Below are 112,361 nucleotides of genomic sequence, written 5' to 3'. Positions count from 1 at the left end.
CGGCGCCGGTGAGGCCGGCGTCCTTGAGCGCGAGGTTGGCGGCCTCCTCGGCGAGGTCGAGCACGTCGGTGCCGGCGGAAGCCCGACGACGCGTGACGATGCCGGTGCGCTGCTGGATCCACTCGTCGGAGGAGTCGATCGGGCCCGCGATGTCGTCGTTGGTGACGAGGTTCTCTCCGCGGACGCCGCCGAGGCCCAGGATGCGGGTGTGCGCCGGTCCGGTGGCCTGCGTGAGGGTGGGTCGGGTCACGACGGGTTCTCCATGCTGTTCTGAGGGGTACCGGCGTGCCGACGGATGAGGTCGCGAGCGGCGTCCAGGTCGGCGGGGGTCTTGACGGCGACCGTCTCGACCCCGGGAAGCGTACGCCGCGCCAGACCCGTGAGCACCCCGCCGGGGGCGACCTCGAGCAGGCCCGTGACCCCGAGCTGCTGCAGCGTGACCTGGCACAGGTCCCAGCGGACGGGGTTGGCCACCTGCGCGACGATGAGCTCGAGCGCGCGGGCCCCGGAGGCGGTGACGGAGCCGTCGGAGTTGGTCAGCAGCGGCACGAGAGGCTCGCCCGGCGTGACGGCGTCGGCCGCGGCGCGGAGCTCGGCGACCGCGGGGGCCATGTGCTCGGTGTGGAACGCGCCGGCCACCTGCAGCGTGATGACGCGCGCCTTGGCCGGCGGGGCCGCGGCGAACGCGGCGAGAGCGTCGAGCGTGCCGGCCGCGACCACCTGCCCGCCGCCGTTGACGTTCGCGGGCACGAGCCCGTGCCGCGCGAGCGAGGCGAGGACCTCGTCGGGGTCGCCGCCCAGGACGGCGCTCATCCCGGTGGGAGTCGCGGCGGCCGCGCGGGCCATGGCAGCGCCCCGGACGGCGACCAGGCGCAGCGCCTCGTCGTCCGTCAGCACGCCGGCGATCGCCGCCGCGGCGAGCTCGCCGACCGAGTGGCCCGCGGTCGCACCGAGCAGCGGCTGGGCCGTCAGGGCGAGCGGCGCGTCCGCGTCGATGTCCAGGACGGCCCGGACGGTCGCGAGCGCGGACGCCACGAGCAGGGGCTGGGCGACGGCCGTGTCCCGGATGGTGTCGGCATCCGAGGTGGTGCCGTGGGCGACGAGGTCGAGGCCCGTGGTGCGGGACGCCCTCGCGATCGACTCGGTGACGGACGGCAGCTCGAGCCACGGGGCGAGCATGCCGGGGGACTGGGCGCCCTGACCGGGGCAGACGACGACGAGCACGCGCTCCACTCTTCCTTCCCGGCGCCGGCTGTCCCGGTCACGGCGTGCACCAACCTTCTGGGGCCCCCTTGTACCTCTCCTACAAAGAGACGTTCGCCGCGTCGAGCCGTCCGAGCGCCAGCGCGGTCTGGAGGACGTACGACTCGCGGGCGTCGAGCGGGTCCCAGCCGGTCACGTCCGCGACGCGTCGCAGGCGGTACCGGACGGTGTTCGGGTGCACGTACAGCGTGCGTGCGGCCGCCTCCAGCGACCGCCCGGTGCCGAGGTATGCCGACAGCGTCTCGAGCAGGGACCCCTGGCTGGCGGCGAGCGGGGCGAACGCCTGCGCGACGAGCGTCCGGCGGGCCGTCTCGTCGCCGATGAGCACGCGCTCAGGCAGCAGCTCGTCGGCCTGCACCGGACGCGGAGCCTGCTCCCACGCGGGCGCGGCGAGCAGCCCGGACAGGGCCGCGCGCGCGGAGCGGGCCGAGTCGGTCAGGTCGCCGACGACGGGCCCGATCACCACGGGACCGGGACCGAACCGGGGGAGCAGGGTCGACGCCGCGGCGCGCAGGTCGCCCTCGCCCCCGAGGAACACGACGAGGCGGTCGCCCTGGATGCCGACGAGCGCGTCGTCGGCCGCCCGGCGGGTGGCACGGCGCAGCTCGGCGGCGCGGACGTCGTCGAGCGCGGACGTCGTCGTGCCCACCATGACCAGGGTCGATCCTCGGCCGCTCCAGCCCAGTGCCGCGATGCGTGAGCGCAGCGCGTCGTCCGCGTCGCCCCTGACCAGGGCGTCCACGACGAGCGCCTCGAGCCGCGCGTCCCAGGCGCCGCGCATCTCCGCGGCGCGGGCGTAGACCTCCGCGGCCGAGAACGCCACCTCGCGCGAGTAGCGCAGCACGGCCTCACGGACCTCCCGCTCGTCGCCGGGTGCGGCCAGCCGGTCGCTGTTCGTCTCGACGACGTCGACCACCACGCGCACCAGCTGGAGCGTGTGCTGGAGCGAGATCGACCGGGTCAGCTCGGGCGGCGCGGTGGCGAAGATGTCGCCGACCCCGTGCGGCGGCCGGGTCGGCTCCGCGAACCAGGTGACGAACGCCGTGATGCCCGCCTGAGCGATGAGGCCGACCCACGAGCGGTCCTCCGCCGGCAGCTCGCGGTACCACTCCAGGTCCTCGTCCAGCCGCCGCATCGCGGCCGCGGACAGCAGCCCCGCGCCCTCGCGCACCCGGCGCTGGGTCTCGGGACCGCCACGGGACTCCGGAGCGGGCGTCTTGACCCGGGTCGACGGTGCCCGTCGGGGTCGGGTGGGCGGCAGCGGCGGCTGGGGCGCGCGCCCGTCGAGGGTGCTGGACATGGGGCGAGCATAGGGTGACGGTTGTGGGAAGTCGACAAACGTTGCCTCGCGCACACCCGTGTCGGGGAGCCCATCAGCCGGTGTGGTTCGTCCGTTGCGGATAAGGTCGCTCCATGGCTCTCCTGCCCCGTCTGCGTCAGCTCATGCGACGGCCGTCCTCGGCCTCGCGGGTCGGCGCGCGCCGTCCGACCAGTGCTGCGCGGCGCGGGGACACCCTTCACGAGGACGCACTTCGGTCCATGCTGAGCGACGATCCCAACAACGAACGGGCCTTCGTCGCACTCGCCGAGATCGTCCGTCGCCGGGCCGCGGAGTCCACGGTCGCCGACGACGACCCGCTGGCCGCCCCGCCCGACGACGGCGAGCGGCAGCGCGCCGCGGACCTGGCCGTGTGGGCGCTCGGCGAGGAGCTCGCCGGCAACCCGCGCGCCTGGTACCCGCTCATCGAGGTGGCGCGTCTGTCGGTCTCCGACGACCACGAGGGCACCCTGCGCAGGCTCACCACCGCCGCCGAGCGGGACCCGTCCGGCAAGGCGCTCGTCGAGGCGCTGGCCCTCCTGCGCAGCGCCGAGATGCCCGTCGACGCGATCGGCCTGGGCGTCGGCCACTGGCGCCCGCGCGAGCACGACCCCGAGGTCGCCCGCCAGCTCGTGCTCGCCTCCATCGAGGCCGGACGACCGCTGGAGGCCAAGCAGCACATCGCGGCCCTGGATCTGGTGCCCGACCAGTCGGCGGTCGCCGACCTCAAGGGCGAGCTCGGCCGCGAGCTGGCCCACGCCGAGCAGAACATCCCCGGCACCTGACGCACCGACGAAGAAGTCCCCCTCGGTCATGACCGGGGGCGGCCCGCGTGGCGCACCCAACGCCCCGGTCCGTCGCCGACGGCTCCCGCGGGTGATCGAGCGCGCGCTCGACGCGACGGCGCTCGGCGACGGACGACCGCGCTCGGTGACGCGAGTGCGCGCGAGCGCTCGGTGGGGACAGGCTCACGACGAAGGCCCGGGCTGCTGCCCGGGCCTTCGTCGTGCTGCGAGCGTCAGACCGTCAGCTGTCGCCGCCGGCGTTGCCGGACGTGCCGGCCGTGACGTCGTGCAGGCGGTACCGCTCGATGGCCTGAGCGACGACCTCCGGCGCGACCGCACCGGTGCGCGCGAGCTGCTGGAGCACGCGGACCACCGTCGACGGACCGTCGATCTTGAAGTGCCGGCGAGCCGCCGCGCGGGTGTCCGAGAAGCCGAAGCCGTCGGCGCCGAGCGTGGCGTACGTGCCGGGGATCCAGGCGCGGACCTGGTCGGCGACGAGGTGGTCGTAGTCCGTCGTCGCGACGAACGGACCCTCGGCACCCTGCAGCTTGGCCGTGAGGTACGGGACGCGCTCCTCCTCGCCGGGGTGCAGGTACGCCTGCTGGTCGGCGGCGAGGCCGTCGCGACGCAGCTCGTTCCAGCTGGTCACGGACCAGACCGCGGCCTGGACGCCCCAGTCCTCGGCGAGCAGCTTCTTGGCCTCCAGGGCCCACGGCACGGCCACACCCGACGCGAGGATCTGGGCACGCGGCCCGTCGCCCTCGACCGGCGAGATGAGGTGGATCCCGCGCAGGATGCCCTCGACGTCCACGTCTTCCGGCTCGGCCGGCTGCGGCATGGGCTCGTTGTAGACGGTGAGGTAGTAGATGACGTCGCGGTCGCGACCGCCCGCCTCGCCGTACATGCGCTCGATGCCGTCGCGCACGATGTGCCGGATCTCGTACCCGTAGGCCGGGTCGTAGTGCACGACGTGCGACATGGTCCCGGCCAGCAGCGGCGAGTGCCCGTCGGCGTGCTGCAGACCCTCACCGGTCAGGGTGGTGCGGCCGGCGGTGGCGCCGATGAGGAACCCGCGGGCCATCTGGTCACCGGCGGCCCAGAACTGGTCGCCCGTGCGCTGGAACCCGAACATCGAGTAGTAGAAGTAGAACGGGATCAGCGGCTCGCCGTGCGTCGCGTACGACGTGCCGACGGCCTGGAACGCCGACGCGCTGCCGGCCTCGTTGATGCCCGTGTGCATGATCTGGCCGGACTCGGACTCCTTGTAGGAGAGCATGAGCTCGCGGTCCACGGCCATGTAGTTCTGGCCGTTCGTGTTGAAGATCTTGGCGCTCGGGAAGATCGAGTCCAGACCGAACGTGCGGGCCTCGTCGGGGATGATCGGCACCAGGCGGTGGCCGAACTCCTTGTCCCGCACGAGGTCCTTGAACAGCCGCACGAGTGCCTGCGTCGAGGCGACGTCCTGGTGCCCCGAACCCTTGGCCAGGCCCTCGTAGACCTTCGGGTCGGGCAGCGTCAGGGGCTTGTGGACCGAGCGGCGCTCGGGCACGAACCCGCCCAGCTGACGACGACGCTCGAGCATGTACTGGATGCCCTCGTCCTCGGTGCCGGGGTGGAAATACGGCGGCAGGTACGGGTTCTCGTCGATCTGCTCGTCCGTGATCGGGATGTGCAGCGAGTCGCGCAGCGTCTTGAGGTCGTCGGACTTGAGCTTCTTCATCTGGTGCGTCGCGTTGCGCCCGGCGAAACCGGAGCCCAGGCCGTAGCCCTTGATGGTGTGCGCCAGGATCACTGTCGGCTGGCCCGTGTGCTCGCGTGCGGACTTGTAGGCGGCGTAGATCTTGCGGTAGTCGTGCCCGCCGCGCTTGAGCGCCCAGATCTCGTCGTCCGTCATCTTCTCGACGAGCGCCTTGGTCCGCGGGTCGCGGCCGAAGAAGTGCTCGCGGATGAACGCGCCGTCCTCGGCACGGAACGTCTGGAAGTCGCCGTCCGGGGTCGTGTTCATGAGGTTGACCAGCGAGCGGTCCTTGTCGGCGTTGAGCAGGGCGTCCCACTCGCGGCCCCAGACGACCTTGATGACGTTCCAGCCGGCGCCGCGGAACTGCGCCTCGAGCTCCTGGATGATCTTGCCGTTGCCGCGCACCGGGCCGTCGAGCCGCTGCAGGTTGCAGTTGACGACGAACGTCAGGTTGTCGAGCCCCTGCTGGCCGGCCAGCTGGAGCATGCCGCGCGACTCGGGCTCGTCCATCTCCCCGTCGCCGAGGAACGCCCACACGTCCTGCTCGCTGGTGTCCTTGATGCCGCGCAGGTGCAGGTAGCGGTTGGTCCACGCCTGGTAGATCGCCGCCGACGGGCCCAGACCCATCGACACGGTCGGGAACTCCCACAGGTCCGGCGCCAGGCGCGGGTGCGGGTAGGAGGGCAGGCCGCCGCCCGGGTGCGACAGCTCCTGGCGGAACCCGTCGAGCTGGTGCTCCGACAGGCGGCCCTCGAGGAACGCGCGGGCGTAGACGCCGGGGGAGGCGTGGCCCTGGAAGTAGACCTGGTCGCCGCCGCCGGGGTGGTCCTTGCCGCGGAAGAAGTGGTTGAGGCCCACCTCGGTGAGCGTCGCGACGGACGCGTACGACGAGATGTGCCCGCCGACGCCCACGCCGGGCCGCTGCGCGCGCGTCACCATGACGGCGGCGTTCCAGCGGATCCACGAGCGGTAGCGGCGCTCGAGCGCCTCGTCGCCGGGGAAGTACGGCTCGTCGTGCACCGAGATGGTGTTGACGTAAGGCGTGTTGAGCGAGGCCGGGATGGCCACGTTCCGCTGTCGGGCGTGTCGCAGCATGCTCAGCAGCACGTACCGCGCGCGCGGTCCGCCCTTCTCGTCGATGAGTCCGTCGAGGGACTCCACCCACTCGCCGGTCTCGTCCGGGTCGATGTCCGGGACCTGGCTGAGCAGGCCGCCGATGAGCGGTCCCGTCTCGTCGATCGAAGCCACCTGCGCTCCTTGCGTCTCGTCCGCGCGCACGAGCCCGGTCGGCATCGGCGGCGCATCTGTTCCGTCCCCGCCGGACACGCCGGGGTCGGCATGTGGCGGGTTCGGGGTAGTGCACCCATTCTCTGACCCCGAGGGCCCGAAAGTCACACCGAGTCCAAGGAACAGCCACGTGACGTCCATGACACAGGCCGCGCGCTCGTCGGGACGCGCTCGTGTCTTGCCAGGCCGGGCCCCTGTGCGGTGGGCTACGGTTTGGCATCAGGAAGCGTCGCCCCGGCCTGGGGCGAGCGAGGGAAGGGATCGGTCAGGACGTGTCATCCACCACGGACGGCGCTGCGAACGCAGCGTCTCGTCTGGGTTTCGCCGCGGGTCAGGTGATCCAGGAGTTCGGTTACGACGATGACGTCGACGACACCCTGCGCTCCGGGCTCGAGGCCATCACCGGTACCGAGCTTGTCGACGAGGACTACGACGACGTCACGGACGGCGCGGTGATCTGGTTCCGGCAGGACGACGGCGACCTCACCGACGCGCTGGTCGACGCCCTGACGGTGCTCGACGACAGCGGCCCGATCTGGGTGCTGACCCCGAAGGCCGGGCGCTCCGGCCACGTGTCGCACAGCGACATCGAGGAGGCCGCGACGACGTCCGGCCTGCACGCGATGAGCACCCTGTCGATCGCGACGGACTGGTCGGCCACCCGTCTCGCCGCCAGAGGCCGCGGCCGCTGACCGTTGTTAGGGTCGTTTCCATGACGACCCCGCTGCTCGGGCAGACCCCTCCGGACTTCTCCCTGCCCGACACGCACGGCACGCCCGTGACGCTGAGCGGCCTGCTCGGAGGACCCGCCGTCCTGGTGTTCGTCCCGTTCGCATTCTCCGGCACGTGCACCGGTGAGCTGTGCGAGCTGCGCGACAACATCGCCGAGTTCGAGCAGGCCGGCGTGCACGTCGCCGTCATCTCCTGCGACCCCAGGCACTCGCTGCGAGCCTGGGCCGCCCAGGAGGGCTTCGGCTTCGACCTCCTCTCCGACTTCTGGCCGCACGGCGAGGTCGCCCGGGCCTACGGGGTCTTCGACGAGGCCAAGGGGCACGCCGTGCGCGGCAGCTTCCTCGTCGACGGTGACGGCATCCTGCGCTGGTCGGTCGTGAACCCGCCCGGACGTGCGCGTCCCCTGGCCGAGTACCGCGCCGCGGTCGCGGCCCTGGCCGCTGCCTGACCGGTAGGCTGAGCGCCCGTCGTCGTCAGGGGCCTGTAGCTCAGCTGGTCAGAGCGCCGCGCTTACACCGCGGAGGTCGCCGGTTCGAAACCGGCCGGGCCCACCGTGCTTTCCGCGCCACCATATGGTGACATTGGTGCTGAGTAACGATATGGTTACCGCGAACCGATGTGCGGATATGGTGACACGGAGGCCCCGATGAGCGACGACAAGCCGTGGGCATGGGTGACGCGCCCGAGCGACCTGGGCCGGTTCCTGCGCGAGACGCGATCGGCGCGCGGGCTGACGCAGGCCGAGCTGGCCGACGAGCTGGGGATCTCCCGGCGCTACGTCAACGAGATCGAGCAGGGCAAGCCCAGCCTCTACACCGACCGGCTGTTCGCGGTGCTGCGCGAGCTGGGGGTCGTCCTGCGGGTCGAGCAGCGGTGAACCTCGACGTCTGGCTGTACGGCACCCGGGCCGCGACGGTGCGGTCGGGCATGACGTTGACCTGGACCGAGGAGGCCGTGCGCCGCTGGGGGAACGGGTCGCGGGTGGTCTCCCACCTCCTGCCCGTCGGGTCGCCGGAGGGGCGTCACCCGGCGCGCGTGCGCGTCTGGCTGGAGGGACTGCTGCCCGAGGGACGTGCCCGCAGCACGATGGCCGCGGAGCACCGCATCGACCCCGACGACACGATGGCCATGCTCGCGGTGTACGGCAAGGACACGGCCGGTGCCGTGGTGTTCGTCGACGAGGGTGCCCCGGATCCCGCCACCACCGGTCGGCTCGAACCCGTCGACGACGACGAGATCGCCGCGATGCTGACGCATGCCGCCAGGCAGGGCGGGGGCGGCGACCGGCTCGACTCGCTGACGTCGCTGGCCGGGATGGAGCCCAAGGTCGCTCTCGCGCGGACCCCGGACGGGTGGGCGCGCGTCCGCGGGGGAGCGCCGTCCACGCACATCCTCAAGCTGTCGCGCCCGGAGACGTCGCCGACGCGGGACCTGATCGACACCGAGGCAGCGGCGCTCGACCTGGCGCGGCGCGTCGGACTGACCGGCGTCGAGGCGCGCATCGAACGGTTCGGCGAGCTCCGGGCCATCGTCGTGGAGCGCTACGACCGCGTCGCCGAAGCCGGCGCCGTGCGGCGCGTGCACCAGGAGGACCTGGCCCAGGCGCTGGGTCTGTCCACCGCCGACCCCGACCGCAAGTTCCAGCGCGGCCGTGCCCTGCCCTCCTACGCCGCTGCCGCGGGCGTGCTGACCGACGGTGGCGCCACGCCCGACCCGCTGCTGCGGCTGGCCACGTTCACCGTGCTGATCGGCAACACGGACGCGCACGCCAAGAACCACTCGTTCGTCCGGCACGCGGACGGCGCCCGGGTCGAGCTGGCGCCGGCGTACGACGTGTCGATGCACGAGCACACCGGGGTCTCGTCCGGCCTGCTCGCGCTCGACGTCGCCGGTCGGCGGGCCATCGCGCAGGTCACGGTCGACGACCTCGTCGCCGAGGGGGCCCACTGGGGGCTCACGCCTGCCCGGGCGCGGCGCGTGGTGACGCAGACCGTCGAGGCCACGGCGGCCGCGCTCGCGGACGTCGACCGGTCCGTGCACCCCGGGGTCTCCGAGAAGGCCTGGGCGCAGGTCGAGCGTCGTGTCGAGCAGCTGGGAACCTGATTGTTATGGTCCGCACGTGCCTGTCGTCTCCGCGCTGACCGTCTTCCCGGTGAAGTCCTTCGCGGGCGTACCCCTGGACCGCATGGACGTGGAGGTCTCCGGACCTCGCGGTGACCGGCGGTGGATGCTGATCGACGACGACGGCGAGACCCTGACCGCGCGGAAGTTCCCCCGGATGCTGGCCGCCCACGCCCGCGTCGTCGACGGCGGCGTCGAGCTGTCCGGCGCCGGCCTGCCGACGATCACCGTGCCCGAGCCGGGGGGCCCGCCGGACGTCGCCGTGGAGCTCAGCCGGGTGTCGGTCGCGACGCTCGCCGGGGACGAGGCGTCGGCCTGGTGCTCCGAGCTGCTCGGCCGGTCCGTGCGGTTCGTGTGGCTCGACGACCCGCGACGCCGGGGGATGTCCGAGAACCACGGCGGGACCCTGGACGACCCGCTCGCCCTCACCGACACCGGTCCCGTGCACGTGACGACGACCGCGTCGCTGGCCCGGCTCGACGCCTGGGCGGCGCAGAGCCACGACGAGCTGGTGCAGACGAGCCTCGAGCGCGGTCGGCCGGCGCCTGAGCCCCGGCAGGCGCTGGACATGCGGCGGTTCCGGCCCAACCTGGTGGTCGACGGCGACCTCGAGCCGTTCGCGGAGGACGGCTGGTCCACGCTGACGGTCGGGGACGTGGAGCTGCGGTTCGCCGACACCTGCGGCCGGTGCGTGCTCACGACGATCGACCCGGACACGCAGCAGGTCGGGCGCGAGCCGCTGCGCACGCTGGCCCGGCACCGGCGCTGGGACGGCGAGGTGTGGTTCGGGATCCAGATGGTGCCGGTGCGGTCCGGGGCGATCTCCGTCGGCGACGAGGTCCACGTTGGGTAACGTGCAGGCGTGAGCGCAGCGACCCTGGCCGACGTCGTCCGGCTGCTCGAGCGGCGCTACCCGCCGGCCACCGCCGAGTCCTGGGACGCGGTCGGGCTCGTGACAGGCGACCCGTCGCAGACCGTCGCGCGCGTCCTGTTCGCGGTCGACCCCGTCGCGCCGGTCGTCGACGAGGCCGCCGCGTGGGGTGCCGACCTCGTCGTGACCCACCACCCGCTGCTGCTCAAGCCGGTCCAGTCGATCGCCGCGACCACCTTCAAGGGCGCGCTGCTGCACCGGCTGGTGCTCGGCGGGATCGGCCTCTACACGGCGCACACCAACGCCGACGCGGCGTCCGGGGGAGTCGCGGACGCGCTCGCCTCCGCACTGGGACTGGTCGACACGGCGCCGCTCGACGCCGCGCCCGCCGAGGCGCTCGACAAGCACGTGGTCTTCGTCCCGGTCGGCTCCGCCGAGCAGCTCGTCGACGCGCTCGCGGCCGCGGGTGCCGGTGCGGTCGGGGAGTACACGCGGTGCGCGTGGACCTCGACCGGCGAGGGCACCTTCACGCCGTCGCAGGACGCGAACCCGACGATCGGGTCCGCCGGCGTGGCGTCGAGGGTCGTCGAGGCGCGCGTCGAGATGGTCGCGCCCCGGCGCCTGCGCTCCGCCGTCATCGCCGCGATGAGGGTCGCGCACGCGTACGAGGAGCCCGCGTTCGACGTGCTCGAGCTCGCGTCGTGGCCCGGGTCCACCGGCATCGGCCGGGTGGGGCGCCTGCCCGTGCCGACGACTCTGCGCGAGTTCGCGGCCGCCGTCGCGAATGCCCTGCCCGCCACGGCGCAGGGCATCCGGTTCGCCGGTGACCCCGACGGGCGCGTCGAGCGCGTCGCCGTCGTCGGCGGGTCGGGCGACTCCCTGTTCGACGCCGTCCGTCGCGCCGGCGTCGATGCGTACGTGACCGCGGACCTGCGCCACCACCCCGCCTCGGAGCTGCGCGAGCGCGCGGACCACGAGGACGGCACCCCGTACCTCGTCGACGTCGCCCACTTCGCGTCCGAGTGGCCGTGGCTCGCCCACGCGGCGCGGGCGCTGGAGCAGGATGCCGCCGCCGCGGGGACTACGGTGGAGACGCGCGTCAGCACGTTGAGCACCGACCCGTGGACGGGTCGCGTCGCGAGCCCCGAGCAGACCGCACCACACGCCACGACCGAAGGACACCCGTGACCACAGCCCCCGCAGCGGACCAGCGCCGACTGCTCGACGTCCAGGAGCTCGACACGCGGCTGGACCAGATCGCGCACAAGCGGCGGACCCTGCCGGAGCTGGCGCGGCTGGTCGAGCTCGACTCCCAGGTGGGAGACCTGCACACCGCGCTGGTCACCAGCCGGACTGCGGTCGGTGACCTMAAGCGCGAGCTGACCAAGGCCGAGGGCGACGTCGAGCAGGTCCGCGTGCGGGCTGCGCGCGACCAGGCCCGGCTCGACTCCGGACAGGGCAGCCCGAAGGACCTGCAGGCGCTGCAGAGCGAGCTCGTCGCGCTCGGTCGTCGCCAGTCCGACCTCGAGGAGGTCGAGCTGGACGTCATGGAGCGGCTCGAGGCCCACGAGACCGCGCTCGCCGAGGTCACCACCGCGCACGACTCGCTGGCGTCCCGGCGGGCCGACGTCGAGGCCGAGCGGGATGCCGCGTTCGCGGCGCTCGACGCCGACGCCGAGAAGGTCCGCGCCGAGCGTGCGGTCGCGGTCGAGGGTCTGGACGCCGCGCTGGTCACCCTCTACGAGAAGCTTCGGGCCCAGCTGGGTGGCCGCGGTGCCGGTGCGCTGCGCGGTGCACGGTGCGAGAGCTGCCGGCTCGAGCTGAACCCGCTGGACGTCGAGGCCATCCGCAAGGCGCCCGAGGACCAGGTCGTGCGCTGCGAGGAGTGCGGGCGCATCCTCGTGCGGCTGCCCGAGCCCGCGCGGGGCTGACCGTGGCGCGCCGGCTCGTCGTCGAGGCCGACGGCGGATCGCGGGGGAACCCGGGTCCGGCCGGCTACGGCGCGCTCGTGCGTGACGCCGCCACGGGTGCCGTGCTCGCCGAGCGGGCGGACTACCTCGGGGTCGTCTCCAACAACGTGGCCGAGTACTCCGGCCTGGTCGCGGGGCTGAAGGCGGCGGTCGCGATCGACGCGGACGCGTCGATCGAGGTCCGGATGGACTCGCGGCTCGTCATCGAGCAGATGAGCGGCGCCTGGCAGATCAAGCACGAGGACATGCGCCGGCTCGCGGCCGAGGCGCGCTCCGTCGTCGATCCCGCCCGCGTGACGTGGACCTGGGTGCCTCGCGCCCAGAACGGCGCGGCCGACCGGCTCGCCAACCTGGCGATGGACCGCAAGACTGCCCACGTGAGCGACGTCGCCGCACCACTGGGCCGAGCCCCGCGCCCCTCGGGTGCCGGCGTGCGTTTCGACGAGGACGAGCCGGTCACGGTGGTCCTGGTCCGGCACGGGCAGACGACCATGACCGTCGCCCGGGGCTACTCCGGCTCGGGCGAGCCCGGCCCGCCGCTCGACGAGACGGGGATCGGGCAGGCGCACGCCGCCGCCGACCTCGTCGACCGCGTCGGCCGTGACCTCTGGGGCGACATCCCGTACCCGAGCCTCGTGATCGCGTCGCCGATGGTCCGGACGCAGATGACCGGCGGGATCATCGCCGAGCGGCTCGGCCTCCCGGTGCGCACGGATGCCACCTTCCAGGAGGCGAACTTCGGCGACTGGCAGGGCCTGACCTCCGAGCAGATCGAGGAGCGCTGGCCGGGTCAGCTCGAGCCGTGGCACACCGAGGCCAACGTGCGGCCGCCGGGCGGGGAGTCGATCGAGGACGTCGGGATCCGGTTGCGCGGCGGGCTCGAGGCGCTGCTGGCGGAGGGGGTGGACCGCACGGTCGTCGTGGTCAGCCACGCCGTCTCGATCCGGGCGGCGCTCGGCGTCACCATGGGCGCGCAGCCGTCGTCGTGGAGCCAGCTGCGGGTCGCGCCGGCGTCGGTGAGCATCGTCCGGTGGTTCGAGGACCGCCGCAACGAGGTCGCGGTGGTCGGTGCGCCGAGCGAGGGGTGGGGCGGCCGGCCCTGACGCGGGCAGATCGGGCACCTGGCCCGCACAGGGCGAGGCGCCCGATCCATCGGACTGCGTCCCTCTTACGCCGGGCCGCGCTGCCAGCCTAGTGGGCGGCGACCAGCGCCAGCGTCGAGACGACCACCGCCACGGGGGCCAGCAGCAGGCCTTGGCCCACGATCGTCCTGGTCGGCACGTCCAGCAGGACCGCGCGGCACCGCTGCCACCACAGCACCGTCGCGAGCGATCCCCACGGCGTGATCAGCGGACCGACACCGGTCCCGATCAGCAGCGCCGCGATCCGCAGGGGGTCGCCGCCCATCGCGGGCTCCAGCGCGAGGTAGGCGGGTAGGTTGTTCAGCCCGTTGGCCGCGAGCGCGCCGACGCCCGCCACCCGCAGGAGGTCCACGGGACCCGTGCCGGTGCCCGACGCGTCGGCGAGGAGCGCCCCGAGGCCGTGGGAGTGCAGGGTCTCGACGATGGCGAACAGCCCGAGCACCACGAGCAGGGTGCGCCACGGCACCAGGTCACGGGCCTTCACGGGCAGCTTCTGGTGCCGGGCGAGGGTCACGACGAGGAGCAGGACGGCCGCTGCGACGGCCGTCGGGGCGGTCGGCGCGCCGAGGGCGAACGCCACTCCGAGGACCCCCACGGTCACCGCCGTGACCACCAGCAGCGGCACGTCCCGGGGCGGGCGCGGCAGGTTCGGGTCGAACGCGCCGCGCAGCACGCGGCGGTCGCGGATCGCGAGGATCGCGACCGTCACGACGATGGCCGCGACCGCGGGTGCCCACATCAGGCCGAGGTAGCCGACCTCGAGCGTGTGGTCCGCCAGCAGGTTGGTCAGGTTGGACACCGGGAGCACGAGCGACGCGGTGTTGGCCAGCGCGAGCACGGCCAGCGCGAAGGGCAGCGGTGGCGTGTGCGTGCGCCGGGCGAGCGCGATGACGACAGGCGTGAGCAGCACCGCGGTGGTGTCGAGCGAGAGGACCGCCGTGCTGAGGACGGCGAGCAGCACGACGAGCGCCCACAGCGCCCACCGCCGGTTCCCGGCGACCCGCGCGGCGAGCCCGGCGGCCTGCTCGAACAACCCGGCGCCCGCGCACATCTCCGCGACGACCGTCAGGCCCGCGACGAAGACGAGGATCGGCAGCGTGCGCTCGGCCAGCTTCATCGCGTCGTCGTGCGGCAGCCAGCCGGTCACGACGACGAGCACGGTCACCAGGACCGCGACCAGCCACCAGGGGATACGCCTCACGCGACGACGAGCGACAGCGTGCGCGCACCGCGGCCCGGCGGACCGAGCTCGACGGCGAGAAGCTCCGTCCCGACGAGCTCGCCGGCCACGCGCGCGAGGCTCCTCGCATCCTGCGGAGCCTTCCCGCGGCGCGTGAGCAGGTGCCGCGTGAGCACGCCGCGCGTGTGCTTCGCGCTGTGCGAGACCACCGAGCGGGAGCCGTCGGGCTCCTGGCGCAGCACGCGGACGGCCACCCAGTCGGCGCTCGTCGGCGGGTGCCAGGCGGCCAGGTAGGTGGCCGAGCGGCAGTCGACGACCAGCTCGCGCTCGGCGCGCTCCTGCAGCTCGACGCCCAGCGACGCCTTCCACGCGCCGGCCAGCGGTCCGATGCCGGGCAGGTCGGTGCCCATCGACAGCCGGTAGGCGGGGATGTGGTCGTCGGGGCTGACCAGGCCCCACAGCCCGGAGACGATCCGGACCGACTCGGCGGCACGCGACCGAGCCGTGGGTGTGAGCCGGTCGAGCCCCGCCGCCCCGTAGAGGACACCCGTGTAGACCTTCTTGGCAGGTGCCGTCGGCGCGGTGCGCAGGTGGACGTTCCGCGCGACCTCGTCGGCAAGACTGGGACCGACGCCGAGCGCGGCGACGGCGTCCGGCGATGCACTGACCTGCGCGAGCGCGTCCAGCACCTTCTCGCGCAACGGCGTCAGGCCGGGTGCGGTCAGTGCATCGAGGTCGAGCAGAGGGCCGCGGGCGCGCGGCGGCGTCTTGCCCTCGGAGGGCGGCAGGAGCACGAGCACGCCTGAACTGTAGGCTCCGCGCGACGAAACCACGCGAGGAGTCCCGAGGAGGCCCGCATGGCGCACGTGAAGATCTACGGCCGGCGCGATGTCTGGCAGGACCGGCGTGGTTCGCTGTCGGACGCGGTGCACCGCGCGATCGTCGGGACCTGGGGTCTCCCGCCCGAGAAGCGGTTCCACCGGTTCTTCCTGCTCGACGCCGACGACCTGGTGGCGCCGCGGTCCAAGGAGTACCTGGTGATCGAGATCCTCTGCTTCACGGGGCGGTCCCGGTCGGCCAGGCGTGCCCTGATCGCCGCGTTCTACGACGACGTCGCACCGACCCTCGGCCTGTCCGTCGAGGACCTCGAGGTGATCATCATCGAGAGCCCGCCGGAGAACTGGGGGATCCGCGGGGTCTCGGGCGACGAGCTGTCGCTGGACTACCGCGTCGACGTCTGAACCGACGGCCTCGGCACGTCGGCCCGGTTCGGTCGGACGTGGTCGGCCCCGTCGTCGCCGTCCATGCTGCCCAGACCTTCGGGCACGAGGCCCCAGGCCCGGCCGGCGTGCAGGGCGCTCTCTCGATCCGCGACGCCGAGCTTCATGTAGATGGAGCGGACCTGCGACTTCACGGTGTTCCGGGTGACGAACAGCGACGCGGCGATCTCGCCGAGGGTCAGGGGGAGTGCGAGGTGCGCGAGGATCACGCGCTCTCGCTGGGTCAGGGGCGGTGTGGTGTCCATGCCCTGGGTTCGGTGCGGAGCGGCTGGTGGATGGGCGCGATCTCGCCCTGAGCCTCCGGCCGAGGTGCAAGCCGACTACCGTCGGGGTTGCTCGCATCGTCCAGCCAGGGGAGTCGCCATGCGTCGTCGCACGTTTCTGTCGGGTCTTCTGCTCGCCTCGGTCGTCGTGCTCGGACTGGGTGCCTGCGGCACCGCCGACGACGCGGCGTCACCGTCCCCGGCTGCCTCGTCCTCGTCGTCGACGTCGTCGTCCCCTTCGTCGTCTCCTTCGTCGGAACCCACGACCTCGGACCCGGCCGTGCCCGGCGACGGCTTCACGCTGGCGACCGCGGACGGCACGGTGGAGGTCACCGGTCCCGCCAGCAGCTGCGTGAACCCCGACGAGGGCACCCTCGACCTCGTCTTCGCCGACGACGCCACGACCGTGACCGTGACGCTCGCCCTCGGGACCGGCACGGTCTCGGCGGAGGGCGACCACAGCTTCGAGGGGACGATCACCGACTTCGTGATCAGCGACTCCGGCGACGTCCGGCTCTCCGGCACCGGCGCCGAGACCACCTTCACCGTCACAGGCACGTGCACGGGACGGTGAAGGTGGCCGCTAGGCTGTCGGCGCGGATGAGTCAGTCAGGCGGCCGCGTCAGGCCCTCGGGCCTGCCGAGGAACGTCCGGGCTCCGCAGAGCAGGGTGGTGGGTAACGCCCACCCGGGGTGACCCGCGGGAAAGTGCCACAGAGAACAGACCGCCGGCTCAGCTCGCTGGGCCGGTAAGGGTGAAACGGTGGTGTAAGAGACCACCAGCGTGCCGGGTGACCGGTGCGGCTCGGTAAACCCCACCCGGAGCAAGGCCAGACAGGGAGTGTTCGAGGGCTGCTCGCCCGAGCTCCCGGGTAGGCCGCTGGAGGCGTGCGGCAACGTACGTCGTAGAGGGATGGCCGCCACTCGCGCAGCTGCGGGCAACCGCGCGCGAGGACAGAACCCGGCGTATCGACTGACTCATCCGTTCCTAGGGCGCCCGCCGTTCACGGGCGCCCCGGGTCAGGTCGCGCCGTCGGCGGCGGACGCCTTGAGTCCGGCACGCATCGCGCGGATCGTAGGCTGCGCTCCCCACGTGGCCCGACCCGTCGGGTCAGGAGCCCGGTTCAGGTAGTCGCGGTAGGCGGCGTCGACCGAGCTCGGCTCGTTGGTCGGCGATGCGTTCAGCAGGTCGTCCACCACCTGCGTCGGTGTCTGGACGAGCCGCGCGCAGATGTCGTCGGTTGAGGGTCCGCGACCCAGGATCCGCGTGTACAGCTCGATGATGTCGGTGACCATGTCGTCCTCCAGGTGTGCGGTCAGGTTGTTCAAGGGCACCCCGTCCGGGTGCAGAGGGTCGGCGATGCGGTTCGCGACCGGGGTGAGGGTGGCGATGTTGGAGACGACCTCGAAGTGCATCTCGTCCGCGTCGCCTTCCGTCAGGCGGCCTTCGCCGTTCCAGTCGCCACCCCAGCGCACGACCCCGCCGAGGTCGACGAGGATCTGCCGGATCGCGGAGACCTGGGCGTCCGTGAAGGTGCCGTGCTCGAACCTGGGGTGCTTGCCGCCGTTGACGTCGACGGCGGTCCCCGAGAGGTGGTTGGAGCTCGTGATACCACCGGAGCTCTTGTTCAAGGCGGCGCTGCGCCATCCGTTGAAGGTGGTGACGGGCTCGACGTCTGTGTGGAAACGTCGCCCGACCTCGCAGAGGACCGTCGCCACGGGGCCGCCCAGCAGACGTGTGCTGTGCCCGGAGACCGTGGCCAAGGTCAAGCGATCATCGATCGTGTCGATGCGCGCGTAGCCGTTCATCGTGGTGGACATCTCGTCGCCTCCCTGGTTCTGATGAACACCAGGGTGCGAAGGGTCGGAGCGGATACACGTCAGGCGTCAGGCGGTCCCGCCAGCAGGCTCATCCGCTCTCGGGGCCGTGCGCGCGCCGAGACCGGTACGCGGCCACGTGCGCTCGGTTGGCGCAGCCGTTGACGTCGCAGAAGCGGCGGGAGCGGTTGCGGGAGAGGTCGACGAGGACCGCGTCGCAGTCGTCGGCCGCGCAGTGCTGCAGGCGGTCGTACTCGTCGCTGCGCACCACGTCGATCATCGCCATCGCCGTCTCGACGAGCATGACCGTGCCGAGTGGCGCGTCGGGCTCGGTGCCGTGCAGGTGCCAGTCGAGCTCGTCGTGGCGCACCAGGAACGGGACGGCGCCCCCGCGCGCGAGCATGTCGTTGAGGAGCGGTGCCGCGGTGTCGCGGTCGACCTCCCACAGCTCGGCGATCTGGTCGCGGGCGTCGCGGACCGCGGCCAGCTCGGTGCTGTCGCCGTCGTGCCGCACCGAGTAGCCCCAGCGCGTGTAGAACTCGCTCACGTCGTCGGTCGTCGCCATGGCGTCGTGACCGTCGCGACGGCGCGCGCTGTTCACGAGCTCGGCCGCGGCCGCGAGGTTCGCCTCGGTGTCATGGGCAAATACCACGTTGACTCCTGTCGGATTCACGCTACTGTCATGAGCGTAGCGCCCTTTCACTCATGACAGCCTGGAGCCACGCCATGCGCACGACCGCCGCACGGGACCGCTCCGTCGGCATCGTCGCAGGTCTGGTCGCGGCGATGGCGTTCGCGACCAGCGGCCCGGTGGTCAAGCCGCTGCTCGTCGCCGGCTGGTCGCCCGGGTCGGCGATCCTGGTCCGGCTGTCCGTCGCGGCCCTGCTGCTCGCCGGACCCGCCGCGTGGGCGCTGCACGGCCGCTGGTACCTGCTCCGGGTCGAGTGGAGGACCGTGCTGGGGTTCGGGGTCCTCGGCGTGGCCACGGCCTCGACGATGTACTTCCTCGCCGTCGACCGGTTGCCCGTCGCCGTGGCGCTCCTCGTCGAGTACATGGGGCCGCTGCTGCTCGTCGCGTGGCGCTGGGCGCGAGAGCGCAGGGCGCCCGAGCGCGCGACGCTGGCCGGCGCGGCCCTGGCGACCGGCGGACTGGTCCTGGTCCTCGACCTGACCGGGTCGCTCGAGCTCGACCCGCTCGGGCTGGCCTTCGCGCTGCTCGCCGCCGTGGGCAACGCCGCCTACTTCGCGTTCACCGGGCGCCCGACCGAGCTCCCCGCGATCAGCCTCGCCGGGGCCGGCATGGTGGTCGGCGCGGTGACGATCGGGCTCGTCGCCGCGGTCGGGATCCTGCCGCTGGCGGCTCCCGACGTGAGCGTCGACCTCCTCGGCGCCCAGGTGCACTGGATCGTGCCGCTGCTCATCGTCGCGACCGTGCCGACCGCCTTCGCCTACGGCGTCAGCGCGCTGTCGGTCCGACTCCTCGGTGAGCGGCTCGCGTCGTTCCTTGCGCTCTCCGAGGTGCTCGTCGCCGTCCTGCTGGCCTGGGTGCTCGTCGGCGAGGCGCCTCTGCCGACGCAGCTGGCCGGCATGGTGCTCGTCGTCGCGGGGATCGCCCTGGTCCGACGCGGGACGGCGGTCCCGGCCGAGGTGGTCACCCCGGCGGACGACCGGTACGCCGAGCTGCCGACCGCGCGGTAGGTCAGCCTGCAGCCTCAGCGGTCTCGGCGGCCAGGCGGGCCGCGGCCTCCTCCGGGGTGTTCCGCAGCAGGCAGAACTCGTTGCCCTCGGGGTCGGCCAGGACGTGCCAGGGGACGTCGTCGCCCTGGCCGATGTCGGCGCGGGTCGCTCCGAGGGCCAGCAGGCGTTCGAGCTCGGCGGCCTGGTTCGAGCCGTTCGGCGGGCGGACGTCGAGGTGGATCCGGTTCTTGGCGGTCTTCAGCTCGGGGACCTTGAGGAACAGCAGGTTGGCCGCGGAGCCGTCGGACGGACCGATCTCGACCTCGACGTCGTCGTCGGCCGCCTCCCACGGGTACGTCCAGTCCAGGACCTCGCGCCACCAGGCGGCGAGGGCGTGCGGGTCGGCCGAGTCGATGACGAGCTGGGAGATCACGGAAGCCATGCGACGCAGGTTAGAGGCGGGTGCCGACGCCCGCTACCGGGGATCGATGCGGACGCGGCCCGACTCGAGGTCGACGGGCGGTGCGGCGTCCTCGGCGTGCTGGATGTCGGCCTGCTGGCGCTCCTGCTCGGCGGTCAGGTGCACGTGGTTGGGCTGGAACACGTCGATGAGGTCGCCCAGGAACCCGCTCCCGGTCCCGGCGGCCGCGGCCGGCCGCTCCCGCGGCGCTCGGCGGTCGAACCATCCGTGCGCGACCATCCGGTCGACGGCCCAGAGCAGCAGCGCGACGAGCACGACGCCGCCCACGATGACCCAGACCATCGGCCCATCGTCGCACGGTGTCAGCCGGCCAGAGCGTCCGCCTGGGACTCGTGAACGGCCGCGAGCCACGGGTCGTGCAGGCGGGGATCGTCAGCCGACGAGCCGTCCAGGTAGGCGAGGTCGGCCGCGACGCGCGGGGCGAGCGTGCCGACATGGCCGTGCCCGGGGACGACGAGGGACGCCGATCCGGCGAGCTGCGTGAGGGCCTCGCGGTAGGAGCCGACCGGGTCGGGCGAGGAGAGGTCGAGCAGCGGGATCTCGACGTCGGACAGCAGGTCGCCGGCGACGAGCACGTCGGCGGATGGCACCACCAGCGAGGTGCTGCCGGGTGCGTGGGCGCCGTGCGTGACCACCCGCACGGGCGGTCCGGACCAGTCGAGCAGGTCCCCGACCGACGGGAAGGGCACGGGCGGCGTGACGACGACGGACGCGGGGGAGTCGCCCGGCGACGCGAGCAGGACGCGGGCCAGCTCCTCGTCCTCGTCGCGCTCGTTCATCAACGTCTCGACGTCGACCGGCCAGCCGCCGGACCAGCGCGGCAGCCCGGTGAAGATCCCGCCGTCGAGCAGGTGGTCCCAGTGGCCGTGCGTCGACCACACGGCGATCGGGGTCCAGCCGTGCTGGCGGATCGCCGACGACAGGACGTCGATCTCGTGCGCGGTCACGCCCGGGTCGACGACGAGGCACGTGCGGTCGTTGGCGACGAGCACCGTGGACGTCGTCAGGTACACCGCGCTCGTCGCGACGTGGACGCCCTCGGCGACCTCGGTGAGGACGGGCAACGTCAGCCGCGGTAGTCGGCGGCGAGCGCGGCTGCGCCGATGATCCCGGCGGCGTTGCGGAGCTGGGCCGGGACGATCTTGGTGCGGAGGTCGAGCAGCGGCAGGAACTTCTCGTCGTGCTTGCTGACGCCGCCGCCGACCACGATCAGGTCCGGCCAGAAGAGGTTCTCGACGACGGTGAAGTAGCGCTGCAGCCGCTCGGCCCACGCCTCCCAGGACAGGTCGTCCCGGTCGCGCGCACTCTCGGCGGCCCGCGACTCGGCGTCGTGCCCGTCGATCTCGAGATGCCCCAGCTCGGTGTTGGGCACCAGGTGCCCGTCGACGATCAGGGCGGACCCGATGCCCGTGCCCAGCGTCACGACGAGCACGACCCCGTTCACTCCCTTGGCGGCGCCGTACAGCACCTCGGCATAGCCGGCGGCGTCGGCGTCGTTGACCGCCAGGACCTGGCGACCTGACGCGGTCTGGACCACCTTCTCGACGTTGGTGCCGATCCACGACTTGTCGACGTTGGCGGCCGACTGCGCGACGCCGTGCAGGATCACCGCCGGGAACGTGACGCCGATCGGGACGTTCTTGTCGAGGTCGAACGAGTCGACGACCTCGGCCACGGTCTGCGCGACCGCGTCGGGCGTCGACGGTTGGGGGGTGGGGATGCGCACGCGGTCGGCCGCGAACTCGCCGTCGCGGAGGTCGACGGGTGCGCCCTTGATCCCGCTCCCGCCGATGTCGATGCCGAACGCCGTGCTGGCCTTCTTCGCGTGCTTCTTGTCGTCGCTCATGGCAGGGTCAGGATCTCCGCTCCGGATTCGGTGACGAGCAAGGTGTGCTCGAACTGCGCGCTGCGGCGGCCGTCGGCCGTCAGGACCGTCCAGTCGTCGTCCCACATGACCCAGTCCGGGGTGCCGAGGTTCAGCATCGGCTCGATGGTGAACACCATCCCCGGCTCGATGAGGGTGTCGTACGCCGGCGCCGCGTCGTAGTGCGGGATCACGAGCCCGGTGTGGAACGCCGGACCGACGCCGTGCCCGGTGTAGTCGCGGACCACGCCGTACCCGAACCGGGCCGCGTACTTCTCGATCACGCGGCCGATGACGTTGACCTCGCGCCCGGGGACGACGGCCTTGATCGCCCGGGCCAGCGCTTCCTGCGTGCGCTCGACCAGCAGCCGGGACTCCTCGTCGACGTCGCCGGCCAGGAACGTCGCGTTGTTGTCCCCGTGCACGCCCCCGATGTAGGCCGTCACGTCGATGTTCACGATGTCGCCGTCCTCGACCACCGTCGAGTCGGGGATGCCGTGGCAGATGACCTCGTTCAGCGACGTGCACAGCGACTTGGGGAAGCCGCGGTAGCCGAGCGTCGAGGGGTAGGCGCCGTGGTCGAGCAGGAACTCGTGGCCGATCGCGTCGAGCCGGTCCGTGGTGACACCGGGTTCGACGTGCTCCCCGACCAGGGCGAGCGCCTGCGCCGCGATGCGCGCCGCGACGCGGATGCGGCCGATCATCTCGTCGTCCAGCACGTTCGGGCCCGTCCAGCGGGCCGGACCCGGGTGACCGACGTACTCGGGGCGCGCGATCGAGGACGGGACGGAGCGGCGAGGGCTGACCGTGCCGGGGACCAGGGCGCTTCGTGGCGCGTGCACGGACGACATACCTGGCAGTCTACGGAAGAGAGGGCATCGAAGCCGGGTGGGTGCCCGTACGGAGGGAGAGCGCGATGGCCGACGGGTACTACTACAACCTCGAGACCCACCAGGTGGAGGAGGGACGGCAGAGCGACTACACGAAGCTCATGGGCCCGTACCCGACGCGGGAGGCGGCGACGCAGGCGCTCGAGACCGCGCGACGACGCAACCAGGCGTGGGACGAGCAGGACGAGAAGGGCTGAGTCAGCGCCGTTCGAGCGTCGCGAGGATCGGTCGGTGGTCGCTGCCGCCGGTCGCGGGCAGGACGGCGAAGTCGACCACGCGCCAGGCGCGTCCGTCGACGAGCACGTGGTCGATCGGCGCCGCGAGCAGGCTGGGTGCCGACGACGGCCAGGTGCCGTGCGACGCCTCGCCGACCTCGCGGGCCGCGTCGACGCACGGGCCCAGGTCGCGCAGGCCGGGGTGGTCGAGGGTGGCGTTGAGGTCGCCCGCGACGATCGCCCCCGGGGTGCGCGCGCACTGCGTGGCGACGAGCGTGGTGTCCTCGCGCCAGGCGGCCATCGTCGAGCGCTCGCCCGGGGAGATGGGGTGCGCCGCGACGAGCACCGGGGAGGACGGGTCGAGCGGTTCGACGCGCATCGAGCCGAACCGGGTGGGCAGCTCACGCTCCGGGCTGTAGGCGCCCATTCGCTCACCGACGAGCAGGGTCGTGCCGACCACCTCGGGCATCGTGCCGTCGGCCGTGTAGACCAGCATCGGGTGGCCCGTCTGCGCCATCAGCGCGGCGACCTTCTTGCCGGTGCGGTACGACGTCTCCGGCAGGACGACGACGTCCGCGTGGTGCTCGTCGACCAGCGTGAACAGCTCGGCCGGGGTGACCACGTCCAGGGTGTTGAACGACAGGACGACGACGTCGTCGGAGTCCGCGGCGGCCGCCGGCTCGTGCGGCACGCTCCGCCAGCCGAGGACCGCACCCTGCGCCGCCGCGCCGACGGCGAAGGCGATGACGAGCGGGAGCAGCGTCCGACGAGGTCCGGGAAGCGCGAGGAGCACCGCGAGCAGCGCAGCCGTGCCGAGCGCGCCCAGACCGAGGACCGCTCGGAACGACACGAGCTGCGCGACCGGGTACACGCCCGAGGCGACGGGCAGGGCAAGAGCCACGAGGACAGCGCCGACGACGATCCCGACGACGAGGACCGCGCGGCGTGCCGTCATGAGTCGAACTGGTGACCGGCGTCGGGGAACGTGCCGTTGCGGACCTCGTCGGCATAGGCGGTCGCGGCCGCCGAGAGGGCGGCGCCCACCTCGCCGAACCGCTTGGCGAACCTCGGCGACCAGTCGGTCATGCCGGCCATGTCGACCCACACGAGCACCTGGCCGTCGCAGCCGGCGCCCGCGCCGATGCCGATCGTGGGGATGTGCACGATCTCGGTGATCCGGGCGGCGACGGGAGCCGGCACCATCTCCAGCACCACGGCGACGGCGCCCGCGGCGGCGACCGCGACGGCGTCCTCGCAGAGCACCTCGGCGGCGTGGTCGCCCCGACCCTGCACCCGCGGACCGCCCAGCAGGTTCTCGGACTGCGGCGTGTACCCGAGGTGCGCGACGACGGGGATGCCCGCGTCGGTCAGCGCCTTGATCTGCGGGACCACACGCTTGCCGCCCTCGAACTTCACGGCGGCGACGCCGGTCTCCTTCATCATCCGGACGGCCGTGGCGAGCGCCTGCTCGGGGCCGGCCTCGTACGAACCGAACGGCAGGTCCGCGACGACGAACGCGCGCTGGGCGGCCCGGGCGACGGCACGAGCAGGCGGGATGAGGTCGTCCACGGTCACCGGCAGCGTCGTCGTGTGCCCGTGCATCGTGTTCCCGATCGAGTCGCCGACCAGCAGCATGTCGATGCCCGCCGCGTCGAAGATGTGCGCCGTCACGGCGTCGTACGCGGTGAGCATGGTCAGCCGCTCACCGCGCTCCTTCGCCTCGCGCAGGTGGTGCACGCGCACGCGCTTCGGGGTCTGGCTCATCGTTCGGTGCTCCTGTTGTCTGTGAGAATCACGCTTCGCGCCAGGCCGTCGTGATGGGCAGCCGTCGGTCGCGACCGAACGCCAGCGCCGTCACCTTGGTGCCCAGCGGGTACTGCCGACGCTTCCACTCGGCCCGGTCGACGAGCGCGAGGACCTTGTCGACGACGGCCGGGTCGAACCCCCGCGCGAGCAGCTCGGGTCGCCCTTCGGCGTGCTCCACGTAGGCGTCCAGCACCTCGTCGAGGAGCTCGTACGGCGGCAGCGAGTCCTGGTCCACCTGGCCGGGACGGAGCTCGGCGCTCGGCGGCTTGGTGATCGACGACTCGGGGATCGGCGGCAGCTCGCCCGCGTCGACCGCCGCGTTGTTGCGCCAGCGGGCCAGCTTCCAGACGCGGGACTTGTCGACGTCCTTGATGGGCGCGAAGCCGCCGATGCTGCCGGCGTCGTAGATCGTCGTGTAGCCCGTCGCGAGCTCGGACTTGTTGCCCGGCGCGATCACGAGGTGGCCCTCGCGGTTGGAGATCGCCATGAGGATCACGCCGCGGACGCGGGCCTGCAGGTTCTCCGCGGCCACGCCCTCGAGCGGGATCTCGCCCTCGAACGCGTCGACCATCGCCTTGATGGGCTGCACGCGGTAGTCCGCACCGATCCGCTTGGCCAGGTCCTGCGCGTCGTCCTTGCTGTGCTCGGAGGAGTACACCGACGGCATGGAGACCCCGACGACGTTCTCGCCGCCGATCGCGTCCGCCGCGATCGCGGCGACGAGCGCGGAGTCGATTCCACCGGACAGCCCGAGCAGCACGGACCGGAACCCGTTCTTGCGCACGTACCCGCGCAGTCCGGCGACGAGGGCCTGGTAGACCTCCTCGTCGGGGTCGAGCGTGCGCGCCTTCGGGCCCTCCGACGGTGCGTCGTCGTCGCCGAGCAGGTCCCAGACGAGCAGGTGCTCCTCGAACTGCGGAGCGCTGGTCAGCACGCGGCCGTCGGTGGCGATCACGAACGAGCCGCCGTCGAAGACGAGGTCGTCCTGCGCGCCGACGAGGTTCACGTACGCGACGGGCGCCTCCACCTCGTGCGCGCGACGGGCCGCGAGCTCGACGCGCTGGTGGCCCTTGCCCTCCTCGTACGGCGAGGCGTTCAGCACGACGAGCAGCGAGACCTCGGCCTCGTCCATCTGGGAGACCGGGCCGCCGTCCTGCCAGATGTCCTCGCAGATCACGACGCCGACCCGTCGGCCCAGCACGTCGATGACCAGCACGTCGTCGCCGGGCGCGAAGATCCGGTACTCGTCGAACACGCCGTAGTTGGGCAGGTGGTGCTTGTTGTACCGCTCCTGGACCTTCCCGTGCTGGAGCAGCACGGCCTGGTTGGTGGGCCGGCGCGGTCCCTCCGGGGCCTTGGGCTCGTGCACGGGGGTCACCGACCGCTCGCCGACCGTCCCGACGAGCACCGCGAGGTCCCCGAGACCCGCGTCGGCCAGCGCCGTCGCCGTCTCCTGCAGGGCCGCCTCGGCCCCTCGTCGAAACGACGCCCGCAGCGCGAGGTCCTCGATCGGGTACCCGGTGAGCGTCATCTCGGGGAACACCACGAGGTCGGCGCCGGCGTCCGCAGCCTTGCGGGCCCAGACCAGCACCGCCTGGGCGTTGGCCGCGACGTCACCCACTCGCGTGTCGATCTGCGCCAGGGCGACGCGGGCGTGAGGCATGTGTCCGAGCCTAACCACCCGGTCGGCGCTGCACGTTCTCGCGTGGCGCGACTCACGCCCAAGACCCACCCCGGACACTGACGCTCGGAACCGTGGTTCATCAGGCAGGATGTACCGCATGGACAGGCAGCAGGAGTTCGTGCTCCGCACAGTCGAGGAGCGGGACATCCGCTTCATCCGCCTCTGGTTCACCGACGTGCTCGGGATCCTCAAGTCGGTGGCGGTCGCCCCGGCTGAGCTCGAGGCCGCGTTCTCGGAGGGGATCGGGTTCGACGGGAGCGCGATCGAGGGCCTGACGCGCGTGTACGAGGCGGACATGATCGCCCGCCCGGACCCGTCGACGTTCCAGGTCCTGCCCTGGCGCGGTGAGCGGCACGGCACCGCCCGCATGTTCTGCGACCTGCTGACGCCCAACGGGGAGCCGTCGCTGGCCGACTCCCGCAACGTGCTCAAGCGCGCGCTGTCGCGGGCCGCCGACCAGGGGTTCACCTTCTACACGCACCCCGAGGTCGAGTTCTACCTCTTCGACGCGCCGGCCGACCCGACGCAGCCGCTGGTCCCCGTGGACCAGGGCGGCTACTTCGACCACGTGCCGCGCGGCACCGCGCACGACTTCCGACGAGCCGCGATCACGATGCTCGAGTCGATGGGCATCTCGGTGGAGTTCTCCCACCACGAGGCCGGCCCGGGCCAGAACGAGATCGACCTGCGCTACGCCGACGCGCTGACGACGGCCGACAACATCATGACCTTCCGCACCGTGGTCAAGGAGGTCGCGCTCGAGCAGGGCGTGTTCGCCTCCTTCATGCCCAAGCCGCTGGCCGACCAGCCCGGTTCCGGCATGCACACGCACCTGTCGCTGTTCCAGGGCGACGCGAACGCGTTCCACGAGGCCGGCGGCCACCTGGAGCTGTCCAAGACGGCCCGGTCGTTCATCGCCGGCCTGCTCAAGCACGCCGCCGAGATCACTGCGGTCACCAACCAGTTCGTGAACTCCTACAAGCGGCTGTGGGGCGGCGCCGAGGCGCCCAGCTACATCTGCTGGGGTCACAACAACCGGTCCGCCCTGGTCCGCGTGCCCATGTACAAGCCTGGCAAGGGCAACTCGAGCCGCATCGAGTACCGCGCCGTCGACTCGGCCACCAACCCGTACCTCGCGTTCGCGGTCCTGCTGAACGCGGGCCTCAAGGGCATCGAGGAGGGGTACGAGCTGCCCGAGGGCGCCGAGGACGACGTCTGGGAGCTCACCGACGCGGAGCGCCGCGCGCTCGGCATCGAGCCGCTGCCCACGTCGCTGGACGCCGCGATCTCGATCATGGAGAAGTCCGAGCTCGTGGCCGAGACCCTCGGCGAGCACGTGTTCGACTACTTCCTGCGCAACAAGCGCCAGGAGTGGGACGCCTACGCCGCACAGGTCACCCCGTACGAGCTGCGGCGGTTCCTGCCGGTCCTGTGACGGTCTCGTCCTCCGGCCGGGGATCGACGCTCGCCGGGCGGCTGACGCGGGCGGGCGTCTCCGACCCGACGCGCGCCCAGCGGCTGCTCGCGGACGCGGCGCTGGTCGCGATCGTCGACGACCCGGCAGACCTGCTCGTCGGGGCGCTGACCGAGGTCGCCGACCCCGACCAGGCGCTGCTCGCGCTGGCGAAGCTGGCCGGCGCGGTCGGCGACGACCCGGAGGTCCTGCGCGGGATCCTGCTGGAGGACGGCCCGGCCCGCGCACGGCTGCTCGCCGTCGTCGGCGCCTCGATCGCGCTCGGCGACACGCTGGTCGCGCACCCCGAGGCCCTGACGATCCTTCTCGACGACACCCCCGGCACCGGCGTCGCGGTCGACGCCGTGCGCGCGGAGCTCCTCGAGGCCGTCGGGGCGGACCCCTCGGCGGACGTCCCTGTCGCCGCGCTCGCCGGGTCCGCCGGGATCGATGCGATGCGCAAGGCGTACCGGTTCCGGCTCCTGCGCATCGCCGCGACCGACCTGACCAGCACCGAGCCGCTCAGTCGCCTGCCGGGCATCGCGGCGGCGCTCGCCGATCTCGCCGCAGCGGCGCTGGAGGCCTCCCTCGCGATCGCGCGCGCCGATCTCGACGACCACGGGCTCGGCGTGCGGCTGTCGGTCATCGGCATGGGTAAGTGCGGCGGCCGGGAGCTCAACTACGTCAGCGACGTCGACGTCATCTACGTCGCCGAGCCGATGGACGGTGTCGACGAGGCCGAGGCCCTGTCCACCGGCGCCCGGCTCGCGGCCGGGCTGGCGCGGGCGTGCTCCACCCCGTCGGTGGAGCCCGCGCTGTGGCCGGTGGACGCGGCGCTGCGCCCGGAGGGCAAGAACGGTCCGCTGGTCCGCACGATCGCCAGCCACAAGGCGTACTACGAGCGCTGGGCCAAGACGTGGGAGTTCCAGGCGCTGCTCAAGGCCCGGCCGCTCGCCGGGGACCGCGCGCTCGGCCAGGAGTACGTCGAGATGACGCAGCCGTTCGTCTGGGGCGCCGTCACCCGCGAGCACTTCGTCGAGGACTCCCAGGCCATGCGTCGCCGCGTCGAGAGCTACGTGCCGGCCGCCGAGGCCGACCGGCAGATCAAGCTCGGGGTCGGCGGGCTGCGGGACGTCGAGTTCACGGTCCAGCTCCTGCAGCTCGTGCACGGGCGCGCCGACGAGTCGATCCGCAGCCCCAGCACCCTGACCGCGCTGGCCGCGCTCGCCGCCGGTGGGTACGTGGGCCGGTCGCACGCCGCGCAGCTGGCCGTCTGCTACCGGCTCATGCGGGCGCTCGAGCACCGCATCCAGCTGCACCGCCTGCGCCGGACGCACCTCATGCCGACCGCGGAGCCGGACCTGCGCCGGCTCGCCCGGTCGGTGGGGATGCGGTCCGAGGGCGCCGACGGGCTCGTCGAGCGCTGGAAGGCGGCCAAGCGCGACGTCCGGCGCCTGCACGAGGAGCTGTTCTACCGGCCGCTGCTGCCGGCGACGGCCCAGCTGTCGACGGAGGAGGCGAGCCTGTCTCCCGACGAGGCGCGCGCCCGCCTCGCGGCGATCGGCTACCTCGACCCCGCGGGCGCCATGCGGCACATCGCCGCGCTCACCGAGGGGCTGTCGCGGCGTGCCGCGATCCAGCGGCAGCTGCTGCCCGTGATGCTCGGCTGGTTCGCGGACGGCGCCGATCCCGACGGTGGGCTGCTGGCGTTCCGCCGGCTCTCCGACGAGCTGGGCGCGACGCACTGGTACCTGAAGCTGCTCCGCGACTCCGGCACGGCCGCCCGACGCCTCGCGCGGGTGCTGTCGACGAGCCGCTACGTCGCCGACGCGCTGACCCGCTCGCCCGAGTCGGTCACGTGGCTGGCCGACGACGCCGACCTGGAGCCGCGGACGTACGAGCGGCTGACGGCGGAGGCGGACGCGATCCTGACGCGGTCCGACGAGCCGGTGAAGGCGGTCACGTCGTTGCGTGGCCTGCGTCGCCGTGAGCTCGCCCGGACCGCCGCCGCGGACGTCACGGGGACGCTCACCGGGACGCGTGCGTCGCGCAGCCTGAGCGTCGCGGCCGACATCGTGCTGGTCGGCGCCTTGCGCGTCGCCGAGTGGGAGGCGCGTTCGCAGCGCGGGCTGGACGAGAACCCGACGCGGATGCTCGTCGTGGCCATGGGCCGCTGGGGCGGCCGGGAGATGGGCTACTCCTCGGACGCCGACGTGCTGTTCGTGCACGAGCCCGTGCCCGGCATGGACCACGTGCTCGCGCAGGAGTTCGCGCTCTCGGTCACGACGACCCTGCGCACGCTGCTCGGCACGGTCGGGCCGGAGCCGACGCTCGAGGTCGACGCCGACCTGCGTCCGGAGGGTCGCAACGGTCCGATGGTCCGCTCGTTCGACTCCTACGCCGAGTACTACGACCGCTGGTCGTCGCCGTGGGAGAGCCAGGCGCTCCTGCGCGCCCGTCCGGTGGCCGGCGACCCGGGCCTGGGGGAGCGGTTCGTCGAGCTCGTCGCGCCGCTGCGCTACCCACAGGGCGGCATCGACCCGTCCGACGAGCGCGAGATCCGCAGGATCAAGGCGCGCGTCGAGTCGGAGCGGCTGCCCCGCGGCGTCGAGCCCGCGCGCCACCTCAAGCTCGGTCGCGGGGGGATCTCGGACGTCGAGTGGACTGCGCAGCTCCTGCAGCTCCAGCACGCGCACGAGGTGCCCGCCCTGCGCACGACGGAGACGCTCGAGGCCCTCGACGCCGCGGCCTCGGCGGGGCTGCTCGACGCCGACGACGCGCGGGTCCTCACCGAGGCGTGGCAGCTCGCGTCGCGGCTGCGGGACGCGAACGTCCTGTGGACCGGTCGCGGCGGAGCGCACGCCGACCTCCTGCCGCACGATCGACAGGCCCTGGCCGGCCTCGCGCGGGTGGTCGGCTATCCCGCGGGCTCCGGCGGCGAGCTCGAGCAGGACTACCTGCGGACCGCGAGGCGGGCTCGGACGGTGGTCGAGCGCGTGTTCTACGGCTGAACCTCCGGCATTCCATGAACCTGCTCGCGCTCTGACCAGCGGAACTGCCATGCTCGACCAGACATCGTGCAAATGGTGCGAACAGTTCAACGTGTGCCGGGAGGGCCCGTGGTCGAGAACACTCCGCCGCCTCGAAAGCCGAGGACGCCGGCCGCAAAGCGGACACCCCGGACGACCGCTCCGAAGACCGAGCCGGTGACGCCGCCAGTCGACGAGACGCTCGAGGCCGGCGCTCCTGCGACGGGCACCGAGACGCCCGCCGTCGAGACGCCGGTTGAGGAGACGCCCGCGGCCGAGGTCGTCGTCGAGGAGCCCGCGGCGAACGTCGCCGAGGACATCGCGGCCGACGAGACGGCCGAGCCCGTGCTCGAGGAGGCGGAGCCCGCCGCGAACGACACGGAGCCGATCGTGGTCGGCACGACGGCCGAGGTCCTCGAGCCCGACACCCTGAACGACACGGTGCCGATCGTCGTCGCGACACCGGAGGAGCCCGAGACCCCGGCAGCCCTGGAGGCGCGTCTGGCGGCCCTCGAGGCCGAGAACGCAGCCCTGCGCGCGGCCACGGTCACGGCGCCCGCCGTCCGGCGCAAGCGCAAGCCGGGGCGCACCACCGCGGCGATCGTGCTCATCCTGCTCGGGGCGCTCCTGGCGCCGATCGCCGTGGTCGGCAACTGGGCCCGCGACCTCGTCGTCGACACGGACGCCTACGTCGACACGATCGCGCCGATCGCCAGCGACCCCGGGGTGCAGGCCGCGGTCACCAACCGCGTCACCAACGCGGTGGTCGACGCGCTGAACCTCGACGAGCTGACGACGCAGGCGACCGACGCGATCGCCGGCCTGAACCTGCCGCCGATCGTCACGACCGGACTCGCGTCGCTGAAGGGGCCGCTGCAGGACGCCGTCACGGGCTTCGTCCGCAAGCAGGTGGACAAGATCGTCACGTCCGACGCCTTCGCCGCGACGTGGACCGAGGCCAACCGAACGGCCCACGAGCAGATCGTCGCGACGCTGCGGGGCGACCCCGACGCGCTCGCGCAGATCAGCGACTCGGGCCAGCTCGTCATCGACATCACGCCGATCATCGAGCAGGTCAAGACGGCGCTCGTCGACGCCGGGTTCACGCTGGCCGGCCGGATCCCGACGATCAAGGTGACGTTCCCGGTCGCGTCCAGCTCCGACCTGGTCCGGCTGCAGAACGCGTACCGCGCGATCGACGTGATCGGTGCCGTGCTTCCGTGGATCTCGCTGCTGCTCCTCGCCGCAGGCGTGCTGTTCGCCCAGAAGCGGTCGCGCGCGCTCGTCATCGCCGGGCTCTCGCTCGCCGTGGCGATGGCGCTCCTGGCCGTCGGGCTCGCGATCGGCAGATGGTTCTACTCGAACTCGCTGCCGCCGAGCGTCCAGCGTCCCGACGTGGCCGTCACGCTCTACGACCAGTTCGTCTCGCTGCTGCGGATCGAGCTGCGGGTCGGGCTCGTCCTGGGCCTGATCGTCGCGATCGTCGCGTTCTTCGCGGGCGGCACGCCGGCCGCGAGGTCGGTGCGCGAGACGTCCGGCAAGGGAGTCGCGTGGGTTCGCGGACTCGGCGACCGGCACGGCGTCGGGACCGGCGCCTTCGGAGTCTGGCTCTACGAGCAGCGCACCCTCATCCGCGTCGTCGTGACCGGCATCGCGGTCCTGGTCCTCGTGCTGGCCGACGGGATCACCGGCAAGACCGTCTTCGTGGTGGCCGTCGTCGCGCTCCTGATCCTGGGCGTGCTCACGCTCCTGGCGCGTCCGGCCCACGACGAGCCCGCTATGGAGCCTGTCGCGACGTCCTGACCAACGCGCAGCCGGCGTCGCCCTCCTCGGGGCCCACGCCGGCTGCGCGGCTGCGCCCGAGGTTCCAGGCCAGCGGCCCGCCCCAGGTCGGTGACGTGTCCGCCCCGCTGAGCACGCACGAGCGCAGGGGTTCGCTGAGCGCGTCCATCGCCGGCACCGCGTCGGAGGACAGGTCCTGCAGGTAGACGATGTCGAGGTCGCCCGTCGCGGCGGCAGAGGTGTTGTGCCGCAGGATCTGCGCGTCGGGGTTCACCAGGGCCAGCCCGAGCATCGCCACGGCGACCACCTGCACGACCGCCCCCGGGAGCCAGCCGCCCTTCCACCGCACACCGGCGACGAGCACGAGGACCAGGACGACCCCGAGGACCACCTCCGCGACCGCCACGAGCAGCCGGAGCCGCGTGAGTCCGTACATGTCGACGTACAGGTCCATCCGACGCAGCGCCGAGGCGACGACGCCGAGCGTGCCGACGCACAGCACGCCGAGGGCGACCCGTGCCGTCAGGCGGTCGGGTGCGCGTCGTGCGGCGACGGCCACGACGACGAGGGTCAGGGCGGTCGCGACGACGAGCTGCCAGAACCCCTGCCGGGCGTACTGGGCGTAGGTGACGTCGCCGAGCCGCCCGCCGACGAGCGTGTCGACCTGCACGAGGACGAACGCGACCACGAGCACGTCGAGCGCGACGACCGGCAGCAGCCACTCGCCGCGACGGGCCGCCGGGGCGGGGGAGAGGCGGGCGTCGGACCAACCCGGCGGGTGCAGCGCGAGCTGCGCGAACGTCGCCGCGACGACCGCCACGAGGGCGCCGACGACGAGCTGCGCGGGCAGCCACTTCGCGTCGACGGTCGGGACGTAGCTCGCGAACACGCTGTCCGCGCTGGTGAACAGCAGCCCGAACACCAGCAGCAGCCCCACCGTGATCCCCACGCTGCGCAGCGCCACGAGCAGCTGTCCTCGTCGCGACCCTGCCGTCCGCCCGAGACCCGACCCGAGCCACGGCACTGCGCGGGCTGCACCCGCGGCCCACGAGACCGGCGCCAGCAGGTAGGCCGGCGCCGACCGTGCGCCGGTGACGGCCGACGCGGCCGCCCAGGCGGCGACCACGGCGCAGAGCCCGGCCAACCACCCGGCGGCGCGGACCGCGACCACGGACACGAGCGCGACCGACAGCGCGGCCGTGACGAGGTCCGTCACCGACCGACGGCGCCAGAGCGCCGGAAAGGCTGCCACCCAGACCATCGTCCCCGCGAGCGCGGCGCCGAGACCCGGCTGGTGGCCGACGAGCGCCACGGCGCTCAGCACGCCGACCACGAGGCACGTCGCCAGCGTGACGGCGGCGATCGCGCGGCTGCGGGCGGCCCAGAACGGGGCCAGGACGGTCGTGAGGCGGCCGGGCCTCTCGGGCGGTCCGTACACCGGACGCTGCTGCCAGACGGGGGCGGGAAGGCTCGCATCGGTCATGCCGTCACCGTACGAATCCTGTGCGTTCCCTGTACCGGACTTCGGAGGGGGTCGCGTGCACGTTCCGTGCGCTGACGTGCAGATTCGATGGTCGACCCGTTGACGGACGGCCGTCCAGTCCGTCAGGCTCGGGAGCACGCCGACCAGTGGTGACCGGTCGGTGCCGGCCGATCGATCGACGATCCCGCTGCGAGGCGATGATGAGCACTGACCCGGTCGATCCCGTCCTTGCCCGAGCTTGCCCGCGCTGCGGTGCCGCACCGGGGGAGCCCTGCCGCACGGCCGACCGCGTGGTCCGGGACCCGCACCGTCGCCGCCTCTCGGCCGCAGACTCCGCGGAGCCGGCAACGTCCGACTGAGGACTGCTCGGTCCGGGACCTCTCACAGGTGCCGCGGCGCCGCTGTGCGCAGTTGTTGACGCCCGCGCCACGGGATCGCGCCCTCCTGGCAATCCGCTCCAGGCATCGTCGGTGGTGTCCGATCGACACAGGGAGCTGCCGGCACGTGACCACGCCCGCCACCACGACCGTGAAGTCGTCCTGCTCCTACTGCGGAGTGGGCTGCGGCATGGTGCTCGAGATCGCCGTCGACCCGGCGACCGGACGGCGGCGCGTCGCGAAGGCGTCGGGCGACAAGGAGCACCCGGCCAACCGCGGCCGGCTGTGCACCAAGGGGGCGACGAGCGCCGAGATGCTCGCGGCCGGCGGGCGCCTCGAGCAGGCGATGGTCCGACCCGAACGAGGGGCGCCGCTCGAACCGCGCCCGACGGCGGACGCGATCCAGGAGGCGGCGCGACGGCTGCGTGCCGTGATCGACGAGCACGGGCCTGAGGCGGTCGCGTTCTACGTCTCGGGGCAGATGTCGCTGGAGGCGCAGTACCTGTCCAACAAGCTCGCCAAGGGCTTCGTCGGCACCAACCAGATCGAGTCCAACTCCCGGCTCTGCATGGCCAGCGCCGGGACCGGCTACAAGCTCTCGCTGGGTTCCGACGGGCCTCCGGGGTCCTACCAGGACTTCGACCACGCCGACGTGTTCCTCGTCATCGGCTCCAACATGGCCGACTGCCACCCGATCCTCTTCCTGCGGATGATGGACCGGGTCAGGGCCGGGGCGAAGCTCATCGTCGTCGACCCGCGCCGCAGCGCCACCGCCGACAAGGCCGACCTGTTCCTCCAGGTGAAGCCCGGGACCGACCTCGCCCTGCTCAACGGGCTCCTGCACCTGCTGGTCGCCGACGGGCACATCGACGAGGAGTTCATCGCCGAGGCCACCGAGGGCTGGGACCAGATGCCCTCGTTCGTCGCGGACTACCCGCCCGAGACGGTCGCCGGGCTCACCGGCATCTGCGAGGCGGACCTGCGCACCGCCGCCCGGTGGATCGGCGAGTCCGACAACTGGATGTCCTGCTGGACGATGGGCCTCAACCAGAGCACCCACGGCACCTGGAACACCAACGCGCTGGTCAACCTCCACCTCGCGACCGGCGCGATCTGCCGCCTCGGTAGCGGCCCGTTCTCGCTGACGGGGCAGCCGAACGCCATGGGTGGCCGCGAGATGGGCTACATGGGTCCGGGCCTCCCGGGCCAGCGCAGCGTCCTCGACCCCGAGGACCGCGCGTTCGTCGAGACGGCGTGGGGTCTGCCCGACGGAACCCTGCGCACCGAGGTGGGCACCGGCACGATCGACATGTACCAGCGGATGGTCGACGGCAGCATCAAGGCCTGCTGGATCATCTGCACGAACCCCGTCGCCTCGGTGAGCAACCGCACCACAGTGATCCAGGGGCTCGAGAGCTGCGAGCTCGTGATCGCGCAGGACGTGTTCGTGGACACGGAGACCAACGAGTACGCGGACATCCTGCTGCCCGGCGCGCTGTGGGCCGAGTCGACGTACGTGACGATCAACTCCGAGCGGAACCTGACGCTCCTGCAGCAGGCGGCGGACCCCGTCGGTGAGGCGATGCCCGACTGGCAGATCATCGCCGAGGTCGCGTGCGCCCTGGGGTTCGCGGACGCGTTCACGTACGCGTCGGCCGAGGAGGTCTTCGAGGAGATCACGCAGTTCTGGAACCCGCGGACCGGGTACGACCTGCGCGGTGTGACGTACGAGCGGCTGGAGCGCACGCCGGTGCAGTGGCCGAGCCCGCCGCAGGACGCGACGCGTCCCGACGACGACGGCCGCAACCCGATCCGGTACCTGAACGACGGTGTCAGCCAGCACCTGCTGGAGCGCGCGGACGGCAGCCGCCCTCGGCTCGCCTTCGCGACGAAGAGCGGCCGGGCGGTGTTCTTCCCCCGCCCGCACATGGACGCCCGCGAGATGCCCGACGACGACTTCCCGTTCATCCTGAACACCGGGCGGCTGCAGCACCAGTGGCACACGCTCACCAAGACCGGCAAGGTCGACAAGCTCAACAAGCTCGACCCCGGGCCGTTCGTCGAGCTCCACCCCGACGACGCCGCACGCCTGTCCATCGCCGACGGCGACTCCCTGGAGATCGCCTCGCGCCGCGGCCGCGCCGTGCTCCCCGCCTCGGTGTCCGACCGCGTGCTGCCCGGGAACCTGTTCGCACCGTTCCACTGGAACGACACCTACGGCGAGTACCTCGCGGTGAACGCGGTGACCAACGACGCCGTCGACCCGCTCTCGTTCCAGCCGGAGTTCAAGGTCTCGGCCGTCGCCCTCACGAAGCTGGCCGCCGCTGCGCCTGCCACCCCGACCGCAGCGCCGGCCGTCGCGGCCGCCTCGCCGACGGGCCTGATCCTCACCGGCCTGGGCAGCACCCCCAGCGGCCCGCCGGACCTGTCGCGGGAGCAGGAGAGCTACCTGCAGGGCCTGCTGTGGGCGCACGACCAGCTCCCGGTATCCGAGCCCGCGGTGCTGCCGGACTCGGCGCCGTTCGACGAGAACGCCCGCGCCTGGATCAACGGGATGCTGGCGGGATTCCACCGGGGAGGGCCTCGTCCGTCGGCCGGTGCCCCGGCCCGAGCACGCGTCCGGGTGCTCTGGGCGTCGCAGACGGGGAACGCCGAGGAGCACGCGGTCGAGTTCGCCGACCGGCTGCGTGCGTCCGGCATCGACGTCGCGCTCGTCGCCATGGACGACTACGACGTGGCGGGTCTGCCCGGCGGTGACCCCGTCCTCCTGGTCAGCAGCACCTTCGGCGACGGAGACTCCCCGGACAACGGGGAGACGTTCTGGAGCGCGTTGGCCGCCGACGACGCACCGAGCCTTGCTGGCCTGCCGTACGCCGTCCTGGCGTTCGGCGACTCGAGCTACGGCGACTTCTGCGGCCACGGTCGGCGGCTCGACGCCCGGATGAGCGAGCTCGGCGCCGAACGTCTCACCGACCGTGCCGACTGCGAACCCGGTGACAGCGAGCCCGCGCAGGCGTGGTTCCTGCGGGTCTCCGCCCTGCTCGCGCCCTCTGCCACGGCCGCCGTCGTCTCGTCGTCGGCCGGCACGCTCGCCCGCTACTCCCGGCACACGCCGCTCGTGACGCGCGTGACCCGCAACGTCCGGCTCGGCGCCGCCGGGTCGACCAAGGACGTGCGCCAGTTCGGGCTCGACATCGACCCGGACCTCACCTACCGCGCGGGCGACGCGCTCAGCGTCCGCCCGGTCAACAGCCCCGCCGCAGTGGAGGCCTGGCTGGCTGCGACCCGGCTGGACGGGGAGACGGCGGTCGACCTGACTGACGTCGGGAGCGTCTCGTTGCGCGACGCGTGCCGGAACCACCTGGAGATCGTCAACGTCACGCCCGACCTGCTGAAGTTCGTCAACGAGCACCACCCGGGCCGTCAGCTGGCGACCCTCCTGCGCTCGGGGAACCGGACCAGCCTGCAGCAGTGGCTGTGGGGGAGGCAGGCGATCGACGTGCTCGCCGAGTACCCCGTCGTGGCCCCCGTGTCCGAGTGGCTCGCCGTGCTCAAGCGGCTCCAGCCGCGTCTCTACTCGATCTCGTCGAGCCCGCTCGTCGAGCCGACCCAGGTGCACCTGACGGTCTCCGCGGTCCGGTACGAGCACCAGGGTCAGGCCCGGCACGGGGTCTGCTCGACCTTCCTGGCCGACCACAGCGACACGGCCGACGTGCCCGTGTTCGTCCAGCCGACGAACCACTTCCGGCCACCGACCGACGCGAGCGCCCCGATGATCATGGTCGGCCCAGGCACCGGGATCGCACCGTTCCGCGGCTTCCTGCAGGAGCGCCAGGCGCTCGGGCACCGCGGCCGGAACTGGCTGTTCTTCGGCGAGCGCAACTCCGAGAAGGACTTCTACTACCAGGACGAGATGCAGGCGTGGCGGGACGACGGCCACCTGACGCACCTGACGCTGGCGTTCTCCCGCGACCAGCGGCAGAAGATCTACGTCCAGGACCGGCTGCGCGAGAACGGCTCACGGGTGTGGTCGTGGCTGCAGGAGGGCGGGCACTTCTACGTCTGCGGCGATGCGAGCCGCATGGCCAAGGACGTCGACAAGACCCTGCACGAGATCGCCCAGACCCACGGGCACCTCTCCGACGAGGACGCGACCGGCTACCTCAAGCAGCTGGCCAAGGAGAAGCGGTACGTGCGCGACGTGTACTAGCCGAGCTCGGGGCAGGCAGGCTCGTACTCGCGGTCCTTCAGGTACAGGGCCCACTCGTCCTGATCGAGGTTGCGACCCGCTAGGCGGCAGGCGACATCGATGACGTGCTGCGGCCGGGTGTCCCACATGAGCACCTTGCCCCGGGGCTGGGCGACGACAAGCGTGTGCTCGTCACCCAGGGGGCGTGCGATCGCGACGTCGTCGGGGCTGCCGGCGCTCAGGCTGCCCAGGAGTTGGAGCGTTCGCGCCTCCCACAGGTCCACGGCCCCGTTTCCTGTCGTGATGATCTGCGAGCCGTCCGCGGTGTAGGTCATCTCCCAGACGTGGTTGCTCGGGAACCTGCGCAGGTCCATGGCGTACTCGAGCCGCCCTTCGCGGAGGGCGGCGACGTCGATCACGCCCCACGTGCTCTCGGCGCCGTAGTAGACGGTGAGCCTGGTTCCGTCGGGGGAGAAGGCCATCGTGTCGGGATAGCTGTCGAGGAGCACGTCGCGAGTCGTGCCCGCCCGTAGGTCGACCACAGCGAGCGTGTCGTTGGTGCTCCATCGACGTGCCAGCAGTGTGCGATCGTCGGGGCTGAGCAGCGGGACGTCCCACTCCTCGGCGTCCAGCGCGGGCAGGGCGACCGGGTGCTGTACCACCTCGAGAGTCGCCGGATCCATCATCCAGACGAAGTCGGTGCCCAGAGACAAGATCGTACGTCCGTCGCGCGTGAAGGCCAGGTTGTTGCCAGGGGCGTGGTCGTTGCGCCGGATCGAGGCGCCCGTGTCGGGGTCCCAGGCCTCCAGCCAGGGGATACCGGTCTCCGGATCGGTGTCCGCGGACACGAGCATGCTCGAGTCCGGACTCCATACGAACTGTGCCGGCCCCGAGGCATGCACCGGCGTGAGCGGCGTCAGGCGGCCGGTCTCCAGGTCGCGGAACTGCATCGATTGGCCTTGCAGGCCATTGCCGTAGGACTGGTACATGACCTTGGTCCCGTCCGGCGACGGGATGCTGCGCGCGAGGTCGATCCCCTCCGGCTCGGTGGGGTACGAACGCCACCCCGGAAACCCGCCCGTCCCGTCCAGGTCCCACGCCAGCAGCATCCGGTCCGGTGCTACGGAGTACAGGGTGGTCCCGTCGGGGCTGAAGGCCAGGTCGGTGACCTCCTTGGTGTGCCCCAGGAGGGCGCGCGCCTGACTCCGAGTGGGGAGATCCCAGACAACGATCTTCCCGTCGGTGTAGCCGGCCGCGAGGCGGGTGCCGTCCGGGCCGAACTCGAGCGCATTGACACCCTCGGACTCGCCGACGAGCGTGAACCGCGGTTCGAACGTCGTGGCGTCGAGGATGACGACCCCGTCGGCGTCCGAATGGGCGAGGGTCGAGCCGTCCGGACTGAGCGCGATGATCGCCTCCCGTTCGCCCCGGTACTCGGGGGTCCCGGCCAGCAGTCGGCGGCCCGTGTCGACATCGAAGGCGCGGAGGCTGTCCGTGCCGTACCGCTGGATGACGTAGACGGTCTGCCCGTCGGGGCTCAGCAAGACTCGTCCGTAGATCTGTGGCATGGGGATACGCCGGATCGGTCGGGCAGGCTGAGCGGTGTCCCAGACGAGTGCCTCGTCGGGCCAGTTGTCGTGCCAGGTGACGGCTGCGATCCGTGAGCCGTCGGCGCTGAAGACCAGGGCGTCCCGATCGACGTAGGCGCCCTCCGAGAAGCCGCCCAGAACTGCTGTCTCCTCGAGCGTCTGCGCGTCGAGGAGGCGGACGGGCTGCTTGTCGGGCAGCTCGATCTGCGTCCCCGACGGGTCTGGGTCGACGACCGCCACGGCGAGACTCGTGCCGTCGGGCGAGTACGTGAGGGACAGTGTGCGCAGGTCGGACCGTCCGCCTGTTCTCGTCAGGTTCTGCGCGTCGAACGTCGCCTGGCCCTCGTCGTCGGTACCGAATGCACTGGTCACGGCGATGGTGCTGCCGTCGGGGCTCACGTCCAAGAAGTTCCCCGCCCCGCGGGCGACCGCGACGAGGTCCCCGGTCCGTTCGAGCACGTCGTGCAACGTGGTGCGCGCGGCGAATGAGTCGTCGAGCCGCACAGCCTGCACGCCGAGCAGCACGGCGAGATCGGGCGTAGTCGTCGCCAGTGCTTCGGCCGAGAGCCTGCGGGAGTCGGCGATCCGTGCCTGGTCATCGGCCCGCTGCGCCTGTTCCTGCGCGACCTGCGCCTGCTCGTCGGAGCTCCGCGCCGCCTGAGCGGCCACGAGTCCGGCCGCGAGTGCGACGACGAGCATCGTCCCGACACCGGTCAGGGCCAGCCGCAGCCGACGGTTGGTGCGGGCCTTCGCCCGGAGCTCGCGCTCGGCGTTCCGCGCGGACGCGTCGAGGAACGACTGCTCGGTCTCGGTCAGCTCGCCGTGGTGCCGGTCCGCCCACTCGCACGCCCCGGCGAGCCGGACGCCGCGGTACAGCTCGCTGTCGGGCCGCTCCATGAGCTCCCAGCCCTCTGCCGACGTGGCCAGGTGCCGGAAGACGCGTTGACCCTCGACGTCGTCCTCCAGCCACCCGCGCAGCCGCGGCCACTCACGGGCCAGCGCCTCGTGCGCGATCTGGACGTCGCCCTCGTCGCTGCTGACCAGCCGGGCGGCGGCGAGGAGGTCGATGAGGCGCTCGTGAGCATCGTCGAGCGCGAGCGTCTGCCGCGGCACGCGCGCACGAACCGGCGGCGCGCCGTCGTCGCTGGGCGCCACGAGCCGCAGGAACATCGCCCGCACCTGGGTCTGCTGCAGCTCGTCGAACCCGGTGTAGAGGTTCTCCGCGGACTGGGCCACGGCGTCCCGGATCCCGCCGGTCGCCCGGTAGCCGTCGACGGTCAGTGTCGGACCCTCGCGTCGCTCCCAGGTCTGCCGCAGGACGTGCGACAGCATCGGCAGCGCGCCGGGCTCGCCCTCCACCTCACGAACGAGCAGGTCGACGAGACCGGGCTGCAGCCGCAGACCCGCCTGGCGCGCCGGTCCCTCGATCGCGGCGCGCAGGTTCACCTCGCTCATCGGTGACAGCAGGTACAGACCGCGTTCGACGAGCCGCGCGAAGCCGGGACTCGTCGAGAGCTCGCCGAGCCGGTCCGCCCGCAGCGCGAGGACGACCGAGCCCTCGTACGTCGCGACGCGGTCGAGATACGCCATCCGTTCGGCCCGGTCGTCGCAGAGGGTGACCGCCTCCTCGCACTGGTCGACCACCAGCACGGGGAACGGCGGTCGCGACGGCAGGCCGCCCAGGGTGTCGAGCGGGCGGCCGCCCGGGCTCGTCACCACGACCTGGACGCCCTCGTCGAGCAGGGTGGCGACGACCCCCGCGCGTACCAGAGACGACTTGCCCGTGCCCGAGGGACCGACGACCGCCAGGACGCCCTGGGCACGCAACCGCGCCAGGCAGGACTCCAGGTCCGCCTCGCGGCCGAAGAACGTCTCCGCGTCGTCGCTCTCGTACGGCAGCAGGCCCCGGTAGGGACAGACCAGGCTGACCGTCAGCGACTCCGGCCGCTCGAGCTCGGGGTCCTGGCGACGGATCGCGTCCTCGAGAGCCAACAGCTCCGTGCCGGGATCCAGACCGAGCTCCTCCCGCAGCATCCGCCGGGCCTGACCCAGGACGTCGAGCGCATCGGTCTGCCGGCCCGACTGGTAGAGCGCGCGGGCGTACAGCGCCCAGCGACGTTCCCGGAACGGCGCCTCCCGGACGAGCGCGCGGGCGTCCTCGAGCGTCGCCCGGGCGCGCCCCGCGGCGATCTCGGCCTCGACGCGCAGCTCCTGGGCGTCCATCCGCAGCCCGTCCAGCCGCTCGGCCTCGGTCCGGCCCGGCTCCCACTCGTCGAGGTCCGCCAGCGCGCGGCCCCGCCACATCGCCAGCGCCTCGTCCAGCGCGAACGAGGCCCTGTCCGGGTCGTGGTCGGCGAGATGGTCACGCGCCCGTCCCACCAGGCGCTCGAACCGGCGGCTGTCGATCTGGTCGTCGTTCAGCCGCAGCACGTAGCCGCCGTACGAGGTGGTCTCGATGGCGTCCGGGCCCAGGCGCTTGCGCAGCCGGCTGATGCACCCCTGGACCACCTTGGACCAGCTGGCGGGCGGGGTCTCGGGCCAGACGGCATCGGCCAGGACCTCGGTGTCGACCGTCTCGTTGACCCGGACGACCAGCACCTCCAGGACCACGCGATCGCGCAGCCCGTACCCGTCCGAGCCGCCGACGGTCAGAGGTCCGAGCACCTGTATGCCCATCTCCCGAACTGTCCGCCCCGTTCCGGGGACCGTCAACGGTCGCGATACCGCGGTGATACCGGGCCGGGTCCGTTGCGATACCGGCGGGGTCCATACCGGTCACCAGCGCCGCCCCCCGGCGGCGCCCATCACCTCGGAGGGCACCATGAAGAAGGGCTTCGGCATCCTCGTCACCGTCGCGTTGGCCGCAGGGCTCTGCTCCTGCAGCGCGGGCGCGCACCAGGCAACGTCGGGCGGCGAGCCCGTCATGAGTCATGCGCAGGTGTCCCACCGCCTGCCGATCTGCCGGCCCTGGACCCAGTGCATGGTGTGAGGTCGGGGCAGGGCGCGGCAGCGCGACGGTGTCCCGGCCGGTGCAGGGGGTTGGCCGGGACGCCGTCGTGCGTCGTCGGGAGAAGACGGCACCCCAGCCACCGAGGGTGACTGGGGTGCCGGTACGACGGGTCAGACGCTCACGGGAGCAGCCGTGGACGATCAGACGTCGTAGTAGAGCTCGAACTCGTGCGGGTGCGGGCGCAGGCGGATCGGGTCCACCTCGGCGTTGCGCTTGTAGTCGATCCACGTCGAGATCAGGTCGGGCGTGAAGACGTTGCCCGCCGTGAGGAAGTCGTGGTCGGCCTCGAGGGAGTCCAGCACCTCGCCGAGCGAACCCGGGACCTGCTGGATGAGGGCGTGCTCCTCGGGGGGCAGCTCGTACAGGTCCTTGTCGACCGGCTCGGGCGGCTCGATGCGGTTCTGGATGCCGTCGATGCCGGCCATGAGCATGGCGGCGAACGCGAGGTACGGGTTCGACGACGGGTCCGGCACGCGGAACTCGATGCGCTTGGCCTTCGGGTTGGAACCGGTGACCGGGATGCGGATGCACGCGGAGCGGTTGCGGGCCGAGTAGACCAGGTTGACGGGGGCCTCGAAGCCGGGGACCAGGCGGTGGTAGGAGTTCACCGTCGGGTTCGTGAACGCCAGCAGCGACGGCGCGTGCTTGAGCAGGCCGCCGATGTACCAGCGGGCGAGGTCGGACAGGCCGCCGTAGCCCTTCTCGTCGAAGAACAGCGGCTCGCCGTTCTTCCACAGGGACTGGTGGACGTGCATGCCCGAGCCGTTGTCACCGAACAGCGGCTTCGGCATGAAGGTTGCCGACTTGCCGTTGTTGTGGGCCACGTTCTTCACGACGTACTTGAAGAGCATGACCTTGTCGCCGGAGATCGCCAGCTTGTCGAAGCGGTAGTTGATCTCCTGCTGGCCGGCGGTGCCGACCTCGTGGTGGGCACGCTCGACACCGAGGCCCAGGGCGTCCAGCTGGAGGCTGATCTCGTCGCGGATGTCGGCGAAGCCGTCGACCGGCGGGACGGGGAAGTAGCCACCCTTGTAGGGGATCTTGTGGCCGAGGTTGCCACCCTCCTCCTCGCGGCCGGTGTTCCAGGCCGCCTCGAACGAGTCGATCTTGTAGAACGACTCGTTCTGCGCCGTCTTGAAGCGCACGTCGTCGAAGATGTAGAACTCGGCCTCGGGGGCGAAGAAGGCCGTGTCGGCGATGCCGGTCGACGCGAGGTACGCCTCGGCCTTGGCGGCGACCTGACGCGGGTCGCGGCTGTAGGGCTCGTCGGTGTACGGGTCGACGATGTGCATGTTGATGTTCAGCGTCTTCTCGACCCGGAAGGGGTCGATGTAGGCCGACGTCACGTCCGGGATGAGCTTCATGTCGGACTCGTGGATCGCCTGGAAGCCACGGATCGAGGAGCCGTCGAACATCTGACCCTCGGTGAAGAACGAGGCGTCCAGGGAGGCGGCCGGGACGTTGAAGTGCTGCATCGTGCCGGGCAGATCACAGAAGCGGACGTCGACGAACTTCACGTCCTCGCTCTTGATGAACGCCAGGACTTCCTCTGGCTTGCTGAACATCCGCTGCTCCTCGGTCGGGGGTTCCCATCAGGTCGGGCACAGGCAGGGTACGAGCGGGCCGTTTCTCTGTCGTGTATTGAATGTTTCGACAGCGTTACGGAAGTCCGCTCCGTGTTACCACGGCCTGACCCTATGCCCGGTTCCCAGAGGCGGGAGGCCGGTGTCCGAGGAGTGTGCGCCGCCCGATCCACGAGGCCGGGCGGCCCACACGCTCGTCGAAAGAACGTGTGCTGCTAGAGGATGAAGAGCATCTCCTGGTAGGTCGGCAGCGGCCAGAGCTCGTCGGCGACGAGCTCCTCGAGGGCGTCGGCCGCGGCCCGGACGTCGGCCATGGCCGGCAGCAGGGCGTCGCGGGCGTGCTCGGCCTCGGCGAGCGCCGAGTGCCCGACGTCGGCCTTGAGCGCGGCGCGGAGCGTGGCCAGGCCGGCGCGCAGCGCGGCGAGCGGGACGCTGACCTCGTCGAGCGGCGCGAGGTCCGGCTCCGCACCCGCGGCCTTGAGCGCTCCGATGTTCAGCGCGATGTCGGTCTGGTGCTTGACGGCCGCGGGCAGGATCGCCGTGGTGCCGATCTCGAGCGCGATGCGTGCCTCGACGCCGATCGTCAGGGCGTACTGCTCGAGCCCGATCTCGTAGCGGCTGTGCATCTCGCGGTGGTTGAAGACGCCGTACCGCTCGAACAGCTCCATCGCCGACTCGGTGATGAGCTCGGGCAGGGCGTCCATCGTCGTCTTGAGGTTGGCCAGGCCGCGCTGCTCCGCCTCGATGGGCCACTCCGAGGAGTAGCCGTCGCCGTTGAACACGACGTTCCCGTGGTCGGTGATGATCTCGGTCAGGAGCGTCTGGACGGCCTGGTCGAAGTCGGTGCTCGCGGAGATCGCGGCCTCGAGCTCGGTGGCGCAGAAGTCCAGCGAGTCGGCCATGATCGTGTTGATCGTCGTCATCGGGCCGGCCACCGTCTGCATCGAGCCCGGCGCGCGGAACTCGAAGCGGTTGCCCGTGAAGGCGAACGGGCTGGTGCGGTTGCGGTCGCCCGGGTCGGTCGGCAGGACGGGCAGCGTGTCGACGCCGATGTGCATGACGCCCTTGCCCTTGGACGAGGTGGCGGCGCCCTTGGCGATCTGCTCGAACACGTCGGCGAGCTGGTCGCCGAGGAAGATCGAGATGATCGCCGGGGGAGCCTCGTTGGCGCCGAGGCGGTGGTCGTTCGTCGCCGACGCGACCGACGCGCGCAGCAGACCCGCGTACTTGTGCACGGCACGGATGACCGCGGCGCAGAAGACGAGGAACTGGGCGTTCTCGTGCGGGGTGTCGCCCGGGACGAGCAGCGAGCCGAGGTCGTTGTTGCCGAGCGAGAAGTTCACGTGCTTGCCGGAGCCGTTGACGCCGGCGAAGGGCTTCTCGTGGAACAGGCACTCCATGCCGTGCTTCTTGGCGATCGTCTTGAACGTCGTCATGAGCAGCTGCTGGTGGTCGGCCGCGATGTTCCCGCGCTCGAACATCGGGGCGATCTCGAACTGTCCCGGGGCGACCTCGTTGTGGCGGGTCTTGGCCGGGATGCCGAGCTTGAAGAGCTCACGCTCGGTGTCCATCATGAAGCCGAGCACACGGTCCGGGATGGCGCCGAAGTAGTGGTCGTCGAACTCCTGGCCCTTTGGCGGCTTCGTCCCGAACAGGGTGCGGCCGGCGTTGAGCAGGTCGGGGCGTGCCAGGAAGAAGTGCCGGTCGACGAGGAAGTACTCCTGCTCGGGACCGCAGAACGCGACGACCTTCTGGTTCTCGTGCCCGAAGAGCGTCAGGATGCGCGCGGCGTGCTCGCCCATGGCCTGCTGCGAGCGCAGGAGCGGGGTCTTGTGGTCCAGGGCCTCGCCCGTCATCGAGACGAAGACCGTGGGGATGCACAGCGTGTTCCCGTTGGGGTTCTCGAGGATGTACGCCGGGCTGGTGACGTCCCAGCCCGTGTAGCCGCGGGCCTCGAACGTGTTGCGCAGGCCGCCGTTGGGAAAGCTCGAGGCGTCCGGCTCGCCCTGCACGAGCGTCTTTCCCGCGAACTCGGCGAGCGACGTGCCGTCGCCGACCGGCTCGAAGAAGCTGTCGTGCTTCTCGGCGGTCAGCCCGGTGAGCGGGTAGAAGACGTGGGCGTAGTGGGTGGCGCCCTTCTCGAGGGCCCAGTCCTTCATCGCCGAGGCGACGGAGTCCGCGATCGCGGGGTCGAGCATCGCTCCGTGCTCGATCGTGGCCATGACGGACTTGTAGACCGACTTCGGCAGGCGCTTCTGCATGACCGTCTTGCTGAAGACGTTCGCACCGAAGATCTCCCCGGGGGTCTCGTCCCCGTTGAAGCTCACGGCGGGGGGAACATAGGCCTCGACGTTCCAGATGGCCTCGCGACGCACGGCGTTTCCGCTCATTGGTACCCCTCAGGCACGACTCGGCACTCCGGTGTCTTCAGCGGAGCGAGTGGGCACAACCTACGAACGCCGGGTACCCGGGATGTTTCGGGCGGATGTCCGTCTCGCTCTGCGCTCCCGTGAGTGGTAGAGGCACGTACCCTGCTCGGGTGGCAGATCGGCGTGACCTCAGCTCGTGGCTCGAAGGCGAACCGGCCGGGGGCGACCCCGCCGACCGCCGCGGGCACCGCCTCGGACTGCCGTCGGAGGGCACCGGGTCGCTCGCCCGGCTCGGTCGCCGGGTCGGCGCGCTCGTCATCGACTGGTTCGCGTGCCTCGCCATCTCGGCGGTGTTCTTCCCGGTCACGACCGAGGGGTTCTACCTGACGCGGGGGAGCTCTCTCGCGACGCTCGGCATCTTCGCGCTCGAGAACGTGCTGCTCGTCGGCTCGATCGGCAACACGCTCGGGCACCGCCTGCTCGGCCTGCGCGTGCGTCGTATCTTCCCGGCGGACTCGCCCGCCGCCGCCGACCGCGCCTGGGAGACCGGCGCGCCCGGCTTCCTCAGCGCGCTGACCCGCACCCTGCTGCTCTGCCTGGTCATCCCGGCGGTCATCTGGGACGCGGACGGGCGCGGGATGCACGACCGGGTCGCCGGGACGGCCATCGTCCGGCGCTGACCGTCAGCCGGGCCGCTGCCACTCGAGGCTGTACCGCCAGTAGATCCGACGACGCCAGCGCACCCCGGGCAGGATCGCGCGGGCCGCTCGTCGGACGTGGCCGTAGCCGTCGACCGGGTCCGCCATCGGCGAGCCGTGCTCCCACGTGCCCCGGGCGCGGTCGACGGCCCACGCGACCGGGACCGCGGCCAGGCTCGTCGCGGCGTCCACGGGTGTGCGCACGGCGGCCAGGCCGACGACGACGAGGCGGCCGCCGGGCGCGGTCAGCGCTGCCAGCCTCCTCAGGCCTGCCTCGAGGTCCAGGTGGTGGAGCGTCGCGAAGCACGTGACGAGGTCGAAGGTTTCCGCCGGGCCGTCCAGCACGTCGCCGGCCTGGTACGAGATGCCCGGTCCGCCGACGGCCCGAGCGACCTCGGCAGGGTCGAGGTCGAGCCCGGTGACGCGCGGCACGCCGGCCTCGCGCAGGCGTCGGACGAGCAGTCCCTCGCCGCACCCCACGTCCAGCGCGGTGGCCGCCGACCGCGCATGCCGCAGCGCGAGCGGGTGGTAGTGCGTGTTGTGGTTCCAGAACGGGTCGCGGGCCACTGCCTCGGGCGTCTGTCCTGTGAGCGGCTCAGCGGCCGCGCATGCCCTTGCGGTCCGGGCGCGCGCGGTTCGGGTCGACGCCCTTGGGCATCGGGAGCCGGGCGCCGCCGAGCGCGGTGAGCCGCTTGTTGACCTCCGCGACCTCCGCCTTGGTCAGCTTGTTGCGCAGCTTCTGCACGGAGCGCGGGATCTTGCGCAGGGGGATCTGGCCCTCGCCCTCGCCCATCTGCATCAGGATGATCGGCGCGCCGCCGACGACGCGCGCGGTGCGCTTGCGCTCGGCCTCGAGCAGCTTGTTGATCCGCGGAGCGGGACCCTCGCCGACCAGCACGACGCCCGGCCGACCCACACCGCGGAACACGAGGTCCTGGGTCTTGGGGTCGAACGCGGCCGGCTCCTCGGGGAAGTTCCAGCCGCGGCGGATGCTGCGCAGCGCGGAGAGCGTGGCGCCCGGCTGGCCCTCGATCTGCGCGAACGCGGCCTTCTCGACTCGTCGCGAGAGCACGAACATCGCGGCGAGCGCGGCGAACGGGATGCTCAGCAGCAGCCAGAAGAACAGCGCGTTCAGCGCGAGGCCGACGGCGACGCCGATCGCGATGATCCCGACGAAGATCGCCAGGAGGATCCAGGTGATCGCCGGGTCGGACTTCCGGGTCATCTGGAAGACCTGCCACAGCTGGTGGTACCAGCGCTGCTTCTTGACGGGCGCTGCTGTGGAGGAGTTGTCGCGGGCCATGGGTCGGAAGTCTACCGACGAGCGGAGGTGCTCCGGACGTCAGCGGGCGAGCAGGCTCGCCGCCTCCTGGCGGGACGTCGTCGGCTCGCTCAGGTGGGCGAGGGCCTCCGGGATCGGCCGGCCGTAGCGGCGCATCGCCTGGCCCCAGAGGCGGCCGGCACGGTACGACGAGCGGACCAGTGGACCGGACATCACGCCGAGGAACCCGAGCCGCTCGGCCTCGGCGGAGAGCTCGACGAACTCCTCCGGACGCACCCAGCGGTCCACGGGGTGGTGGCGCACGGACGGGCGCAGGTACTGGGTGATCGTGATGAGGTCGCAGCCGGCCTCACGCAGCTGGGCGAGCGCCTCGACGACCTCCTGCGTGGTCTCGCCCATGCCGAGGATCAGGTTCGACTTGGTGACCAGACCGGCCTCGTGCGCCCGCGTGATGACCGACAGGGACCGGTCGTAGCGGAAGCCCGGGCGGATCGTCTTGAAGATGCGGGGGACCGTCTCGAGGTTGTGCGCGAGGACCTCGGGCGCCGACGAATTGACCTCGTCGAGAAGCTCGGGCGTGGCGTTGAAGTCCGGGATGAGCAGCTCGACGCCGGTGCCGGGGTTCACGGCGTGGATCTGGCGGACGGTCTCGGCGTACAGCCACGCGCCGCCGTCGGGCAGGTCGTCGCGGGCCACGCCGGTCACGGTCGAGTACTTCAGGCCCATCGCCTGCACGGACGCCGCCACGCGGCGCGGCTCGTCGGCGTCGAACGCTGCGGGCTTGCCGGTGTCGATCTGGCAGAAGTCGCAGCGTCGGGTGCACTGGTCGCCGCCGATGAGGAACGTGGCCTCGCGGTCCTCCCAGCACTCGAAGATGTTGGGACAGCCGGCCTCTTCGCAGACCGTGTTCAGGCCCTCGCGCTTCACCAGGCCCTTGAGCTCGGTGTACTCGGGGCCCATCGTCGCGCGGGTCCGGATCCACTCGGGCTTGCGCTCGATGGGGGTCTCGGCGTTGCGCGCCTCGATGCGGAGCATGCGTCGGCCATCGGCTGCGATCGTCACGCCGGTCAGACTAACCCGCGGACGGCGGCCCGGCGGCCCAGGGAGTTGGACGTCACAGGGACGTCACACTGCCGGCACGGCGTCGAGCAGGGGTTCGAGGGCGTTCGCGAGGTGACCGCGGACGAGGGGTGTGACCTCGGCGATCGTCACGCGTCGGCCGGCCTCTGCGGACAGGGACGTCACGTCGGCGTCCGGGATGCCGCACGGCACGATGCGGTCGTAGACGGACAGGTCCGGCTCGCAGTTGAGCGCGAACCCGTGCATGGTCACGCTGCGCGAGACGCGGACGCCGATCGCGGCGACCTTGCGTTCCCGCTGCGTCGCGGTCGCGGCGAACCAGACGCCGCTGCGGCCCTCCACGCGGATGGTCTCCAGGCCCAGGTCGGCGCACGTGCGGATCAGTGCCTCCTCGAGCGCGCGCACGTAGCGGACGACGTCGATGGGGGCGGCCAGCCGCACGATCGGGTAGCCGACGAGCTGGCCCGGGCCGTGCCAGGTGATGCGCCCGCCGCGGTCGACGTCGACCACGGGGGTGCCGTCGACCGGCCGGTCGGCCTTCGCCGTGCGCTTGCCCGCCGTGTAGACGCTCTCGTGCTCGCAGAGCAGGACGACGTCCTCGCGCGTCCCGTCCGCGACCGCCGCGTGCACCTCGCGCTGCAGCTGCCACGTCGGCTCGTAGGGGAGCAGGCGCGTGCCGAGGTCGAGCTCGTCGAACCGCATGCCGTCAGGCTAACCCGGGATCCTCGGCGGGCTGCTCCGGCCGGGCGACGAGCGTGAGGAGGCGGCGCAGCTCGGTGACCTCGTCGGCCGTCAGCCCGCGGGTCACCATCGCCTCGGCAGGTTCGCGGTCGGACGCCACGGCCAGCGCGGCACGACCGGAGTCGGTGATCGACAGGACCAGCCGGCGCCGGTCCTGGGCGTGCGGCGTGCGCGTCACGTAGCCGGTGCGCTCCATGCGCGCGACCACGCGGCTGGTCGTCTGCTCGGTGACCCCGCACGCGGCGGCCAGCTGGCGCTGCGAGAGGGGGCCGATGGCCAGGTGGACGAGCACCGGCAGGCTCGCGTGGTTGAGGTCCCACGCGGCCAGGTGGGCGTTCCAGTCGCGCTCCACCCGGCGCGCGGCCGCGGACAGCAGCCGTCCGGCGGGCCAGTCCGCGGGGTCCGTCGAAGCAGGGTCGAGCTCCTGCTCCATACGATGCCTCCAATTTGCCGTGCGGAGCATTCACGTCAATGATACTCAGCATGCTGAGTAATCGTCGTCGGACCGTGGTCCGCGCTGTCCTCGTCGGCGTCGCGCTGGTCGTCTGGCTCGGCATCGGCTCACTGGGCGGCATGGCTCAGGGCAAGCTCTCGCAGGTCCAGACGAACGACGCCGCCGCCTTCCTGCCCGCGTCGGCCGAGTCCACCCGGGCCGCCGCCGAGAGCAAGGCCTTCGTCGACACGCCGACCCTACCGGCGCTGGTGGTCCTCGAGCCCCAGGACGGCGGCGACGTCACGCCCGAACAGCTCGGTGCGGTGCAGGACTGGGCGGCGGCCGTGCCGGACCAGGCTCTGCCCGCCGGCAACGACGGGACCTGGTCCGACTACCTCGTCGGGCAGGTCGCGGTCGTCCCGTCCGAGGACGGGCAGGCTCTCCTCGTCGCGTTCTCGCTCGACGCGGACAAGGCCGAGGAGCTGCTGGCCGACGACGAGGGGGTGACGGACTCGTTCGTCCTCGCGCTGCGGGCCTCCCTCGACGAGTCGCTCGGCGCCACCGCCACCTCCGCCGGGGAGCTGGGCCTGCGGGCGTGGGTCACCGGACCGGCAGGGTTCGTCGCCGACCTGGTGACCGCGTTCGGCGGTATCGACGGTGTCCTGCTGCTGGTGGCGCTCGGCGCCGTGCTCCTCATCCTCGTGCTCGTCTACCGCTCGCCGTTCCTGCCCTTCGTGGTCATCTTCACGGCCGTGTTCGCCCTCTGCCTGGCTGGGCTCGTGGTCTACCACCTGGCCAAGAACGGCACGCTCGTGCTCAACGGGCAGTCGCAGGGGATCCTCTCGATCCTCGTCGTCGGCGCGTCCGTGGACTATGCGCTGCTCCTCGTCGCGCGGTACCGGGAGGAGCTCGCGCGCGTCGAGCACCCGGCCGACGCGATGCGCCAGGCCCTGCGCGCCTGCGTCGAGCCGATCGTCGCGAGCGCCGGCACCGTGATCGCCGGCGTGCTCTGCCTGCTGCTCTCGGACCTGGGTTCCAACCGTTCGCTGGGGCCCGTGGCGGCGATCGGCATCGCGTCGGCGATGCTCGGTGCCCTGACCCTCCTGCCGGCCATGCTGCTGATCGGCGGGCGTCGGTCCCGGTTCCTGTTCTGGCCGCGCGCGCCGCGACCGTCCGAGGCGGCGACCGTGCCCGACGTGGCGCACGCGCACGTGGACCCCACGGCCGAGCCCGACCCGGCGGACGGTCCGGGCCTCTGGGCACGGCTCGCCCGCTTCGTCGGCCGGCGGGCGCGACCCGTGTGGATCCTCACCGCCCTGGTCCTGTGCGTCGGTGCCGCGTTCCTGCCGACCTTCAAGGCGTCGGGCACGAGCCAGGTCGACGTCTTCCTCACCGACGTGGACGCCGTCTCCGGCGAGGCGGTGCTCGTCGACCACTTCCCGGCCGGTGCGGTCCAGCCCGCGATCGTGATCGTCGACGAGGCCGACGTCGACGCCGTGACGTCGGCTGCCGAGGGTGTCGACGGTGTGTCGTCCGTCGCGCCGTACACCGGTGGCGCCCCGGGGTCGCAGGACGCGCCGCCGGTTGTCGTGGACGGGCGCGTGCGCCTCGACGTCACGACCGAGGCCTCGTCGGACTCCCAGGCCGCCGTGGCGGTCGTCGACGACCTGCGCACGGCCGTGCACGCGGCGAGCCCGACGGCCGTGGTCGGTGGGGCGGCGGCCGAGACGCTGGACACGCAGAGGGCGAGCGAGCGTGACCTGCGGGTGATCGTCCCCGTCGTGCTGCTGGTGATCGGGTTGATCCTCATGCTCCTGCTGCGCTCGGTCGCGGCGGCGGCCCTGCTTCTCGTCGCCAACGTCCTGTCGTTCGCGGCCGCGCTCGGGGTGGCCGCCCTCGTCTTCAACCACGTCCTCGGCTTCCCGGGCGCCGACCCGGTCGTGCCGCTGTACGCGTTCGTGTTCCTCGTCGCGCTCGGGGTCGACTACTCGATCTTCCTGATGACGCGCGTCCGGGAGGAGTCGGTCGTCGTCGGCACCCGAGCCGGAGTGGTCCGGGCCCTCGCGGTGACGGGCGGGGTCATCACGTCCGCAGGTGTGGTCCTCGCGACGACGTTCGCGGCGCTCGGCATCATCCCGCTGCTGTTCCTCGCCCAGATCGCCTTCATCGTGGCGTTCGGGGTGCTGCTCGACACGCTCGTCGTGCGCAGCCTGCTCGTACCGGCACTCGTGCACGACCTGGACCGGCGGACGTGGTGGCCCAGCGCCCTCTCACACCCTCAGGAGAAGGCCCACCACGCCGACCTAGAGTGAGCGCCATGAGTGCGCTGCGGGTGGGCCTGGTCGGGTACGGCGGAGCGGGTCGGGGCATCCACGCCCGGCTCTTGCGGGAGGCTGGCCAGCAGGTCACCGCCGTGGTCACGCGCAACCGCGCCGAGCAGGTCGAGGCCGACTGGCCCGGCGCCGTCGTGGAGCCCGACGTGGCGGGTCTGCTGTCGCACGCCGCCGACCTCGACCTGGTCGTGGTCGCCAGCCCGTCCGGCGACCACGTCGAGCACACCCTGGCCGCGCTCGACGCCGGCCTGCACGTCATCGTCGACAAGCCCCTGGCCACGACCGCCGACGACGCGGAGCTGCTGGCCTCCCGCGGCGACGGTCGCCTCACCGTCTTCCAGAACCGGCGCTGGGACACCGAGCAGCTCACGCTGCAGGCACTGCTCGCGTCAGGGTCGCTCGGGACCGTGCACCGCTTCGAGCGGCGCTGGGAGAGGTTCCGGCCGGTGCCGCAGGACCGGTGGAAGGAGAACGACCCGCTCTCCGGCGGCCTGCTGCTGGACCTCGGGGCGCACCTGGTCGACTCCGCGACGCAGCTGTTCGGTCCCGTCACGTCCGTCTACGCCGAGCTGCACGCACGCTCGACGCCCGCGGTCGACGACGTCTTCCTGGCGCTGACCCACACCTCCGGGGTGATCAGCCACCTGCAGGCCGGAGCCGTCGTCGGGGCCCCTGGGCCCCGGACCCGCGTTCTCGGCGACGGGGGCGCGTATCTCGTGACGAGCTTCGAGGGCGAGGCGTCACCGTTCACGGCCCTCGACGACGCCTACGAGGAGACCCGTCGGCCGGGTGAGCCGGAGCACGAGGGCTGGCTGGTCCACGGTTCGGAGCGGGTGCCCGTGCCTCGCGCCGGCGGAGGGCACGTCGACCTCTACCGCGCGGTCGTCTCCTGGGTCGTCGACGGAGGACCGGCACCGGTCGACCCGTACGACGCCGCCCGGACCGCCCGGGTGCTCGACGCCGCGCGCATGTCCGCCGACGAGGGCCGCACCGTACGCATGCCCTGACCTGTGGACGACCGCCGACGCGTCCGTCGCGACCTCGCTTGGATGTCGGGATGGACGCGACGGCGGTGCCCGCAGACATCGAGAACGCGCTCGCCCGCCTCGGGTTCCGGGCGACGACCCTGCTCGGCTGCGACCGTTGGCTCGCGGTCGCGCTCGACGGGACCGGCCACCGGATCGAGCTCCAATTGATGGACGCGGACGTCCAGGACGACACCCTCGTCGCACGGGTGGCCCGGTTGCGCGGCGTCCGGCACGACCACCTGACGCGGCTGCTCGACGCCACCGAGCTCACGCCGGGCCGGATCGGGCTGCTCGTGGAGCACGCCGAGGGGCTCTCCCTCGCGCAGGTCCGGGCCGCGCGGTCGCCCCTGACCGACGGCGAGGCCGCGACGGTCGCCATCCCGGTCGCCGGTGCACTGGGTGCCCTGCACGATGCCCTCCTGGCGCACGGCGCGGTGGACGCGTCCACGATCCTGGTGCGGCCCGACGGTCGCCCGATCCTCCGGGACCTGCGTGGGGTCGTCGTCGGAGCGGCCGGGCCGACCGAGGACCTGACCGCGCTGGCGGCGGCCGTCATCGCTCAGCTGCCGAACGACGACGTGCACCTGCTGGCGGGAGGGCTCGTCCTGAGGGACGCGCTCGTCGACGTGCTCGGCGGCCCGAACGTCGACGCGGCCCGGCTGGCCGACGCGTGCTTCCGGGCCGCCGAGCCGGAGCCGGTCCAGCTTCCCGACGCCGGGTCGCTCGCCTCGTCGGCGCTCCTCTCGAGCGCCCGGCACGCGCCGCCGACGCCCACCCGCCGCTCGACCCGGCGCAGATTCCCCGGTCGGCTCGTCGCGCTCGCCTGCGTCGCGGTCGTGGCGTTCGGCGCGGTCGGCTGGCGGCTGCTCTCGGCGCCGCCGCAGGACGCGCTCACCGATGGGCACGACCCCGTGGCCGCGGCGGTCGAGCTGAGCCGGATCCGGGCGGCGGTCGTGGGGGAGGCGGACGTCTCGCGGCTCGGCGACGTCGAGGTTGCCGACGGCCCCGCGCACACCGCGGACGCGGCGCTGCTCGAGTCGGCCTCCCCGTCGGCGGGGCTGACCGTCGACGTGGAGGACGCCTGGCTCGTCGACGGGTCCCGACCGTCCACGACGGACGTGGCCGTGACGGCCGCCATGTCGACGGCCTCCGGTAGGTCGGCGACGCGGACGGTCGTGCTCGGCCTGCGCTGGACCGACGAGGGGTGGCGCGTCTGGGACGTCACCGAGCCCGCGGGCTGACCGCCTCAGCCGCCCGCCGCCACCCAGGCCGCGGCCCTCGCCAGGTCGGGGTGGGTCGGGACGAAGCCGTCCGCGTCCAGGACTGCAGGCACCGCGCGGTTGGAGCCCAGCACCTCCGAGGAGAAGTCGCCGAGCACGGCCCGCAGCGCGAACGCGGGGACGGGCACGACGGCCGGTCGGTGCGCCGCCTTGGCGAGCGCGGCGACCACGTCGGCGTTGCGGTCGGCCGCGGTCACCAGGTTGACCGGCCCCTCGACCTGCGAGGTCAGCAGGTGCTCGATCGCCCGGACCTCGTCGGTGAGCGTGATCCACGGCCAGAACTGGCGCCCGTCGCCGAGCCGGCCACCGACGCCGAGCTTGATCAGGGGGAGCAGCCGGCCGAGCGCTCCGCCGTGCGAGCTGAGCACGACGCCCGTGCGCAGGTGGACCACCCGGACGCCGGCCTCGCGCGCGGGAGCCGTGGCCGCCTCCCACTGCCGCACGACGGTCGCGAAGAAGGTGGTGCCGATCGGCTCGTCCTCGTCGAGGACGTCGTCGCCCCGGGAGCCGTACGCGCCGATCCCCGACGCCTGGAGCAGCACGCGCGGTCGGTCGCCGAGACCCGCGAGCGTCCGGGCCAGCAACCGGGTGGTGTTGACCCGCGACGACACCACGAGCTGCTTGCGCGACTGCGTGAGGGGCCGCGTCCCGGGGTTCACGCCCGCGAGGTTGATCACGGCGTCGGCCCATTCCAGGGCCGTCGGGTCGAGCTGCCGCGCGTCCGGGTCCCAGCGGATCTCGTCGGGACTGCGGGTCTCGCCGCGCACCAGGGTGCGCACCAGGTGCCCGTCGCGACGCAGCTGCGGGACCAGCGCACCACCGATGAACCCGTGCGACCCCGCCACCACCACCTGCATGGCGCTCACCCTACGTTCGGGTCGCCGTCGCGGCCCGGTGAGCCGGTGTCCCGCGCCGGTGGGACGACGGCGGACGGATCGACCTGGCGCCACGTGGGGCGGGAGCGACTGCTGGGACCGGTGAGGTGCCTCGTTCGTCCCACCAGCACGAGGCGTCACAAGAGGCGCCGGATCGCTCCCACGCGAGGTGTGCCGACGGCGCCACGCGGCCCGGCTCCCACGAGGGGAACCGGGCCGCGGTCAGGCTGTGCGGAGCGTCAGAGACCGACCTCGGACTCGAACGCACCTTCCTCGAGGCGGGCCTTGAGCGCACTGAGGTAGCGCGAGGCGTCCGCTCCGTCGACCAGGCGGTGGTCGTAGGAGAGCGACAGGTAGCACATCGACCGGATCGCGATGACCTCGGCGCCGTCCGCGTCCTGGATGACGACCGGACGCTTGACGATCGCGCCGGTGCCGAGGATGGCGGAGGTGCCGCCGGGGACGATCGGGGTGTCGATGATCGCTCCGCCGGACCCCGTGTTGGTCACCGTGAACGTCGCGCCCGACAGCTCGTCGGGCGTGACCTTGTTCTGGCGGGTGCGACCGGCCAGGTCGACGATCTTGCGCGAGATGCCGGCGAGGTTCAGGTCGCCCGCGTCACGGATGACCGGCACCAGCAGGCCTCGTTCGGTGTCGACGGCGATGCCGACGTTCTCCTCGCCGTGGTACGTGATCGTGTTGCCCTCGAGCACCCCGTTGATCTTCGGGTACGCCTTGAGGCCCTCGATCGCCGCGAGGACGAAGAACGGCAGGAACGTGAGGTTGACGCCCTCGCGCGCCGAGAAGTCGGCCTTCGCCTTGGCGCGCAGGCGCGCGATCCTCGTGACGTCCACCTCGACGACCGTGGTCAGCTGCGCCTGCGAGTGCAGGGCGTCGACCATGCGCTCGGCGATGATCTGGCGCAGTCGGCTGGCCTTCTCCGTGGTCCCGCGCAGCGGCGAGACCGTCGCGGCGGCCGTCTTCGGTGCGGCGGCCGGAGCCGCAGCAGGCGCCGGAGCGGCGGCGGCCTTCGCGGCCTCCTCGGCCTTGGCGGCCGCCTCGAGGACGTCCTCCTTGCGGATGCGCCCGCCGACGCCGGTGCCCGTGGGGGTCGAGACGTCGACGCCCTTCTCGGCCGCAAGCTTGCGGACGAGCGGGGTGAGGTAGCTGCCGGACGCCTGGGGTGCAGCCGCAGGTGCGGGCGCCGGGGCGGGCGTGGCCGGGACCGGCGCGGGCGTGGCGGCGACGGGCGMCGGCGCGGCCGACTCCTGCTCTGCCGACGGCTCGGGTGCGGTCTGCGGCTCCGGAGCGGGCTGGGCGGCGACCGGCTCGGCCGGAGCCGGTGCGGCGGCAGGAGCCGAGGCAGCGGCCGGTGCCGAGGCGCCCGACCCGATCACGGCCAGGACGGCGCCGACCTCGACGGTCTCGTCCTCCTGGACCAGGATCTGCTGCAGCGTGCCCGCGAACGGCGACGGGATCTCGGTGTCGACCTTGTCCGTGGAGATCTCGAGCAGGGGCTCGTCGACCTCGACGGTGTCGCCGACGCTCTTGAGCCAGCGCGTGACGGTGCCCTCGGTGACGGACTCACCGAGCGCGGGGAGCGTCACGTTCTCGCCGACGCCGCCGGACTCGGCCGGAGCCGACGCGGCGGGCTCCTCGTGCTCCTCGACGGACTCCTCGGCGGGAGCCGCCTCGGCGGCGGGCTCCTCGGCGGGGGCCTCGTCGGCGGGAGCCTCCTGGGCAGGGGCGTCCTGCGCGGGGGCCTCGGCCTCGGCGGGCGCCGACGAACCCTCGTCGGAACCCGAGCCGGAGCCCGAACCGATGACGGCCAGCGTGGCACCGACCTCGACGGTCTCGTCCTCCTGGACCAGGATCTGCTCGAGCACGCCGGCGAACGGCGACGGGATCTCGGTGTCGACCTTGTCGGTCGAGATCTCGAGCAGCGGCTCGTCGACCTCCACCGTGTCGCCGACGTTCTTCAGCCAGCGAGTGACGGTCCCTTCGGTGACGGACTCACCGAGGGCGGGCAGCTGCACGTTGTCGGACATGACCGCTCGTGTCTCCTTCGAATCGTGTGGTCAGTTGTGGGCGTGCAGCGGCTTGCCGGCGAGGGCGAGGTGCGCCTCTCCGAGCGCCTCGTTCTGCGTCGGGTGTGCGTGCACGAGCGACGCGACGTCCTCCGGGTAGGCCTCCCAGTTCACGATGAGCTGGCCCTCCCCGATGAGCTCGCCGACGCGCGCACCGATCATGTGGATGCCGACGACCGGGCCGTCCTTCTGGCGCACGAGCTTCACGAAGCCCTGCGTGCCCAGGATCTGGCTCTTGCCGTTGCCACCGAGGTTGTACTCGAGCGACTCGACGTTGTCGGCACCGTGGACCTCCTTGGCGCGCGCCTCCGTCAGGCCCACCGAGGCGACCTCGGGGTCGGAGTACGTCACGCGCGGGATGCCCGACTCGACGATCGTCGCGGGGTTGAGCCCGGCGATCTCCTCGGCCACGAAGATGCCCTGCGCGAACCCGCGGTGGGCCAGCTGCAGGCCGGGGACGATGTCGCCGACGGCGTAGATGTTGCCGACGCCGGTGTGCAGGCGGTCGTTGGTGATGACGAAGCCGCGGTCGAGCGTGATGCCCTGGTCCTCGTAGCCGAGGCCCGAGGTGCGCGGTCCGCGACCGACGGCGACGAGCAGCAGGTCGGCGTCGAACGTCTTGCCGTCCTCCAGCGAGACGTGCACGCCGTTGTCGTCCTGGGTGACACCGGCGAACCGGACGCCCAGGTTGAAGTTGATGCCGCGCTTGCGGAACTGGCGCTCGAACGCCTTGGACAGGGCCTCGTCCTCGTTGGCGACGAGGTGGGGGAGCGCCTCGATGATCGTGACGTCGGCCCCGAAGGACTTCCAGACGGACGCGAACTCGGAGCCGATGACACCGCCGCCGAGCACGATCACGGACTTGGGCACCCAGTCGAGCTGCAGGGCCTGGTCGGACGTGATGACGCGGCCGCCGATCTCGAGGCCGGGCAGCGTGCGGGCGTAGGAGCCCGTGCCGAGGATGATGTGCTCGCCGGTGATGCGCTCACCGTTGACCTCGACCGTGTCCTTGGCGACGAGCTTGCCGTAGCCCTCGAACACGGTGATCTTGCGGGACTTGATGAGTCCCTGCAGGCCCTTGTACAGGCGGCTGATCACGGTCGCCTTGTACTCGTTGACGCCCGCCATGTCGATCTTCTCGAGCGTGGTGTGCACGCCGTAGTGGGCGCCCTCTCGGGCGTGGTCGGCCAGCTCGGCCGCGTGCAGCAGGGCCTTGGTGGGGATGCACCCCACGTGCAGGCAGGTCCCGCCGACCTTGTCGGCCTCGACAAGTGCGACGGACTTCCCGAGCTGGGCTGCTCGGAGGGCAGCCGCGTAGCCGCCGCTGCCTCCGCCCAGGACGACGATGTCGAAAGCGGTGCCGGTGGTGTCGGCCACGTGCAGACTCCTCATTACGCAGACTTTGTGGTCTCGAGCTCGCCGACCATCTTGTCATCCCCGCAGGTCCGGAACGACCCGGACGCCCGACGCGCTCATGTGACACTCAGAACATTCGTCCCATGACCATTGTTTCGTCTCGTGCATCACAGGGATCGCACGGCTCCGGAATGTACCCTCACGAGGCATGGGCCTGTTCTCGCGCCGGAAGCATCCGGCCGCCAACGACGCACCGAGCGACAAGTCGGCGCGCGACGCCACGGTCGCGCACCTCAAGGAGTTCATCCTGACGCGTGTCGGCGTCGAGGCCTACGTCGAGCCGCGCACCAACTCGACACCCACCACGGTGATGCTCGTCGCGACGGACGGGGAGTGGACCCGCCGGCGCGTGCCCGACGGTGAGGCCGCGGCCCAGATCGCGCGCGAGATGAACATCCCGATCTACGACGTCCAGCGCACGGGGTACCCGCAGCGCGTCCGCGACTACAACTCGCGGCAGCGCATCACGAAGAAGCGCGCCAGCGGGCTCTAGCCCGGCAGGATCCGCAGCAGCTGGTCCGCGACGAGCTCGAACGGCTCCATCGACTGCTCGGCCCGGCTGACCACGACGGCCCCCTCTGACGCCGCGACGAGGGTCGCCGCGAAGCCCGCCGCCTCGTCGGGACCCATCCCGCCGTCCACGAACAGGTCCGCGAGCCGCGTGCGCCAGGACCGGAAGACCGTGGCGGCGTGCTCGAGCAGCTCGGGCGACCCGGTGGAGACCGTGACCGCGAGCACCGCGCAGCCCGCGCGCAGCCCGGAGCGGGTGAGCACGGCGCGCCAGAGCCCGAGGAACGACTCCGTGACCTCCTGCGGCGTGCGTCCCGCCCACTGGTCGACGGCCTCGAGCGCGCGGGCGCCGGCGAGGTCGACGGCCGCCGCGAGCAGCTGGTCCTTGCCGTCGGGGAAGTGGTGGTAGATCGAGCCGCGGGGCGCGCCGGTCAGCTCGAGCACGTCGGCGAACGAGGTGCCCTGGGTGCCCTCGGTCGCCAGGAGCCGCACGGCCCCGTCGACCATCCGCGCCCTCGTCTCGCCTGCCACCCGTCGCTCCCTTGACTATGACGAACTGCATAACTTACGTTCTATGTACATCATCATAGTCTGTCGTCATCGTTCTTCGGAAAGAGGAGCCAGCCATGCCCATGATCGACGTCTACGTCCCCGACGACCTCGTCCCCGCGGACGCGGACCAGAAGCTGGCGACCGACCTGACCCTGGCCGTCCTACGGGCCGAGGGTCACCGCGAAGAGGTCATCGGACCGTTCTTCACCGAGAACACCGCCGCGTTCGTGCACCGGCTGCCGCAGGTCACCACGGCCGCGAACCCGACGGCCCGTGCGGTGCGCATCCAGGTGATCACGCCGCCCGACTCGCTCGACCGCGAGGGCCAGCGCGAGCTGACCCGCGAGGCCACCCGGATCGTGACGGACCTCGTCGGGGAGGGCGTCCAGACCTGGGTGGTCCTCACGGAGGCGGCCGAGGGCGGCTGGGGCCTGTTCGGCACGGCGTTCGGCAAGCCGGAGTTCGCCGCGCTGGCCGCGCGAGCCGCCCAGGGGTCCTAGACCTGCGGCGCCCGGCCCTCGATGAGGGCCAGCAGCGTGCGCACGCCCACGCCGGTGCCGCCGACCGGGGTGTAGCCGTGGGCGGTGCGCTCGTTGAACGCGGGTCCGGCGATGTCGAGGTGCGCCCACGGCGTCTGACCGACGAACTCCTGCAGGAAGATCCCGGCCGTGAGCATCCCGCCGAACCGGTCGCTGATGTTCGCGATGTCGGCGACCTTCGACTTCAGACCGGGACGCAGGTCGGCGGGCAGCGGCATCGGCCAGAACTGCTCGCCCGACGCGCCCGCCGCGGCGACGACCTCGGCACGCACGTCGTCGGTGCCCATGACCGCGGACATCCGGTTGCCGAGCGCGATCATCTGCGCACCGGTCAGGGTCGCGATGTCGATGACGACGTCGGGCTTCTCGGCGACGGCCTCGACGAGACCGTCGGCCATGACGAGGCGACCCTCGGCGTCGGTGTTCAGCACCTCGACGGTCTTGCCGCCGCGGATCGTGATGACGTCGGACGGCCGCTGGGCGGTCCCCGACGGCATGTTCTCGGCGAGGCACAGCCACCCGGTGACCGCGACGGGCAGCTCGAGCCTGGCGGCCGCGACGACGATGTTCAGCACGGCGGCTGCACCGGCCATGTCGGACTTCATCGCCTCCATGCCCGCCGCGGGCTTGATGGAGATGCCGCCGGAGTCGAACGTGATGCCCTTGCCGACGAGCGCGACCTTGCCCTTGGCGCGCGACGGCGAGTAGGCGACCTTGACCAGACGCGGGCCGCGCGACGAGCCCTGTCCGACGCCGGTCAGGCCGCCGTAGCCGCCCGCGAGGAGCGCCTTGTCGTCGATCACGGTGACGCGCAGGCCCTTCGCGCCGGACTCCTTGACGGCGGACTTGGCCAGGTCGGCGAACGCGGCCGGGTAGAGGTCGTTCGGTGCGGTGTTCACCAGGTCACGGGTGCCGTGCACGGCCGCGGCGACCACCGAGGCGCGCTCGAGGGCGGCCTTGGCGGCGCGGTCGCGGGCGTGCTTGGTGACGATCTGGATCGTCGAGACCGGCACCTTCGACTCGTGGTAGCGCGTGAACGCGTAGGCGCCGAGCAGGGCGCCCTCGGCGATGGCCGCCACGTCCGCCGTCTCGTCGGCCGGCAGGGCCAGGGCGACGCTCGCGGTCCCGGCCAGCTCACGGGTGGCCGCACCGGCCGCACGACGCAGGGTCTCGGGCGTCAGCGGGCCCGAGCCGACGCCGGTGAGCACCAGCACGGACGCCGACAGGCCGGTGCCGGGCAGCCGGCGGACCTCGTCGGCGGCACCGGTGATGCCGAGGGCGGACGCCGAGGACGCGAGGAGCGTGCGCAGCTCCTTGGGCAGCCGGTCCGCCCCCAGGACGACGGGCGCGTCGTCCTGCTGGGCGACGGCGACCACGAGGGCGTCGACGGTGAGGCGGGCAGGGTCCTGGGAGGTCAGCGTCACGGTCACCGTCCGACTATAGGTCGGAGCGCCGGTACGGTGGGGCACCGTGATCGTCGCCCTCGCGCTGCTCGTCGTCGCCCTGTGCGTCGCGCTCGCCGGCTGGGCCCTGTGGTTCGTCGTCCGCGACCGCGCCGTGGTCCTGCGTCAGCTCTGGGGCGGCGCGGTGGTCGAGGCCGTGCTGGTCGTGCAGGCGCTCGTCGCGGGCGTCCTGGCGGCCACGGGGTCGCCGGACGTCGACGGCGTGCTCCTGTGGGGCTACGTCCTGACGCAGGCGCTGGTCCTGCCGATCGCCGCGGCCTGGGCGTTCGCGGAGCGCACGCGCTGGAGCTCCGTGGTGCTCCTGGTGGCCGCACTGACCGTCGCATTCCTGGAGTACCGACTCCTGCAGATCTGGGGGACCGTGTGACCACCCGTTCGACCGCCAGCGGGCCGGGGCGCCTGCTCGTCGCCGTGTACGGCATCCTCGCGCTCGCCGCGACCGCTCGCGGCCTCTACCAGGTGACCACCAAGCTCGACGAGGCACCGGTCGCGTACCTGCTCTCGCTCGCCGCGGGCCTCGTCTACGTCGTCGCGACGATCGCCCTGGCCAAGGACCGGCGCACGCTCGCCTGGTGGGCGGTGAGCATCGAGCTCGTCGGCGTCCTGACCGTGGGCGTCCTGTCGCTCGCGGACGTCGGCGAGTTCCCCGACGAGACGGTCTGGTCGGCGTTCGGGCAGGGCTACGGCTACATCCCGCTGGTCCTGCCGTTCCTCGGCCTGCTGTGGCTGTGGCGCACCGGCCGCCCCGCCCGCAGCGCCTAGGGTTGAGCGCGTGTACCGCCTGCTCTTCGACCTCGTCTTCCGCCGCATGGACCCCGAGCGCGCGCACGAGGTCGCGTTCGGCGTGATCCGCGGCGTCGCGCGCGTCCCGCTGCTGCGAGGGCTCGTCGCCCGGGTCTTCGCGTCGCCCGCGTCGGGGGAGGTGCGAGTGTTCGGACGCCGGTTCCCGTCCCGGTTCGGGCTGGCCGCCGGCTTCGACAAGAACGCGGTCGGGGTCGCCGGCCTGACGATGATCGGCTTCGGGTTCGTCGAGGTGGGCACCGTGACCGCCCACGCGCAGCCCGGCAACGAGCCGCCGCGGCTGTGGCGCGTCCTGGACCAGCGCGCGCTGCGCAACCGGATGGGCTTCAACAACGAGGGCTCCGCCGACGTCGCCGCACGTCTGCGCCGGCTGCGCGCGACCCCGGCGGGTCGTCGCCTCGTCGTTGGCGTGAACATCGGCAAGACCAAGGTCACCCCGGCGGAGCAGGCTCCGGTCGACTACGCGACGAGCGCCGGCCGGCTCGCGCCCTACGCGGACTACCTCGTGGTCAACGTCTCGTCGCCGAACACCCCGGGCCTCCGGGACCTGCAGTCGGTCGAGGCCCTGCGCCCGATCCTCGAGGCCACCCGGGTCGCGGCCGACGAGGCCACGGCCAAGGCCGGCAAGCCCGCGGTCCCGCTGCTGGTGAAGATCGCCCCCGACCTGTCCGACGAGGACGTCGACGCGGTCGCGGAGCTCGCCGCCGAGCTCGGGCTGGAGGGGATCGTCGCGGTCAACACCACGATCGCGCACGACCTCGGACCGGGCGGCCTGTCCGGTCCGCCGGTGCTCGCGCGCGGGCTGGACGTCGTCGCCCGGCTACGCAGCCGGCTCGGCCCGGACGCCGTGATCATCGGCGTCGGGGGGATCACGACCCCCGCGGACGCGCGCGAGTACGTCGCCGTCGGAGCCACCCTGGTGCAGGGGTACACGGGACTGATCTACGAGGGTCCGTTCTGGCCGTCGCGCATCACGCGCGCGCTCGGCGCCGACCAGGCGCTCCGCTCGCCCGCGCAGCGCAAGGCGGTCGCATGATGGTCCTGCGACCGCAGTGGGAGTGGCGCTTCGACGGCGCGGACGCGGAGGCCGTGAGCAACCCCGTCAGCCCCGTGTTCACCACCCAGTACGACGCCGAGCAGTGGCTGGGCGAGCACTGGCGCACGCTCGCCGCGCAGGGTGTGCACGCGGTCCGGCTGCTGCACGAGGGCACGCAGGCGACCCCGACGCTGACGCTGCCCTACACCTAGACCAGCGCGTGCACGCGCGCCGGTCCGGTCGACGGCTCGGTGATGCCGAGGCTCGCCCACGCGTCCGCCAGCGCCGCGACCCCGCGGCGCATCTGGTCGGGGGACGTGGTGAACGGCACCCTCAGGTTCTGCTCGAAGCTGCCGTCCGCGCCGAAGGCGGTCCCGGGAACGACGCGGACGCCGTGCCGGACGGAGATCGCGGCCAGCGCGCTGGACACGGGCGCCCCCAGGTCCACCCACAGCGACAGGCCGCCGCGCGGGAGCTCGAAGCGCCAGGACGGCAGGCGGTCCAGCAGCAGGCCGGCCAGGAGGTCACGGTGCTCGCGCAGCACGACGCGACGGCGGTCCAGCAGGTCCGCGGGCCGGGAGAGCAGCTCGGTGACCACCAGCTGCTCGAGCAGGGGCGTGCCGATGTCGACGCTCGCGCGGGCCGACGCGAGGCGGGCCACCAGGTCGGGGTGGCCGCGGACCCAGCCGACGCGCAGGCCGCCCCAGAAGGACTTGGACGCCGACCCGATCGAGACGACGAACGCCGAACCGGTCCCGTCGCCGGCGAACGAGGACGGCGCCGGTCCGTCCAGCGTCAGCTCCGTCATGACCTCGTCGCCCACCACGGTCGTGCGGTAGCGACGCGCCAGGGCGCGCACGGCGGCGCGCTCGTCGTCGTCGAGCGACGTCCCGGTGGGGTTGCGGTGGTCGGGGATCAGGTACACCAGCCGCGGCGCGACCTGGCGGATGGTCGACTCGAGCAGGTCGATGTCCAGCCCGCGCTCGCCGGACGGGACGGGCACGGGGCGAGCACCGGCACCGCGCACCACGTCGATGGCGTGCGGGTAGGTGGGGTGCTCGACGACGACGCGGTCGCCGGGGCCGGCGTGCGCGTGCACGAGGAGGTGGATCGCCTGCTGGCCACCCGTCGTCACCAGGATCTGGTCGGGGGTGGTGGGGGTGCCGCGGCGGGAGTACCAGGCGGCGACCGCCTCGCGCAGGACGGGCAGGCCGAGCGGTGCGTATCCCGTCCCCGTCAGGTGCCGGGGGAGGGCGTCGAGGGCGGCGAGGTAGGCGCCGTGCAGCACCGAGGGGGCTGACGGCGCCGCCATGGACAGGTCGACCACGGCGGGTTCGTCGTCGTGCGGCTCGGCAAAGGACGTGCGTGCGCCGCGGCCGCTCGGCAGGGTGGTCACCGTGCCCGAGCCGCGCCGGCTGACCAGGTAGCCCTCGTCGCGCAGCAGGTCGTAGGTGGAGGTGGTCGTGGTGCGGGACACCCCCGTCGCGTCGGCCAGCTCGCGTTCGCTGGGCAGCCGCGTGCTCAGCGGCACCGAGCCCGACAGGATCGCGGCGCGCAGGGCGTCGGCCAGCGCCGCGTAGGCAGGGCCGGGACGTTGCCAGGCGCCGAGCACGGACTGCAGCCGTTGCCCGCTGATGCGGCGGTCCGCCGGGAGGTCACTGATGGTCATGAAGCCACTATTCCAGAAGTGGCTATGTTCTGAAAGGCCACATCAGAACCAGACTTGCCTACCATGAGCATGTGGCTATCGATAGTTCTGGCAGTCCTGGTGACGACGACCCTCGTGGTGGCCGTGGCCCGCGTCGTCCGCCGCGACGGCCTGGGCCACCGACCGCCGCCCGCCTCGCGCTACGAGTGGACGGCGGAGTGACCCGCCGCGCGACCCAGCTCGTGCTCGGGCTCGTCCTCTACGCACTCTCGATCGCGATGGTCGTGCACGCCGGTCTGGGCTCGATGCCGTGGGACGTGCTCACGCAGGGCATCGTCAAGCACACGGGCCTGTCGTTCGGGATGGTGACGCTGCTGACCGGCCTCGTCGTGCTCGCGTGCTGGATCCCGCTGCGGCAGCGCCCGGGCGTCGGCACCGTGGCCAACGTCGCCGTGATCAGCCTGCTCGTCGACCCGTTCTTCCGCATGCTCGACCAGCTGCCCGACCCCTTGCCGATCGGCGCGCGGGGTGCGCTGGCCGTCGCAGGCGTGGCCCTCAACGGCCTGGCCACCGGCCTCTACGTCGGGGCGCGCCTCGGACCGGGTCCGCGCGACGGGCTCATGACGGGCCTCGTCGCTCGGACGGGGTGGTCGATCCGGCTGGTCCGGACCGGCATCGAGGTCACGGTGATCAGCGCCGGCTGGATCCTCGGCGGGACGTTCGGGCCGGCGACGGTGCTGTACGCGCTGGCCATCGGCCCGCTCGTGCACGTGTTCCTGCCGCGGTTCACCGTGACGGCCCCCGTGCCGGAGCCGGAGGCCGTCACGGTGTAGCTCAGCGGGGTCCGGGCGCGTTCCGTGCCGTCTCGGCGGGGTCGGAGACGACCGAGTCGCCGAGGATCGTGTCGATCCGCGCGAGCAGCTCGGCGGGGATGACCACGCCGGACGCCTTGACGTTCTCGGTCACCTGCTCGGGCCGGGAGGCGCCGATGATCGCGGCGGCGACGTTCTGGTTCTGCAGCACCCACGCGACGGCGAGCTGTGCGAGGGAGAGGCCGAGCTCGTCGGCGATCGGTCGCAGGTCCTGCACGCGCTGCAGGACGTCCGGCCGCTCCAGGAAGCGTCCGATGAACCGTGCGCCGCCCTTCTCGTCGGTCGCGCGCGAGCCGGCCGGGACGGGCTGGCCGGGCAGGTACTTGCCGGTGAGCACGCCCTGCGCGACGGGCGACCAGACGATCTGCGACACCCCGAGCTCGGTCGACGTGGGGACGATCTCGCCCTCGATGACCCGCCAGAGCGCCGAGTACTGCGGCTGGTTCGAGATCAGGTGGATGCCGAGGTCCTGGGCGAGGGCGTGGCCGGCGCGGATCTGGTCCGCGGTCCACTCGCTGACGCCGATGTAGAGCGCCTTGCCGGAGCGCACCACGTCGGCGAACGCCTGCATCGTCTCCTCGAGCGGCGTGGACTCGTCGTAACGGTGCGCCTGGTAGAGGTCGACGTAGTCGGTCTGCAGGCGCTCCAGCGAACCGTCGATCGACTCGAGGATGTGCTTGCGGGACAGGCCGGAGTCGTTGGCGCCGCCGGGGCCGGTCGGCCAGTAGACCTTGGTGAAGATCTCGAGGCTTGCGCGGCGCTCGCCCTTCAGCGCCTCGCCGAGGACGGTCTCGGCCTTGGTGTTCGCGTAGACGTCAGCGGTGTCGAACGACGTGATCCCGGCGTCGAGCGCGGCGCGGACGCAGGCCTTCGCGGTGTCGTTCTCCACCTGCGAGCCGTGCGTGAGCCAGTTGCCGTAGGTGATCTCGGTGATCTTGAGGCCGGAGCGGCCGAGGTAGCGGTAGGAAACCATCCCTCGACCCTAGCTGGGGTACTGACCCCTCTTGACCTGCGGCCGGGGCAGGCGGGAGCGACGGATCTGCAGCGCCCGGACGACGGTGTAGAACGGCGCACCCCTGAGCGGGACGTCGTCGCCGAACTTGGCCTTCAGGCGCTTCTTCACGCTGCGCCACAGGATGAACGCGTCGACCGAGAACAGGAGCATGTACGCGTAGAGCGCCAGGATCGCGCCGCTGGCGATCGCCTGGTTGTTCTGGAACGCGAGCTGCACGACGATCAGCAGGACGGCCACCGGCAGGACGAACTCGCCCAGGTTGAAGCGCGCGTCGACGTAGTCGCGCATGTACCGGCGCTGCGGGCCGCGGTCCTTGACCGGCATGTGCTTCTCGTCGCCGGACTGCATCGCCTGGTACTCGAGATTGCGCTGCTTCTTGCGGGCGTCGGCCTGCGCGCGACCCGCGCCCTTGCGGTCGGAGCTGACCAGCGGGCGCTTGTTGGCCGCCTCGGCCTCCTTGCGCTTCGGCGTCGGCCGGCCCTTGCCTACGGGCTCGCTGGGGCCCTCGGAGAGGGCGGGCTGCTGGTCTTTGCTGCTACCGGGCACGGAGCAAGGGTAGTCGAGTAGCGTGCTGAGGCGTGACGGACGAGACGAGCACGAACGACAGTCGGACGCAGACCCTCCGCACGCGGACGGCGGACCAGTTCAGCGCCCTGCGCGCGGATCTCGAGGCCCTGGTCCGGATACCCAGCGTCTCCAACGCGGAGTTCGACCAGGCGCACGTCGCGGCGAGCGCGGAGGCCGTCGTCGGTCTCCTGCACGGGGTGGGTTTCGACGACGTCCAGGTGCTGCGCGTGGACGGCGGCGCCCCGGCGGTCGTCGGCCGGCGTCCGGGACCCGAGGGCGCCCCGACGGTCCTGCTCTACGCGCACCACGACGTGCAGCCGCCCGGTGAGGACTGGGACACCCCGCCCTTCGAGCCGACCGAGCGCGACGGGCGGCTCTACGGCCGGGGCGCGGCCGACGACAAGGCCGGGATCGTCGCGCACATCGGTGCTCTGCGGGTGCTGGCCGACGAGCTCGCGGTCGGCGTGACCGTCTTCGTCGAGGGGGAGGAGGAGATCGGCTCGCCGACGTTCCTGCCGTTCCTCACCGCGCACCGCGACCTGCTCGCCGCCGACGTGATCGTCGTCGCCGACTCGACCAACTGGGCCGTCGGGGTGCCCGGCCTGACCACCTCGCTGCGCGGCCTGGTCGACCTCGTCGTCGAGGTGGCCGTGCTCGACCACGCGGTGCACTCGGGGATGTTCGGGGGTGCGGTGCTCGACGCGCCCACCCTGCTCGCACGCCTCATCGCGACGCTGCACGACGACGCCGGCGACGTCGCGGTCGCAGGCCTGGTGCACGCCCCCGACCCGACCGTCGACTACGACGAGGCCGCGTTCCGCGCGGACGCGGGCGTGCTGGACGGGGTCCGTCTCGCAGGAACCGGCCCGATCACCGCCCGCCTCTGGACGCGTCCCGCGATCGGCGTCATCGGCCTCGACGCGCCCCGCGTCGCGAGCGCGTCGAACACGATCACGCCGCGGGCGTCGGCCAAGCTCTCGGTCCGGCTTGCTCCCGGCCAGGACCCGGCCGCCGCGATGGAGGCGCTGCGCACGCACCTGCTCGAGCACGCCCCCTTCGGCGCCCGCGTCACGGTCACCGACGGCGAGTCCGGCAAGCCGTTCCAGGCACCGACCGACTCGCCGGCGATGCAGGCCGCGCGGTGGGCGTTCGCGCAGTCGTGGGGGACGCAGCCCGTGGACATCGGCGTGGGCGGGTCGATCCCGTTCATCGCGGACCTGCTCGACGTGTTCCCGGACGCGTCGATCCTGGTGACGGGCGTCGAGGACCCCGACAGCCGCGCGCACGGCGCCAACGAGTCGGTGCACCTCGGCGAGCTGGCCAAGGTCGTGCTGGCCGAGGCGCTGCTGCTGGAGCGGCTCGCTCAGGGCTGACCGGGAAGCCGGTCTCGCGCTGCCGCTTCGCCGTCGCCGAGTCGCTCCTGGAGCTCGGCGATGAATGCCAGCGCGGCCTCACGGTCGTCCAGGGACGTCGTCGTGTCCGCGCGTCGCTCGGCTGCGGACAGGATCTTGAGCGCCTGGGCGGCGTCGCCCTTCGAGTCCGCGAGGACGACGGCGTTGTCGAGCGCGCGGCCCAGCGTCGTCGTCGCAGCCGTGGACCCGGAGCCCTCACCGAACACGCGGACCCAGTTCCCGCTCGGGTCGACCAGCGAGAAACCGCTGGCGCCGTCCGCGTTCGCGCGGCGGCGCGGACGCGTGATGCGTGGGAGGTCCTGGACGGGGATCTTCCCGTAGAGCCCGCGCAGGCCGTCGGCCCACTCGCGCCACAGCACCTCGGTGTCGTCCACCAGCACGAGGCACGTCGAGTGCGACTGCAGGGGGTCCCAGTCGGGCATGCCGTACACCTGCAGCTCGAGCGGCCCACGTCGAAACCCGGCACACGGATACGGCCGGGACTGGCGGTACGTGACCTCGAAGCCCAGCGCGCCGTAGAACGCGAGCGCCTCGTCGAGGTCACCGCAGGGCAGCAGCGGGATCATGCGGGCCATCGGCCGATCCAACCACCGGGCGTGAGCTACCGCTCCTGGGGCACGACCGGGACGTGGTGCTCGACCGTCGGGAACGGGTCGTAGAAGTGGTGCAGGAGCTCGCGCCACCGCTCGTACTGCGGCGACCCACGGAACCCGACCGTGTGCGCCTCCACCGAGTCCCAGCCGATCAGCAGCAGGTACGTGCCAGGGCTCTCGATGCTGCGCGAGACGTGCACGCCCCGGAAGCCCGGGACCGACTCCACGAGCGGCAGAGCGGTTGCCAGGGCCTCCTCGAACGCAGCGTGCTCACCGGGGCGGACCGGGAGGAGGGCGTGCTCGAGCACCGGAGCGGACAGCAGGTCCGTCATACCGGAGGCTGGGGGTCGTACTGGATGCCCCGCCGCACGTCGCGGGCCACGTCCACCGACTCGAGCCGCGCGACGAGGTGCAGGGCCATGTCGATCCCGGCGGACACGCCCGCCGACGTGACGAGGTCGCCGTCGTCGACGAACCGGGACTCGGTGTCCGCGAGCACGTCGGGCTCGAGCTCGAGCAGCTCGTCGAACGCCGCCCAGTGGGTGGTCGCAGGGCGCCCGCTGAGCAGACCGGCAGCCGCGTACACGAGCGCGCCGGTGCAGACGCTCGTCAGGAGCGGGGTCGTCGCGCGCATCTCGTGCACCCACGCCAGGTGCTCGGGCTCGCGCAGCAGGATCCGGGTGCCGTGGCCGCCCGGGTAGACCAGGACGTGCAGCGGCCCGAGCTCGGCCATGGAGACGTCCGGGACGAGGCGCAAGCCCTTGGCGCACCGGACCCCACCGCCGTCCACGGAGAACGTCAGCACCTCGGGGTGCAGCTCGGAGTGGTCGGCCCAGTACTTCAGCACCTCGTAGGGTCCGACGACGTCGAGCTCCTCGGCGCCGTCGAACACGAAGATCCCGACCCGCAGGCCGTTCCCCGTGGACACCTCAGTACCCGGGCAGGGCGAGCATCTGGTCGAGAGCGACGCGTGCCCAGTGCGCGACGTCGGCGTCCACGACGATCTGGTTCACCGACCGCCCGGCGAGCAGCGACTCCATGGCCCAGACGAGGTGCGGCAGGTCGATGCGGTTCATGGTCGAGCAGAAGCAGACCGTGGAGTCGAGGTAGTGGATGTTCTTGTCCGGGTGCGCCGCCGCGATCCGCCGGACCAGGTTCAGCTCGGTGCCGATCGCCCAGGAGCTCCCCGGGGCCGCGGCGTCGAGCGCCTTGATGATGTACTCCGTCGAGCCCACCATGTCCGCGGCCGTGACCACCTCGTGCTTGCACTCGGGGTGCACCAGCACGGTCACGTCGGGGACGGCCGCCCGGATGTCGGTGACGTTGCGCTCGGAGAACCGGCCGTGCACCGAGCAGTGCCCGCGCCACAGGATCATCCGCGCGTTCTTCAACTGCTCCGTGGTCAGCCCGCCGCCCGGCTTGCGGGGGTCGAACACCACGCAGTCGTCGAGCGAGAGGCCCAGCTGCAGCACCGCCGTGTTGCGGCCGAGGTGCTGGTCGGGCATGAAGAGCACCTTGCCCGTGCCCTCGAGGCCGCCGACCTGGTCGAACGCCCAGCGCAGCGCGACGTGCGCGTTCGACGACGTGCAGATCGTCCCGCCGTGGCGCCCGGTGAACGCCTTGATGGCCGCCGTCGAGTTCATGTAGGTGACGGGGACCGTGCCGTCGGCGATCCCGGCGTCGGCGAGCACGTCCCACGCGTCCTCGACCTGGTCGATCGCCGCCATGTCCGCCATGGAGCAGCCGGCCGCCAGGTCGGGGAGGATCACCTGCTGGTGGTCGGAGGTCAGGATGTCGGCCGACTCGGCCATGAAGTGCACGCCGCAGAAGATGATGAACTCGGCCTCGGGCCGCGCGGCGGCCTCGCGGGCGAGCTTGAAGGAGTCGCCCGTGACGTCGGCGAAGTCGATGACCTCGTCGCGCTGGTAGTGGTGGCCGAGCACGAACGCGCGGGTGCCCAGTGCTGCGCGGGCCACGCGGGCCCGTTCGACGAGGTCCGGGTCGCTGGCTGCGGGAAGGTCGCCGACGCACTCGACGCCGCGCTCGGAGGCGAGGTCGATGCCGCGCCCCAGCAGCAGCAGCGCCGACGGAGCCGGCTCGGAGAAGGTGCTTCGATCCGTGGTCACGCTCACGCGCCGATCCTCGCACACGGACTCGTTCTTGAAAGTCGACGCCGTCCAGGCGTGCCACGATGCACGGCGTGCGCGTCCTCATCGCCCCCGACAGCTTCGGCTCGAGCCTCACGGCCGACGAGGCGAGCGACGTGATCGCCGGCGCCTGGCGTGCGGTGGCACCGAACGACGAGGTGCTGACCTGCCCGTTGTCCGACGGAGGCCCCGGTTTCGTCGCGACGCTGCACCGAGCCCTGGGCGGCTCGCTCGTGCCGGTGACGGTGACGTCGCCGGTCGGCGAGCCGACGCCCGTCGTCCTCCTCCTCGTCGGCACGACCGCCTACGTCGAGTCCGCACAGGCGATCGGGCTGCCGCTCGTGCCGGCCGACCGGCGCGACCCCGGCGTGACGACGACCAGGGGAGCGGGCGAGCTGATCGCGGCCGCGCTCGGCTCGGGCGCGACCCGCGTCGTCGTCGGGCTCGGCGGCTCGGCGACGAACGACGCCGGGGCCGGTGCGCTCGTCGGGCTCGCCGACGCGCTGGGCGTCCCGGGCCTGTCGCAGGACCTCGGCCTGGGGGGCGGAGCACTGGGCGCCGTGACCGCCGACGACCTCGCCGGCCTGCGTGACCTGCGCGACCGGTTCCGTGGCGTCGAGCTGGTCGTCGCGACCGACGTCGACGTGCCGCTACTGGGACTGCAGGGCGCGAGCGCGGGCTTCGCGCCGCAGAAGGGCGCGACGCCCGAGCAGGCGCAGGAGCTCGAGCGCGCGCTGGCCGACTTCGCGCACGCGGCGACCGCGGCGCTCGGCGACGCGGTCCGCCCGGACCTGCTGGCAGGCGCCCGCGCCACGTCCGCGACGACCCGGCTGACCACCACGCCCGGAGCCGGCGCAGCGGGCGGCCTGGGCTTCGGGCTCGCCCTCCTGGGAGGTCGGCTGGTGCCCGGGTCCGGCTTCGTCGCCGAAGCGGTCGGGCTCGACGGGCGCATCGCGGCTGCGGACGTCGTCGTGACCGGGGAGGGCCGGTTCGACTGGCAGTCGCTGCACGGCAAGGCGGCGAGCGAGGTGGCGGCTCGTGCCCTCGCGCACGGTGTGCCGACGATCGTGCTCGCCGGGGAGGTGCTGGTGGGTCGTCGCGAGCTGTCGGCCGCCGGGATCACGGCGGCGTACGCGGTCGCGGAGACGCCTGACGCGGTCCGCGCGGCGCTGGCCGCACCGGCCGAGACGCTCGCCGCCCGCGCCACGCGGATCGCCCGAACCTGGTCCCGCTGACCTGAATCGCCGTGCGACGCATCGCACACCGAAGTTTGCGCGGGAGGGTCGTACCCTGGAGGGGAACAACTCGGAGCCCGGTGCTGTTGCGGATCGACAGACAGACGCGAGCACCGTCCCGTGAGCCCACTGGAGAGACATATGAGCGAGACCACGCAGACCACCACGCACGGCGTCCTCCTCACCGACGTCGCCGCCGGAAAGGTCCGCAGCCTCCTGGAGCAGGAAGGCCGCGACGACCTGCGTCTCCGTGTCGCCGTCCAGCCCGGTGGCTGCTCCGGCCTGATCTACCAGCTGTACTTCGACGAGCGTCAGCTCGACGGCGACGCCGTGAAGGACTACGACGGCGTCGAGGTCATCGTGGACCGCATGAGCGTCCCGTACCTCGAGGGCGCGACGATCGACTTCGCGGACACGATCGAGAAGCAGGGCTTCACCATCGACAACCCGAACGCCGGCAGCGCCTGCGCGTGCGGCGGCTCGTTCAGCTGATCCGATGAGAGGGGCCCCGGCGGATGCCGGGGCCTTTTCTCATGCCTGCGTGCGGACGGTCAGTGCGTGGACGCCGTCCTGCTCCGTCGACCCCACCATGACGTGACCGCGCATCCGAGCCCAGGCCGGCACGTCGTGCACGGCTGCCGGGTCCGTGGCCAGCACGGTGAGCGTGCTGCCGACCGGGGCGTCCTTCGCGGCGCGCGCGAGCCTGATGACCGGCGCGGGGCAGCGCAGCCCACGGGCGTCCACGACGATCACAGCGAGCCGACCCCCCACGCCTCGCGCACACCGGCGACGATCCCCGGCAGCTCGTCGAGGAACCGGTCCACGTCCGCCGACCGCGTGCCGCGCGGCAGGGCGAGCCGGATGTTGCCGTGCGTGAGCGCCCCCATCGCGGCCAGCACGTGGCTGGGCTCCAGCGCGCTCGACGTGCAGGCCGACCCCGAGCCGACCGCGAACCCGCGGGCGTCCAGCGCGCCGAGCAGCGCCTCGCCCTCGACGTAGAGGCACGAGAACGTCAGGACGTGGGGGAGCCGGTCCACGGGGTGGCCGACCACGTCGACGTCCGGGACCTCAGCGGCCACCCGGGTGCGGACCCCGTCGATCAGCGCCCTGCGGTCGTCGGCCGCCGCCGACGCGACCTGGAGCGCGACCGCGGCGGCCAGTGCGGCGGGCACGCTCACGCCGCCCGGGAACCAGCGGTCCTCGTCCTCGGGCCAGTCGGGGGAGCGACGCACGCCAGAGCGGGTGACCAGCACCCCGATCCCGGCCGGACCGCCCCAGTCGCCCGCGTCCGCGGCAAGCAGGTCCCACGCCTCGCCCACGTCGACGTGGCCCAGGCTCGCGCCCGCGTCCATGAGCAGCGGGACGCCCGCGGCGTGTGCGGCCTCGTGCACGGCGTCGACGGGCTGCAGCGTGCCCACCTCGCCGTTCGCGTGCTGCAGGGCAGCCAGGGCCACCCCGGGCCGTCCGACGGCATCGACGAACGCGGACGGGTCGACCCGCCCGGTCGCGTCGACCGGCACGGTGACGCGGGTGCCCGCGAAGTCGGCGGCGTTCAGGACGGCCGCCCGCTCGACCGCCCCGACGACGACGTCGGACCCGGAGCGTCGTCGGCCGCGGGCCACCGACCGGACGGCCCCGTGCAGCGTCGCGGTGTGCGACGGGGCGAGGTCGACGTCCTGCGTCCGGGCGCGGACGACGGCGGCGATCGCCTCCCGCGCGCCGTCGAGCAGCATGCGGGCGCGCCGACCCTCGGCGTGGAGCCGACGCGGGTCCGCCCAGCCCTGGTCGAGGGCCTCGAGGAAGGCCGACCGCGCCTCGGGGAGCAGCGGGGCGCGCCCGCCGGCGTCGAGGACGACACGCCCGCCAGTGGCGTCGGTCACAGCAGGGGTGTCACGGGGCCCGGTGGTCTCGGGCTCGCCATCTGTGCTCACGCACGCACCGTAACCCCGAGACGCCCGTGACCAGGCGGGAGAGGATCCCCCTGGGCAGCCCGTCGACGGGTGCCGCGGCACCGTCCCGAGGAGCGGGACGTGACCGACGTGGTGCTGACACGGCGTCGTCAACACTCGTCGTCAGCACGAAACGCGCGGCCCGGGGCGCTAGGCTGCACCAGTCGAGGACGAAGGTCCCGGACGACGCCCCCAGCACCGCGGGAGCGCCCGTCGGGACGCGAGTGAGAGGTCCCCCCGTTGCACCCGGACACCCCCCGTCGCAAGCGGCGGCCAGCGCTGGTCATGGCTGGTCTGCTTGCCGTCGTCGTCGTCGCCCTCAGCGGTTGTTCCGCCGAGGTGCAGCGCGGCTGGCTCCCTGGCTCGTCTGACAACGAGATCACCAACCAGACCGGCCGGGTCACCAGCCTCTGGGTCGGCTCCTGGATCGCGGCCCTCGTCGTCGGCGTCATCACGTGGGGCCTGATCCTGTGGTGCGTCACGGTCTACCGGAAGCGCAAGGCGGACGACACCCTGCCGGTGCAGCTCCGGTACCACGTGCCGCTCGAGATCATGTACGTGATCCTGCCGATCATCATGGTCGGGGTGCTCTTCTACTACACGAACCGCGACACCGAGGCGATCATCGACACCTCGGCCGAGACCCAGAACCATGTCCAGGTCATCGGCAAGCAGTGGAGCTGGGACTTCAACTACCTCGACGACGACGCGTACGAGACCGGCCAGCACGCCCAGGACGTCGGCAGCGCCGGCACCGGTGTGCTCCGCGACCAGGTCACCCTGTGGCTGCCGGTCGACGAGTCCGTCGAGTTCACGCTCAACTCGCGCGACGTCATCCACTCGTTCTGGGTGCCCGCGTTCCTCATGAAGATGGACATGATCCCCGGCAAGACGAACTCGTTCCAGGTCACGCCGAAGGTCGTCGGCGAGTACCTCGGCAAGTGCGCCGAGCTCTGCGGCGAGTACCACTCGTCGATGCTGTTCAACGTCAAGGTCGTGACTCGCGAGGACTACGACGCGCACATCGCGCAGCTGAAGGAGAACGGCCAGGAGGGCTCGCTCGGACTCGAGTACAGCCGCCTGCAGGACACCGCGCCCGACGCGGCGAAGGAAGGCGAGAACTGATGGCCGCCGTCGCGGAGCACATCCCCGGACTGGCGCCGTCGCGCCAGACGCTCGGCCGCACCGTGATCAAGTGGATCACCTCCACCGACCACAAGACCATCGGGTACCTGTACCTGATCACGTCGTTCGTCTGGTTCGCGATCGGCGGCACGCTCGCGCTGCTCATCCGCGCCGAGCTCTTCGACCCGGGCATGCAGGTGTTCCAGTCGAAGGAGCAGTACAACCAGGCATTCACCATGCACGGCACGATCATGCTGCTGCTGTTCGCCACGCCCCTGTTCGCGGGCTTCGCCAACGTGATCATGCCGCTGCAGATCGGCGCGCCCGACGTGGCGTTCCCGCGGCTGAACATGCTCGCGTACTGGTTCTTCTTCTTCGGCGGCACGATCGCCGGCGCCGGCTTCTTCACGCCGCAGGGCGCCGCGTCGTTCGGCTGGTTCGCGTACGCGCCGCTGTCCAACACCGTGTACTCACCGGGGCTCGGGGGAGACCTCTGGGTCTTCGGACTGGCCCTCGCCGGGTTCGGCACGATCCTCGGTGCCGTCAACTTCATCACCACGATCGTCACCATGCGTGCGCCCGGCATGACGATGTTCCGCATGCCGATCTTCACCTGGAACACCCTGGTGACGTCGCTGCTGGTGCTCATGGCGTTCCCGCCCCTGGCCGCCGCGCTGTTCGCGCTCGGCGCCGACCGCCGGTTCGGTGCGCAGGTGTTCAACCCCGAGAACGGCGGCGCCATCCTCTGGCAGCACCTGTTCTGGTTCTTCGGGCACCCCGAGGTCTACATCATCGCGCTGCCGTTCTTCGGCATCATCACCGAGATCCTGCCGGTCTTCAGCCGCAAGCCGATCTTCGGCTACCGCGGCCTGGTGTACGCCACGATCGCGATCGCCGCCCTGTCGGTGACCGTGTGGGCGCACCACATGTACGTCACCGGCTCGGTCCTGCTGCCGTTCTTCGCGTTCATGACGATGCTCATCGCCGTGCCCACCGGTGTGAAGTTCTTCAACTGGATCGGCACGATGTGGCGGGGCAAGCTCACGTTCGAGACACCCATGCTCTGGACCATCGGGTTCCTCATCACGTTCCTCTTCGGCGGCCTGACGGGCATCATCCTGTCCAGCCCGGCGCTCGACTTCTCGCTGTCGGACTCGTACTTCGTCGTCGCGCACTTCCACTACGTCGTGTTCGGCACGGTCGTCTTCGCGATGTTCGCCGGCTTCTACTTCTGGTGGCCCAAGATGACCGGCCGGATGCTCGACGAGCGCCTCGGCAAGGTCCACTTCTGGATGCTGTTCGTCGGCTTCCACACCACGTTCCTGATCCAGCACTGGCTGGGCGTCATGGGCATGCCCCGCCGGTACGCGGACTACTCGCCCGACGACGGCTTCACGGTGATGAACCAGGTCTCGACCATCGGTGCGGTCATCCTCGCCGCGTCGACGCTGCCCTTCCTCTGGAACGTCTACACCACGTGGCGCAACGCCCCGCTGGTGACGGTCGACGACCCGTGGGGCTACGGGGCCTCGCTCGAGTGGGCGACCAGCTGCCCGCCGCCGCGGCACAACTTCACGTCGCTGCCGCGCATCCGCTCGGAGCGCCCGGCATTCGACCTGCACCACCCCGAGGTCGCCGCCATGGACTTCGTCGAGCCCGATCCCGGTCCGCTGGACTGGGAGGCGGACCGGCGCGGTGAGACGTCGCTCGGCGTCGAGCGCGTCGTGAACGGCACCGGCGAGCCCGAGCAGTCGACCGCGACGATCGTCGAGGAACGGCCGGCCACCGAGACCAGCACGGACGGGGAGGACGAGAAGTGAAGCTCGAGACCAAGCTCTTCCTCTACGGGGTGCTGTTCTTCGTCCCCATCGGCCTGATCTACGCCTGGTGGAGCGGCGGCGAGGCCGTCGGCACCGTCGGCATCCCGCTCGTCGGCGGGCTCGTGGGCATGATCGGCGCCTACTTCGCGCTCCTGGGCCGCCGGATCGACGAGCGTCCCGAGGACGACCCGAACGGTGAGATCGAGCAGGGCGCAGGCGACCAGGGCGTGTACAGCCCCTGGAGCTGGTGGCCGCTGGTCCTCGGCGTCGCCGCCGCGATCACGTTCGCCGGTCTGGCCGTCGGATTCTGGATGTCGTACATCGGCATCGTGCTCGGCATCATCGGCCTGGTGGGCTGGGTCTTCGAGTTCTCGCGGGGACAGCACGCCCACTGACGTCTGACCACGGGGTTTCCACCCCTGTGAGCAGGCATTTCACACTGCTAGCGTCCTGGCATGAGGAATCCTCGCGCGTTAGTGGTTCGAACGATCATCCTCGTCGCAGTGGCAGGGGCGGCACTGACCGCCTGTTCCAGCGACGACTCCTCCGGATCTGCACCCTCGAAGAGCGACATCACGGGTGAGTGGGCAGAGCCGGACTCCAAGCCGCCGGTCGATCTCGAGTTCCTGGAGGACGGCTCCGTCAGCGGGACCGACGGGTGCAACCAGATGAACGGCACCTGGAAGCTCGACGGCTCCGACATCGAGTTCGGCCCGTTCTCCGCGACGATGATGGCGTGCGAGGACGTGGACACGTGGCTCTCAGGAGCGGCGAAGGCGACGGTCGACGGTGACACCATGACGATCCTCGACGACAAGGGCAAGGACATCGGGACGCTCGAGAAGCAGTCCTGACGCACGAACTGCCAAGGGCCCGCACTCGACGACGAGTGCGGGCCCTCAGGCGTTCTGCGGGGCGTACAGGCGGTCAGACGGCCACGATCAGGCCGGCCGTCTGGGTGCGCGCGCGGTCGAAGCGAGCAGCGGCGTGGGCCCAGCTGACGATGTTCCACCACGCCTTGACGTAGTCCGCCTTCACGTTCACGTAGTCCAGGTAGAAGGCGTGCTCCCACATGTCGAGCACGACCACCGGGACGAGGCCGAGCGCGATGTTGCTCTGCTGGTCGTACAGCTGCACGATCACGAGCTTCTGGCCGATGGAGTCCCACGCGAGGATCGACCAGCCGGAACCCTGGATGCCGAGCGCGTTCGCGGCGAAGTGCTTCTGGAACGCCTCGAACGAGCCGAAGAACTCGTCGATCGCGGCGCCGAGCTCGCCGGTCGGCTTGTCGCCGCCCTCGGGGGAGAGGTTCTGCCAGAACACGGAGTGGTTGACGTGCCCGCCCAGGTTGAAGGCGAGGTTCTTCTCGTGGAGGTTCACCGCGGCGAAGTCGTCGGCCGCGCGGGCGGCAGCGAGCTTCTCGAGCGCCGTGTTGGCGCCGGCGACGTAGGCCGCGTGGTGCTTGTCATGGTGCAGCTCCATGATGCGCCCCGAGATGTGCGGCTCGAGCGCCGCGTAGTCGTAGGGCAGATCCGGGCCCCCCCCCCCCCCCCCCCCCCCCCCCCGACTCTTCGGACAACTCTTGCTCAGGATCAGCGATTCCGCCCGTCAGGGGCCGTCTCATCCTTCGGATCGACCAGGTGCTGGCCACCGCCGACGGTGCCCGCCCCGGCCCCGGTCAGCTCGGCCGGACCGTGAGCGGCGCTCTCGATCGAGTCGTGCTCGCCGTGGGAGTGCGCGGCGACGAGCTCGGCGGGTGTCACGGGCTCGATGCGGTCCTCGTAGAACGTCTCCGAGAGCCGCTGCCGCATGCGGTCGAGCCGGTAGCCCTTGCGACGCACGCCGCGCGAGTCCTCGGCCGGCTCGATCTCCAGCGGCCGCGTGTTGTCGTGCTGGACGCGCAACCACCGCTCGTGCTGGTCGAGGGGCTTGTGGACCTCGATGTACTCGCCGTTGGCGAACCGGACGATGCGACCGGTCTCGTGGCCGTGCAGGACCAGCTCGCGGTCCTTGCGCTGCAGGCCGAGGCAGATGCGCTTGGTGATCCAGAACGCGAACCACGGACCCAGGAAGATCAATGCGCGGAACCCCCACGTGATGTCGTTGATCGACAGGTGGAAGTGCGTTGCGATCAGGTCGTTCGAACCGGCGAGGATGAGGATGAAGAACGCGGTCAGCAGCGAGGCGCCGAACGCGGTACGGAACGGCCGGTTGCGCGGCCGGTCGAGCACGTGGTGCTCCTCGTGGTCGCCCGTCGCGAATGCCTCGATGAACGGGTACAGGGCGAGCGCCGTGAACAGGATGCCCGGGATCACCATCGCCGGGATGATCACGTTCAGCGAGAGCGTGTACTGACCTATGACGACCTCGGCGAAGCCGGGCATCAGGCGCAGCGACCCCTCGAGGAACAGCATGTACCAGTCCGGTTGAGCGCCCGCGGAGACGATGGACGGATCGAACGGGCCGTAGTTCCAGACCGGGTTGATCGTCATGGTCGCCGCCATGAGCGCGATGACGCCGAACACGAGGAAGAAGTAGCCGCCGGCCTTCGCCACGTAGATCGGGAAGAGCGGGTAGCCGACGACGTTCTTGTTCGACCGACCCGAGCCCGGGTACTGCGTGTGCTTGTGCAGCACGACGAAGAACAGGTGCAGCCCGATGAGCGCGAGGATGATCCCGGGAATCAGGAGGATGTGCACCGTGAACATGCGCGGGATCAGCACGTCACCGGGGAACTCGCCGCCGAACAGGAAGTACGACGTGTAGCTGCCGATGATCGGGATGGCCCGCACCACACCGTCGGTGATCCGCAGACCGTTGCCGGAGAGCACGTCGTCGGGGAGCGAGTAGCCCGTGAAGCCTGCGGCGAGCCCGAGGATCATCAGCGTGAAGCCGACCACCCAGTTGACCTCGCGCGGCTTGCGGAACGCGCCCGTGAAGAAGACGCGCATCATGTGCGTGACGATCGAGGCCATGAAGATCAGCGCGGCCCAGTGGTGGATCTGCCGCATCAGCAGTCCGCCGCGGACCTCGAAGGAAAGCCTCAGCGTCGAGGCGAAAGCCTCGGACATGTGCTGCCCCTGCAGGGCCACCCACGGTCCGTCGTACACGACCTCGTTCATGCTCGGCACGAAGAAGAGCGTGAGGAAGACGCCCGAGATCAGGATCGTGATGAAGCTGTAGAGCGCGATCTCACCGAGCAGGAACGACCAGTGGTCGGGGAAGATCTTGCGCGCGAAGACCTTGACCGCGGTACCGATGCCGGTGCGCTGGTCGAGGTAGTCCGCCGTGCCTGCGGCGATCTTCTCGACCGGGGAGGGGGTCGATGTCGTGGTCACGTAAGACGCTCCCAGAAGCTCGGGCCGACGGGCTCATTGAAGTCGCTCTGAGCGATCAGATAGCCCTCGTCATCAACGGTGATCGGCAGCTGCGGCAGGGGCCGCTTCGCCGGTCCGAACACGACCTTCGCTCCGTCCGACACGTCGAAGGTCGACTGGTGGCACGGGCACAGGAGGTGGTGGGTCTGCTGCTCGTACAGCGCGACCGGACAGCCTACGTGAGTACAGATCTTCGAGTATGCGACGATCCCGTTATAGGACCAACTTTTCTTCTCTTCGGATTCTTTGAGATCCTCAGGATTGAGTCGGACCATCAGGACGATGGACTTGGCCTTCTCGTCGAGCGGGTGCGCCTCTTCGTCGAGTTTGTCCGGCTGGACGTGGAACACCGACCCGACGGTCACGTCCGCGGCCTTGATCGGCCGTCCGCTCGGGTCCGTCGTGAGACGGGTGCCCTTCTTCCACATCGTGTACTTGAACTTGCTGACGTTCCAGTCGTCGCCGACGTTGCCGACGATCGGCACGATGATCGCGAGCGGGAAGAGCGCGAGCGCGCCGATCATCGTGCCCTGGAGCAGTCCGCGGCGGCCGATCGCCGAGTCGGCGGCGCCCTCCTTGAGCACCTCGACGGCGGCTTCACGAGTCTCGTCGGAGCTGCGCTGCTCGTGCCGCTCCTCGGCCTTCTCGTGGTCGTTCATCAGGGCCTTGGCCCAGTGGACCGCGGCGATGCCGATGCCGAGCAGCGACACCGCGAGCCCGATACCGAGCAGGAAGTTCGACAGCCGCATCGACTCGGGCGTCTCGCCCGGGGGAATGGCGAAGTACGCGACGAGGAAGCCGATGGTCGCGATGACCGACAGGACGAAGAAGAAGACGACCTGGCGCTCGGCCTTCTTGTTCGCCTTCGGGTCGTTGTCGCCCATCCGGTCGTGGTGCTCCGGGTGGCCCGGGTCCTCGAACCGCTCGGGGTAGGTCCCGTCCTCGCGCAGCACCAGCGAGTTGTCGGTCGTGGCCTCGGGGGCCGGGTCGTGGATGCTCACGAGGACTTGGCTCCGATCCAGACCGCTGCGCCGATGAGCAGGCCGAGTCCGACCACCCACGCCCAGAGGCCTTCGCTGACGGGTCCGAGGGCACCGAGGGTCAGGCCGCCCGGGGACGCGCCACCCTGCTGGTCGATGAACGCGATCACGTCGCGCTTCTCCTCGGGCGTGATGTTCGCGTCGTTGAACACGGGCATCGACTGCGGGCCGGTGAGCATCGCCTCGTAGATGTGCGTCGGCGTGGTGTCCCACAGCTTCGGCGCGAACTTGCCCTGCGAGAGGGCGCCACCGGCGCCGACCGCGTTGTGGCACATCGCGCAGTTGGTGCGGAAGATCGCCATGCCGTTGGACGCGTTGCCTAGCGCCGGGTCGACCATCTCCGCGGTCGGGATGGCGGGGCCGTCACCGAGCGAGGCCACGAACGCGGCGAGCTGGTTGATCTGCTCCTGCTCGAACTGGACCGGCTTGGCCTCGATCTGCGGGCCGTTCATCTGGGCCGGCATGCGGCCCGTGCCCACCTGGAAGTCCACTGCTGCGGCGCCGACGCCGATCAGCGACGGTCCGCTCGCGGTGCCGGCCGCCGAGGGTCCGTGGCACGTGGCGCAGTTGGCCTGGAACAGCTTCTCACCGGTCGCGATGTCACTGGCGTCGGCCTTCACGGTCGTCGCCCCGGCCGACGTCGGTGCCAGCACCGCGTACAGCCCACCGGTGAGCAGCAGCGCCAGCAGGAGCAGCACGATCGGCGCACGCCGATCCTGCCTGCGGGCTGCGAGTGCCTTCACGGATCGATCCTCGTCTCGCACGTTGGGGGATGGGATTCAGTTGTGGCGGGCGACGAGGCCCGCCCCTGCTACTTGAGCAGGTAGATCATGGCGAACAGCGCGATCCAGACCACGTCGACGAAGTGCCAGTAGTAGGAGACCACGATGCCGGTGGTCGCCTCGTGGTGACCGAACCGCTTGGCCGTGAACGACCGGCCGAGCAGGAAGATGAAGGCGATGAGACCGCCGAGGACGTGCAGACCGTGGAAGCCGGTCGTCAGGTAGAAGACCGAGCCGTACGGGCTGGACGAGATGGTCAGGCCCTCGCGCACCAGGTTCGCGTACTCGTAGATCTGCCCCGACACGAAGACCGCGCCCATCAGGTACGTCAGCGTCATCCACTCGTTCATGCCCCAGCGGCGCGCGTTCAGCAGCGAGCCGCTGCGCACCGGCTGGAATCGCTCGGCGGCGAACACCCCGGCCTGGCAGGTCACCGACGACAGCACCAGGACGATCGTGTTGGCCGTCGCGAACGGGATGTTCAGCTTCGCGGTCCAGAACGCCCACTCCTCGGGAGCGGCGGACCGCAGCGTGAAGTACATGGCGAAGAGGCCGGCGAAGAACATGAGCTCGCTGGCCAGCCACACGATGGTCCCTACCGACACGGGGTTCGGTCGGTTGACGCTCACGTGGGGGCTGGTGCGGGGGGCAGCCGTTGCGGTCGACACGTTGGCCATTATGGCCGAACCCGCCCCGCCATGGGTCATTGGAGCTGCGGAGCGTCGACGGGTAAATGTCACACCGTCAGGATCGGCGCCCGCGCGCGCGAGAAGCAGCACCCTGTCGGCCGCACGATCACGCGGCAGACCGCCGTTCGCGCAGGCCGTCCACGACCGGTCGCGCCGCAGGTCGGACCGTCGACGGACCGGCGCGTCGCGGACCCCGTGCTATGGGTCCCGACGACGAGAATGTGTTGCTCCTCACCGCCTCGCCGCGACCCGTGCCAAGATTCCCCTCGGACGCACGTCGACGATGAGTGAGGACCTCCATGAGCACGGGCCAGCCCGAGAACGCAGCCGCCCTCCCGGCACCGCGGATCCTGCTGTACAGCGACGACGTCGACGCGCGCGAGCAGGTGCGGCTGGCGGTCGGACGACGCCTTCGTCGGGGCGCGCCGGACATCGAGTGGGTCGAGGTCGCGACGGCTGCGGCGGTCATCTCGAGCACCGAGGCCGGCGGCCTGGACCTGCTGATCCTCGACGGTGAGGCCGACAAGGTCGGTGGGATGGGCCTGGCCCGCCAGCTCAAGGACGAGATCTACCGGTGCCCCCCGGTCCTGGTGCTCACCGGTCGACCGCAGGACGCCTGGCTGGCCTCGTGGTCCAACGCCGAGGCGGTCGTCAGCCGCCCGCTCGACCCGGTCGAGCTGCACGCGGCCGTCGCGGCGCTCGTCGAGGCGCGGGCCGTCGCCCGATGACCGACGCTCCGACCTGGTCGGACCTGTTCGCCACGCTCGTCGCCCGGCAGGACCTCACGTCCGAGCAGACCGCCTGGGCGATGAGCGAGATCATGAGCGGCGAGGCGTCGACGCCGAAGGTCGCCGCGTTCCTCATCGCCCTGAAGACCAAGGGCGAGAGCGTCACCGAGCTCACCGGCCTCGCCGACACGATGCTCCAGCACGCGGTGCGGATCACGGTGCCCGGTCGGACGATCGACATCGTGGGCACCGGCGGCGACCGGTCGCACACGGTCAACATCTCGACCATGTCCGCCCTCGTCGTGGCCGGCGCCGGGCTCACCGTGGTCAAGCACGGCAACCGGGCCGCCTCGTCGTCGTCCGGCTCGGCCGACGTGCTCGAGGCGCTCGGGATCCGGCTCGACCACGCGCCCGCCCGCGTCGCCGAGCTGGCGACCGAGGTCGGCATCACCTTCTGCTTCGCCCAGGTGTTCCACCCGTCGTTCCGGCACACGGCACCCGCGCGCAGCGAGCTCGGCATCGGGACCGCCTTCAACTTCCTCGGCCCGCTGACCAACCCGGCGCAGCCGCGGTCCGCGGCGATCGGTGTCGCCGACGCCCGGATGGCCCCGCTCATGGCGGGCGTCCTGGCGGGTCGGGGCGCCAGCGCGCTCGTCTTCCGCGGCGAGGACGGGCTCGACGAGATCGCCCCCACCGGCCCGACGAAGATCTGGGAGGTCCGCGACGGCCTCGTCGACGAGTCGGTCGTGGACTGGGCGGACCTCGGTGTCGCCCGGATCGAGCTCGCGTCGCTGCGGGGTGCGAAGGCCGACTACAACGCCGACGTCGCCCGCCGGCTCCTCGGCGGCGAGCAGGGGCCGGTGCGCGAGACCGTCGTGCTCAACACCGCGGCCGCGCTCGTCGCCGACGGGACGCTTCCGGGCACCAGTGACGGGTCGCTGACCGAGCGGCTGCTCGCGGGCGCCGGGCACGCGCGGGAGGCCCTGGACAGTGGCCGTGCGGCCGACGTCCTGGCCCGCTGGCGGGCGGCCAGCGCCGCCTAGTCGGTCACCGAGGTCAGACCGGGACGCGTCAGTCCTCGAGCCCGAGACTGAACGCCTGCTCCAGGTCGTGCTGGCTGTACGTCCGGAACGCGATGTAGGTCTGGGTCCGCAGGACGCCCTCGACCTTGCTGATCTTGTCGGCGATCACGTCGGCGAGGTCGTCGTGCTCGCGGACGCGGACCATGGCGACGAGGTCGACCTCGCCGGTGACGGAGTAGACCTCGCTGACGCCCGAGATGTCGGCGATCGCGGCTGCGACCTCCGGGATCCGTGCGGCGTCCGAGTCGATGAGCACGATGGCGGTGAGCATGGTCGCCATCATGCCGTGCGGGGCCGCCGGACGCCGGTGGGCAGCACCTGCGCGTCGGCGTCGTCGAGCTCGCCGGTCAGGACGACCGGCGGCCGGTCGCCGAGCGCCTCCGCCGGGTGGAGCCGGAGCGGTCCGAGCGCCTCGCGCGGCCGGAGCACGGTCGCGACGGCCGCGGCCGGGTCGCGCAGCCGCAGGGCCGAGCGCACGGGATAGGCCCAGGTGCTCGCGACCTCGACGAGCCGCACGCCGGGCTGGTCGAGCCAGGTGAGCACGAGGTCGGTCTCCTCGGGGTGCGCCGCCGGCGCGGGAGCGACCGGTGCCTCGACGTGCTCGCCCGACGCCTGCAGGGTCGCGATCGCGGGTCGGGGGTCGGTGCGCCGGTCGACGCGGGCGGTGCCCGCGAGCCGGCCGTACCGGACGAGCACGAGCTCCCAGCCGCCGTCCTCCGTCCTGCGCGCGGCGACCAGCTCGGGGCACGCGGACACCGGCGCGAACCGCTGCGCGCGCGACGCTCCTCGCAGGAACGCGCCCAGGCGGTCGCGCACGGTGCCCGCCTCCTCGAACCGCTCCTGGTCCACGAGCGTGTCGATGCGGTCCGCGTGGGCGCCGACCACCGCGTCGGCGTCGGCGAGCATCGCGTGCCGGACCGCCGCGACGACCGCCGCGTAGTCGGGGGCGTCCCCGATGCAGGGCGCACCGCACCGACCCATCTCGGCGAGCACGCAGGCCGACGAGCCGGCTGGCGCGACCAGCGGCAGGCGCCGGGTGCACTGCCGGATCGGGAACGTCTCGTGCAGCGCGTCGAGGGCGAGCTGGGCGGTCTTGGCCGACGCGAACGGCCCGATGTACGTCGCACCGTCGTCGGCCTTGACCTCGCGTACGACGGACAGCCGTGGGTAGGGCTCGGACGTCAGCCGGACCCAGGGCATGCGCTCCGGGAAGCGGGACCGGCGGTTGTACCGGGGGGAGTGGGCCGCGATGAGCCGGAGCTCGCGCACGCGTGCCTCGAGCGGCGTCGCGCACGGGATCGGGTCGACGCGGTGCGCGACGCGCACCATCTCGATCATGCGGCTGCGCTTCTCCGCCGACGTGAAGTAGCTGCGCACGCGCTGCCGCAGGGACGTCGTGGACGTGCCGACGTAGAGGATCTCCTCGCCCGGCCCGCGGAAGAGGTACACGCCGGGGGAGTCCGGCAGGCCGTCCGCGAGGGTCCGCTTGCGGCGGACGTCCTGCGGGACCGGGTCGGTCGCCGTGGCGAGGTCCTCGAGGTGCGTGATGCCGAGCGGCGCCAGGCGACCCAGGAGCGCGTGCAGCACGTCGACGGTGGCCTGCGCGTCCGAGAGCGCCCGGTGGTTGGGCGTGACGGTCGCGTGGAACAGGGCGGCGAGCGAGGAGAGCTTGTGGTTCGGAGCCTCGTCGCGCGTGACCACACGGCGCGCCAGACGCACCGTGTCGAGCACCTTGTTGCCCGGCCATGCGTGCCCCGTCCTGGCGGCGGCCGCCTTGAGGAAACCGATGTCGAACGGCGCGTTGTGCGCGACGAGGACGGCCCCGCGCGAGAACTCCAGGAAGCTGGGCAGCACCTCCTCGATGGGCGGGGCGCCGATGAGCATGGTGGTCGTGATGCCGGTCAGCACCTGGATGAACGGCGGGACCGGCCCGCCGGGGTCGACCAGCGTCTGGAACTCGCCGAGCACCTCCCCGCCCCGCACCTTGACCGCACCGATCTCGGTGATCGCACAGTCGGCGGGCGTCCCGCCCGTCGTCTCGAGGTCCACGACGACGAACGTCACGTCCGACAGCGGTGTGCCGAGGTCCTCGAGGGTGGGCTGGTGCGGCCGCGCGTCCGGCGCCGGGGTGGCGTCCGCCCACACGGGGCGTAGGCGGCGGACGGACGACATGGGGCGGACGCTACCCACGGTCACCGACACGACCGCCGCGCCGCACCGGAGGCCCGGCGTCCGCCTAGGGTGCTGGCATGACCGGCACCGACCTCGAGGACGCCGCAGGCGCGCCCGCCGACCGGTCCGACGTCCCACCGACCGTGCGCGCCGCGCTCGTCCAGGCGGCCTCCGACGCGCTCGGCACGTTCGAGCCCGTCGAGGTGCCCGCGTCCCTGCGCGCCGTGCACCGGTTCGCTCCGCGTCGCCGCGCCTCCGCGGGGGCCGGCCCGTTGTGGACCGCGCTCCAGCAGGAGGACGTCTTCCGCAAGGGCGTCGCGCGCGTCTGGGCGCAGGCGAACCCCGCGCTCGCCGCGCAGGTCGTCGACGAGCACCCGGAACCGTCGCCGCAGGCGGCCGCGGGAGCGTGGCTGCTCGGGGTGCCCGGCTGGCGGAGCCTCGTGCCCCCCGAGGCCCCAGGGGCCGATGCCGAGCTTCCTCAGCTGCGGGCGAGCCTCGCGAAGGCGCAGGCGGAGACCGAACGCGTGCGCGCCGACCTGGCGACCGCGACGCAGGACGCGCGGGCGGCGCAGGAGCAGCTCGCGAGCCTCCAGCGCGAGCTGCGCCGGCTGCGCTCGGACGCCGACCGCGCGCGCAGCGAGGGTCGTCGCGCCGCCGACGAGGCGCTGGCGGTGCTCGACGCCGCCGTCCAGGCCCAGGCCCAGGCGGCTCAGGACCTGCAGGCGGCGCGCGACGAGCGGCGTGCGTCGTCGGCGGAGCGGACCGCCGCCCGCGCGGAGCTGCGCGCCGCCCGCAAGCTCGCCGACGCACGGGTCCGGCTCCTCCTGGACACGATCGTCGACGCCGCGAGCGGCCTGCGTTCCGAGCTGGCCCTGCCGCCCGCGGGCGACAAGCCGGCCGACCTCGTCGGCCCGGGCGTGGAACAGGCCGCGGCCCGACCCAGCTCTCGCGGTCGATCGATCGACGACCCCGCCCTGCTCGAGGAGCTGCTCCGCCAGCCGTGGGCGCACCTGCTCGTCGACGGCTACAACGTCTCCAAGACGGGCTTCGGCGAACTGACGCTCGCCGAGCAGCGGCGGCGCCTGGTCGACGGGCTCGCGGGGGTGGCGGCGCGTACCGGCGCCGAGGTGACCGTGTGCTTCGACGGGCAGGAGGGCCAGGGCGCGACCGGCGGCCACGCCCGGGGGGTCCGCGTCCTGTTCGCCGTCGGGGAGATCGCCGACGACCTCATCCGCCGGCTCGTGCACGCCGAGCCGCCCGGACGCGTGCTCGTCGTCGTGACGAGCGACCAGGAGATCGTGCGGGACGTCGAGGCCGCCGGCGCGTGGGTGGTCCCGTCCCGCACGCTCGTCGCGCGGATCCAGCACCTCTGAGGTGACTGTCGGTGGTCGTCGCTAGCGTCCGGCGCATGATCATCGACTGCGACACCTGCACCCAGCGCGGCGCCGCGTGCGCGGACTGCGTCGTGACGTTCCTGACCATCCCCGTGCGTACGCGGTCGCCTGCCGAGCCGGCTCGGGCCCCCCTGCCCGCGGAGCTCGACGCCGGCGAGCGGCGAGCCATCGAGGTGCTCGCTGCCTCCGGCCTGGTGCCACCCCTGCGGATGGTGAAGGCGATCTGACCCTCAGTCGGACGCCGACGTCGCGTAGAGCGCGTCCACCTCGCCGGCGAAGTCCTTGAGCACCTGCGCGCGGCGGATGCTGAGCTTCGGGGTGAGGTAGCCGTTCGCGATCGTGAGGTCGTCGGCGAGGATGCGGTACTTGCGCACCGACTCGGCCCGCGAGACGGCCTTGTTGGCCTTCTCGACGGCGAGGTCGAGCGAGGCCAGGACGTCGGGGTCTTTGGCCGCCTCGGCGACGCTCATCTCGGGCTTGCCGTGCGCCGTGAGCCACCCGGGAACGCCCTCGGGGTCTAGCGTGATCAGCGCGCCGATGAACGGACGCTGGTCGCCCACCACGACGACCTGGCTGATCAGCGGGTGCGCCCGGAGCCGGTCCTCGAGCACCGCCGGGGCGACGTTCTTGCCGCCGGCCGTGACGATGATCTCCTTCTTGCGACCCGTGATCCGCAGGTAGCCCTCGTCGTCGAGGGAGCCGAGGTCGCCCGTGCGGAACCAGCCGTCCACGAGCGACTCCTGCGTCGCCGCGTCGTTCGCGTGGTAGCCGCGGAACACCGGGATGCCCTTGACCTCGATCTCGCCGTCCTCGGCGATCCGGATCGAGGTTCCGGGCATCGGGATGCCGACCGTGCCGATCTTGGTGCCCTTGCCGGGGCGGTTGACGGTCGCGGGCGCGGTCGTCTCGGTCAGGCCGTAGCCCTCGAGGACGTTGAGCCCGAGCCCGCGGTAAAAGTGACCCAGCCGCTCGCCCAGGGGGGCTCCGCCGGAGATGGCGTACTTCGCGTTCCCGCCGAGCGCCGCGCGCAGGCGCTTGAGCACGAGGACGTCGGCGACCTTGTGCTGGAGCTTGAGCCAGGCGCCCGGTCCGCGCGGCGTGTCCAGCGCACGCGAGTAGACGATCGACGTCTTCGCGGCCCGCTGGAAGATCGCGCTCTTCCCGCCCGCGGCTGCCTTCTGCTCGGCCGAGTTGTACACCTTCTCGAACACGCGGGGCACGGCGAGGATGAACGAGGGCCGGAACGAGGCCAGGTCCTCGATCAGCGTGGTCGTGTCGGGCGTGTGCCCGAGGACCGCACCCGCGGGGATGCAGAGCACCTCGATGAAGCGGGCGAAGACGTGGGCCAGCGGCATGAACAGCAGCGTGCGCGCACCGGGCTCGCCGACCACCTCGTACAGGTCGGCGACCGTGTTCACCGTCAGCTCGTAGAAGTTGCCGTGCGTGAGCTCGACACCCTTGGGCCGGCCCGTGGTGCCGGACGTGTAGATGACCGTGGCGACGTCGGACAGCCCGGCCAGGCCGCGGCGGCGGGCGATCTCCTCGTCGGACACCGAGTCGGCGCCGGCCACGATCGTGTCGATGGCGCCCTCGTCGAGCAGGAGCACCTCGCGCAGGGTCGGGGCGTCCGCCCGGACCTCCTCGACCGTGGCGGCGTGGGCGGCGGTCTCGACGACCAGGAGCGACACGTCGGCGTCGGTCAGGATCCACAGGACCTGCTCGGCCGAGGACGTCTCGTACAGCGGCACGGGGACGGCACCGGCCGCCCAGACGGCCCAGTCGAGCAGCGACCACTCGTAGCGCGTGTGCGACATGATCCCGACGCGGTCGCCCGGCTCGACGCCACGGGCGACGAGCCCCTTGGCGACGGCGACGATCTCGGCGTCGAACTCCTGGGCGGTGAGCGGGATCCAGGGCCCGCCCTTCTGCGTCTTGTGCTCGACGACGACGCGGTCCGGGGTTCCCGTGACGCGCTCGGCAAGAAGGTCGTTCAGGTTGTTCGAGGGGTCGACCTCGAGACGCAGAGGAGTTCGGAACTCGTCCATGCTGGCTCCAGTGACAGTGGCGAAGTGTGCGACGAGGATACGGGACGCGCGCGGCCATCCGGGCAGGTTGGGTACGCTGCGCGTCGCGGTCCCGGACGTCGGTCGGACGGGGTGCGCGCCGACCCACGGCGGCGGCTAGCGTGGGGGACCGCACCGGACGGTCGCGAGCAGAGTACGAGCGCGTAGGAGCACACGGGAACATGCACGCCATCGGTGTGGACATCGGCGGGACGAAGATCGCGGCAGGAGTCGTCGACGAGGACGGCGAGATCCTGGCGCAGACCCGACGCGACACCTCTCCCGACGACGCGGCCGGGATCGACAAGGCCATCGCGGACGTCTACGCCGAGCTCAGCCAGTCCTACGAGGTCAACGCGATGGGTCTGGCCGCCGCCGGATTCGTCTCCGCCGACCGTTCGTCGGTGCTGTTCGCCCCGAACATCGCGTGGCGCGACTACCCGCTGCGCGACCGCGTTGCAGCGCTCCTGGACGACGACGTGACGATCGTCGTCGAGAACGACGCCAACGCCGCCGGCTGGGCCGAGTTCCGGTACGGAGCGGGGCGTGACGTCGACGACATGCTCATGCTCACCGTGGGCACGGGCCTCGGTGGAGCGATCGTCACCGACGGCAAGCTCGTGCGCGGTGCGTGGGGCGTGGCGGCCGAGATCGGCCACATGCGTGTCGTCCCCGGTGGGCACTACTGCGGCTGCGGCCACGAGGGCTGCTGGGAGCAGTACGCCTCGGGGAGCGCGCTCGTGCGCGACGCCCAGGCCACGATCATCATCCAGCCCGACCGCGCGACGCGGCTGCTCGAGCTCGCCGGCGGGGACGTCGACCGTCTCACCGGTCCGCAGATCACCCAGGCGGCCCAGGACGGCGACCCGCTCGCCGTCGAGCTGCTCGCGGAGCTCGGCCGGTGGGTCGGCGAGGGCGCGGCGTCCGCCACGGCCCTGCTGGACCCGGCGCTGATCGTCGTCGGCGGCGGTGTGGCGGCCGCGGGCGACCTGCTGCTCGTCCCGGCGCGCCGGGGGTTCGCCGAGCAGCTCTCCGCCCGGGGGCACCGTCCGGAGGCGGCGCTCGTCGTGGCCTCGATGGGCAACGACGCCGGCATGGTCGGCGCGGCGGACCTTGCGCGGGTCTGACCTCTCAGACGACGGCACCCGTGTCGTCGTCCTCAGGGTCGCGGCGGTTGGGCATGCGCCAGAGCAGCACGGCCACGCCCAGGACGAACACGACGCCGGCCGCCTGGATCAGGGCGGGAGGTGCGGCCGGCCAGGCGATGACCACGACGAGCAGGAAGAGCGGCATGCCCACCGCGGCGATCCACGCCATCGTGAGCAGCGGGTCTCCGCCGAGCACCGGGCCGGGGTCCGGAGGCACGAAGTGCTCGCCCGCGTCGACGGCTGCCTCGGCCTCGTCGAACTGGGCCGTCCCCTCCCAGTCGCGGCCCGAGAGGTCCGGCGCCGGACGCACGACGCGGCTGTCCGCGACCCACGGGGCGACCGGGAAGTCGAGGGGCTTGGTGCTCTCGGGCTCCACCGGCGTCGAACCGTCGTAGCCGTCGATGTCCCCGAGCTGCGCGACGATGCCGTTCCAGACGTCCTCGTCGGACGGCGGACCGGTCCCTTCGGGGACGTCCGCGCCGTGCGGCGGGACTCCGTCGTCGGGGTCGTCGGGGCGTGGTGCCATGAGAGCACTCTAGAGTCGTGCCGAGCGGTCGGCGTGGCGCGTGGGGGCCTGGCACGTGCGAGCTCTGGCTCGGGTGAGCGCACAGTCCGTGGGTCGGGTCGAGAGGTGAACCGTTGTTCTACTGGTTGATGAAGCGGGTGTTCGTCGGTCCGCTGCTGCACCTGATCTACCGCCCGTGGGTGCGCGGCGCCGAGAACGTGCCCGAGGACGGTGCCGCGATCCTCGCGAGCAACCACCTCGCCGTCATCGACTCGTTCTTCCTGCCCCTGGTCCTGGACCGCGAGCTCGTCTTCATCGGCAAGCAGGAGTACTTCACGGGATCGGGCGTCAAGGGCCGGCTGACGGCAGGGTTCATGCGCGGTGTCGGCACCATCCCGGTGGACCGCGGCGGCGGCAAGGCCAGCGAGGCAGCCCTGCGCACGGGCCTGCGGCGGCTGAGCGACGGCGACCTGTTCGGCATCTACCCCGAGGGCACCCGCAGCCCGGACGGCCGCCTGTACCGCGGCAAGACGGGGATCGCGCGCCTCGCGCTCGAGTCCGGCGCACCGGTCGTGCCCGTCGCCATGGTCGGCACGGACGAGGCGCAGCCGCCCGGGCGCCGGATCCCCAAGGTCATGCGCATCGGCGTCGTCATCGGCGAGCCGCTCGACTTCAGCCGCTACCAGGGCATGGAGAACGACCGGTTCATCCTGCGCTCGGTCACCGACGAGATCATGTACGCGATCATGGCGCTGTCCGGCCAGGAGTATGTCGACGTGTACGCGGCCACCCAGAAGGCGCGCATCGCGACCGGCCACCCCGCCGTGGCGGGGGACGCCACGGACCACCTGCCCGCCGCCCCCGGCGGACGCCCGGTGCCGGACGTCCAGGTACCGGTACCGCCCGAGGGCGAGCCCGAGACGTCAGTAGGATGACCCGGTCGGTCTGAGCGCCGGCTTCTGGGGCGCGCCGCTGCCCGTGCGCGCCGATGGTGTCAACGAGAGGTGTTTCTCATGTCGGTTCGTCGCGTCGCCCTCCTGACCGCAGGTGGCTTCGCTCCGTGCCTGTCGTCCGCCGTCGGCGGGCTCATCGAGCGCTACACGGAGATCGCTCCCGACATCGAGATCATCGCGTACGAGCACGGCTACTACGGTCTCCTGCGCGGCGACAAGATCGTCATCGACGACGAGACGCGCGCCAAGGCCGGGATCCTGCACAGGTTCGGCGGCTCGCCCATCGGCAACTCGCGCGTCAAGCTCACCAACGCCGCCGACTGCGTCAAGCGCGGCCTGGTGAAGGAGGGCGAGGACCCGCTGCAGGTCGCCGCCGAGCGCCTGAAGGCCGACGGCGTCGACGTTCTGCACACCATCGGTGGCGACGACACGAACACGACGGCGGCGGACCTCGCCGCCTACCTGCACGACAACGGCTACGAGCTGACCGTGGTCGGCCTGCCCAAGACGATCGACAACGACGTCGTGCCGATCAAGCAGTCGCTCGGCGCGTGGACCGCGGCCGAGGAGGCCGCCGGGTTCGCCGCGAACATCATCGGCGAGCACCGCTCCGGCCCGCGCATGCTCATCGTGCACGAGGTCATGGGCCGGCACTGCGGGTGGCTCACCGCCGCCGCCGCGGCCGACTACCGCACGTGGCTCGACACCCAGGAGTGGGTCCCGGGCATCGGTCTGACGCGCGAGCGCTGGGACATCCACGCGGTGTTCCTGCCCGAGCTCGCGCTCGACATCGACGCCGAGGCCGCCCGCCTCAAGACGGTCATGGACGCCCAGGGCAACGTCAACATCTTCCTGTCCGAGGGTGCCGGCATGCACGAGATCGTCGACCAGCTCGAGTCCTCGGGCACCGAGGTGCTGCGCGACGCGTTCGGTCACGTGCGCCTCGACACGATCAACCCCGGTCAGTGGTTCGCCAAGCAGTTCGCCGAGAAGCTGGGCGCCGAGAAGGTCATGGTGCAGAAGTCCGGCTACTACTCGCGCGCCGCTGCCGCGAACGCCGAGGACCTGCGCCTGATCAAGTCGATGACGGACCTGGCCGTCGAGTGCGCGCTGCGCGGCGAGTCCGGCGTGATCGGTCACGACGAGGAGCAGGGCGACGTGCTGCGTGCGATCGAGTTCCCGCGCATCGCCGGCGGCAAGGCGTTCGACGTGTCCCAGCCGTGGTTCGGCGAGCTGCTCGCGGACATCGGCCAGGACCTCGTCCCGGCGAGCCACTCATGACCGTCGAGCCGGACCCGCAGGTCGTCGCCGGGCTGGACGCCTGGCGCTCGATGTCGCCGGTCCAGCAGCCGCAGTGGCCCGACGCGGTCGCCCTGGCCCGGGTCACCGACAAGCTCGCGACCGTCCCGCCGCTCGTGTTCGCGGGCGAGGCGGACGCGCTGCGCTCCCAGCTGGCCGCGGCCGGCCGCGGTGAGGCGTTCCTGCTGCAGGGCGGCGACTGCGCGGAGACGTTCAACGAGGCCACGGCGGACAACATCCGCAACAAGATCAAGACGATTCTGCAGATGGCGGTCGTCCTGACCTACGGTGCGAGCCTGCCCGTCATCAAGATGGGCCGGATGGCCGGGCAGTACGCCAAGCCCCGCTCGTCGGACAGCGAGACCCGCGACGGCGTCACGCTGCCCGCGTTCCGCGGCGACATCATCAACGGCTTCGAGTTCACGCCCGAGGCCCGCACGCCGGACCCGCAGCGGCTGCTCGAGGCGTACCACACGTCCTCGTCGACGCTGAACCTCATCCGTGCGTTCACCACGGGCGGCTTCGCCTCGCTGCTGCGCGTGCACGAGTGGAACCGCGGCTTCATGGCGAACCCGGCGTACTCCCGCTACGAGGAGATCGCCGCCGAGATCGACCGCGCGATCCGCTTCATGGCGGCCTGCGGCGCCGACTTCGACGCCCTGCGCACGGTCGAGTTCTTCGCCAGCCACGAGGGTCTGCTGCTCGACTACGAGCGACCCCTCACGCGGATCGACTCGCGCACCGGCCTGCCGTACGACTGCTCCGGCCACTTCGTCTGGATCGGCGAGCGGACCCGTCAGCTCGACGGCGCGCACGTGGACTACTTCTCGCGCGTGCAGAACCCGCTGGGCATCAAGCTGGGCCCGACGACCACCGGCGACGATGCGCTCGCGCTCATCGACAAGCTCAACCCGAGCGGCGAGGCCGGGCGCATCACCTTCATCACGCGCATGGGTGCCGGCAAGGTCCGCGACCTGCTGCCGTCCCTCGTCGAGAAGGTCACCGCCGACGGCCGTCCCGTCACCTGGGTGTGCGACCCGATGCACGGCAACGGCATCACGTCGGCCTCCGGGTACAAGACCCGCCGGTTCTCCGACGTCATGGACGAGGTCGCCGGCTTCTTCGAGGTGCACCGGGGGCTGGGCACCGTCCCGGGCGGCCTGCACATCGAGCTGACGGGCGACGACGTCACCGAGGTGCTGGGTGGCACCGAGGAGATCGACGACGAGGGCCTGTCGCGTCGCTACGAGACCCTGGTCGACCCTCGCCTGAACCACCAGCAGTCGCTGGAGATGGCGTTCCAGGTGGTCGAGCTCCTGCGCGCGGCCAGCTGACCCGGGCTGGACGGTCCGCCCGGCCGAGCGCCGGGCGGGCTACCAGATCGTGACGGTGACGGTCGAGCCCTTCGGCGCCTGCGTCCCGGCGCCGGTGTCCTGGAAGCGCACCTTGTTGAAGATCCCGCCCAGGTACTTCTGACCCTTGTAGACGAGGCCGGCGCTCTCGAGCGCGGCCTGCGCGTCCTCGCTGCTCTTGCCCACGACGTCGGGCACGGTGACGAGCTCGGGACCCTTGGACACGTTGACCGTGATCGTGTCGCCGCGGTGCCCCTGCGCGCCCTGTGCGGGCACCTGGTCGATGATCAGGCCCGCAGGCACGTCGCCGTTGAACACCTCGGTCGGCGCGAGCTTCAGGTTGTCGGGAGCGACCAGCTTCGTGGCGTCCTCGACGGAGAGGTTCACCACCGAGGTGATCGTCACGGGCGCCGGACCGTTCGAGATGACGAGCGTGACGACCGCGTGCCGCGTGATGCTCGCGCTGGGCTCGGCGGGTGTGATGCCGTCCGGCATGGTCGCGCTGATGACGTTGCCCGCCGGCACGGTGTCGCTGTCCTGGGCCGTGCCGAGGTTCGGGGTCAGCTCGGCGGCCGTGAGCGCCGCCTCGGCGTCCGCCTGGGGCACGCCGACCAGACCGTCCGGGACGACGACGAGGTCGGGGCCCTTGGACACGACGAACGTGACGGTCCCGCCCTTGCGGATGCGGCTGCCCTCACCCGGGTCGGTCGAGAACACCTCGTTGATCGGCGCGTCGGAGCTGAACTCCTTCGTCGCGTTCGCCTCGAGCCCGGCGTTCTCCAGGATCTGGGTCGCGTGCGCCTCGTCCTGCCGCACGATCGTCGGGACCGTGGTGTACGCGCCCGGGCCGTACTCCACGTACCACCAGGCCGCACCCCCGATCAGGGCCGCGAGCAGGCCGAGCAGGATGATCCAGCGGGCGGTGTGCCGCTTCTTGACCGGGGGCGGACCGCCCTGGTCGAGCTCCGCGGCGCTGACGCCCAGTCCGATCGGGAGGGCGACGGTCGCGCCGCGCGCGTCGGACTCCAGCCGAGTCGTCTCGGCCTGGTCGCTGGAGACCTCCTCGAGAGCGTCCTGCGACGCGTCGTCGACCTCGGCCTCCGCCTCCGGGCTCAGGTCGGTCTCGTCGGGGTCGGTCGCGGCCGGCAGGACGATCGAGGGTGCGATGTCCGCGCGTCGCTCGAGGGTCTCCTCGTCCAGGGCCAGGCGCGTCCTGCGCAGCAGCGCGAGGGCCGCACCCGCGTCGACCGGGCGGTCGTCGGGGTCGCGGGCCGCGAGCGAGCGGACGACCTCGTCGATCTCGATCGGCAGCCAGCTCACTAGCTCCGACGGGGCGGGGACGTCGTTGTTGACGTGCTGGAACGCGACCTGGATCGGGGTCTCGCCGGTGAACGGCTGACGGCCGGTCAGCATCTCGAAGAGCAGGATGCCGCACGCGTAGACGTCGGTGCGCGCGTCGGACAGGCCGCGAGTGACCAGCTCCGGCGCCAGGTAGGCGACCGTGCCCAGCACGGTTCCCGTCGTCGTCGAGGTGACCTCGGTGACCGCGCGGGCCAGGCCGAAGTCGGCGAGCTTGACCCGCCCGTCGGTGGCCAGCAGCACGTTCTCGGGCTTGATGTCGCGGTGCACGAGCTCGCCGCGGTGCGCCGTCGCCAGGGCGTCGAGCACGCACTCGCCGATCCGGAGGGCGTCCCCGACGGTCAGCGCGCCGCGCTCGCCGAGGTAGCGGCGCAGGTTCGAGCCGTCGACGTACTCCATCGTCAGATAGCTGGTCTCGCCGTCGACGCCCTGGTCGTACACGGCGACGAGCCCTGGGTGCGTCAGGCGGGCGGCGGTCCGGGCCTCGCGGCGGAACCGGGCGACGAAGTCGGTGCCGGACGCCCCCTCGGCGAGGTGCGCGTGCATGACCTTGAGCGCCACGTCCCGGTCCAGGCGGCGGTCGACCGCGAGGTACACGGTCGCCATGCCGCCACGCGCGATGCGGGACACGACTTCGTACCGGCTGTCGACCAGGCGGCCGACGAGCGGATCGGTGACGGTTGTTCCCACGCGCAGGAGTCTACGGGCGCAGGACCGGCTGTCAGTGGAAGCGCGTCATGTGGGTCTGCACGTTCGCGACATAGCGGCGGGTGTCCGCAAACATCCCGTTGCGCTTCACGGACGTGGCGCCCTGGTAGTACCCGGCGATCGCCGTCGGCAGGTCGGGCGCGTTCGAGACGAGGGACCGCAGGATCGCGACGCCCGCGATCACGTTGTCGTCGGGGTCGACGAGGTTCAGCGGGCGCCCGACGAGGTCGGAGGCCCAGGCCCCGGAGCTCGGGATGACCTGCATGGTGCCGATCGCGTTCGCCGGCGAGACGACGGCGTGGTTGAAGCCCGACTCCTGGAAGGCGACCGCCTGCGCGAGCGCGGGGTCGACGCCCATCGCTCTCGCGGTCGCCGCGATCTTCGCCTGCATCTGGCTCTTGGACGGGACCGACGTGCCGCGCAGAGCGGCCAGGTTCGCATTGGCCGCCGCGACGACCTGGTCGGAGTAGGTCCGTCCGGCGAAGGTGTTGCCGACCGACGCCGAGACCGGTGCGGGGACCGGGACGGTCAGGGTCTGTCCGATGCGGATGAGCGCGCGCGCGTCGAGCCCGTTCGCGGCGATGATCTCGGGCACCGAGGAGCCGAGCTTCGTCGCGATCCCGGTGACCGTGTCGCCCGACCTCACCGTGTACCCGGTGGAGCTGGCGGCCTGCGTGACGGCAGCGGGCGCCGGAGCAGGCGCGGCCGCGGACGCCGCACCGGGGATGGTCAGGGTCTGGCCGATCCGGATCATGGCGCGCGCGTCCAGGCCGTTCGCCGCGATGACCGCCTGCACGCTCGTGCCGTAGCGCGCGGCGATGCGGCCGACGGTGTCGCCCGAGACGACGGTGTAGCCCACGGCAGCGGGCGCGGGTGCTGCTGCGGGGGCGGGTGCGGCCGCCGCGGCGCCCGTCGGGATCGTGAGGACCTGGCCGATGCGGATGCGCGACACGTCGGCGAGCGCGTTGGCGCGGGCGATGGCGGCCACCGTGCTCCCGCTGCGGGCCGCGATGTGGCTGACCGTGTCGCCGGACCGGACCGTGACCTGCTCGTCGGCGTGGGCGGCCCCACCGGTCGCCGTCGCGGCGATCGCGACCAGCGCGAGCGCACCCGTCCCGGTGGCGGCGCGGCGGAGCCCGACGGAACGGGCTGCAGCGGACTGGGCCATGGCGCACCTCATGTTGCGAAAGTAAAGAGAAGGGTCCTGTGTGACAGGAGTGAACAAAAGTGACGGTAGCCCACGGATTCCGGCCTGGAAAGCGCGGGGCGGAATTGCCGAGGTGTAATTCCCGGATGCGTACTCTGGTCGGGTGAACGCATCTGCAGACGCCCTGGACCTCCTCGTAGGTGAGTGGCTCACCGTCCCCGACGTCGCCGACCGCCTCGGCACGGACCCCTCGAAGGTTCGTCGGATCGTCCAGGAGCGCCGCGTCGTGGGCACCCGCCGCGGGGACCCGCGCGTCTTCTCGATCCCGGCGTCGTTCCTGGTCCCGGGGCATCTGGCCAACCCCGCGCAGCCGACGCAGCCCGAGGCGCACGAGCCGTGGACGGTACTCGCCTCGCTGCAGGGCACGCTCACCGTGCTGTCCGACGCCGGATTCTCCGACGAGGACGCCATCGAGTGGCTTTTCACCGCGCAGGACGCGCTGCCCGGGACGCCGATCGACGCGCTGCGGGCGGGTCGCAAGACCGAGATCCGGCGCCTGGCGGCCGCCGAGCTCTAGAGGTCAGGCGCGCCGGTCCACCGCTGTGTTCGTGAGCGGCGGGCCGTTGTGCCTCAGGCGCGCCGGTCCACCGCGTTGTTGGTGAGCGGCGGGCCGTTGTGCCTCAGGCGCGTCGGTCCACCGCCGCATGCGCCAGGCCGACCAGCTGGCCTCGCGCCGGGTCCGGCCAGCGCCGTGCGTCGATGAGGTCGAACGCGGTTCCGGAGAGCTCCTCGATGAGCTGCTCGATGTCGTCCGGCGCGCCCGTGGCCTTGATCGCGTCGGCCACCTGGGTGACATCCGCGTCGGAAAGGCCGCGATCACCCAGACGGGTGCGCAAAAGAGTGACGGTCGCCTCGTCGCCGACCGCGCGGGCCCGCGCGACCGCCCGGGCCGTGAGTACGGTGCGCTTCCCCTCCCGCAGGTCGTCGCCGGCGGGCTTGCCCGTCGCGACAGGGTCGCCGAAGACGCCGAGCAGGTCGTCACGCAGCTGGAACGCCTCTCCGAGCGGCAGGCCGAGGGCCCGGCACGCGGCGAGGGCCGGCTCGTCCGCGTCGGCGAGTGCTGCGCCGAGCGTGAACGGGTGCTCGACGCTGTAGCGCGCGGCCTTCGCGCGGATGACCTCCCGGGAGCGGACCTCGTCGGCGGCCGGGTCGTCGCCCCACGGGAGCGCCTGGGCAAGGACGTCGAGGTACTGCCCGACCGTGACCTCGGTGCGCATGAGGTCGAAGACCGCCCGTGCGCGCTCGGCCCGCTGCACGGGCTGCGTCGCGAGGGCGCCGGCGAACTCCTGCTCGCTGGCGACCAGCGTCAGGTCGCCGAGCAGGATCGCGGCCGACATGCCGAACCGCTCGGCGTCACCGGTCAGACCGTGCGCGTCGTGCAGGGCGGCGAAGGCCCGGTGTGCCGCTGGGAAGCCGCGTCGCGTGTCGGAGTCGTCCATCACGTCGTCGTGGAAGAGTGCCGCGGCCTGGAACAGCTCGAGCGCCGCTCCGACACGGATCACCGCGTCGGCCTCGGCGCTGCCCGCGCGGCCGCCGTGGGCGCGCCAGGACCAGTAGCAGAACGCGGCCCGCAGCCGCTTGCCGCCCGAGAGCATCTGCGCGACCGCGTCCGCGAGCCGGTCCGCGTCGCCGCTCGCGGCCGCGAGGACGGTGCGCAGCTGCGCGACGTGCCGCGCCAGGACCGCGTCGACACGAGCACGGACGTCCTCGACGTCGACGAGGGCGGGGGTCGAGGGAGTCACGCCGGGCAGCCTACGGCGCGGGCAGCCGCACCCGCCCGCCGAGGGTCATGGTGCGCACGCCGTCGCGGTCGAGGATGCCGACGACGAGCAGCTCGGAGCCGTCGGCGCGGGAGAACGTGGACTGCGCGGACAGCCCGGGCTCGGCGGCCGGGGGAGCGCCCGCGACGAATCCGGCGGCGACGAGCGGGGCACTGACGGCGGCGAGCAGGGTCGCGGTGTCCGCCTGCGAACGCAGGTTCAGGCTCACCTCGGTGAGGTCCGTGCCCTCCACGGGCTCGGCCGACGAGACCAGCACCTCGGCGCCGTCCGGCACCGGGATCAGGTCGACGGGGAATCCGTCGACCACCTTCCCGACGGCGGAGTGCGGGCTGTCGGCCCCCGGCAGGAGGGTCTCCGTCGGGCTCGGCGACGCCGTCACGGCGGTCGAGCCGGTGGCGGTCGCGACGCCGGGACTGCTCGTCGTGCAGCCCGCCGCGCCGAGCACGGTGACGGCGACCGCAGCTACTGCTGCTGCGCGCGCGACGAGGGTGGACCGGCTGGGCATCGGGTCAGGTTAGCGGGCCGGGATGTGCGACCGGACATCGCTCGACCGGAGCCGACGCGACCACAACCCTCGCCTCGGCACGGCTCGCCCACAGAAGTGCGGTGCGGCCGTCACGGCGGTCCTCGGGCCGGTGGGCTGGGCCCATGGAGATCACCACAGTCCGCATGAGGGAGGCCCGCGAGCTGCTCGCACTGGTCCCGCACCGGCTCGGCTTCCGTCCGCGAGACAGCGTGGTGGCTGTCAGCCTGCGGGCGCCACGCGGGCGGGTCGGGCTGGTCGTGCGGGTCGACCTGCCGCACCTCGCGGACCCGCATCAGGGCCCCGCCCTCGCCCGCCGGCTCCTCGCCTACCTCGGACGGGACGACGCCGAGAGCGGGGTCCTCGTCCTCTACACGGACGACGACCCCCGGGGTGTCGCAGGCCCCGTGCAGCGCGCTGCACAGCATTTTCGGGACGCGGCCGAGCCGTCGCTCGGTGACGTGCCGGCGTGGGTCGTGACGGACACGGGGTACTTCTCGCTCGACTGTGTCGACGACTGCTGCCCGCCCGGCGGCCGGCCGCTCGTCGACCTCGACTCGACCCAGATCGGTGCGCAGCTGGTGCTCGCGGGCTCCGCGGTCGCCGACTCGCGCGCAGACATCGCCCGCATCCGGTCGGCGGGAGCCGAGCGCCGACGCACGGTCGCGCGGGCTCGACGGCGGTGGGAGACCCATCGTGAGGAGGCGCTGGTGTGCGGTCCGGAGGCCGTGGCGTCGTGGCGCCTCGACTCGGTCGTCGCGTGGCGCGAGGTCGTACGACGGATGTCGGCGGCGGACGGTGCGGGCCCCCGCGTGCCGTGGGGGAGGCTCGAGGCGGGCCTCGACGACCGCCTGGTGCGCGACGCGGTGCTCGTCACGCTGGTGCCCGGGACCGACGACCTGGCCGAGCGGGTCGTGGCTGCGGGCTCCGACGGCCTCGACGACGCGCTCGGTGCCGCGATGGCGAAGATCATCGACCCAACCCGGGCCGTGGACCCGCCGGAGCCGGAGACGACGGCGCACGAGGCGGCCCTGGAGGGGGTCGTCGCCCACGGTCGGGCCGGCGCGCAGGCGCCCGCACTGACGCTGCTGGCCCTGCTGGCGTGGTGGCGGGGCGACGGTGCGCGAGCCGGGGTGCTCCTGGACCGCGCGCTCGCCGCGGAACCGGGCTACCGGCTGGCAGCGCTCCTCGGCGACGCGCTCGGGGCCGGCATCCCACCCGGGTGGGTACGGCGGTCCGGCTGACCCGCGACGGCCGTTCCCACCTGGGGTTTCGACGCTCCGACGATGCGGTCGTGGTGCAGGCCCGCCTCGGGTACGGTCACGGAGGGGCCAAGTCGACGTGGACGGGAGAGACCGATGGGAATCGTGGTGGGTTATCTGGCCACCTCCGAAGGTCGGGCAGCTCTCGAGGCGGCGGTCGACGAGGCACGAGTGCGTCAGACTCCGGTCGTCGTGGTCGTCAGCGCGCGTCCGGGCGAGCCCGCGGACGAGCGCGCGAGCGTGGAGGCCGACCTCGACCAGGTCCGGGCTCGCCTCACCGAGGCCGGCATCGATCACGAGGTCCGGCTCCTGGAGAGCGGTGACGTCGCAGACGACCTCATCTCGACCGCCGAGCAGGTGGGCGCCCAGCTGATCGTCCTCGGACTTCGTCGGCGCAGCCCGGTGGGCAAGCTCATCCTGGGAGCCAACGCCCAGCGCGTCCTGTTCGACGCGGCGTGCCCCGTGCTCACCGTGAAGCCGACCTGACGCCGTCCTGCGACGGCTCGCCGGGTTCGTCCGGGCGGGAATCTCTGGCGGCGCTCGTCCGTTGTAAGCGTGCAACCCCGCGAAATCCGCCCCTGGCGGTCGTCTCGTCGTGCCCGAGGTAACGGCGAGAGGCCCGCGAGGTCGGTACAATATCTATCTAGACTCCCGGCCCCTCCCGGTGTCGCGTTGCCGAAAGGTCGTTCGTGTCGTCCCAGACCCCGCACCCCGCACTTCCGCGTGAGTTCGAGCACCCCGCTCTGCAGGAGCTCGTCCTTCGCGGCCGCACGCACGGCACGGTCGGTGCCGAGGAACTGCGCACCGCGTGCGAGCAGGCCGACGTCCAGGACGCCAAGCGCCTGCGCGCCGTCGTCCGCGGCCTCGCGACGGCCGGCATCGGTGTCTCCGAGCCCGCCGCCCCCACGGCCAAGCCGGCCCGCGTCGCCGCTGCGACCAGCGCCAAGGCCCGTCCGACGGCCAAGGCAGTCGTGGCGGCCGAGGAGAGCGCGGGCGCGACGACGACCCGTCGCCGGGCGACCGCGACGGCCGACCCGGACGCGCCCGCCGCTGCCAAGCCGAAGACGACGCGTGCCAAGGCAGCTCCGGCCGCCAAGACGACGACCGCCAAGGCAACGGCCGCCAAGGCCGGCGACGCCGAGCCGTCCGAGGACGAGCCCGTCGAGGGCGAGGAGATCGACATCGAGGACATCGAGGTCGTCGACGTCGTCGCCGAGGTGATCGAGGTCGTCGAGGCCGTCGAGGTCGCTGACGAGGACGACGAGTCCGAGGACGGTGAGAAGAAGCCCGCCGCCAAGGAGGAGGAGTCCGAGGACAGCGGCTTCGTCTACTCCGACGCGGACGACGACGACGCTCCGGCCCAGCAGGTCGTGACCGCCGGCGCCACCGCCGACCCGGTCAAGGACTACCTGAAGCAGATCGGCAAGGTCGCGCTGCTGAACGCCGAGCAGGAGGTGGACCTGGCCAAGCGCATCGAGGCGGGCCTGTTCGCCGACGAGCGGCTGAACTCAGGCGTCACCATGGAGCCCAAGATCAAGCGCGAGCTCGAGTGGATCGCCAACGACGGTCGCCGCGCCAAGAACCACCTGCTCGAGGCCAACCTGCGACTCGTCGTCTCGCTGGCCAAGCGCTACACGGGCCGCGGCATGCTGTTCCTGGACCTGATCCAGGAGGGCAACCTCGGTCTGATCCGCGCGGTCGAGAAGTTCGACTACACCAAGGGCTACAAGTTCTCGACGTACGCCACCTGGTGGATCCGTCAGGCGATCACCCGCGCCATGGCCGACCAGGCCCGCACCATCCGTATCCCGGTGCACATGGTCGAGGTCATCAACAAGCTCGCGCGCGTCCAGCGCCAGATGCTCCAGGACCTGGGCCGCGAGCCCACGCCGGAGGAGCTGGCCAAGGAGCTCGACATGACGCCCGAGAAGGTCGTCGAGGTCCAGAAGTACGGCCGCGAGCCCATCTCGCTGCACACGCCGCTCGGCGAGGACGGCGACAGCGAGTTCGGTGACCTCATCGAGGACTCGGAGGCTGTCGTCCCGGCCGACGCCGTGAGCTTCACACTTCTCCAGGAGCAGCTGCACCAGGTGCTCGACACGCTCTCGGAGCGCGAGGCCGGCGTGGTGTCGATGCGGTTCGGCCTGACCGACGGTCAGCCCAAGACGCTCGACGAGATCGGCAAGGTCTACGGGGTGACGCGCGAGCGGATCCGGCAGATCGAGTCGAAGACCATGTCGAAGCTGCGCCACCCGTCGCGGTCGCAGGTCCTGCGCGACTACCTGGACTGACGCGCCAGCAGCACCGAACGAACGCACGACGAGGCCCGGACCGGTTGGTCCGGGCCTCGTTGCGCAACCCGGCGATCTTCGGCGTCTTCGGGGTGACGGACATCCAGTTCGTCTGCGGCCAGCCGATCCGCGGTGCGCCCGAGCAGCGCCAGGCTGCGCTGGCCGGGGCGACATGCAGGCTCGCGAGCTCGTGACGGGCGCGGCGTGGGCCGACGTCGCGATGGAGCGCGTGTCAGTCGCGTCGTAGATCACGCACGGCTCGTCGACCCGGAGACGGACGAGGCCCGGACCATTGCGGTCCGGGCCTCGTCGCCGTCTTCGGTTGGTGCCGTGCGCGCTCAGGTGGCGGCGCCGGCTCCTGCTCCGTGCTCGGCCAGCAGGCGGTCGGTCTCGTCCTGCACGTGGGTGGCGAGCGCGGCGAACTTCGGCGCGTGCTCGCGCGCGTGGTGCGCGCAGAACAACAGCTCTCCGACCGGGAGGATGACCCGGACATAGGCCTGCGCGCCGCAGCGGTCGCAGCGGTCGGCCGCGGTCAGTGGTTGCGTCATGGTGCCCGTCACACGTCCATACAACCATCTCGTTCCCCGTTTGTAGGCACCCAGGGCGGGTGGTTCGCTCACCGCGTAGTGGACTGTGACCGTCCCGAAACAAATCGAGATCTGCCGTAACAGGACGAGAAGCGGACATACCGCGAGATAGCGGCCCCCGCGCGTCGCAGCGGCATGGCAGCGGGGCCATGTGGGGACCGACGGATACGATCGGCCGGTGACAACGACCTCCTCGCAGTCCGGCTACACGGCCCGCCACCTGTCGGTGCTGGAGGGCCTCGAGGCGGTGCGCAAGCGCCCGGGCATGTACATCGGGACCACGGACAGCCGCGGCCTGATGCACTGCCTGTGGGAGATCATCGACAACTCGGTGGACGAGGCCCTGGCCGGCCACGGCGACCGGATCGACATCGTGCTGCACGCGGACGGCTCGGTCGAGGTCCGCGACAACGGTCGCGGGGTGCCGGTCGACGTCGAGCCGAAGACGGGCCTGACGGGTGTCGAGGTCGTCTACACCAAGCTCCACGCGGGCGGGAAGTTCGGCGGCGGCTCGTACGGCGCGTCGGGCGGTCTGCACGGCGTCGGCGCCTCGGTCGTCAACGCGCTGTCCTCGCGCCTCGACGTCGAGGTCGACCGCAACGGCCGCACGCACCGCATGACGTTCCGCCGGGGCGAGCCGGGCACGTTCGACGACCGCGGCGGCATCGGGCCGGACGCTGCCTTCGAGCCCTTCGTCTCGGGCTCGTCGCTCGAGCTGGGCGGGAAGGTCGCGCGTGCGAAGACCGGCACGCGCGTGCGGTACTGGGCAGACCCGCAGATCTTCCCCAAGACGGCGGTCTTCGCCTACGACGAGCTGGTCACGCGGGCGCGGCAGACGAGCTTCCTGGTGCCGGGCCTGACGCTCATGGTGCGCGACGAACGCCGCATCGCCGGTACGCCGGGAGCCGACGGTCCCCACGAGGAGACGTTCCTTCACAGCGGTGGCGTCGTGGACTTCGTCGACCACCTGGCCCCGGACCCGGCGGTCACCGAGACGTGGCGCCTGACCGGGTCGGGCACGTTCCACGAGACCGTCCCGGTGCTCGACGAGCGCGGGCACATGACCGCGCAGGAGGTGGCGCGGACCTGCGAGGTCGACGTGGCGCTGCGCTGGGGGACCGGCTACGACACCGAGGTCCGCAGCTTCGTCAACATCATCTCGACCCCCAAGGGCGGGACGCACATGGCCGGCTTCGAGGCCGGGCTGCTGCGCACGCTGCGCAAGCAGGTCGAGGCGAACGCGCGCCGGCTGAAGATCTCGGCACGGGACACCTCGGAGCGGATCGACAAGGAGGACGTCCTGGCGGGGATGACCGCCGTCGTGACGGTCCGCCTGGCGGAGCCGCAGTTCGAGGGGCAGACCAAGGAGGTCCTCGGCACGGGTGCGGTGCGGGCCATCGTCGCGCGCGTGATGGACACGGAGCTCGCGGCGATCTTCGCGTCGCCCAAGCGGGACCACAAGGCGCAGTCGTCGCTGCTGCTCGACAAGATCGTCGGCGAGATGCGCGCCCGCCTGTCCGCGCGCAAGCAGAAGGAGATCTCGCGCCGCAAGAACGCCCTGGAGACCAGCTCGCTGCCCGCCAAGCTGGCGGACTGCCGGTCGGACGACGTGGGCCGCAGCGAGCTGTTCATCGTCGAGGGCGACAGTGCCCTGGGCACGGCCAAGCTGGCCCGCAGCTCGGACTTCCAGGCGCTCCTGCCCATCCGCGGCAAGATCCTCAACGTCCAGAAGGCGTCCGTCTCGGACATGCTCAAGAACGCCGAGTGCGCGGCGATCATCCAGGTGGTCGGCGCGGGTTCGGGCCGCACGTTCGACCTGGAGGCGGCGCGCTACGGGAAGATCGTGCTGATGACCGACGCCGACGTCGACGGCGCGCACATCCGGACCCTGCTGCTCACGCTCCTGTTCCGGTACATGCGCCCGCTCGTCGAGGACGGGCGCGTGTACGCCGCCGTGCCCCCGCTGCACCGCATCGAGGTGATCGGCGGCGGTGGCCGCAAGAACGAGTACGTGTACACGTACTCCGAGGCCGAGCTCGCGGCCACGCTGAAGAAGCTGGATCGTGCCGGCAAGCGCTACAAGGACGACATCCAGCGCTACAAGGGCCTGGGCGAGATGGACGCCGACCAGCTGGCCGAGACGACGATGGACCCGCGGCACCGCACGCTGCGCCGGGTCACGGTCGAGGGTGCGCAGCGGGCCGAGGAGATCTTCGAGCTGCTCATGGGCTCGGACGTCGCTCCGCGCAAGGACTTCATCGTCGCCGGTGCGGACGGGCTCGACCGCAGCCGCATCGACGCCTGAGTCGGGACGGAAGGACGGGACGATGGCAGGACACCGCATCTTCGGCATGAGCTTCGCCAGCATCTACCCGCTCTACGTGAAGAAGGTCGAGCGCAAGGACCACCACAAGGACGAGGTGGACGAGGTCATCACGTGGCTCACGGGCTACGACGAGGGCGGCCTCCAGAAGGCGATCGCCGACGAGATCGACCTGGAGACGTTCTTCGCGCGGGCCCCCGGCCTGAACCCGCACGCCTCGCAGATCACAGGCGTCATCTGCGGGATGCGCGTCGAGGAGATCGAGGACCCCTTGATGCAGAAGATCCGGTACATGGACAAGCTCGTCGACGAAGTGGCCCGCGGCAAGAAGATGACCTCGATCCTGCGCGGGTCGGCCTCCTAGGCGCTTTTCGGTTGCCCGGCGGGGCCCCGCCCGGAATCGTGGTCGTCGTGAACGCCACCGAGACCCCCATCGCCGAGCGCGCCGCTGCACCGGCCGAGCTCCCGTCGCTCGACGGGCTCGCCGGCCTGGTCTGGCGGCCGCTGACCCGCGACGACGTCCCCGAGCTGACCCGGTTGCTGACGGCGATCGAGGAGGCCGACCACGCGCCGTACCGCACGTCGCAGGAGGAGGTCGACGAGCACTTCGACGGCGAGTGGAAGAACCACGAGCTCGACACGCTCGGGGCCGTCGACGCCGACGGACGGTTCCGCGCGTACGCGCAGGTGAACCAGCCCCCCGGCGACACCCGTGTGGTGCGGGCGTTCCTCGACGGCGGGGTCGACCCGCTGTGGCGTGGACGCGGGATCGGCCGCGAGCTGCTCGCGTGGTCGATGGGCCGGGGCCGCCAGAAGATCGCCGAGGCGGGCAAGGAGCTGCCGGCCCGGATCGCCGTCTTCACCGACGACGACGCCCCGACCAAGATCCGCCTGCTGCGCGCGTCCGGCTTCGCTCCTGCGCGCTTCTACGCGGAGATGAAGCGTCCCCTCGACGTCGCGCTGCCGGACATCCCCGCACCGGACGGCATCTCGATCGTGCCCTGGACGCCCGAGCTGGACGACCAGGTGCGGCTCGCCCACAACGAGGCGTTCGCCGACCACTGGGGCAGCGAGCCGCGCACCGCGCAGGAGTGGGCACAGGGGCGCAGCATGTTCGCGCCCACCTGGAGCTTCGCCGCGGTCGACGACGCGACGGGTGAGGTCGCGGGCTACCTGGTCTCCGGCCGCTACGAGCAGGACTGGGAGATCACCGGGTACAGCGCGGGCTACACCGAGCTGCTCGGCGTCCGCCGGGCCTGGCGCGGCCGGCACCTCGCGGGTGCGTTGCTCAGCGCCGCGATGACGGCCTACAAGGCCGACGGGATCGAGTACGCCGAGCTCGGCGTCGACACCGCCAACCAGTCGGGCGCACACCGGCTGTACACGAACCTCGGCTATGTCGTCTTCCACAGCTCGACGATGTTCGCGATCGACCTCTGACACCTCACCCGCAGGGCCGTCATGGAGACGGCTCGGGGCGCGTTAGCATCGGGCGCGGCGGGACGACGACGTCTCGCGCTGCTGCCGGTCGACGTCGCCCGGCGTCGAGGAGGTCGTGGTGGGACGGACGTTGTCCTGGGCCGCACGCATCTGGGCCGCGGCCTTCGTGGTCGTCGCGCTCGTCCAGGTGTCGGCGGAGTGGGTCGGTGCCGACGGTGTGGCTCGGGTCGCGCAGTGGGCTCTCATGCCCGTGCTGGCGGGGGCGCTCGTCTCCGCCACGCGGTGGCCGCGCGGGCACCTGGTGACCTGGGTGCTCGTCGCGCTCGGCTTCTCCTGGCTCGGCGACCTCCTGCCGTCCTTCGTCGGCGACGACGCGTCCTTCCTGGTCATGGTCGGCTTCTTCCTGCTCGCGCAGGTGGCGTTCGTCGTCGCGTTCGCACCGGACGCGCGGCGCTCGGTCCTGCACCGGCGGCCCGTGCTCCTGCTGCCCTACGCGGCGGTGCTCGTCGGC

109 protein-coding genes, 1 tRNA gene and 1 other RNA gene (2 of these 111 cut by a window edge) are annotated in these 112,361 nt (G+C 72.0%); 57 read left to right on the top strand and 54 right to left on the bottom strand.

Translation table 11 applies throughout. From position 1 onward, the window contains the following. From AC1DZC_RS06290 to AC1DZC_RS06280, 3 genes are all read right to left on the bottom strand, one after another. Window positions 1-250 carry the 5' end (the start) of a beta-ketoacyl-ACP synthase III gene (locus tag AC1DZC_RS06290; protein ID WP_477040079.1) on the bottom strand. 755 nt of this gene lie to the left of the window's left edge, so the window shows 250 of its 1,005 coding nt (coding positions 1-250); its start codon is at window positions 248-250; the stop codon falls past the left edge of the window. Continuing rightward, window positions 247-1,224, bottom strand: coding sequence for an ACP S-malonyltransferase (locus tag AC1DZC_RS06285; RefSeq protein WP_477042835.1), 978 nt, complete (start codon window positions 1,222-1,224; stop codon window positions 247-249). Before AC1DZC_RS06285 ends, AC1DZC_RS06290 begins: the two co-directional genes overlap by 4 nt. 79 nt (window positions 1,225-1,303) lie before the next feature. After that, window positions 1,304-2,563 carry a PucR family transcriptional regulator gene (locus AC1DZC_RS06280; RefSeq protein ID WP_477042621.1) on the bottom strand — a complete coding sequence of 420 codons (1,260 nt, stop codon included), beginning with the start codon at window positions 2,561-2,563 and terminating at the stop codon, window positions 1,304-1,306. A 239-nt stretch (window positions 2,564-2,802) separates the two neighbouring features. Here AC1DZC_RS06280 and AC1DZC_RS06275 point away from each other — a divergent pair, with 239 nt between their 5' ends. After that, window positions 2,803-3,366: a hypothetical protein gene (locus AC1DZC_RS06275; protein ID WP_477042620.1), complete on the top strand. Its 564-nt coding sequence runs from the start codon at window positions 2,803-2,805 to the stop codon at window positions 3,364-3,366. Window positions 3,367-3,607: 241 nt separating this feature from the next. Here the strand turns inward: AC1DZC_RS06275 and aceE are convergent, their stop codons facing one another. Further along, complete coding sequence (gene aceE / locus AC1DZC_RS06270; RefSeq protein ID WP_477042619.1) at window positions 3,608-6,352, bottom strand: pyruvate dehydrogenase (acetyl-transferring), homodimeric type; 2,745 nt, start codon at window positions 6,350-6,352, stop codon at window positions 3,608-3,610. 311 nt (window positions 6,353-6,663) lie between these two features. Here aceE and AC1DZC_RS06265 point away from each other — a divergent pair, with 311 nt between their 5' ends. From AC1DZC_RS06265 to AC1DZC_RS06225, 9 genes are all read left to right on the top strand, one after another. Next, a complete protein-coding gene (locus AC1DZC_RS06265) occupies window positions 6,664-7,083 on the top strand; it encodes a DUF3052 domain-containing protein (protein ID WP_477040075.1) in 420 nt (139 codons plus the stop codon). Between the two features lie 20 nt (window positions 7,084-7,103). Further along, window positions 7,104-7,571: a peroxiredoxin gene (locus AC1DZC_RS06260; RefSeq protein ID WP_477040074.1), complete on the top strand. Its 468-nt coding sequence runs from the start codon at window positions 7,104-7,106 to the stop codon at window positions 7,569-7,571. Window positions 7,572-7,600: 29 nt separating this feature from the next. Continuing rightward, window positions 7,601-7,674 (top strand) — tRNA-Val (locus AC1DZC_RS06255). A gap of 95 nt (window positions 7,675-7,769) precedes the next feature. After that, complete coding sequence (locus tag AC1DZC_RS06250) at window positions 7,770-8,000, top strand: helix-turn-helix domain-containing protein (protein ID WP_028046576.1); 231 nt, start codon at window positions 7,770-7,772, stop codon at window positions 7,998-8,000. Then, entirely contained in the window at window positions 7,997-9,226 is a 1,230-nt protein-coding gene (locus AC1DZC_RS06245) for a type II toxin-antitoxin system HipA family toxin (RefSeq protein WP_477042618.1), read from the top strand. The genes AC1DZC_RS06250 and AC1DZC_RS06245 overlap by 4 nt, the downstream gene beginning before the upstream one ends. 16 nt (window positions 9,227-9,242) lie before the next feature. Then, window positions 9,243-10,097: an MOSC domain-containing protein gene (locus AC1DZC_RS06240; RefSeq protein WP_477042617.1), complete on the top strand. Its 855-nt coding sequence runs from the start codon at window positions 9,243-9,245 to the stop codon at window positions 10,095-10,097. 9 nt (window positions 10,098-10,106) lie between these two features. After that, window positions 10,107-11,303, top strand: coding sequence for a Nif3-like dinuclear metal center hexameric protein (locus AC1DZC_RS06235; RefSeq protein ID WP_477042616.1), 1,197 nt, complete (start codon window positions 10,107-10,109; stop codon window positions 11,301-11,303). Then, window positions 11,300-12,046, top strand: a complete 747-nt coding sequence (locus AC1DZC_RS06230; RefSeq protein WP_477040070.1) for a zinc ribbon domain-containing protein — start codon at window positions 11,300-11,302, stop codon at window positions 12,044-12,046. Before AC1DZC_RS06235 ends, AC1DZC_RS06230 begins: the two co-directional genes overlap by 4 nt. A 2-nt stretch (window positions 12,047-12,048) precedes the next feature. Next, window positions 12,049-13,188, top strand: a complete 1,140-nt coding sequence (locus AC1DZC_RS06225) for a bifunctional RNase H/acid phosphatase (protein ID WP_477040069.1) — start codon at window positions 12,049-12,051, stop codon at window positions 13,186-13,188. An 88-nt stretch (window positions 13,189-13,276) separates the two neighbouring features. Here the strand turns inward: AC1DZC_RS06225 and AC1DZC_RS06220 are convergent, their stop codons facing one another. Both AC1DZC_RS06220 and AC1DZC_RS06215 read right to left on the bottom strand, forming a co-directional pair. Next, window positions 13,277-14,428, bottom strand: a complete 1,152-nt coding sequence (locus AC1DZC_RS06220; protein ID WP_477042615.1) for an SLC13 family permease — start codon at window positions 14,426-14,428, stop codon at window positions 13,277-13,279. After that, window positions 14,425-15,207: a YaaA family protein gene (locus AC1DZC_RS06215; RefSeq protein WP_477042614.1), complete on the bottom strand. Its 783-nt coding sequence runs from the start codon at window positions 15,205-15,207 to the stop codon at window positions 14,425-14,427. Before AC1DZC_RS06215 ends, AC1DZC_RS06220 begins: the two co-directional genes overlap by 4 nt. A gap of 57 nt (window positions 15,208-15,264) precedes the next feature. Here AC1DZC_RS06215 and AC1DZC_RS06210 point away from each other — a divergent pair, with 57 nt between their 5' ends. Further along, the gene (locus AC1DZC_RS06210; protein ID WP_477040066.1) at window positions 15,265-15,648 is read left to right on the top strand and encodes a tautomerase family protein; all 384 of its coding nucleotides are present in this window, start codon (window positions 15,265-15,267) and stop codon (window positions 15,646-15,648) included. On the opposite strand, the gene AC1DZC_RS06205 is transcribed toward AC1DZC_RS06210, so the two are convergent. Continuing rightward, complete coding sequence (locus AC1DZC_RS06205) at window positions 15,630-15,932, bottom strand: LuxR C-terminal-related transcriptional regulator (RefSeq protein WP_477042613.1); 303 nt, start codon at window positions 15,930-15,932, stop codon at window positions 15,630-15,632. The genes AC1DZC_RS06210 and AC1DZC_RS06205 overlap by 19 nt on opposite strands. A gap of 118 nt (window positions 15,933-16,050) precedes the next feature. Between AC1DZC_RS06205 and AC1DZC_RS06200 the strand changes: the two genes are divergently transcribed. Together AC1DZC_RS06200 and rnpB are read left to right on the top strand one after the other, a co-directional pair. Then, window positions 16,051-16,524: a hypothetical protein gene (locus AC1DZC_RS06200; RefSeq protein ID WP_477040064.1), complete on the top strand. Its 474-nt coding sequence runs from the start codon at window positions 16,051-16,053 to the stop codon at window positions 16,522-16,524. Window positions 16,525-16,551: 27 nt separating this feature from the next. Next, window positions 16,552-16,934, top strand: an RNA gene (rnpB, locus tag AC1DZC_RS06195) — RNase P RNA component class A. A gap of 35 nt (window positions 16,935-16,969) precedes the next feature. Here the strand turns inward: rnpB and AC1DZC_RS06190 are convergent. Next, entirely contained in the window at window positions 16,970-17,770 is an 801-nt protein-coding gene (locus AC1DZC_RS06190) for a M15 family metallopeptidase (RefSeq protein ID WP_477042612.1), read from the bottom strand. Window positions 17,771-17,858: 88 nt separating this feature from the next. Further along, window positions 17,859-18,419, bottom strand: a complete 561-nt coding sequence (locus AC1DZC_RS06185) for a CGNR zinc finger domain-containing protein (protein WP_477042611.1) — start codon at window positions 18,417-18,419, stop codon at window positions 17,859-17,861. Window positions 18,420-18,493: 74 nt separating this feature from the next. On the opposite strand from AC1DZC_RS06185, the gene AC1DZC_RS06180 reads away from it, so the two are divergent. Beyond that, entirely contained in the window at window positions 18,494-19,465 is a 972-nt protein-coding gene (locus tag AC1DZC_RS06180) for an EamA family transporter (RefSeq protein WP_477042610.1), read from the top strand. A gap of 1 nt (window position 19,466) precedes the next feature. Here the strand turns inward: AC1DZC_RS06180 and AC1DZC_RS06175 are convergent, their stop codons facing one another. The 5 genes from AC1DZC_RS06175 to map are packed head-to-tail and all read right to left on the bottom strand — an operon-like array spanning window position 19,467 to window position 22,640. Continuing rightward, entirely contained in the window at window positions 19,467-19,886 is a 420-nt protein-coding gene (locus AC1DZC_RS06175; RefSeq protein WP_477042609.1) for a VOC family protein, read from the bottom strand. Between the two features lie 33 nt (window positions 19,887-19,919). Further along, complete coding sequence (locus AC1DZC_RS06170; RefSeq protein WP_477042608.1) at window positions 19,920-20,207, bottom strand: DUF6191 domain-containing protein; 288 nt, start codon at window positions 20,205-20,207, stop codon at window positions 19,920-19,922. A 20-nt stretch (window positions 20,208-20,227) separates the two neighbouring features. Continuing rightward, on the bottom strand, window positions 20,228-20,989 hold the full coding sequence (locus AC1DZC_RS06165; RefSeq protein ID WP_477040058.1) for an MBL fold metallo-hydrolase: 762 nt from the start codon (window positions 20,987-20,989) through the stop codon (window positions 20,228-20,230). A 2-nt stretch (window positions 20,990-20,991) separates the two neighbouring features. Beyond that, on the bottom strand, window positions 20,992-21,771 hold the full coding sequence (ppgK, locus tag AC1DZC_RS06160; protein WP_477040057.1) for a polyphosphate--glucose phosphotransferase: 780 nt from the start codon (window positions 21,769-21,771) through the stop codon (window positions 20,992-20,994). Then, a complete protein-coding gene (gene map / locus AC1DZC_RS06155; protein ID WP_477040056.1) occupies window positions 21,768-22,640 on the bottom strand; it encodes a type I methionyl aminopeptidase in 873 nt (290 codons plus the stop codon). Before map ends, ppgK begins: the two co-directional genes overlap by 4 nt. Before the next feature lie 65 nt (window positions 22,641-22,705). Here map and AC1DZC_RS06150 point away from each other — a divergent pair, with 65 nt between their 5' ends. Beyond that, the gene (locus tag AC1DZC_RS06150; RefSeq protein ID WP_477040055.1) at window positions 22,706-22,876 is read left to right on the top strand and encodes an SPOR domain-containing protein; all 171 of its coding nucleotides are present in this window, start codon (window positions 22,706-22,708) and stop codon (window positions 22,874-22,876) included. Window position 22,877: 1 nt separating this feature from the next. Here AC1DZC_RS06150 and AC1DZC_RS06145 read toward each other — a convergent pair whose 3' ends face one another. Genes AC1DZC_RS06145 through AC1DZC_RS06135 form a run of 3 tightly spaced genes read right to left on the bottom strand, consistent with a single transcriptional unit; the run spans window position 22,878 to window position 26,363 of the window. Then, window positions 22,878-23,849, bottom strand: coding sequence for an endonuclease/exonuclease/phosphatase family protein (locus tag AC1DZC_RS06145; protein WP_477042607.1), 972 nt, complete (start codon window positions 23,847-23,849; stop codon window positions 22,878-22,880). Next, window positions 23,846-24,658, bottom strand: a complete 813-nt coding sequence (gene panB, locus AC1DZC_RS06140; RefSeq protein ID WP_477040053.1) for a 3-methyl-2-oxobutanoate hydroxymethyltransferase — start codon at window positions 24,656-24,658, stop codon at window positions 23,846-23,848. Before panB ends, AC1DZC_RS06145 begins: the two co-directional genes overlap by 4 nt. A gap of 28 nt (window positions 24,659-24,686) precedes the next feature. Continuing rightward, window positions 24,687-26,363, bottom strand: a complete 1,677-nt coding sequence (locus AC1DZC_RS06135) for an NAD+ synthase (protein ID WP_477042606.1) — start codon at window positions 26,361-26,363, stop codon at window positions 24,687-24,689. A gap of 118 nt (window positions 26,364-26,481) precedes the next feature. Here AC1DZC_RS06135 and glnA (AC1DZC_RS06130) point away from each other — a divergent pair, with 118 nt between their 5' ends. The 3 genes from glnA (AC1DZC_RS06130) to AC1DZC_RS06120 all read left to right on the top strand — a co-directional run bounded on the left by glnA (AC1DZC_RS06130) (window position 26,482) and on the right by AC1DZC_RS06120 (window position 32,669). Beyond that, a complete protein-coding gene (gene glnA / locus AC1DZC_RS06130) occupies window positions 26,482-27,819 on the top strand; it encodes a type I glutamate--ammonia ligase (protein ID WP_477040051.1) in 1,338 nt (445 codons plus the stop codon). After that, entirely contained in the window at window positions 27,816-30,848 is a 3,033-nt protein-coding gene (locus tag AC1DZC_RS06125; protein ID WP_477042605.1) for a bifunctional [glutamine synthetase] adenylyltransferase/[glutamine synthetase]-adenylyl-L-tyrosine phosphorylase, read from the top strand. Before glnA (AC1DZC_RS06130) ends, AC1DZC_RS06125 begins: the two co-directional genes overlap by 4 nt. 195 nt (window positions 30,849-31,043) lie before the next feature. Continuing rightward, window positions 31,044-32,669, top strand: coding sequence for a hypothetical protein (locus AC1DZC_RS06120; RefSeq protein WP_477042604.1), 1,626 nt, complete (start codon window positions 31,044-31,046; stop codon window positions 32,667-32,669). Here the strand turns inward: AC1DZC_RS06120 and AC1DZC_RS06115 are convergent. After that, the gene (locus AC1DZC_RS06115) at window positions 32,644-34,131 is read right to left on the bottom strand and encodes a DUF4153 domain-containing protein (RefSeq protein ID WP_477042603.1); all 1,488 of its coding nucleotides are present in this window, start codon (window positions 34,129-34,131) and stop codon (window positions 32,644-32,646) included. The genes AC1DZC_RS06120 and AC1DZC_RS06115 overlap by 26 nt on opposite strands. 197 nt (window positions 34,132-34,328) lie before the next feature. Between AC1DZC_RS06115 and AC1DZC_RS06110 the strand changes: the two genes are divergently transcribed. Both AC1DZC_RS06110 and AC1DZC_RS06105 read left to right on the top strand, forming a co-directional pair. After that, window positions 34,329-34,490: a zinc finger domain-containing protein gene (locus tag AC1DZC_RS06110; RefSeq protein ID WP_477042602.1), complete on the top strand. Its 162-nt coding sequence runs from the start codon at window positions 34,329-34,331 to the stop codon at window positions 34,488-34,490. Window positions 34,491-34,635: 145 nt separating this feature from the next. After that, window positions 34,636-38,718, top strand: a complete 4,083-nt coding sequence (locus AC1DZC_RS06105) for a molybdopterin-dependent oxidoreductase (protein ID WP_477042601.1) — start codon at window positions 34,636-34,638, stop codon at window positions 38,716-38,718. Here AC1DZC_RS06105 and AC1DZC_RS06100 read toward each other — a convergent pair. Beyond that, window positions 38,715-42,962 carry an nSTAND1 domain-containing NTPase gene (locus AC1DZC_RS06100; RefSeq protein WP_477042600.1) on the bottom strand — a complete coding sequence of 1,416 codons (4,248 nt, stop codon included), beginning with the start codon at window positions 42,960-42,962 and terminating at the stop codon, window positions 38,715-38,717. The genes AC1DZC_RS06105 and AC1DZC_RS06100 overlap by 4 nt on opposite strands. A gap of 145 nt (window positions 42,963-43,107) precedes the next feature. Between AC1DZC_RS06100 and AC1DZC_RS06095 the strand changes: the two genes are divergently transcribed. Then, window positions 43,108-43,275, top strand: coding sequence for a hypothetical protein (locus AC1DZC_RS06095; protein WP_477040045.1), 168 nt, complete (start codon window positions 43,108-43,110; stop codon window positions 43,273-43,275). Window positions 43,276-43,436: 161 nt separating this feature from the next. Here AC1DZC_RS06095 and glnA (AC1DZC_RS06090) read toward each other — a convergent pair whose 3' ends face one another. Further along, window positions 43,437-44,861 (bottom strand): type I glutamate--ammonia ligase, encoded by a 1,425-nt coding sequence (glnA, locus tag AC1DZC_RS06090; protein WP_477040033.1) that lies wholly within the window; start codon window positions 44,859-44,861, stop codon window positions 43,437-43,439. Between the two features lie 233 nt (window positions 44,862-45,094). Next, complete coding sequence (locus AC1DZC_RS06085) at window positions 45,095-47,269, bottom strand: glutamine synthetase III family protein (protein WP_477042599.1); 2,175 nt, start codon at window positions 47,267-47,269, stop codon at window positions 45,095-45,097. 149 nt (window positions 47,270-47,418) lie between these two features. Here AC1DZC_RS06085 and AC1DZC_RS06080 point away from each other — a divergent pair, with 149 nt between their 5' ends. Next, window positions 47,419-47,928, top strand: a complete 510-nt coding sequence (locus AC1DZC_RS06080) for an RDD family protein (RefSeq protein WP_477042598.1) — start codon at window positions 47,419-47,421, stop codon at window positions 47,926-47,928. A 3-nt stretch (window positions 47,929-47,931) separates the two neighbouring features. On the opposite strand, the gene AC1DZC_RS06075 is transcribed toward AC1DZC_RS06080, so the two are convergent. The 5 genes from AC1DZC_RS06075 to AC1DZC_RS06055 all read right to left on the bottom strand — a co-directional run bounded on the left by AC1DZC_RS06075 (window position 47,932) and on the right by AC1DZC_RS06055 (window position 51,482). Beyond that, on the bottom strand, window positions 47,932-48,513 hold the full coding sequence (locus AC1DZC_RS06075; protein ID WP_477042597.1) for a class I SAM-dependent methyltransferase: 582 nt from the start codon (window positions 48,511-48,513) through the stop codon (window positions 47,932-47,934). 28 nt (window positions 48,514-48,541) lie between these two features. Next, window positions 48,542-49,249: a DUF4191 domain-containing protein gene (locus AC1DZC_RS06070; protein ID WP_477040029.1), complete on the bottom strand. Its 708-nt coding sequence runs from the start codon at window positions 49,247-49,249 to the stop codon at window positions 48,542-48,544. 39 nt (window positions 49,250-49,288) lie between these two features. Then, window positions 49,289-50,290, bottom strand: coding sequence for a lipoyl synthase (gene lipA, locus AC1DZC_RS06065; protein WP_477040028.1), 1,002 nt, complete (start codon window positions 50,288-50,290; stop codon window positions 49,289-49,291). Between the two features lie 63 nt (window positions 50,291-50,353). After that, the gene (gene lipB, locus AC1DZC_RS06060) at window positions 50,354-51,010 is read right to left on the bottom strand and encodes a lipoyl(octanoyl) transferase LipB (protein WP_477042596.1); all 657 of its coding nucleotides are present in this window, start codon (window positions 51,008-51,010) and stop codon (window positions 50,354-50,356) included. Between the two features lie 4 nt (window positions 51,011-51,014). Further along, on the bottom strand, window positions 51,015-51,482 hold the full coding sequence (locus AC1DZC_RS06055) for a MarR family winged helix-turn-helix transcriptional regulator (protein WP_477042595.1): 468 nt from the start codon (window positions 51,480-51,482) through the stop codon (window positions 51,015-51,017). Between the two features lie 38 nt (window positions 51,483-51,520). On the opposite strand from AC1DZC_RS06055, the gene AC1DZC_RS06050 reads away from it, so the two are divergent. From AC1DZC_RS06050 to AC1DZC_RS06040, 3 genes are read left to right on the top strand one after another with little or no spacing between them, the layout of a single operon-like run. Continuing rightward, on the top strand, window positions 51,521-53,794 hold the full coding sequence (locus tag AC1DZC_RS06050) for an MMPL family transporter (RefSeq protein WP_477042594.1): 2,274 nt from the start codon (window positions 51,521-51,523) through the stop codon (window positions 53,792-53,794). 5 nt (window positions 53,795-53,799) lie between these two features. Then, window positions 53,800-54,822 (top strand): Gfo/Idh/MocA family protein, encoded by a 1,023-nt coding sequence (locus AC1DZC_RS06045; protein ID WP_477042593.1) that lies wholly within the window; start codon window positions 53,800-53,802, stop codon window positions 54,820-54,822. A 50-nt stretch (window positions 54,823-54,872) separates the two neighbouring features. Beyond that, window positions 54,873-56,084, top strand: a complete 1,212-nt coding sequence (locus tag AC1DZC_RS06040; RefSeq protein ID WP_477042592.1) for a hypothetical protein — start codon at window positions 54,873-54,875, stop codon at window positions 56,082-56,084. Between the two features lie 5 nt (window positions 56,085-56,089). Here the strand turns inward: AC1DZC_RS06040 and AC1DZC_RS06035 are convergent, their stop codons facing one another. The 3 genes from AC1DZC_RS06035 to lpdA all read right to left on the bottom strand — a co-directional run bounded on the left by AC1DZC_RS06035 (window position 56,090) and on the right by lpdA (window position 60,462). Further along, entirely contained in the window at window positions 56,090-56,980 is an 891-nt protein-coding gene (locus AC1DZC_RS06035) for a TIGR01777 family oxidoreductase (protein WP_477042591.1), read from the bottom strand. 257 nt (window positions 56,981-57,237) lie between these two features. Further along, complete coding sequence (gene sucB / locus AC1DZC_RS06030) at window positions 57,238-59,046, bottom strand: 2-oxoglutarate dehydrogenase, E2 component, dihydrolipoamide succinyltransferase (RefSeq protein WP_477042590.1); 1,809 nt, start codon at window positions 59,044-59,046, stop codon at window positions 57,238-57,240. Window positions 59,047-59,076: 30 nt separating this feature from the next. Then, window positions 59,077-60,462, bottom strand: a complete 1,386-nt coding sequence (lpdA, locus tag AC1DZC_RS06025) for a dihydrolipoyl dehydrogenase (RefSeq protein ID WP_477039557.1) — start codon at window positions 60,460-60,462, stop codon at window positions 59,077-59,079. 187 nt (window positions 60,463-60,649) lie between these two features. Here lpdA and AC1DZC_RS06020 point away from each other — a divergent pair, with 187 nt between their 5' ends. Next, window positions 60,650-60,994 carry an oxidoreductase gene (locus AC1DZC_RS06020; RefSeq protein WP_477042589.1) on the top strand — a complete coding sequence of 115 codons (345 nt, stop codon included), beginning with the start codon at window positions 60,650-60,652 and terminating at the stop codon, window positions 60,992-60,994. On the opposite strand, the gene AC1DZC_RS06015 is transcribed toward AC1DZC_RS06020, so the two are convergent. Next, on the bottom strand, window positions 60,991-61,542 hold the full coding sequence (locus AC1DZC_RS06015) for a TetR/AcrR family transcriptional regulator (RefSeq protein ID WP_477042588.1): 552 nt from the start codon (window positions 61,540-61,542) through the stop codon (window positions 60,991-60,993). The two genes, AC1DZC_RS06020 and AC1DZC_RS06015, sit on opposite strands and share 4 nt — an antisense overlap. 95 nt (window positions 61,543-61,637) lie before the next feature. On the opposite strand from AC1DZC_RS06015, the gene AC1DZC_RS06010 reads away from it, so the two are divergent. Further along, on the top strand, window positions 61,638-62,063 hold the full coding sequence (locus AC1DZC_RS06010; protein ID WP_477039554.1) for a hypothetical protein: 426 nt from the start codon (window positions 61,638-61,640) through the stop codon (window positions 62,061-62,063). Here AC1DZC_RS06010 and AC1DZC_RS06005 read toward each other — a convergent pair. Then, window positions 62,060-63,532 (bottom strand): leucyl aminopeptidase, encoded by a 1,473-nt coding sequence (locus AC1DZC_RS06005; RefSeq protein WP_477039553.1) that lies wholly within the window; start codon window positions 63,530-63,532, stop codon window positions 62,060-62,062. The genes AC1DZC_RS06010 and AC1DZC_RS06005 overlap by 4 nt on opposite strands. Before the next feature lie 40 nt (window positions 63,533-63,572). On the opposite strand from AC1DZC_RS06005, the gene AC1DZC_RS06000 reads away from it, so the two are divergent. The 4 genes from AC1DZC_RS06000 to AC1DZC_RS05985 are packed head-to-tail and all read left to right on the top strand — an operon-like array spanning window position 63,573 to window position 65,614. Then, window positions 63,573-63,932, top strand: coding sequence for a hypothetical protein (locus tag AC1DZC_RS06000; RefSeq protein ID WP_477042587.1), 360 nt, complete (start codon window positions 63,573-63,575; stop codon window positions 63,930-63,932). Then, entirely contained in the window at window positions 63,929-64,327 is a 399-nt protein-coding gene (locus AC1DZC_RS05995) for a hypothetical protein (RefSeq protein WP_477042586.1), read from the top strand. The genes AC1DZC_RS06000 and AC1DZC_RS05995 overlap by 4 nt, the downstream gene beginning before the upstream one ends. Before the next feature lie 10 nt (window positions 64,328-64,337). After that, on the top strand, window positions 64,338-65,402 hold the full coding sequence (locus AC1DZC_RS05990; protein WP_477042585.1) for a quinone-dependent dihydroorotate dehydrogenase: 1,065 nt from the start codon (window positions 64,338-64,340) through the stop codon (window positions 65,400-65,402). Beyond that, window positions 65,399-65,614 carry a hypothetical protein gene (locus AC1DZC_RS05985; RefSeq protein ID WP_477042584.1) on the top strand — a complete coding sequence of 72 codons (216 nt, stop codon included), beginning with the start codon at window positions 65,399-65,401 and terminating at the stop codon, window positions 65,612-65,614. The genes AC1DZC_RS05990 and AC1DZC_RS05985 overlap by 4 nt, the downstream gene beginning before the upstream one ends. Here the strand turns inward: AC1DZC_RS05985 and yczR are convergent. Then, window positions 65,611-67,071 (bottom strand): MocR-like transcription factor YczR, encoded by a 1,461-nt coding sequence (gene yczR / locus AC1DZC_RS05980; RefSeq protein ID WP_477042583.1) that lies wholly within the window; start codon window positions 67,069-67,071, stop codon window positions 65,611-65,613. The two genes, AC1DZC_RS05985 and yczR, sit on opposite strands and share 4 nt — an antisense overlap. A 63-nt stretch (window positions 67,072-67,134) precedes the next feature. Here yczR and AC1DZC_RS05975 point away from each other — a divergent pair, with 63 nt between their 5' ends. Both AC1DZC_RS05975 and yczE read left to right on the top strand, forming a co-directional pair. Next, window positions 67,135-67,272 (top strand): hypothetical protein, encoded by a 138-nt coding sequence (locus AC1DZC_RS05975; RefSeq protein WP_477042582.1) that lies wholly within the window; start codon window positions 67,135-67,137, stop codon window positions 67,270-67,272. Continuing rightward, a complete protein-coding gene (gene yczE / locus AC1DZC_RS05970; RefSeq protein ID WP_477042581.1) occupies window positions 67,269-67,883 on the top strand; it encodes a membrane protein YczE in 615 nt (204 codons plus the stop codon). Before AC1DZC_RS05975 ends, yczE begins: the two co-directional genes overlap by 4 nt. A 1-nt stretch (window position 67,884) precedes the next feature. On the opposite strand, the gene AC1DZC_RS05965 is transcribed toward yczE, so the two are convergent. Together AC1DZC_RS05965 and AC1DZC_RS05960 are read right to left on the bottom strand one after the other, a co-directional pair. After that, window positions 67,885-68,895, bottom strand: coding sequence for an aldo/keto reductase family protein (locus tag AC1DZC_RS05965; protein WP_477039547.1), 1,011 nt, complete (start codon window positions 68,893-68,895; stop codon window positions 67,885-67,887). A 9-nt stretch (window positions 68,896-68,904) separates the two neighbouring features. Continuing rightward, window positions 68,905-69,483, bottom strand: a complete 579-nt coding sequence (locus AC1DZC_RS05960; RefSeq protein ID WP_477042580.1) for a DUF3043 domain-containing protein — start codon at window positions 69,481-69,483, stop codon at window positions 68,905-68,907. Window positions 69,484-69,515: 32 nt separating this feature from the next. Here AC1DZC_RS05960 and AC1DZC_RS05955 point away from each other — a divergent pair, with 32 nt between their 5' ends. After that, on the top strand, window positions 69,516-70,877 hold the full coding sequence (locus AC1DZC_RS05955; RefSeq protein WP_477042579.1) for a M20/M25/M40 family metallo-hydrolase: 1,362 nt from the start codon (window positions 69,516-69,518) through the stop codon (window positions 70,875-70,877). On the opposite strand, the gene AC1DZC_RS05950 is transcribed toward AC1DZC_RS05955, so the two are convergent. The 4 genes from AC1DZC_RS05950 to nadA are packed head-to-tail and all read right to left on the bottom strand — an operon-like array spanning window position 70,868 to window position 73,635. Beyond that, window positions 70,868-71,491 carry a VOC family protein gene (locus AC1DZC_RS05950; RefSeq protein WP_477042578.1) on the bottom strand — a complete coding sequence of 208 codons (624 nt, stop codon included), beginning with the start codon at window positions 71,489-71,491 and terminating at the stop codon, window positions 70,868-70,870. The two genes, AC1DZC_RS05955 and AC1DZC_RS05950, sit on opposite strands and share 10 nt — an antisense overlap. 26 nt (window positions 71,492-71,517) lie before the next feature. Continuing rightward, entirely contained in the window at window positions 71,518-71,841 is a 324-nt protein-coding gene (locus AC1DZC_RS05945) for an antibiotic biosynthesis monooxygenase family protein (protein WP_477042577.1), read from the bottom strand. Further along, a complete protein-coding gene (locus AC1DZC_RS05940; RefSeq protein WP_477042576.1) occupies window positions 71,838-72,437 on the bottom strand; it encodes a DJ-1/PfpI family protein in 600 nt (199 codons plus the stop codon). Before AC1DZC_RS05940 ends, AC1DZC_RS05945 begins: the two co-directional genes overlap by 4 nt. A 1-nt stretch (window position 72,438) precedes the next feature. Continuing rightward, the gene (gene nadA / locus AC1DZC_RS05935) at window positions 72,439-73,635 is read right to left on the bottom strand and encodes a quinolinate synthase NadA (RefSeq protein ID WP_477042834.1); all 1,197 of its coding nucleotides are present in this window, start codon (window positions 73,633-73,635) and stop codon (window positions 72,439-72,441) included. A 65-nt stretch (window positions 73,636-73,700) separates the two neighbouring features. On the opposite strand from nadA, the gene AC1DZC_RS05930 reads away from it, so the two are divergent. Both AC1DZC_RS05930 and erpA read left to right on the top strand, forming a co-directional pair. Continuing rightward, on the top strand, window positions 73,701-74,891 hold the full coding sequence (locus AC1DZC_RS05930; protein ID WP_477042575.1) for a glycerate kinase family protein: 1,191 nt from the start codon (window positions 73,701-73,703) through the stop codon (window positions 74,889-74,891). Between the two features lie 141 nt (window positions 74,892-75,032). Continuing rightward, window positions 75,033-75,383 carry an iron-sulfur cluster insertion protein ErpA gene (gene erpA, locus AC1DZC_RS05925; RefSeq protein WP_477042574.1) on the top strand — a complete coding sequence of 117 codons (351 nt, stop codon included), beginning with the start codon at window positions 75,033-75,035 and terminating at the stop codon, window positions 75,381-75,383. A 39-nt stretch (window positions 75,384-75,422) separates the two neighbouring features. Here the strand turns inward: erpA and AC1DZC_RS05920 are convergent, their stop codons facing one another. Both AC1DZC_RS05920 and AC1DZC_RS05915 read right to left on the bottom strand, forming a co-directional pair. Beyond that, window positions 75,423-75,641, bottom strand: coding sequence for a sulfurtransferase TusA family protein (locus AC1DZC_RS05920; protein WP_477042833.1), 219 nt, complete (start codon window positions 75,639-75,641; stop codon window positions 75,423-75,425). Beyond that, window positions 75,641-76,822 (bottom strand): cysteine desulfurase family protein, encoded by a 1,182-nt coding sequence (locus AC1DZC_RS05915; protein ID WP_477042573.1) that lies wholly within the window; start codon window positions 76,820-76,822, stop codon window positions 75,641-75,643. Before AC1DZC_RS05915 ends, AC1DZC_RS05920 begins: the two co-directional genes overlap by 1 nt. A 303-nt stretch (window positions 76,823-77,125) precedes the next feature. On the opposite strand from AC1DZC_RS05915, the gene ctaC reads away from it, so the two are divergent. The 4 genes from ctaC (at window position 77,126) to AC1DZC_RS05895 (ending at window position 80,639) form a co-directional block, all read left to right on the top strand. Then, window positions 77,126-77,965, top strand: a complete 840-nt coding sequence (gene ctaC / locus AC1DZC_RS05910; protein WP_477042572.1) for an aa3-type cytochrome oxidase subunit II — start codon at window positions 77,126-77,128, stop codon at window positions 77,963-77,965. Further along, window positions 77,965-79,785 (top strand): aa3-type cytochrome oxidase subunit I, encoded by a 1,821-nt coding sequence (ctaD, locus tag AC1DZC_RS05905; protein WP_477039538.1) that lies wholly within the window; start codon window positions 77,965-77,967, stop codon window positions 79,783-79,785. Before ctaC ends, ctaD begins: the two co-directional genes overlap by 1 nt. Continuing rightward, a complete protein-coding gene (locus AC1DZC_RS05900) occupies window positions 79,782-80,180 on the top strand; it encodes a cytochrome c oxidase subunit 4 (RefSeq protein ID WP_477039537.1) in 399 nt (132 codons plus the stop codon). The genes ctaD and AC1DZC_RS05900 overlap by 4 nt, the downstream gene beginning before the upstream one ends. 108 nt (window positions 80,181-80,288) lie before the next feature. Continuing rightward, window positions 80,289-80,639: an META domain-containing protein gene (locus AC1DZC_RS05895; RefSeq protein ID WP_477042571.1), complete on the top strand. Its 351-nt coding sequence runs from the start codon at window positions 80,289-80,291 to the stop codon at window positions 80,637-80,639. 73 nt (window positions 80,640-80,712) lie between these two features. On the opposite strand, the gene AC1DZC_RS05890 is transcribed toward AC1DZC_RS05895, so the two are convergent. The 5 genes from AC1DZC_RS05890 to ctaE all read right to left on the bottom strand — a co-directional run bounded on the left by AC1DZC_RS05890 (window position 80,713) and on the right by ctaE (window position 85,661). Then, on the bottom strand, window positions 80,713-81,375 hold the full coding sequence (locus AC1DZC_RS05890) for a superoxide dismutase (RefSeq protein WP_477042832.1): 663 nt from the start codon (window positions 81,373-81,375) through the stop codon (window positions 80,713-80,715). Window positions 81,376-81,377: 2 nt separating this feature from the next. Continuing rightward, on the bottom strand, window positions 81,378-83,123 hold the full coding sequence (gene qcrB, locus AC1DZC_RS05885) for a cytochrome bc1 complex cytochrome b subunit (RefSeq protein ID WP_477042570.1): 1,746 nt from the start codon (window positions 83,121-83,123) through the stop codon (window positions 81,378-81,380). Next, window positions 83,120-84,163, bottom strand: coding sequence for a cytochrome bc1 complex Rieske iron-sulfur subunit (gene qcrA / locus AC1DZC_RS05880; RefSeq protein ID WP_477039534.1), 1,044 nt, complete (start codon window positions 84,161-84,163; stop codon window positions 83,120-83,122). Before qcrA ends, qcrB begins: the two co-directional genes overlap by 4 nt. After that, window positions 84,160-84,945 carry a cytochrome bc1 complex diheme cytochrome c subunit gene (gene qcrC / locus AC1DZC_RS05875; RefSeq protein ID WP_477042569.1) on the bottom strand — a complete coding sequence of 262 codons (786 nt, stop codon included), beginning with the start codon at window positions 84,943-84,945 and terminating at the stop codon, window positions 84,160-84,162. The genes qcrA and qcrC overlap by 4 nt, the downstream gene beginning before the upstream one ends. A gap of 68 nt (window positions 84,946-85,013) precedes the next feature. Further along, window positions 85,014-85,661, bottom strand: coding sequence for an aa3-type cytochrome oxidase subunit III (gene ctaE, locus AC1DZC_RS05870; RefSeq protein ID WP_477042568.1), 648 nt, complete (start codon window positions 85,659-85,661; stop codon window positions 85,014-85,016). Between the two features lie 311 nt (window positions 85,662-85,972). On the opposite strand from ctaE, the gene AC1DZC_RS05865 reads away from it, so the two are divergent. Together AC1DZC_RS05865 and trpD are read left to right on the top strand one after the other, a co-directional pair. After that, the gene (locus tag AC1DZC_RS05865) at window positions 85,973-86,401 is read left to right on the top strand and encodes a hypothetical protein (protein WP_477039531.1); all 429 of its coding nucleotides are present in this window, start codon (window positions 85,973-85,975) and stop codon (window positions 86,399-86,401) included. Next, window positions 86,398-87,444 carry an anthranilate phosphoribosyltransferase gene (gene trpD, locus AC1DZC_RS05860; protein WP_477039530.1) on the top strand — a complete coding sequence of 349 codons (1,047 nt, stop codon included), beginning with the start codon at window positions 86,398-86,400 and terminating at the stop codon, window positions 87,442-87,444. Before AC1DZC_RS05865 ends, trpD begins: the two co-directional genes overlap by 4 nt. Before the next feature lie 28 nt (window positions 87,445-87,472). Here the strand turns inward: trpD and AC1DZC_RS05855 are convergent, their stop codons facing one another. Together AC1DZC_RS05855 and AC1DZC_RS05850 are read right to left on the bottom strand one after the other, a co-directional pair. After that, on the bottom strand, window positions 87,473-87,754 hold the full coding sequence (locus tag AC1DZC_RS05855) for an Lrp/AsnC family transcriptional regulator (protein WP_477039529.1): 282 nt from the start codon (window positions 87,752-87,754) through the stop codon (window positions 87,473-87,475). An 8-nt stretch (window positions 87,755-87,762) separates the two neighbouring features. Next, window positions 87,763-89,655 (bottom strand): DEDD exonuclease domain-containing protein, encoded by a 1,893-nt coding sequence (locus AC1DZC_RS05850; RefSeq protein WP_477042567.1) that lies wholly within the window; start codon window positions 89,653-89,655, stop codon window positions 87,763-87,765. Between the two features lie 77 nt (window positions 89,656-89,732). On the opposite strand from AC1DZC_RS05850, the gene AC1DZC_RS05845 reads away from it, so the two are divergent. Further along, entirely contained in the window at window positions 89,733-91,028 is a 1,296-nt protein-coding gene (locus tag AC1DZC_RS05845; RefSeq protein ID WP_477042566.1) for an NYN domain-containing protein, read from the top strand. A gap of 35 nt (window positions 91,029-91,063) precedes the next feature. Beyond that, the gene (locus AC1DZC_RS05840) at window positions 91,064-91,276 is read left to right on the top strand and encodes a hypothetical protein (protein ID WP_477042565.1); all 213 of its coding nucleotides are present in this window, start codon (window positions 91,064-91,066) and stop codon (window positions 91,274-91,276) included. A 3-nt stretch (window positions 91,277-91,279) separates the two neighbouring features. Here the strand turns inward: AC1DZC_RS05840 and AC1DZC_RS05835 are convergent, their stop codons facing one another. Then, a complete protein-coding gene (locus AC1DZC_RS05835; RefSeq protein ID WP_477042564.1) occupies window positions 91,280-93,094 on the bottom strand; it encodes an AMP-dependent synthetase/ligase in 1,815 nt (604 codons plus the stop codon). Window positions 93,095-93,294: 200 nt separating this feature from the next. Here AC1DZC_RS05835 and AC1DZC_RS05830 point away from each other — a divergent pair, with 200 nt between their 5' ends. After that, on the top strand, window positions 93,295-94,239 hold the full coding sequence (locus AC1DZC_RS05830; protein ID WP_477042563.1) for an ROK family glucokinase: 945 nt from the start codon (window positions 93,295-93,297) through the stop codon (window positions 94,237-94,239). A gap of 4 nt (window positions 94,240-94,243) precedes the next feature. On the opposite strand, the gene AC1DZC_RS05825 is transcribed toward AC1DZC_RS05830, so the two are convergent. Beyond that, a complete protein-coding gene (locus AC1DZC_RS05825) occupies window positions 94,244-94,786 on the bottom strand; it encodes a hypothetical protein (RefSeq protein WP_477042562.1) in 543 nt (180 codons plus the stop codon). A gap of 113 nt (window positions 94,787-94,899) precedes the next feature. On the opposite strand from AC1DZC_RS05825, the gene AC1DZC_RS05820 reads away from it, so the two are divergent. From AC1DZC_RS05820 to AC1DZC_RS05810, 3 genes are all read left to right on the top strand, one after another. Beyond that, window positions 94,900-95,700, top strand: coding sequence for a lysophospholipid acyltransferase family protein (locus AC1DZC_RS05820; RefSeq protein WP_477042561.1), 801 nt, complete (start codon window positions 94,900-94,902; stop codon window positions 95,698-95,700). A 78-nt stretch (window positions 95,701-95,778) separates the two neighbouring features. Then, the gene (locus AC1DZC_RS05815) at window positions 95,779-96,999 is read left to right on the top strand and encodes a pyrophosphate--fructose-6-phosphate 1-phosphotransferase (protein WP_477042560.1); all 1,221 of its coding nucleotides are present in this window, start codon (window positions 95,779-95,781) and stop codon (window positions 96,997-96,999) included. After that, entirely contained in the window at window positions 96,996-98,351 is a 1,356-nt protein-coding gene (locus AC1DZC_RS05810; protein WP_477039520.1) for a class II 3-deoxy-7-phosphoheptulonate synthase, read from the top strand. The genes AC1DZC_RS05815 and AC1DZC_RS05810 overlap by 4 nt, the downstream gene beginning before the upstream one ends. A gap of 39 nt (window positions 98,352-98,390) precedes the next feature. Here AC1DZC_RS05810 and pknB read toward each other — a convergent pair whose 3' ends face one another. Both pknB and AC1DZC_RS05800 read right to left on the bottom strand, forming a co-directional pair. Then, the gene (pknB, locus tag AC1DZC_RS05805; RefSeq protein ID WP_477039519.1) at window positions 98,391-100,418 is read right to left on the bottom strand and encodes a Stk1 family PASTA domain-containing Ser/Thr kinase; all 2,028 of its coding nucleotides are present in this window, start codon (window positions 100,416-100,418) and stop codon (window positions 98,391-98,393) included. Window positions 100,419-100,449: 31 nt separating this feature from the next. Then, window positions 100,450-101,604 (bottom strand): lytic transglycosylase, encoded by a 1,155-nt coding sequence (locus AC1DZC_RS05800; protein WP_477042559.1) that lies wholly within the window; start codon window positions 101,602-101,604, stop codon window positions 100,450-100,452. Window positions 101,605-101,746: 142 nt separating this feature from the next. On the opposite strand from AC1DZC_RS05800, the gene AC1DZC_RS05795 reads away from it, so the two are divergent. Next, window positions 101,747-102,160, top strand: coding sequence for an Rv2175c family DNA-binding protein (locus AC1DZC_RS05795; RefSeq protein WP_477042558.1), 414 nt, complete (start codon window positions 101,747-101,749; stop codon window positions 102,158-102,160). Between the two features lie 103 nt (window positions 102,161-102,263). On the opposite strand, the gene AC1DZC_RS05790 is transcribed toward AC1DZC_RS05795, so the two are convergent. Beyond that, entirely contained in the window at window positions 102,264-103,385 is a 1,122-nt protein-coding gene (locus tag AC1DZC_RS05790; protein ID WP_477039516.1) for a polyprenyl synthetase family protein, read from the bottom strand. A gap of 10 nt (window positions 103,386-103,395) precedes the next feature. After that, the gene (locus AC1DZC_RS05785; protein ID WP_477039515.1) at window positions 103,396-103,929 is read right to left on the bottom strand and encodes a hypothetical protein; all 534 of its coding nucleotides are present in this window, start codon (window positions 103,927-103,929) and stop codon (window positions 103,396-103,398) included. A gap of 143 nt (window positions 103,930-104,072) precedes the next feature. Here AC1DZC_RS05785 and AC1DZC_RS05780 point away from each other — a divergent pair, with 143 nt between their 5' ends. From AC1DZC_RS05780 to AC1DZC_RS05765, 4 genes are all read left to right on the top strand, one after another. Then, window positions 104,073-105,191 carry a DUF4192 domain-containing protein gene (locus AC1DZC_RS05780; RefSeq protein WP_477042557.1) on the top strand — a complete coding sequence of 373 codons (1,119 nt, stop codon included), beginning with the start codon at window positions 104,073-104,075 and terminating at the stop codon, window positions 105,189-105,191. A 114-nt stretch (window positions 105,192-105,305) separates the two neighbouring features. Further along, entirely contained in the window at window positions 105,306-105,695 is a 390-nt protein-coding gene (locus AC1DZC_RS05775) for a universal stress protein (protein ID WP_477039513.1), read from the top strand. A 203-nt stretch (window positions 105,696-105,898) separates the two neighbouring features. Beyond that, complete coding sequence (locus AC1DZC_RS05770) at window positions 105,899-107,500, top strand: RNA polymerase sigma factor (protein WP_477042556.1); 1,602 nt, start codon at window positions 105,899-105,901, stop codon at window positions 107,498-107,500. A 44-nt stretch (window positions 107,501-107,544) separates the two neighbouring features. Further along, window positions 107,545-107,694, top strand: a complete 150-nt coding sequence (locus AC1DZC_RS05765) for a hypothetical protein (protein WP_477042555.1) — start codon at window positions 107,545-107,547, stop codon at window positions 107,692-107,694. Between the two features lie 144 nt (window positions 107,695-107,838). On the opposite strand, the gene AC1DZC_RS05760 is transcribed toward AC1DZC_RS05765, so the two are convergent. Continuing rightward, a complete protein-coding gene (locus AC1DZC_RS05760) occupies window positions 107,839-108,048 on the bottom strand; it encodes a DUF7455 domain-containing protein (protein ID WP_477039510.1) in 210 nt (69 codons plus the stop codon). A 217-nt stretch (window positions 108,049-108,265) separates the two neighbouring features. Here AC1DZC_RS05760 and AC1DZC_RS05755 point away from each other — a divergent pair, with 217 nt between their 5' ends. The 4 genes from AC1DZC_RS05755 to AC1DZC_RS05740 form a co-directional block, all read left to right on the top strand. Continuing rightward, complete coding sequence (locus tag AC1DZC_RS05755; RefSeq protein ID WP_477042554.1) at window positions 108,266-110,392, top strand: DNA gyrase/topoisomerase IV subunit B; 2,127 nt, start codon at window positions 108,266-108,268, stop codon at window positions 110,390-110,392. A gap of 22 nt (window positions 110,393-110,414) precedes the next feature. Next, entirely contained in the window at window positions 110,415-110,774 is a 360-nt protein-coding gene (locus AC1DZC_RS05750; protein ID WP_477042553.1) for a DUF2200 domain-containing protein, read from the top strand. Between the two features lie 47 nt (window positions 110,775-110,821). Continuing rightward, entirely contained in the window at window positions 110,822-111,850 is a 1,029-nt protein-coding gene (locus tag AC1DZC_RS05745) for a GNAT family N-acetyltransferase (RefSeq protein WP_477042552.1), read from the top strand. A gap of 118 nt (window positions 111,851-111,968) precedes the next feature. Further along, window positions 111,969-112,361, top strand: partial view of a lysoplasmalogenase gene (locus AC1DZC_RS05740; protein ID WP_477042551.1) — the start only. 393 nt of this gene lie beyond the right edge of the window; only the first 393 of its 786 coding nucleotides appear in the window; it begins with the start codon at window positions 111,969-111,971; its stop codon lies beyond the right edge, outside the window.

This window comes from Cellulomonas sp. P2_B4 (assembly GCF_056404795.1).
This window is presented reverse-complemented; position numbering and strand designations above follow the sequence as displayed.

Bases quoted from the DNA above. Each gene is read 5' to 3' on its own strand.
- AC1DZC_RS06280 (WP_477042621.1), bottom strand. From the start codon at position 2,563: ATGTCCAGCACCCTCGACGGGCGCGCGCCCCAGCCGCCGCTGCCGCCC.
- AC1DZC_RS06275 (WP_477042620.1), top strand. From the start codon at position 2,803: ATGCTGAGCGACGATCCCAACAACGAACGGGCCTTCGTCGCACTCGCC.
- AC1DZC_RS06260 (WP_477040074.1), top strand. From the start codon at position 7,104: ATGACGACCCCGCTGCTCGGGCAGACCCCTCCGGACTTCTCCCTGCCC.
- AC1DZC_RS06250 (WP_028046576.1), top strand. From the start codon at position 7,770: ATGAGCGACGACAAGCCGTGGGCATGGGTGACGCGCCCGAGCGACCTG.
- AC1DZC_RS06210 (WP_477040066.1), top strand. From the start codon at position 15,265: ATGGCGCACGTGAAGATCTACGGCCGGCGCGATGTCTGGCAGGACCGG.
- AC1DZC_RS06205 (WP_477042613.1), bottom strand. From the start codon at position 15,932: ATGGACACCACACCGCCCCTGACCCAGCGAGAGCGCGTGATCCTCGCG.
- AC1DZC_RS06200 (WP_477040064.1), top strand. From the start codon at position 16,051: ATGCGTCGTCGCACGTTTCTGTCGGGTCTTCTGCTCGCCTCGGTCGTC.
- AC1DZC_RS06190 (WP_477042612.1), bottom strand. From the start codon at position 17,770: ATGTCCACCACGATGAACGGCTACGCGCGCATCGACACGATCGATGAT.
- AC1DZC_RS06180 (WP_477042610.1), top strand. From the start codon at position 18,494: ATGCGCACGACCGCCGCACGGGACCGCTCCGTCGGCATCGTCGCAGGT.
- AC1DZC_RS06175 (WP_477042609.1), bottom strand. From the start codon at position 19,886: ATGGCTTCCGTGATCTCCCAGCTCGTCATCGACTCGGCCGACCCGCAC.
- AC1DZC_RS06170 (WP_477042608.1), bottom strand. From the start codon at position 20,207: ATGGTCTGGGTCATCGTGGGCGGCGTCGTGCTCGTCGCGCTGCTGCTC.
- ppgK (WP_477040057.1), bottom strand. From the start codon at position 21,771: ATGAGCGACGACAAGAAGCACGCGAAGAAGGCCAGCACGGCGTTCGGC.
- map (WP_477040056.1), bottom strand. From the start codon at position 22,640: ATGTCGTCCGTGCACGCGCCACGAAGCGCCCTGGTCCCCGGCACGGTC.
- AC1DZC_RS06150 (WP_477040055.1), top strand. From the start codon at position 22,706: ATGGCCGACGGGTACTACTACAACCTCGAGACCCACCAGGTGGAGGAG.
- AC1DZC_RS06145 (WP_477042607.1), bottom strand. From the start codon at position 23,849: ATGACGGCACGCCGCGCGGTCCTCGTCGTCGGGATCGTCGTCGGCGCT.
- panB (WP_477040053.1), bottom strand. From the start codon at position 24,658: ATGAGCCAGACCCCGAAGCGCGTGCGCGTGCACCACCTGCGCGAGGCG.
- AC1DZC_RS06135 (WP_477042606.1), bottom strand. From the start codon at position 26,363: ATGCCTCACGCCCGCGTCGCCCTGGCGCAGATCGACACGCGAGTGGGT.
- glnA (WP_477040051.1), top strand. From the start codon at position 26,482: ATGGACAGGCAGCAGGAGTTCGTGCTCCGCACAGTCGAGGAGCGGGAC.
- AC1DZC_RS06115 (WP_477042603.1), bottom strand. From the start codon at position 34,131: ATGACCGATGCGAGCCTTCCCGCCCCCGTCTGGCAGCAGCGTCCGGTG.
- AC1DZC_RS06110 (WP_477042602.1), top strand. From the start codon at position 34,329: ATGATGAGCACTGACCCGGTCGATCCCGTCCTTGCCCGAGCTTGCCCG.
- AC1DZC_RS06100 (WP_477042600.1), bottom strand. From the start codon at position 42,962: ATGGGCATACAGGTGCTCGGACCTCTGACCGTCGGCGGCTCGGACGGG.
- AC1DZC_RS06095 (WP_477040045.1), top strand. From the start codon at position 43,108: ATGAAGAAGGGCTTCGGCATCCTCGTCACCGTCGCGTTGGCCGCAGGG.
- glnA (WP_477040033.1), bottom strand. From the start codon at position 44,861: ATGTTCAGCAAGCCAGAGGAAGTCCTGGCGTTCATCAAGAGCGAGGAC.
- AC1DZC_RS06085 (WP_477042599.1), bottom strand. From the start codon at position 47,269: ATGAGCGGAAACGCCGTGCGTCGCGAGGCCATCTGGAACGTCGAGGCC.
- AC1DZC_RS06070 (WP_477040029.1), bottom strand. From the start codon at position 49,249: ATGGCCCGCGACAACTCCTCCACAGCAGCGCCCGTCAAGAAGCAGCGC.
- lipB (WP_477042596.1), bottom strand. From the start codon at position 51,010: ATGCGGTTCGACGAGCTCGACCTCGGCACGCGCCTGCTCCCCTACGAG.
- AC1DZC_RS06055 (WP_477042595.1), bottom strand. From the start codon at position 51,482: ATGGAGCAGGAGCTCGACCCTGCTTCGACGGACCCCGCGGACTGGCCC.
- AC1DZC_RS06050 (WP_477042594.1), top strand. From the start codon at position 51,521: ATGATACTCAGCATGCTGAGTAATCGTCGTCGGACCGTGGTCCGCGCT.
- AC1DZC_RS06045 (WP_477042593.1), top strand. From the start codon at position 53,800: ATGAGTGCGCTGCGGGTGGGCCTGGTCGGGTACGGCGGAGCGGGTCGG.
- AC1DZC_RS06040 (WP_477042592.1), top strand. From the start codon at position 54,873: ATGGACGCGACGGCGGTGCCCGCAGACATCGAGAACGCGCTCGCCCGC.
- AC1DZC_RS06035 (WP_477042591.1), bottom strand. From the start codon at position 56,980: ATGCAGGTGGTGGTGGCGGGGTCGCACGGGTTCATCGGTGGTGCGCTG.
- AC1DZC_RS06020 (WP_477042589.1), top strand. From the start codon at position 60,650: ATGGGCCTGTTCTCGCGCCGGAAGCATCCGGCCGCCAACGACGCACCG.
- AC1DZC_RS06010 (WP_477039554.1), top strand. From the start codon at position 61,638: ATGCCCATGATCGACGTCTACGTCCCCGACGACCTCGTCCCCGCGGAC.
- AC1DZC_RS05985 (WP_477042584.1), top strand. From the start codon at position 65,399: ATGATGGTCCTGCGACCGCAGTGGGAGTGGCGCTTCGACGGCGCGGAC.
- yczR (WP_477042583.1), bottom strand. From the start codon at position 67,071: ATGACCATCAGTGACCTCCCGGCGGACCGCCGCATCAGCGGGCAACGG.
- AC1DZC_RS05975 (WP_477042582.1), top strand. From the start codon at position 67,135: ATGAGCATGTGGCTATCGATAGTTCTGGCAGTCCTGGTGACGACGACC.
- AC1DZC_RS05965 (WP_477039547.1), bottom strand. From the start codon at position 68,895: ATGGTTTCCTACCGCTACCTCGGCCGCTCCGGCCTCAAGATCACCGAG.
- AC1DZC_RS05950 (WP_477042578.1), bottom strand. From the start codon at position 71,491: ATGGCCCGCATGATCCCGCTGCTGCCCTGCGGTGACCTCGACGAGGCG.
- AC1DZC_RS05945 (WP_477042577.1), bottom strand. From the start codon at position 71,841: ATGACGGACCTGCTGTCCGCTCCGGTGCTCGAGCACGCCCTCCTCCCG.
- AC1DZC_RS05930 (WP_477042575.1), top strand. From the start codon at position 73,701: ATGCACGGCGTGCGCGTCCTCATCGCCCCCGACAGCTTCGGCTCGAGC.
- erpA (WP_477042574.1), top strand. From the start codon at position 75,033: ATGAGCGAGACCACGCAGACCACCACGCACGGCGTCCTCCTCACCGAC.
- ctaC (WP_477042572.1), top strand. From the start codon at position 77,126: ATGGCTGGTCTGCTTGCCGTCGTCGTCGTCGCCCTCAGCGGTTGTTCC.
- ctaD (WP_477039538.1), top strand. From the start codon at position 77,965: ATGGCCGCCGTCGCGGAGCACATCCCCGGACTGGCGCCGTCGCGCCAG.
- ctaE (WP_477042568.1), bottom strand. From the start codon at position 85,661: ATGGCCAACGTGTCGACCGCAACGGCTGCCCCCCGCACCAGCCCCCAC.
- AC1DZC_RS05865 (WP_477039531.1), top strand. From the start codon at position 85,973: ATGAGCACGGGCCAGCCCGAGAACGCAGCCGCCCTCCCGGCACCGCGG.
- trpD (WP_477039530.1), top strand. From the start codon at position 86,398: ATGACCGACGCTCCGACCTGGTCGGACCTGTTCGCCACGCTCGTCGCC.
- AC1DZC_RS05855 (WP_477039529.1), bottom strand. From the start codon at position 87,754: ATGCTCACCGCCATCGTGCTCATCGACTCGGACGCCGCACGGATCCCG.
- AC1DZC_RS05850 (WP_477042567.1), bottom strand. From the start codon at position 89,655: ATGTCGTCCGTCCGCCGCCTACGCCCCGTGTGGGCGGACGCCACCCCG.
- AC1DZC_RS05845 (WP_477042566.1), top strand. From the start codon at position 89,733: ATGACCGGCACCGACCTCGAGGACGCCGCAGGCGCGCCCGCCGACCGG.
- AC1DZC_RS05840 (WP_477042565.1), top strand. From the start codon at position 91,064: ATGATCATCGACTGCGACACCTGCACCCAGCGCGGCGCCGCGTGCGCG.
- AC1DZC_RS05835 (WP_477042564.1), bottom strand. From the start codon at position 93,094: ATGGACGAGTTCCGAACTCCTCTGCGTCTCGAGGTCGACCCCTCGAAC.
- AC1DZC_RS05830 (WP_477042563.1), top strand. From the start codon at position 93,295: ATGCACGCCATCGGTGTGGACATCGGCGGGACGAAGATCGCGGCAGGA.
- AC1DZC_RS05825 (WP_477042562.1), bottom strand. From the start codon at position 94,786: ATGGCACCACGCCCCGACGACCCCGACGACGGAGTCCCGCCGCACGGC.
- AC1DZC_RS05815 (WP_477042560.1), top strand. From the start codon at position 95,779: ATGTCGGTTCGTCGCGTCGCCCTCCTGACCGCAGGTGGCTTCGCTCCG.
- AC1DZC_RS05810 (WP_477039520.1), top strand. From the start codon at position 96,996: ATGACCGTCGAGCCGGACCCGCAGGTCGTCGCCGGGCTGGACGCCTGG.
- AC1DZC_RS05800 (WP_477042559.1), bottom strand. From the start codon at position 101,604: ATGGCCCAGTCCGCTGCAGCCCGTTCCGTCGGGCTCCGCCGCGCCGCC.
- AC1DZC_RS05785 (WP_477039515.1), bottom strand. From the start codon at position 103,929: ATGCCCAGCCGGTCCACCCTCGTCGCGCGCGCAGCAGCAGTAGCTGCG.
- AC1DZC_RS05780 (WP_477042557.1), top strand. From the start codon at position 104,073: ATGGAGATCACCACAGTCCGCATGAGGGAGGCCCGCGAGCTGCTCGCA.
- AC1DZC_RS05775 (WP_477039513.1), top strand. From the start codon at position 105,306: ATGGGAATCGTGGTGGGTTATCTGGCCACCTCCGAAGGTCGGGCAGCT.
- AC1DZC_RS05760 (WP_477039510.1), bottom strand. From the start codon at position 108,048: ATGACGCAACCACTGACCGCGGCCGACCGCTGCGACCGCTGCGGCGCG.
- AC1DZC_RS05750 (WP_477042553.1), top strand. From the start codon at position 110,415: ATGGCAGGACACCGCATCTTCGGCATGAGCTTCGCCAGCATCTACCCG.